The sequence below is a fragment of the Lentzea sp. CA-135723 genome, from assembly GCF_050936595.1.
Lineage (GTDB): Bacteria > Actinomycetota > Actinomycetes > Mycobacteriales > Pseudonocardiaceae > Lentzea.
The window spans coordinates 1316307-1431649 of record NZ_JBNJMK010000001.1 but is presented as its reverse complement, the minus strand read 5'-3'; the positions used below and the strand labels follow the sequence as shown (position 1 = coordinate 1431649).

101 protein-coding genes and 1 riboswitch (2 of these 102 cut by a window edge) are annotated in these 115343 nt (G+C 71.3%); of the genes, 60 read left to right on the top strand and 41 right to left on the bottom strand.

Annotation, left to right across the window (positions count from 1 at the left end; all coding sequences use genetic code 11):
* The 8 genes from ACQEU1_RS06215 to ACQEU1_RS06180 form a co-directional block, all read left to right on the top strand.
* A protein-coding gene (locus tag ACQEU1_RS06215) for a potassium channel family protein (RefSeq protein ID WP_433197151.1) crosses the window boundary here: on the top strand, positions 1-34 show its final stretch. Its footprint begins 629 nt before the window's first position; only the last 34 of its 663 coding nucleotides appear in the window; its start codon lies off the left edge, out of view; the stop codon is at positions 32-34.
* Positions 35-533: 499 nt separating this feature from the next.
* On the top strand, positions 534-1838 hold the full coding sequence (gene phoA, locus ACQEU1_RS06210; RefSeq protein ID WP_433211349.1) for an alkaline phosphatase: 1305 nt from the start codon (positions 534-536) through the stop codon (positions 1836-1838).
* A 337-nt stretch (positions 1839-2175) separates the two neighbouring features.
* Positions 2176-3078 (top strand): DMT family transporter, encoded by a 903-nt coding sequence (locus ACQEU1_RS06205; RefSeq protein WP_433197148.1) that lies wholly within the window; start codon positions 2176-2178, stop codon positions 3076-3078.
* Positions 3075-3710: a serine O-acetyltransferase EpsC gene (gene epsC, locus ACQEU1_RS06200; RefSeq protein WP_433197146.1), complete on the top strand. Its 636-nt coding sequence runs from the start codon at positions 3075-3077 to the stop codon at positions 3708-3710. The genes ACQEU1_RS06205 and epsC overlap by 4 nt, the downstream gene beginning before the upstream one ends.
* Before the next feature lie 26 nt (positions 3711-3736).
* Positions 3737-4684, top strand: a complete 948-nt coding sequence (cysK, locus tag ACQEU1_RS06195; protein WP_433197144.1) for a cysteine synthase A — start codon at positions 3737-3739, stop codon at positions 4682-4684.
* Positions 4685-4720: 36 nt separating this feature from the next.
* Positions 4721-5215, top strand: a complete 495-nt coding sequence (locus ACQEU1_RS06190) for a cupin domain-containing protein (RefSeq protein ID WP_433197142.1) — start codon at positions 4721-4723, stop codon at positions 5213-5215.
* Positions 5216-5369: 154 nt separating this feature from the next.
* On the top strand, positions 5370-8705 hold the full coding sequence (locus ACQEU1_RS06185) for a BTAD domain-containing putative transcriptional regulator (RefSeq protein WP_433197140.1): 3336 nt from the start codon (positions 5370-5372) through the stop codon (positions 8703-8705).
* Positions 8706-8830: 125 nt separating this feature from the next.
* Positions 8831-10645: a BTAD domain-containing putative transcriptional regulator gene (locus tag ACQEU1_RS06180; protein ID WP_433197138.1), complete on the top strand. Its 1815-nt coding sequence runs from the start codon at positions 8831-8833 to the stop codon at positions 10643-10645.
* Here ACQEU1_RS06180 and ACQEU1_RS06175 read toward each other — a convergent pair.
* Genes ACQEU1_RS06175 through ACQEU1_RS06150 form a run of 6 tightly spaced genes read right to left on the bottom strand, consistent with a single transcriptional unit; the run spans position 10614 to position 16790 of the window.
* Positions 10614-11177, bottom strand: coding sequence for a GAF domain-containing protein (locus ACQEU1_RS06175; RefSeq protein WP_433197136.1), 564 nt, complete (start codon positions 11175-11177; stop codon positions 10614-10616). The two genes, ACQEU1_RS06180 and ACQEU1_RS06175, sit on opposite strands and share 32 nt — an antisense overlap.
* 10 nt (positions 11178-11187) lie before the next feature.
* Positions 11188-12000 (bottom strand): S8 family peptidase, encoded by an 813-nt coding sequence (locus tag ACQEU1_RS06170; RefSeq protein ID WP_433197134.1) that lies wholly within the window; start codon positions 11998-12000, stop codon positions 11188-11190.
* Complete coding sequence (locus tag ACQEU1_RS06165) at positions 11997-14822, bottom strand: adenylate/guanylate cyclase domain-containing protein (RefSeq protein WP_433197132.1); 2826 nt, start codon at positions 14820-14822, stop codon at positions 11997-11999. Before ACQEU1_RS06165 ends, ACQEU1_RS06170 begins: the two co-directional genes overlap by 4 nt.
* A gap of 9 nt (positions 14823-14831) precedes the next feature.
* The gene (locus tag ACQEU1_RS06160) at positions 14832-15035 is read right to left on the bottom strand and encodes an aroma-sacti cluster domain-containing protein (protein WP_382441806.1); all 204 of its coding nucleotides are present in this window, start codon (positions 15033-15035) and stop codon (positions 14832-14834) included.
* Positions 15019-15684: an iron-containing redox enzyme family protein gene (locus ACQEU1_RS06155; protein WP_433197129.1), complete on the bottom strand. Its 666-nt coding sequence runs from the start codon at positions 15682-15684 to the stop codon at positions 15019-15021. The genes ACQEU1_RS06160 and ACQEU1_RS06155 overlap by 17 nt, the downstream gene beginning before the upstream one ends.
* Positions 15681-16790, bottom strand: a complete 1110-nt coding sequence (locus tag ACQEU1_RS06150) for a radical SAM protein (RefSeq protein ID WP_433197127.1) — start codon at positions 16788-16790, stop codon at positions 15681-15683. The genes ACQEU1_RS06155 and ACQEU1_RS06150 overlap by 4 nt, the downstream gene beginning before the upstream one ends.
* A gap of 260 nt (positions 16791-17050) precedes the next feature.
* Here ACQEU1_RS06150 and ACQEU1_RS06145 point away from each other — a divergent pair, with 260 nt between their 5' ends.
* The 4 genes from ACQEU1_RS06145 to ACQEU1_RS06130 all read left to right on the top strand — a co-directional run bounded on the left by ACQEU1_RS06145 (position 17051) and on the right by ACQEU1_RS06130 (position 22196).
* Positions 17051-17215 (top strand): hypothetical protein, encoded by a 165-nt coding sequence (locus ACQEU1_RS06145; RefSeq protein ID WP_433197125.1) that lies wholly within the window; start codon positions 17051-17053, stop codon positions 17213-17215.
* An 82-nt stretch (positions 17216-17297) separates the two neighbouring features.
* Positions 17298-20006 (top strand): class III lanthionine synthetase LanKC, encoded by a 2709-nt coding sequence (lanKC, locus tag ACQEU1_RS06140; RefSeq protein WP_433197123.1) that lies wholly within the window; start codon positions 17298-17300, stop codon positions 20004-20006.
* On the top strand, positions 20003-21217 hold the full coding sequence (locus ACQEU1_RS06135) for an MFS transporter (RefSeq protein ID WP_433197121.1): 1215 nt from the start codon (positions 20003-20005) through the stop codon (positions 21215-21217). Before lanKC ends, ACQEU1_RS06135 begins: the two co-directional genes overlap by 4 nt.
* A 10-nt stretch (positions 21218-21227) precedes the next feature.
* Positions 21228-22196, top strand: a complete 969-nt coding sequence (locus tag ACQEU1_RS06130; RefSeq protein WP_433197119.1) for an MsnO8 family LLM class oxidoreductase — start codon at positions 21228-21230, stop codon at positions 22194-22196.
* A 42-nt stretch (positions 22197-22238) separates the two neighbouring features.
* On the opposite strand, the gene ACQEU1_RS06125 is transcribed toward ACQEU1_RS06130, so the two are convergent.
* From ACQEU1_RS06125 to ACQEU1_RS06110, 4 genes are all read right to left on the bottom strand, one after another.
* Positions 22239-22988, bottom strand: a complete 750-nt coding sequence (locus tag ACQEU1_RS06125) for an SDR family NAD(P)-dependent oxidoreductase (protein ID WP_433197117.1) — start codon at positions 22986-22988, stop codon at positions 22239-22241.
* Between the two features lie 100 nt (positions 22989-23088).
* The gene (locus ACQEU1_RS06120) at positions 23089-25782 is read right to left on the bottom strand and encodes an ATP-binding protein (protein WP_433197115.1); all 2694 of its coding nucleotides are present in this window, start codon (positions 25780-25782) and stop codon (positions 23089-23091) included.
* Positions 25783-25791: 9 nt separating this feature from the next.
* Complete coding sequence (locus ACQEU1_RS06115; RefSeq protein WP_433197113.1) at positions 25792-26814, bottom strand: TerC family protein; 1023 nt, start codon at positions 26812-26814, stop codon at positions 25792-25794.
* 38 nt (positions 26815-26852) lie between these two features.
* Positions 26853-28148, bottom strand: a complete 1296-nt coding sequence (locus tag ACQEU1_RS06110) for a cation:proton antiporter (RefSeq protein WP_433197111.1) — start codon at positions 28146-28148, stop codon at positions 26853-26855.
* Positions 28149-28344: 196 nt separating this feature from the next.
* Between ACQEU1_RS06110 and ACQEU1_RS06105 the strand changes: the two genes are divergently transcribed.
* The 8 genes from ACQEU1_RS06105 (at position 28345) to ACQEU1_RS06070 (ending at position 37208) form a co-directional block, all read left to right on the top strand.
* Positions 28345-29406 (top strand): GAF domain-containing protein, encoded by a 1062-nt coding sequence (locus ACQEU1_RS06105; RefSeq protein WP_433197109.1) that lies wholly within the window; start codon positions 28345-28347, stop codon positions 29404-29406.
* A 92-nt stretch (positions 29407-29498) separates the two neighbouring features.
* The gene (locus ACQEU1_RS06100; RefSeq protein ID WP_433197107.1) at positions 29499-29900 is read left to right on the top strand and encodes an ATP-binding protein; all 402 of its coding nucleotides are present in this window, start codon (positions 29499-29501) and stop codon (positions 29898-29900) included.
* A gap of 46 nt (positions 29901-29946) precedes the next feature.
* Positions 29947-30555, top strand: coding sequence for a TetR/AcrR family transcriptional regulator (locus ACQEU1_RS06095; protein ID WP_433197105.1), 609 nt, complete (start codon positions 29947-29949; stop codon positions 30553-30555).
* A 105-nt stretch (positions 30556-30660) separates the two neighbouring features.
* Positions 30661-31701: an aldo/keto reductase gene (locus ACQEU1_RS06090; RefSeq protein WP_433197103.1), complete on the top strand. Its 1041-nt coding sequence runs from the start codon at positions 30661-30663 to the stop codon at positions 31699-31701.
* A gap of 202 nt (positions 31702-31903) precedes the next feature.
* A riboswitch (cobalamin riboswitch) is annotated at positions 31904-32123 on the top strand.
* Between the two features lie 111 nt (positions 32124-32234).
* Positions 32235-34583 carry a ribonucleoside-diphosphate reductase subunit alpha gene (locus ACQEU1_RS06085; RefSeq protein WP_433197101.1) on the top strand — a complete coding sequence of 783 codons (2349 nt, stop codon included), beginning with the start codon at positions 32235-32237 and terminating at the stop codon, positions 34581-34583.
* Positions 34580-35608: a ribonucleotide-diphosphate reductase subunit beta gene (locus ACQEU1_RS06080; protein WP_433197099.1), complete on the top strand. Its 1029-nt coding sequence runs from the start codon at positions 34580-34582 to the stop codon at positions 35606-35608. The genes ACQEU1_RS06085 and ACQEU1_RS06080 overlap by 4 nt, the downstream gene beginning before the upstream one ends.
* Before the next feature lie 111 nt (positions 35609-35719).
* Positions 35720-35998 (top strand): DUF3040 domain-containing protein, encoded by a 279-nt coding sequence (locus tag ACQEU1_RS06075; protein WP_433197097.1) that lies wholly within the window; start codon positions 35720-35722, stop codon positions 35996-35998.
* A gap of 97 nt (positions 35999-36095) precedes the next feature.
* Positions 36096-37208, top strand: coding sequence for a glycosyltransferase (locus ACQEU1_RS06070; protein WP_433197095.1), 1113 nt, complete (start codon positions 36096-36098; stop codon positions 37206-37208).
* Between the two features lie 16 nt (positions 37209-37224).
* Here the strand turns inward: ACQEU1_RS06070 and ACQEU1_RS06065 are convergent, their stop codons facing one another.
* A complete protein-coding gene (locus ACQEU1_RS06065) occupies positions 37225-37557 on the bottom strand; it encodes a hypothetical protein (protein WP_433197093.1) in 333 nt (110 codons plus the stop codon).
* Positions 37558-37570: 13 nt separating this feature from the next.
* The gene (locus tag ACQEU1_RS06060; RefSeq protein ID WP_433197091.1) at positions 37571-38941 is read right to left on the bottom strand and encodes a short-chain fatty acyl-CoA regulator family protein; all 1371 of its coding nucleotides are present in this window, start codon (positions 38939-38941) and stop codon (positions 37571-37573) included.
* A 157-nt stretch (positions 38942-39098) separates the two neighbouring features.
* On the opposite strand from ACQEU1_RS06060, the gene aceA reads away from it, so the two are divergent.
* Entirely contained in the window at positions 39099-40361 is a 1263-nt protein-coding gene (gene aceA / locus ACQEU1_RS06055; RefSeq protein ID WP_433197089.1) for an isocitrate lyase, read from the top strand.
* A complete protein-coding gene (aceB, locus tag ACQEU1_RS06050) occupies positions 40361-41875 on the top strand; it encodes a malate synthase A (RefSeq protein ID WP_433197087.1) in 1515 nt (504 codons plus the stop codon). Before aceA ends, aceB begins: the two co-directional genes overlap by 1 nt.
* A gap of 129 nt (positions 41876-42004) precedes the next feature.
* On the opposite strand, the gene ACQEU1_RS06045 is transcribed toward aceB, so the two are convergent.
* Positions 42005-43324, bottom strand: coding sequence for a hypothetical protein (locus tag ACQEU1_RS06045; protein WP_433197085.1), 1320 nt, complete (start codon positions 43322-43324; stop codon positions 42005-42007).
* A gap of 102 nt (positions 43325-43426) precedes the next feature.
* Between ACQEU1_RS06045 and ACQEU1_RS06040 the strand changes: the two genes are divergently transcribed.
* The 4 genes from ACQEU1_RS06040 to ACQEU1_RS06025 all read left to right on the top strand — a co-directional run bounded on the left by ACQEU1_RS06040 (position 43427) and on the right by ACQEU1_RS06025 (position 47074).
* Positions 43427-44233 (top strand): SAM-dependent methyltransferase, encoded by an 807-nt coding sequence (locus ACQEU1_RS06040; protein ID WP_433197083.1) that lies wholly within the window; start codon positions 43427-43429, stop codon positions 44231-44233.
* A gap of 59 nt (positions 44234-44292) precedes the next feature.
* A complete protein-coding gene (locus tag ACQEU1_RS06035; RefSeq protein ID WP_433197081.1) occupies positions 44293-44490 on the top strand; it encodes a hypothetical protein in 198 nt (65 codons plus the stop codon).
* A 77-nt stretch (positions 44491-44567) separates the two neighbouring features.
* Complete coding sequence (locus ACQEU1_RS06030) at positions 44568-45293, top strand: DUF6313 family protein (protein WP_433197079.1); 726 nt, start codon at positions 44568-44570, stop codon at positions 45291-45293.
* Positions 45294-45298: 5 nt separating this feature from the next.
* A complete protein-coding gene (locus ACQEU1_RS06025) occupies positions 45299-47074 on the top strand; it encodes a PstS family phosphate ABC transporter substrate-binding protein (RefSeq protein ID WP_433197077.1) in 1776 nt (591 codons plus the stop codon).
* A gap of 2 nt (positions 47075-47076) precedes the next feature.
* On the opposite strand, the gene ACQEU1_RS06020 is transcribed toward ACQEU1_RS06025, so the two are convergent.
* From ACQEU1_RS06020 to ACQEU1_RS06005, 4 genes are read right to left on the bottom strand one after another with little or no spacing between them, the layout of a single operon-like run.
* The gene (locus ACQEU1_RS06020) at positions 47077-47805 is read right to left on the bottom strand and encodes an NlpC/P60 family protein (RefSeq protein WP_433197075.1); all 729 of its coding nucleotides are present in this window, start codon (positions 47803-47805) and stop codon (positions 47077-47079) included.
* A 10-nt stretch (positions 47806-47815) separates the two neighbouring features.
* Complete coding sequence (locus ACQEU1_RS06015) at positions 47816-48298, bottom strand: poly-gamma-glutamate biosynthesis protein PgsC/CapC (protein WP_433197073.1); 483 nt, start codon at positions 48296-48298, stop codon at positions 47816-47818.
* Positions 48295-49482 (bottom strand): poly-gamma-glutamate synthase PgsB, encoded by a 1188-nt coding sequence (gene pgsB, locus ACQEU1_RS06010; protein WP_433197071.1) that lies wholly within the window; start codon positions 49480-49482, stop codon positions 48295-48297. Before pgsB ends, ACQEU1_RS06015 begins: the two co-directional genes overlap by 4 nt.
* A complete protein-coding gene (locus ACQEU1_RS06005; RefSeq protein ID WP_433197069.1) occupies positions 49482-51764 on the bottom strand; it encodes a HAMP domain-containing protein in 2283 nt (760 codons plus the stop codon). Before ACQEU1_RS06005 ends, pgsB begins: the two co-directional genes overlap by 1 nt.
* Before the next feature lie 26 nt (positions 51765-51790).
* On the opposite strand from ACQEU1_RS06005, the gene ACQEU1_RS06000 reads away from it, so the two are divergent.
* Entirely contained in the window at positions 51791-52654 is an 864-nt protein-coding gene (locus ACQEU1_RS06000) for a hypothetical protein (protein ID WP_433197067.1), read from the top strand.
* A gap of 6 nt (positions 52655-52660) precedes the next feature.
* On the opposite strand, the gene ACQEU1_RS05995 is transcribed toward ACQEU1_RS06000, so the two are convergent.
* Positions 52661-55009, bottom strand: a complete 2349-nt coding sequence (locus ACQEU1_RS05995) for a CapA family protein (protein WP_433197065.1) — start codon at positions 55007-55009, stop codon at positions 52661-52663.
* A gap of 311 nt (positions 55010-55320) precedes the next feature.
* Between ACQEU1_RS05995 and ACQEU1_RS05990 the strand changes: the two genes are divergently transcribed.
* The 5 genes from ACQEU1_RS05990 to ACQEU1_RS05970 are packed head-to-tail and all read left to right on the top strand — an operon-like array spanning position 55321 to position 60888.
* Complete coding sequence (locus tag ACQEU1_RS05990) at positions 55321-56256, top strand: hypothetical protein (protein WP_433197063.1); 936 nt, start codon at positions 55321-55323, stop codon at positions 56254-56256.
* Between the two features lie 47 nt (positions 56257-56303).
* Positions 56304-59111 carry a CHAT domain-containing protein gene (locus tag ACQEU1_RS05985; RefSeq protein ID WP_433197061.1) on the top strand — a complete coding sequence of 936 codons (2808 nt, stop codon included), beginning with the start codon at positions 56304-56306 and terminating at the stop codon, positions 59109-59111.
* Between the two features lie 4 nt (positions 59112-59115).
* Complete coding sequence (locus ACQEU1_RS05980; RefSeq protein WP_433197059.1) at positions 59116-59547, top strand: hypothetical protein; 432 nt, start codon at positions 59116-59118, stop codon at positions 59545-59547.
* A complete protein-coding gene (locus ACQEU1_RS05975) occupies positions 59547-60374 on the top strand; it encodes a hypothetical protein (protein WP_433197057.1) in 828 nt (275 codons plus the stop codon). Before ACQEU1_RS05980 ends, ACQEU1_RS05975 begins: the two co-directional genes overlap by 1 nt.
* A 16-nt stretch (positions 60375-60390) precedes the next feature.
* Complete coding sequence (locus tag ACQEU1_RS05970) at positions 60391-60888, top strand: hypothetical protein (protein ID WP_433197055.1); 498 nt, start codon at positions 60391-60393, stop codon at positions 60886-60888.
* On the opposite strand, the gene ACQEU1_RS05965 is transcribed toward ACQEU1_RS05970, so the two are convergent.
* From ACQEU1_RS05965 to ACQEU1_RS05950, 4 genes are all read right to left on the bottom strand, one after another.
* Complete coding sequence (locus ACQEU1_RS05965) at positions 60845-61138, bottom strand: hypothetical protein (RefSeq protein WP_433197053.1); 294 nt, start codon at positions 61136-61138, stop codon at positions 60845-60847. The two genes, ACQEU1_RS05970 and ACQEU1_RS05965, sit on opposite strands and share 44 nt — an antisense overlap.
* The gene (locus ACQEU1_RS05960) at positions 61138-61647 is read right to left on the bottom strand and encodes an RNA polymerase sigma factor (RefSeq protein WP_433197051.1); all 510 of its coding nucleotides are present in this window, start codon (positions 61645-61647) and stop codon (positions 61138-61140) included. Before ACQEU1_RS05960 ends, ACQEU1_RS05965 begins: the two co-directional genes overlap by 1 nt.
* A complete protein-coding gene (locus ACQEU1_RS05955; protein ID WP_433197049.1) occupies positions 61644-61790 on the bottom strand; it encodes a hypothetical protein in 147 nt (48 codons plus the stop codon). Before ACQEU1_RS05955 ends, ACQEU1_RS05960 begins: the two co-directional genes overlap by 4 nt.
* 138 nt (positions 61791-61928) lie before the next feature.
* Positions 61929-62249, bottom strand: coding sequence for a hypothetical protein (locus ACQEU1_RS05950; protein WP_433197047.1), 321 nt, complete (start codon positions 62247-62249; stop codon positions 61929-61931).
* Positions 62250-62286: 37 nt separating this feature from the next.
* Here ACQEU1_RS05950 and ACQEU1_RS05945 point away from each other — a divergent pair, with 37 nt between their 5' ends.
* Complete coding sequence (locus tag ACQEU1_RS05945) at positions 62287-63939, top strand: glycoside hydrolase family 76 protein (protein WP_433197045.1); 1653 nt, start codon at positions 62287-62289, stop codon at positions 63937-63939.
* Here the strand turns inward: ACQEU1_RS05945 and ACQEU1_RS05940 are convergent.
* Together ACQEU1_RS05940 and ACQEU1_RS05935 are read right to left on the bottom strand one after the other, a co-directional pair.
* Positions 63929-66634, bottom strand: a complete 2706-nt coding sequence (locus ACQEU1_RS05940) for a glycosyl hydrolase family 95 catalytic domain-containing protein (protein ID WP_433197043.1) — start codon at positions 66632-66634, stop codon at positions 63929-63931. The genes ACQEU1_RS05945 and ACQEU1_RS05940 overlap by 11 nt on opposite strands.
* Positions 66635-66777: 143 nt before the next feature.
* Entirely contained in the window at positions 66778-67386 is a 609-nt protein-coding gene (locus tag ACQEU1_RS05935) for a TetR/AcrR family transcriptional regulator (RefSeq protein WP_433197041.1), read from the bottom strand.
* 56 nt (positions 67387-67442) lie between these two features.
* Between ACQEU1_RS05935 and ACQEU1_RS05930 the strand changes: the two genes are divergently transcribed.
* The 8 genes from ACQEU1_RS05930 (at position 67443) to ACQEU1_RS05895 (ending at position 77031) form a co-directional block, all read left to right on the top strand.
* Positions 67443-69440 carry an FAD-binding oxidoreductase gene (locus ACQEU1_RS05930; RefSeq protein WP_433197039.1) on the top strand — a complete coding sequence of 666 codons (1998 nt, stop codon included), beginning with the start codon at positions 67443-67445 and terminating at the stop codon, positions 69438-69440.
* 144 nt (positions 69441-69584) lie between these two features.
* Positions 69585-71093, top strand: a complete 1509-nt coding sequence (locus ACQEU1_RS05925; RefSeq protein WP_433197037.1) for a sugar ABC transporter ATP-binding protein — start codon at positions 69585-69587, stop codon at positions 71091-71093.
* Positions 71090-72112 carry an ABC transporter permease gene (locus ACQEU1_RS05920; protein WP_433197035.1) on the top strand — a complete coding sequence of 341 codons (1023 nt, stop codon included), beginning with the start codon at positions 71090-71092 and terminating at the stop codon, positions 72110-72112. The genes ACQEU1_RS05925 and ACQEU1_RS05920 overlap by 4 nt, the downstream gene beginning before the upstream one ends.
* A 44-nt stretch (positions 72113-72156) precedes the next feature.
* A complete protein-coding gene (locus ACQEU1_RS05915; protein ID WP_433197033.1) occupies positions 72157-73185 on the top strand; it encodes a substrate-binding domain-containing protein in 1029 nt (342 codons plus the stop codon).
* Positions 73186-73257: 72 nt separating this feature from the next.
* Positions 73258-74418 carry a Gfo/Idh/MocA family protein gene (locus tag ACQEU1_RS05910; RefSeq protein WP_433197031.1) on the top strand — a complete coding sequence of 387 codons (1161 nt, stop codon included), beginning with the start codon at positions 73258-73260 and terminating at the stop codon, positions 74416-74418.
* A gap of 11 nt (positions 74419-74429) precedes the next feature.
* The gene (locus ACQEU1_RS05905) at positions 74430-75437 is read left to right on the top strand and encodes a sugar phosphate isomerase/epimerase family protein (protein ID WP_433197029.1); all 1008 of its coding nucleotides are present in this window, start codon (positions 74430-74432) and stop codon (positions 75435-75437) included.
* A 52-nt stretch (positions 75438-75489) separates the two neighbouring features.
* The gene (locus ACQEU1_RS05900; protein WP_433197027.1) at positions 75490-76692 is read left to right on the top strand and encodes an ROK family protein; all 1203 of its coding nucleotides are present in this window, start codon (positions 75490-75492) and stop codon (positions 76690-76692) included.
* Positions 76693-76833: 141 nt separating this feature from the next.
* Positions 76834-77031 carry a hypothetical protein gene (locus tag ACQEU1_RS05895; protein ID WP_433197026.1) on the top strand — a complete coding sequence of 66 codons (198 nt, stop codon included), beginning with the start codon at positions 76834-76836 and terminating at the stop codon, positions 77029-77031.
* On the opposite strand, the gene ACQEU1_RS05890 is transcribed toward ACQEU1_RS05895, so the two are convergent.
* On the bottom strand, positions 77028-77681 hold the full coding sequence (locus ACQEU1_RS05890) for a DUF899 domain-containing protein (RefSeq protein ID WP_433197024.1): 654 nt from the start codon (positions 77679-77681) through the stop codon (positions 77028-77030). The two genes, ACQEU1_RS05895 and ACQEU1_RS05890, sit on opposite strands and share 4 nt — an antisense overlap.
* 122 nt (positions 77682-77803) lie before the next feature.
* Between ACQEU1_RS05890 and ACQEU1_RS05885 the strand changes: the two genes are divergently transcribed.
* The gene (locus tag ACQEU1_RS05885) at positions 77804-79954 is read left to right on the top strand and encodes a protein kinase domain-containing protein (RefSeq protein WP_433197022.1); all 2151 of its coding nucleotides are present in this window, start codon (positions 77804-77806) and stop codon (positions 79952-79954) included.
* Here ACQEU1_RS05885 and ACQEU1_RS05880 read toward each other — a convergent pair.
* The 7 genes from ACQEU1_RS05880 to ACQEU1_RS05850 form a co-directional block, all read right to left on the bottom strand.
* Positions 79951-80766, bottom strand: coding sequence for an aminoglycoside phosphotransferase family protein (locus ACQEU1_RS05880; RefSeq protein WP_433197020.1), 816 nt, complete (start codon positions 80764-80766; stop codon positions 79951-79953). The genes ACQEU1_RS05885 and ACQEU1_RS05880 overlap by 4 nt on opposite strands.
* Positions 80767-80776: 10 nt before the next feature.
* On the bottom strand, positions 80777-81439 hold the full coding sequence (locus tag ACQEU1_RS05875) for a type 1 glutamine amidotransferase domain-containing protein (protein ID WP_433197018.1): 663 nt from the start codon (positions 81437-81439) through the stop codon (positions 80777-80779).
* Between the two features lie 4 nt (positions 81440-81443).
* Positions 81444-82928, bottom strand: a complete 1485-nt coding sequence (locus ACQEU1_RS05870) for a GMC family oxidoreductase (protein WP_433197016.1) — start codon at positions 82926-82928, stop codon at positions 81444-81446.
* Entirely contained in the window at positions 82925-83773 is an 849-nt protein-coding gene (locus ACQEU1_RS05865) for a carbohydrate ABC transporter permease (RefSeq protein WP_433197014.1), read from the bottom strand. Before ACQEU1_RS05865 ends, ACQEU1_RS05870 begins: the two co-directional genes overlap by 4 nt.
* 8 nt (positions 83774-83781) lie before the next feature.
* Complete coding sequence (locus ACQEU1_RS05860) at positions 83782-84714, bottom strand: carbohydrate ABC transporter permease (RefSeq protein WP_433211346.1); 933 nt, start codon at positions 84712-84714, stop codon at positions 83782-83784.
* A gap of 31 nt (positions 84715-84745) precedes the next feature.
* Entirely contained in the window at positions 84746-85984 is a 1239-nt protein-coding gene (locus ACQEU1_RS05855) for an ABC transporter substrate-binding protein (protein ID WP_433197012.1), read from the bottom strand.
* A gap of 95 nt (positions 85985-86079) precedes the next feature.
* A complete protein-coding gene (locus ACQEU1_RS05850) occupies positions 86080-87327 on the bottom strand; it encodes a 6-phospho-beta-glucosidase (RefSeq protein ID WP_433197010.1) in 1248 nt (415 codons plus the stop codon).
* A 61-nt stretch (positions 87328-87388) separates the two neighbouring features.
* Here ACQEU1_RS05850 and ACQEU1_RS05845 point away from each other — a divergent pair, with 61 nt between their 5' ends.
* Complete coding sequence (locus ACQEU1_RS05845) at positions 87389-88420, top strand: N-acetylglucosamine kinase (protein WP_433197008.1); 1032 nt, start codon at positions 87389-87391, stop codon at positions 88418-88420.
* A 4-nt stretch (positions 88421-88424) separates the two neighbouring features.
* Here ACQEU1_RS05845 and ACQEU1_RS05840 read toward each other — a convergent pair whose 3' ends face one another.
* The gene (locus tag ACQEU1_RS05840) at positions 88425-89582 is read right to left on the bottom strand and encodes an ROK family transcriptional regulator (protein WP_433197006.1); all 1158 of its coding nucleotides are present in this window, start codon (positions 89580-89582) and stop codon (positions 88425-88427) included.
* Between the two features lie 108 nt (positions 89583-89690).
* Between ACQEU1_RS05840 and ACQEU1_RS05835 the strand changes: the two genes are divergently transcribed.
* From ACQEU1_RS05835 to ACQEU1_RS05805, 7 genes are all read left to right on the top strand, one after another.
* A complete protein-coding gene (locus ACQEU1_RS05835) occupies positions 89691-90359 on the top strand; it encodes a flavin reductase family protein (RefSeq protein WP_433197004.1) in 669 nt (222 codons plus the stop codon).
* Positions 90337-91197: an ROK family protein gene (locus ACQEU1_RS05830; RefSeq protein WP_433197002.1), complete on the top strand. Its 861-nt coding sequence runs from the start codon at positions 90337-90339 to the stop codon at positions 91195-91197. The genes ACQEU1_RS05835 and ACQEU1_RS05830 overlap by 23 nt, the downstream gene beginning before the upstream one ends.
* Positions 91194-92645, top strand: coding sequence for an aldehyde dehydrogenase family protein (locus tag ACQEU1_RS05825; RefSeq protein ID WP_433197000.1), 1452 nt, complete (start codon positions 91194-91196; stop codon positions 92643-92645). The genes ACQEU1_RS05830 and ACQEU1_RS05825 overlap by 4 nt, the downstream gene beginning before the upstream one ends.
* Before the next feature lie 119 nt (positions 92646-92764).
* Positions 92765-93664, top strand: coding sequence for an ABC transporter ATP-binding protein (locus ACQEU1_RS05820; RefSeq protein WP_433196998.1), 900 nt, complete (start codon positions 92765-92767; stop codon positions 93662-93664).
* Positions 93664-94392 carry an ABC transporter permease gene (locus ACQEU1_RS05815; protein WP_433196996.1) on the top strand — a complete coding sequence of 243 codons (729 nt, stop codon included), beginning with the start codon at positions 93664-93666 and terminating at the stop codon, positions 94390-94392. The genes ACQEU1_RS05820 and ACQEU1_RS05815 overlap by 1 nt, the downstream gene beginning before the upstream one ends.
* A gap of 9 nt (positions 94393-94401) precedes the next feature.
* Entirely contained in the window at positions 94402-95475 is a 1074-nt protein-coding gene (locus ACQEU1_RS05810) for a sensor histidine kinase (RefSeq protein ID WP_433196994.1), read from the top strand.
* Complete coding sequence (locus ACQEU1_RS05805; protein ID WP_433196992.1) at positions 95472-96077, top strand: response regulator transcription factor; 606 nt, start codon at positions 95472-95474, stop codon at positions 96075-96077. The genes ACQEU1_RS05810 and ACQEU1_RS05805 overlap by 4 nt, the downstream gene beginning before the upstream one ends.
* A 44-nt stretch (positions 96078-96121) precedes the next feature.
* Here ACQEU1_RS05805 and ACQEU1_RS05800 read toward each other — a convergent pair whose 3' ends face one another.
* On the bottom strand, positions 96122-96523 hold the full coding sequence (locus ACQEU1_RS05800; RefSeq protein WP_433196990.1) for a hypothetical protein: 402 nt from the start codon (positions 96521-96523) through the stop codon (positions 96122-96124).
* A 130-nt stretch (positions 96524-96653) separates the two neighbouring features.
* Between ACQEU1_RS05800 and ACQEU1_RS05795 the strand changes: the two genes are divergently transcribed.
* Positions 96654-99290, top strand: coding sequence for a BTAD domain-containing putative transcriptional regulator (locus ACQEU1_RS05795; RefSeq protein WP_433196988.1), 2637 nt, complete (start codon positions 96654-96656; stop codon positions 99288-99290).
* Here ACQEU1_RS05795 and ACQEU1_RS05790 read toward each other — a convergent pair.
* Positions 99287-99847 (bottom strand): TetR/AcrR family transcriptional regulator, encoded by a 561-nt coding sequence (locus ACQEU1_RS05790; RefSeq protein ID WP_433196986.1) that lies wholly within the window; start codon positions 99845-99847, stop codon positions 99287-99289. The genes ACQEU1_RS05795 and ACQEU1_RS05790 overlap by 4 nt on opposite strands.
* Before the next feature lie 107 nt (positions 99848-99954).
* On the opposite strand from ACQEU1_RS05790, the gene ACQEU1_RS05785 reads away from it, so the two are divergent.
* Positions 99955-100389 (top strand): DUF6069 family protein, encoded by a 435-nt coding sequence (locus tag ACQEU1_RS05785; protein WP_433196984.1) that lies wholly within the window; start codon positions 99955-99957, stop codon positions 100387-100389.
* Here the strand turns inward: ACQEU1_RS05785 and ACQEU1_RS05780 are convergent.
* A complete protein-coding gene (locus ACQEU1_RS05780; protein WP_433196982.1) occupies positions 100379-100948 on the bottom strand; it encodes a TetR family transcriptional regulator in 570 nt (189 codons plus the stop codon). The two genes, ACQEU1_RS05785 and ACQEU1_RS05780, sit on opposite strands and share 11 nt — an antisense overlap.
* A 96-nt stretch (positions 100949-101044) precedes the next feature.
* On the opposite strand from ACQEU1_RS05780, the gene ACQEU1_RS05775 reads away from it, so the two are divergent.
* A complete protein-coding gene (locus tag ACQEU1_RS05775; RefSeq protein WP_433196980.1) occupies positions 101045-102052 on the top strand; it encodes an NAD(P)-dependent alcohol dehydrogenase in 1008 nt (335 codons plus the stop codon).
* Here the strand turns inward: ACQEU1_RS05775 and ACQEU1_RS05770 are convergent.
* The gene (locus ACQEU1_RS05770; RefSeq protein WP_433196978.1) at positions 102049-102495 is read right to left on the bottom strand and encodes a VOC family protein; all 447 of its coding nucleotides are present in this window, start codon (positions 102493-102495) and stop codon (positions 102049-102051) included. The two genes, ACQEU1_RS05775 and ACQEU1_RS05770, sit on opposite strands and share 4 nt — an antisense overlap.
* A gap of 110 nt (positions 102496-102605) precedes the next feature.
* On the opposite strand from ACQEU1_RS05770, the gene ACQEU1_RS05765 reads away from it, so the two are divergent.
* Positions 102606-103565: a helix-turn-helix transcriptional regulator gene (locus ACQEU1_RS05765; protein WP_433196976.1), complete on the top strand. Its 960-nt coding sequence runs from the start codon at positions 102606-102608 to the stop codon at positions 103563-103565.
* On the opposite strand, the gene ACQEU1_RS05760 is transcribed toward ACQEU1_RS05765, so the two are convergent.
* On the bottom strand, positions 103555-104001 hold the full coding sequence (locus ACQEU1_RS05760) for a MarR family winged helix-turn-helix transcriptional regulator (RefSeq protein ID WP_433196974.1): 447 nt from the start codon (positions 103999-104001) through the stop codon (positions 103555-103557). The genes ACQEU1_RS05765 and ACQEU1_RS05760 overlap by 11 nt on opposite strands.
* A gap of 54 nt (positions 104002-104055) precedes the next feature.
* Here ACQEU1_RS05760 and ACQEU1_RS05755 point away from each other — a divergent pair, with 54 nt between their 5' ends.
* Entirely contained in the window at positions 104056-104967 is a 912-nt protein-coding gene (locus tag ACQEU1_RS05755) for an amidohydrolase family protein (protein WP_433196972.1), read from the top strand.
* Here ACQEU1_RS05755 and ACQEU1_RS05750 read toward each other — a convergent pair whose 3' ends face one another.
* The 3 genes from ACQEU1_RS05750 to ACQEU1_RS05740 form a co-directional block, all read right to left on the bottom strand.
* The gene (locus ACQEU1_RS05750) at positions 104968-105801 is read right to left on the bottom strand and encodes a hypothetical protein (RefSeq protein ID WP_433196970.1); all 834 of its coding nucleotides are present in this window, start codon (positions 105799-105801) and stop codon (positions 104968-104970) included.
* Positions 105802-105882: 81 nt separating this feature from the next.
* The gene (locus ACQEU1_RS05745; protein ID WP_433196968.1) at positions 105883-106554 is read right to left on the bottom strand and encodes an AIM24 family protein; all 672 of its coding nucleotides are present in this window, start codon (positions 106552-106554) and stop codon (positions 105883-105885) included.
* Positions 106555-106573: 19 nt separating this feature from the next.
* Complete coding sequence (locus ACQEU1_RS05740) at positions 106574-107956, bottom strand: DUF2867 domain-containing protein (RefSeq protein WP_433196966.1); 1383 nt, start codon at positions 107954-107956, stop codon at positions 106574-106576.
* Between the two features lie 169 nt (positions 107957-108125).
* On the opposite strand from ACQEU1_RS05740, the gene ACQEU1_RS05735 reads away from it, so the two are divergent.
* The 5 genes from ACQEU1_RS05735 to ACQEU1_RS05715 form a co-directional block, all read left to right on the top strand.
* Positions 108126-108623 carry a hypothetical protein gene (locus ACQEU1_RS05735; RefSeq protein WP_433196964.1) on the top strand — a complete coding sequence of 166 codons (498 nt, stop codon included), beginning with the start codon at positions 108126-108128 and terminating at the stop codon, positions 108621-108623.
* Positions 108624-108783: 160 nt separating this feature from the next.
* Positions 108784-110163, top strand: coding sequence for a hypothetical protein (locus ACQEU1_RS05730; RefSeq protein WP_433211343.1), 1380 nt, complete (start codon positions 108784-108786; stop codon positions 110161-110163).
* A complete protein-coding gene (locus ACQEU1_RS05725; protein WP_433196962.1) occupies positions 110160-111527 on the top strand; it encodes a VWA domain-containing protein in 1368 nt (455 codons plus the stop codon). The genes ACQEU1_RS05730 and ACQEU1_RS05725 overlap by 4 nt, the downstream gene beginning before the upstream one ends.
* Before the next feature lie 43 nt (positions 111528-111570).
* A complete protein-coding gene (locus ACQEU1_RS05720; RefSeq protein WP_433196960.1) occupies positions 111571-112683 on the top strand; it encodes an AAA family ATPase in 1113 nt (370 codons plus the stop codon).
* Positions 112680-115343, top strand: partial view of a DUF5682 family protein gene (locus ACQEU1_RS05715; RefSeq protein WP_433196958.1) — the 5' portion only. 72 nt of this gene lie beyond the right edge of the window; only the first 2664 of its 2736 coding nucleotides appear in the window; its start codon is at positions 112680-112682; its stop codon lies beyond the right edge, outside the window. The genes ACQEU1_RS05720 and ACQEU1_RS05715 overlap by 4 nt, the downstream gene beginning before the upstream one ends.

Sequence of the window (115343 nt, the reverse complement as noted above, 5' to 3'; positions counted from 1 at the left end):
GACGGACGTGGAACGGCTCGCGGACAAGGAGTGACGGGCTCGGCCGCGGTGGAGGCCCGGCTCACGTGACCGGTTCGTCCTGGTGGGACCTGCTGATCGGGGCCGGCATCGCCGTCCTCGTCACGTGGCTGGTCCTCGTGGTCGCGTTGCTCGTCGTGCGGCGGACTGCCGCGCGAGGCGGTGCGGTTGCTGACCGCCGTGCTGCGCGGCGTTGTCCGTCGTGCGGGGATTGCGGCGGTTCGTGCGCATTGGCCTGGGACGGATGACGGGTTTGCCGCTGTCGCCCGCCTCGCCGGTTTGCGGCCGGAAGGTCCGCCGGAAGGCCGATCTGAGTAGTACGTCTGGTCGCCTTGTTCACCTCCCGGCAGGTCGGCGCACACCTGCGCGACTCGTGAGGCACACGCGGAAGTGAGGTACTTCGGCGTCCCGCTGTCGTGCTTGTGGAGGTGTTCGGAGTGGGAGTGTTGAATCGGAAGGGCTGGACGGCCCTGGCGGCCCTCGGGATCGTCGTCGCCGCGGTCGCGCCGTCCGCCATGGCGCAGGACGACGCGTCGAAGCGCAGCGCGTCCTCCGGCGACCGCACGCAGGAGGTGCGCCAGGCCATCCAGGGTGGCAAGGCGCGCAACGTCATCCTCTTCATCGGGGACGGCATGGGCGACTCGGAGATCACGAGTGCCCGCAACTACTCGCGCGGTGCCGCGGGCAGACTGAACATGGACACGTTCCCGCTCACCGGCGCGTACACGACGTACGCCGTGACGCAGAACGATCCGTCCAAACCGGACTACGTGACCGACTCGGCCGCGTCCGGCACGGGCTGGGCGACCGGCACGAAGACCTACAACGGCGCGATCTCCGTAGACGCGTACGGGAACTCGGTGCCGACGCTGCTGGAGCTGGCCAAGCGCCAGGGCTACCGCACCGGTGACGTCACCACCGCCGAGGTGCAGGACGCGACGCCCGCCGTGCTCGGGTCGCACGTCGTCAACCGGGACTGCAAGGGTCCTGACGAGACGACGGCGAAGTGCGCGGTGAACGCCAAGGAGAACGGCGGCGCCGGCTCGATCGCCGAGCAGCTCGTGCAGACCCGTCCGGACGTGCTGCTGGGCGGTGGCGCGAAGTACTTCAACCAGAAGGTCAAGGCCGGGCAGTTCAAGGACAAGACCGTGCTGGACCAGGCGAAGGCCGCCGGGTACCAGCTCGCCACGGACGCCGCGGCGCTCAAGTCGGTGAAGAAGGACAAGCCGGTGCTCGGCCTGTTCGCCGACGGCAACATGGAGGTCCAGTGGGCGGGCCCGGCCGCGAAGGTCGGCGGCACCCCGGCGGCGAAGTGCACGCCGAACCCCGCACTGCCCGGTGCCGCGCCCAAGCTCGTCGACATGACGCGCAAGGCGCTGGACCTGCTCGACCACTCGAACAAGCGGGACAAGGGCTTCTTCCTGCAGGTCGAGGGCGCGAGCATCGACAAGCAGGACCACGCCGCCAACCCGTGCGGCCAGATCGGTGAGACCGTCGGGTTCGACGACGCGATCGCCGCAGGCCTCGCGTACGCGCGCAGCCACCAGGACACGCTCGTCGTCGTGACGGCCGACCACGGCCACACCAGCCAGATCATCCCGAACGGCACGGCGAGCCCCGGCCAGACCGCCACGCTGATCACGCACGACAACGCCGAGATGACCATCAACTACGCCACCAACACCCCCGGCGCGTCCCAGGAGCACACCGGTACGCAGGTGCGCATCGCGGGCTACGGGCCGCAGGCGGCGAACGTCGTCGGCGTGACCGACCAGACCGACCTGTTCCACACCATCAGCCGCGCTCTGTCGCTGCGCTAACGTCGCACCGAATACTGCCGAAAGGGCCCGTGTTCTCCGGAACACGGGCCCTTTCGCGTCACCGGGTCTGGTGGTGCCGGCGGCAACGGACGGTAGCGGACAAAAGGGAGGAGGAGCCACGTAACTCCAGCAGGATCGGCGGCTTGCGGACCTCGCGGTCGCAGCGGTTCCGGCCTTTGGCGGAGGTGGGAAACCGCATGTGGGGCAGTCGTTGCCGCACGGACTGGAGCCGACGGCCGTGCCTGCGGGCAACCGTGCCGCGCGCTCCACCACGCCCCGAGGACCCTCTGCTGAAGTATCCAAACGACTACTGACAGATGATCCGAATCGAGAAGCAATGGACAAGGCATCCGTCGCGCGCTTCCTGCTGCTGGCGCTGCTGTGGGGAAGCAGCTTCACCTTCATCAAGGTGTCCCTCGAAGGCCTGACACCGGGGCAACTCGTTCTCAGCAGACTCATCCTCGGCGCGGCGGTGCTGCTCTCGATCGCGGCGCTGCGCAAGGTCGCGCTGCCCAGATCCGCCCAGATCTGGGGCCACATCGCGGCCGCCGGCCTGTTCGGCAACGTCATCCCGTTCCTCCTGCTGTCCTACGGCGAGAAGACGACCGGCGCGGGCATCGCGGGCGTGCTGATCGGCGCGACCCCGCTGCTCACGCTGGGACTCGCCACGGCCGCGCTGCCGTCCGAGCGGGCCACCTCGCGCAAGGCGGTCGGGCTGGTGCTCGGCTTCATCGGCGTGGTGCTGCTGATCGGGCCGTGGCACGAGTCGCTCGGCTCGCTCAGCGGGCGGCTGGCGTGCTTCGGCGCGGCCATCAGCTACGCGATCGGGTTCGTGTACGTCCGCAAGTACCTGTCGCCGCTGGGGTTGGCGCCGTTGGCACTCGCGGCCTCGCAGCTCGTGTCGGCGGCGGTGCTGCAGGCGGTCGTCACGCCGTTCCTCGACTGGCGCACGCCGGACTTCACCGGGCCGGTGACGCTCAGCATCGTGCTGCTCGGCATCCTCAGCACCGGGCTGGCCTACGTGCTCTACTTCCGGCTCATCGGTGACGTCGGGGCGACCACGGCCTCCGCGGTCAACTACGTGGTGCCGGTGTTCGCGGTGCTCGTCAGCGTGATCTTCCTCGGTGAGCACATCACCTGGAACCTCATCGCGGGCGGTCTCGTGGTGCTGGTCGGCGTGGCGTACGCGGAGAACCGGCTGGGGCAGCTGCGCAAGGAGACCACGGGAGCGGTGCGGTGAACCCGGCGGCGGTGCGCAGGACGATCCACGCCGACCTGGACATGGTCATGGACCGCGACCCGTCGATCCTCTCCCGCAGCGAGGCGTTGCTGCACCCGACGGTCATCGCGATCTGGGGACACCGCCTGTCGCACCGCCTGCACCTGCGCGGGCACCGGCGCGCCGCCCGGCTGGTGATGGTGCTCGCCCGGTTGCTGACCGGCGGCATCGAGATCCACCCCGGCGCGACGATCGGGCGCGGGTTCTTCATCGACCACGGCGCGGGCGTCGTGATCGGCGAGACCGTGGTCATCGGCGACGACGTCACGATCTTCCACCAGGTCACCCTCGGCGCCGTCGGGTGGTGGCACGACAACCAGCGGCCGGAGGGGTCGCGCCGGCACCCCAAGCTGGGCGACCGGGTGGTGATCGGGGCCAACGCGACGTTGCTCGGCCCGATCACCGTCGGCCACGACTCCGTGGTGGGCGCCCAGGCCCTCGTCATCCGCGACGTCCCCGCCGACTCGCGGGTGCTGGCCCCGTTCTCCGTGCCCGCGCTCAAGTCGACGCGCGGCGTGGTGAAGGCGGCCAGGGTGCGCCACCCCGTCACCACCACCCCGAGGCACAAGGGAGCGGTTTTCCCGACCTGGTGACATCCAACTGAATCGGAGACCCTGCGATGACCCGACAGCTCACCGGACGACCTCTCGCCCAGTCACTCGAAGACCTCATCGGCGGTACCCCGATCGTCCGGCTCGACCTCGGCGTCACCACGGCGCGGTTGCACGCCAAGCTGGAGATGGCGAACCCCCTGTCGAGCGTGAAGGACCGCGCCGCCCTCTACATGGTCAACGGGGCGGAGGAACGCGGCCAGCTCACCAGGGGATCGGGCACGATCGTCGAGGCCACGTCCGGCAACACCGGCATCTCGCTGGCCTCGATCGCCGCCGCCCGCGGGTACAAGTGCGTGATCGTGCTGCCCGACAGCGCGACCAGCGAACGCATCCAGCTGCTGCGGGCGTTCGGCGCGGAGATCGTGCTGACCCCGTACCAGGAAGGCTACGTGGCGGCGATCGCCAAGGCCGAGGAGATCTCCCGCGAACGGCCCGGCTCGTGGTTCGCCTGCCAGCACGAGAACCCCGACAACGTGGCCGCGCACTACGCCACCACCGGCCCCGAGATCTGGAACGACACCGACGGCGAGATCGACGTCTTCGTCTGCGGTGTCGGCACCGGCGGCACGCTCAGCGGCACCGCGAAGTTCCTCAAGGAGCGCAACCCCGCGATCCGCGTGGTCGCGGTGGAACCGGAGGGCTCACCGGTGCTCAGCCAGGGCTGGGGCGGCCTGCACCGCATCCCCGGCCTCAACGGCGGGTTCGTCGCGCCGACCACCGACGTCGACCTGATCGACGAGGTGCTGACCGTGTCGAACGAGGACGCCTACAGCACCGCCCGCGAACTGGCCCGCACGGCGGGGCTGCTCGTCGGCGTCTCCTCCGGCGCGGCCGCGCACGCCTCCCGCGTGCTGGCCGGACGCCCGGAGCACGCCGGCAAGAACTTCGTGACCGTCTTCCCCGACACCGGGGAGCGGTACCTCTCGTGGTTCACCCAAGAAGAAGACAACTGACGCCGAGAAGCACGTCATCAACTAGGAGTGACAGACATGACGCAAGTGTCCAACATCCTGCTTCCCGGCGAAGGCGAGTCGGTGCAGATCGGCACGACCACCCACACCACCTTCAAGGCGAGGGGCAGCGAGACGGACGGGCGCCTCGGCCTGTACGAGCACCGGATGGCCCCCGGCGCCCCCGGTGCCTCGCCGCACGTGCACAACGAGCAGCTCGAAGCGTTCTACGTGCTGCACGGCATGGTGGAGCTGCACCTCGACGGCAAGTCGTTCGCCGCGCCTCCCGGCACCTACGTCAACGTGCCGATGGGCGTCTCGCACGGGTTCCACAACCCGTACAAGGACCAGGCGACGATGCTGATCATCTTCACGCCCGCGCTCAACCGCGAGGAGTACTTCCGCGGCCTCGCCGAGATGTACGCGGACGGCAACAAGCCCAACGAGGACGAGCTCCTGGCGCTGATGGCGAAGTACGACCAGTTCGAGGTCACGATGAACGGGTACGACGTCCCCAACTGGGGCCGGCACTAAAAGGTGAGCGCGCCCGTCTCCGTCCACAGTGGACAGAGACGGGCGCGCTGTGCCGAATTGAGACGGCAAATGGCCGCAGGGCGGGTGAATTCGCTGTGAGAGAGCATCTTTTGGCGCAGTGTTCCGGCCGGTTCACAAGATTAATGTTGTGATCATGTGGTGGACGGTGCTCGGGGCGGTCGGGGCGTACCAGGACGGCCGGGGCATCGACCTCGGCGGCCCGAAGCAGCGACGGGTGCTGGCGGCGTTGCTGGTCGAGCCCGGATCGGCGGTCGCGGTGCACCGGCTGATCGACGCCGTCTGGGGAGTTTCCGCGCCCGCCACGGCGGTGGGCACGTTGCGCGCGTACGTCGCGAACCTGCGCAGGGCACTGGAACCGAACCGCGCACCCCGCGCCGCGGAGACCGTGCTGGCCACGTCTCCCGAGGGCTACCGGCTGCTGGTCTCGCCGGACGAGCTCGACGCCGTGCGGTTCCGCGCGCTGGTCGGTTCCGCTGCCGCCGCACGGGCGCAGGGACGTGCGGCCGACGCGCTCACCGACCTCGAGATCGCGCTGAAGCTGTGGCAGGGCCCGGCGTTCGGCGAGTTCGCCGGGGAGTCGTTCGCCGCGACGGCCGCGGCCGAGCTGGAGGAGCTGCGGCTCGCGGCCCAGGAGGACCACGCGGACGCCGAGCTCGCGGTCGGGCAGCCGGCGAAGGCTGCGGTGGCGTTGCGGCTGCTGGTGGCCGCGGAACCGTTGCGGGAACGCCGCTGGGAGATGCTGGCCCTCGCGCTCTACCGCAGCGGGCGGCAGGCCGACGCGCTGACGGCGCTGCGGGACGCGCGCCGGTCGCTGGTGTCGGAGCTCGGCATCGAACCGAGGGCGGCGCTGCGGCATCTGGAGCAGGCGATCCTCAACCAGGACACCACCCTCGACCTCGTCCGCACCCCCGTGCGGGTGGTGACGCCGGAGGTGCTGCCGGGGCGCGGGGACGTGCTGCGGTCGCTCCGGCAGGCGTTCGCGGTGGCGGAAACCGGGCAGGGGCAACTGTTCCTGGTCACCGGTGAACCGGGGATCGGCAAGACGCGGGTGGCCGAGGCGGCGGCCGCGATGGGACGCGGGCTCGGCTTCACCGTGGTGCTGGGGCGCTGCCCGGACAGCGAGGGCGCACCGGCGTTCTGGCCGTGGGTGTCGGTGCTGCGCGCGGTGCTGGAAGGCGACGAACCGTTGCGCGCCTTGGCGGACCGGGTGGGGCTCGGCGCGTTGCTCGACACCGGATCGACGGCGTTGCCGCGCGAGAGCGGACTGCACGGCGCGATCGCCGAGGTGGTCGCGGAGGCCGTGCGCCGCCGCCCGACGTTGCTGATCCTGGACGACCTGCACTGGGCCGACCCGGATTCCGTCGTGGTGCTGCGGGTTCTGACGACCATGCTGCCCGAGCTGCCGTTGCTGCTGCTCGCGGCCAGCCGCGACGGCGCGGACCTGACCGAGCCGGTCGCGGGACTGCTCGCGCAGCTCACCGGACGCTGGGCGACGCGCTGGCCGTTGCGGCGGCTGACCGAGGCCGAGGTGGACGAGGTGCTCGCGGACTGGCCGGACGGCGGGCAGCCGGACGCGGCGCGGGTGGTCTACCAGCGGTCCGGCGGAAACCCCTTTCACGTCGTGGAGCTCGCGAGGTTGCTGCCCAAGGTGGCGCCCGGCTCGTTGGCTGAGGTGTTGCCGCACGGCACGCGCGACCTGATCCAGCACCGCCTGCGCAGCCTGCCGGGCGAGGCGGGCGTGGTGCTGGTGGCGGCGGCGATGATCGGCGAGGAGTTCCGCGCCGACGTGCTGGCGGACGTCGCCGGGATGTCCGCCGCGCCGTTGCTGGACGTCCTCGACGCGGCGCTGAGCTGGGGCCTGGTGACCGAAGGCGCGACACCGGGGCACTACCGGTTCAGCCACGCGCTGGTGCGCGACACCGTGCGTTCGTCGGTGTCGCAGCTGCGGTCGGCGCACTGGCACGCCACCATCGCGCGGGTGCTTTCCCAGCGGGCGCAAGGGGATGACGCGCTGGACGTCGTCGCGTTCCACTGGCTGGAGGCGGCGTCGGTCGGGCACGCGGAGGAGGCGATCGAGGCCGGTCGGGCGGCAGCGGACCGGGCCGAACGCGTGCACGCCTACCAGCACGCGGCGACCGTGCTGGCGTCGGTCGTGGACGTGGTCGACCGGTACGCGGCTCCCCGCACCACCGACGAAACGCGCCGGTTGTTCGAGGTGCTGGTGCGGCTGGGTCGCACGAGTTGCCGTGCGGGACTGCAACAACAGGCGTCGGCGGTGCTGCGGCGGGCCATCAGCGTCGCCGGACGACTGGGCGATCCCGAGGCGCTCGCCCTCGCCGCCACCACCTACAGCACCGAGTCGTTCTGGTCGATGCGCGACTACCGGGTCGTCGAGCACACGGTGCTGGACGCGTTGCTGGAGGCGGTTCGTCAACTGCCGCAGGAGGACTCGCCGTTGCGGTGCCTGTCGCTCGCCGCGATCGCGACCGAGCGGTACTTCGAGACCGGGCCCGACGTGGACGAGGCCGACCAGCCGTCGGCGACCGCCGTGGCGATGGCCCGCCGCCTCGGTGATCCCGTGTTGCTGATGCGCGCGTTGCACCTGCGGCACCAGGCTATCCGGCACGCGGACACGCTCGAGGAACGCCACCGGATCGTCGAGGAGCAGGTGGAACTGGCCGCGCTGCCCGAGATCGGCGCGGACTGGGTACCGCGGGTGAAGCTGCGCCGGGCGCTGACGTTCCTGGAGGCGGGCGACATGCGGGCCGCGCAGGCCGACATCGACGCGTGCGCGGAGGCCAACCAGCTCATGCAGCTGCCCGAGGTCGACGTGCACCTGCGGTGGTGGACGGCGATGCGCGCGGGACTGTCCGGTGACACCAAGGCCGCGGTGCGGTTGTCGGAGCAGGTGTTCGAGCTGCACCGGCAGACGGTGTGGGGCTCCGAGCCGGCGATCGTCGCGCAGCTCATGTCGTGGCTGATCGACGAGGGCAGGTTCGCCGACGCCAGGCGGGTGCTGGCGAGCCGCAACGTGCCGGGCAGCCCGGTGAGCGCCGAGCACCTCGGGTTGATGCAGGCGTTGCAGGGCGACGTCGAGGCGGCGCGGCGGAACTGCCCGCCGGCCGGAGTGCTGCCAGAGCCGCCGAAGGACTGGTTGTGGCTCATGCTGATGGTGCTGCGGGCCTACACCTGGGCGTTGTGCGGTGACGCCGCGTCCTGCCGGTGGGCGCTGGACAGGCTGATGCGGTACTCCGGGCGCAGCGTCACGACCGGGTCCGCGATCCTCTGCTGGGGGTCGATCGACCACTTCCTCGGGGAGGTCGCGGCGACGGCCGGTGAGGTCGACCTGGCGTTGCGGCTGCTGGGAAAGGGCATGCGGCACAACGCCGACATGGGGTGCGAGACGTGGCGGAAGCGGTCGGAGGCGCGGCTCGCCGAACTGGTGTGGAGCGCCCGCTCGCCAGGCTGATCTGAAAGCGCTTTCACGACGCGGGAAGCCTCGCTGACCGACCTGCTCCGGGGCCGCCCCAATCCGGGTCCAACGTCGTCCCAATCCCGTCCCGTGATCCTCGACCGGGAAGAAGGGACGACGACGTGATTCATTCACCGGGTTCCGTCGAGTGCAGGACGTTCGACGTGTTCACCGTCCTGCACGACGGCAGACTCGCGGACATCGGCGGCCCGAAGCAGCGGCTGCTGCTCGCGCACCTGGTGTGCCGGGCGAACTGCGTGGTGTCGGTGAAGGACCTGCTCGACGCGCTGTGGGGTGACTCGCCGCCCCGCACGGCGGTGAAGAACCTCCAGGTCTACGTCTCCAAGCTGCGCCGGGTCTTCGGCGACCGGCTGTGCCACGCGGGCAACGGCTACCGGCTGAGCCTCGGGCCGGGGGAGTGCGACCTGCTGCGGTTCGAGGCGCTCGCCCGGCAGGGCAGGCAGCTGCTGCGCGGCGCGGACACCGAGGCGGCGATGGACCTGCTCGGGCAGGCGATCGCGTTGTGGCAGCCGCCGCTGGCGGAGTTCGCCGACGAACCGAGCCTCGCCGTCGAGCTGGGGCGAAGACAGGAGCTGTTCCTCGTCGTGCTGGAGGACTGGGCGGAGCTCGCGGTGGCGGCGGGCGACCACCAGCAGGCACTCGACCGGCTGGGCGAGCACGTCCGGCCGCACGCCCTGCGCGAACGCCTCGGTGCCGCGTGGATCCGGTCGCTCGCCGCGGCCGGCCGGGTGCGGGAGGCGTTGGCGCACTACGAACACGTGCGCCGGACGCTGGCCGACGAGCTCGGCGTCGACCCTGGACCAGAGCTGACGGCCGTCTACCGGCAGCTGCTCGACGGCGCGGCCACCCCCGCGCGGAGCGCCGGCGGCCAGACGCCCGGCAACCAGCTGCCGCGCGACGTACCGGACTTCGTGGGACGGCGGGCCGAGACCGGGCAGGTGCTCGCTCACCTCACCAGCCCGCACGGGCTCGACGTCGTGCTGGTGTCCGGGCCCGTCGGCAGCGGCAAGACCGCGTTCGCCGTGCACGTCGCGCACCTGCTGCGGGACGCGTACCCGGACGGCCAGGTGCTGGTCGACCTCGCGGACGGTGACGGCACCGCGAAACCGGCCGACAGGGTGCTCGCCGAGCTGCTCGACCTGTCCGGCCAGGACGCGGGACCGCAGCCGCTCGGCCGGTGGCGGCGCTGGATCGCCCGCCGCAGGCTGCTGATCGTGCTGGACAACGCGGCCCACGAGGACGTGGTGCGCGCGGCGTTGCCGGGATCCGGTTCGAGCGCGGTGATCGTGGCCGGCAGCACCTGGCTGAGCGGCCTGGAGTCGGTGCTGCGGGTGCAGCTCGGGCCGTTGGGGGACGCGGAGAGCCGCGAGCTGCTCGGCCGGGTCGTCGGGTCCGGCCGGGTGCTCGCCGACCGCGACGCCGTGCGCCGGATCCTCGACGGCTGCGAACGCTCGCCGCTCGCCATCCGGATCGCGGCGGCCAAGCTCGCGGCGTTGCGGCACCTCACGCTGGCCGAGTTCGCGGACCGGCTCACCGACCAGCGCCGGGTGCTCGACGAACTGGCGGTGGGCGGCCTGACCCTGCGCGACCGGCTGACCCGGTGGTACCGCGGGCTTTCCGAGCAGCACCGGGCCGCGTGCCGGCGGATCGCCGAGCTGCCCCCGCCGCCGTTCGGGCACGGGCTGGTCGCCGCCGCGCTGACCGGACTGTCCACTTCGGAGGACCTGCTGCTGGAGTCGTTGCTGGAGGCCAACGTCCTGACCGCGCCGGACGCCGAGGTCGTCGCCTGCGAGGCCAGCTACGAGATGCCCGCCGCGACCTACTGGCTGCTGCGGGAGGTGGTGGAGCGGGAAGCGGCGGTGGTGCCGTTCCCGCGTCCGAACCTCATCCATTTCGATGCCGCAGGAAGTCCCTGAAGACGTCGACCAGCTCGTCGGGGTCGATGCTCGCGAGCGGGTCGGTGTCCGGCCCGCAGCGCGCGCACCCCTTCGCGACGCGCAACGCCGTCGCGGCCTGGTTGGCGAACAGCGCCAGCAGGTCGAGGTCGCCGAGGTCCGAGCGGCTCTGCTCAGCGGGGTCCAGCACCTGGAGCACGCCGAGCACCTGCCCGTCGGCCAGCAACGGCGCCGCCATCAGGGCGTTCGGCACGTACCGGGTGGACTCGGCGATGTCGCGGGCGAACGTGTTGTTGTCCCGCAGGTCGTCCACGATCATCGCCTGCCCCGAGCTCACGACCCAGCCCGCGATGCCCCGGTTGGCGGGAATGCGCGTGCCGACCAGGAAGTCCTGCCCCTCACCGGCGACGGCCTCGAAGACGAGCTCGCCCGCGGCGTCGTCGAGCAGGAACACCGAGCTCGCCGCCGCGCCGAAGATCGCCCTCGCGACCTCCACGATCGACTGGAGCAGCGCGCGGGTGCCGCCGGGTGCCGCTGAGACGTCGAGTGTCACGGCCAGAACCTCATTTCTCGGTGCGGACGTTCGCCGCGGCCAGGTACAGCACGGTCTTGAGCTGGAAGATCGTCAGGCCGGGGTGCTTGGCGAGGATCAACGCCGCCAGCCCGGCGATCCGGGGCGTCGCGAAGCTGTTGCCGGTCGTGCGGGCGGTGCCGCCGCCGGGCCACGCGACCACCACGTCCCGGCCCATGGCGAAGAACTCCACCGGTGGCGCCGGGTTGTACAGGTAGAGATCCGGGTCGGACTCCTGGTGGCTGCCGACCGACAGCACCGAGCAGAACCGCCACGGGAAGCTCACCACGGGCGTGTTGTGGGCGGACGCGACGATCGCCGAACGCCGGAAGTACGCCTCGTCGGCCAGTTCGTGCAGGTCCTGCGCGAACTTCGTGCGGGTGGTCGACAGGCTCATGTTGATGACGTCGAAACCCTGCTCCACAGCCCATTTCAGGCCGGTGAGCAGGAAGTCGCCGCTGCCGGAGAACCGCTCGCCGAGCACCCGGACGCTGTGCAGCTCGCAGTCCGGGGCCATCTGCCGGATGATCCCGGCGCACGCCGTGCCGTGGCCGCACGTGTCGTGGTGCTCGGCCGGGCGCACCTCCGGGCCGTTCTCGCCCTTGACCACCTCGTGCGAGCTCGTGACGGGGCCGATCAGCGGGTGCTCGCCGTCGACCCCGCTGTCGACGACGCAGACCCGGACACCGGCGCCGGTCGAGCCGCCGTAGGCCCACTCGGGGGTGACCTGGTCCAGCGCGATGGCGTCGACGCCGATGTCGTCGGGGCCCTGGTTGCGCAGGCCCCAGCTGAGTGTGCGGGTCACCGCACCGCCTTCCTGAGTCGGGCGGCTCGGCGCTCGCCCACGACATGTCCCTTGCCGCGGAACAACTCCTCGGCCCGTTGTGCTGCTTGTTCGTCACCGCTGACCGTCGCGAGGTCGAGGTGCGCGACGGCCTGGGTGAGCGGTGACTCGGTGGTCATCGCCAGCGCCACCGCTTCTCCCGCCAGTTCCGGGTTCCCGGTGATGAGGGCCTGGATGCCCAGCTGGTCGGCGGCCTCCGGGGTGGCCAGGTCGCCGGCCGGGGTGAACTCGGCGGGTTTCCCCTGGCTCAGCAGGACTCTGGCCAGTTCCCGTTGCGCGGTGGCGACCAGGTCCGGGATGCCGGCGGCTCGGCTGAGGGTCTCGCGCAGCAGGCGTTCGGCGGAGGTGAGGCGTCCGGCGAGGGCTTCCACGCCGGCGGCGAAGAGGGGGCCGACGATCGCCGCTTCCGCGTAGCCGAGTTCTCTGGCGAACCTCTCGGCTGTCCGCAGGCGTTGTCCTGCCTCCACGTCTTCGCCTTGCAGAGCAAGGAGGTTGGCCAGCGGGTAGTTGAGGGTGAGGGCGACGACGTCGTGGTCGTGCTCGGCGAGCAGGGCGCGGCACCGGCGGGCGGCTTCGGCGGCCGGGACCGGGCCGTGCCACAGCGAGATGCCCAGCGCGCCGAGCGCCACCGCCTGCTCCGGTGCGGCCTCGGCGTGGTGCAGCGCCCTGGTCAGGAGTTGTCCGGCGTCCGCGTGGGCGCCTCGCAGCTGCTGTTCCTGGGCGATCCGGATGAGGCAGCGCGCCTGACCCAGGTGGTCGCCGGCGCTTTCGAACGTCTCGAAGACCTGTCGTGCCGTCTCGGCGCGCTCTTTCGGTGACGCCGGGAGCTGGAGCCGGGCGTGGGCCACGGCCTGCGCGTCGCCGGTGTCGATGATGGCCTGGAGGAGCTCGGTGGCGGGGTCGCCGGTGGCGATCTTCGTCTCGGCCACCACCTGCGCGGCCGCCGCCCACCACGGGTCGTCCGCCTTGGTGAGGGACAGCGCGCGGCCGCCGAGGTTCTCGGCCCAGGACAGGTCGGCGCGGTCGAGCGCGGTGCGGGCGGCGTTCGTGAGCACCTCGGCGGCCTGGCAGCGCAGGTCGCTCGTGTGGGCGTCGCGCATGCCGAGGCCGTGCCGGTGCAGGTAGGCCTGTTCGAGGTGGTGACCGGTGGCGTCCTGCGAGGCGAGCTGCTCGTGCCAGTCGGCCCGCCTGCGCTTGCTGATGCCGTTGTACGTGACGTCGCGGAGCAGTCCGCTGTGGAACCGGTAGTCGAGGGCGGCGACGGGTTCGACCAGGCCGCGCCGCATCAGCTCGCTCACCGAGGCGTCCGACTCGGCGAGCTTGACGGCCTTCTTCGCGGCGAACTGCCTGCCCACCACCGCGGCCGCGTCCAGCACGACCCGGTCCGGCGCGTCCAGGGCGTCGATGCGGGCGGCCAGCACCGCCGTCACCGTGACCGGGAGGGTGTCGGGGTCGGCGCCGTCCTCGAGCATGCCGACGAGCTGTTCGAGGTAGAGCGGGTTGCCTTCGGCGCGGTCGATCACGCGGTCGAGGACCGTGGGGCCGTGCGCCTGCACGGGGACGAGCTCGGCGGCCAGGCGAGCCGACTCGTCCGGGGTGAGAGGGGTGACGTGCAGGGTGACGGCCGCGTCGGTCAGGCCCCGGCCGGCGCAGAGCAGCAGGACGCGGGAGGTCTTGAGGGCTTCCGCGAGGGTGGTGACGCCGTCGAGGAGGGTGCGGTCCGCCCACTGGAGGTCGTCGACGACCAGCGCGACCGGGCGGGTGGTGGCGAGGCCCGAGAGGACGGTGGCGACGGCGTGGAAGGTGGCGTCGGCGGAGTGGCCGGGGGTGCCGTCGCGGAGCAGGCCGGAACGCAGGGTCTGGAGGGCAGGGCTGGTCGGTTGGTGTGGGTTGTCGCCGATCGCCGCCGGGGCGACGCTGCCTTGCGCGGCCTGGAGCGGGCCGTCGCCGGCCTCCGCCGCGTCCAGGATCCCCTGCACGGCCTGTGCGAGCGGCGCGAGGCTCGCCTGGTCGCGGTACGGGTGGCAGCGCCCGGCACCCACGAAGGCGTTGGCGGGCAACCACTCCTGGATCAGCCGCGTCTTGCCGATGCCCGCCTCGCCGCTGATCGTCAGGTGCTGTCCGCGCCCGTCGAGCACCTCGGCCCAGCGGTCGGCGAGCAGCCCGAGCTCGGCCGTCCTCCCGACGAACGGCACGTCCGACGGCAGCGTGCGGTCGGCGTGGGTCTGCACGGCGTGCACGCGGTAGGCGGTGACCGGGTCGCGCTTTCCCTTCAACGCCAGCGCGCCGACCTCCTCGACGTCCGCCGCGGAGCCGAGCAGCTCGCGCGTGACCGGTCCGATCAGCACCTGGCCGGGGCCCGCGTTCTGCTCCAGGCGTGCGGCGACGTTGACGACCTCGCCCGCGACCAGGTTCTCGTTGGCGCCCACCGCGGACGTGGCGACGACCTCGCCGGTGTTGACGCCGATCCGCACGGCCAGGCGGCAGCCGAAGCTCTCCTCCAGGTCGGCGTTGAGCTCGTCGAGGCCCGCGATGATGTCCAGCGCGGCCGCGGTGCCGCGCCGCGCGTCGTCCTCGTGCACCACCGGCACGCCGAAGACGGCCATCACGGCGTCACCGATGAACTTCTCGACCGTGCCGCCGTGGCCCTCGATCCGTTCGCGCGCGGTGTCGAAGTAGCGCAGCACGATCGACCGCAGCAGCTCCGGCTCCAGGATGCCGGACAGCTCGGTGGAGCCGACCAGGTCGCAGAACAGGACCGTCACGAGTTTGCGTTGTTCCACGACATCCCCCTAGAACAACGCCGCGCCCGCGACGACCGAATGGGCCTGGACCTCGGGCTCGACCTCGTCGAGCCGCCGCTTGATGTCGAGGATCAGCTCCAGCTCCTGCCCGGACAGCTCGCCGAACACGGCGCGCTGCTCGTCGGTGCAGGAGTCGACGGGAAAACCTGCTGCTGCCAACGCGTCGAGGTTGGTGTCAAACTCGGAGCTCACTGCGGGCCTCCCGGGTCAGGTGGTCGAAGAGGTCGATCAGCGCGGCAGCGGTGTGCAGCGCACTGGCGCGGACGGCCGCGCGCTGGGCGGCGTCGAGGGGAAGCTCCGCGAGCACCGCGAAGATGTCGTCGCTGTGGCCGGGATCGGCGTCGGCGTGGTGCCGCAGGGTGTCGAACGCCTGGTCCGGCAGGCCGGTGTTCCGCGCGAGCAGCCCGGCGAGACCGGGCGACGGCGAGTTGCCCTCCAGCACCGCCATGTACCCGAGCAACGCCACCGGATGACCGTGGTTGATCCAGTAGTACTGCGGCCCGACCAGCCGCACGACCTGGACGGACGGCGGCCGCAGCCGTTCGGCCTCCGGGTCGAGCCCCGCGACGAGCATGTCGTCGAGCAGCCAGTCGTCGTGGCCGAGCTCCTCCTCGATGTGCTCGGGGAGGTAGGCGCGCAGTCTGGTGCTCACCGGGTCGGGCGCGGTGCAGCGGGCGAAGGCCAGCTCCATCAACGGAACCGAGGCCTTGATCACCGCGTGCATCTCGGAGAGGTAGCGGCGGTACCGCTCGCGCAGCCCGTCCGGCTGCCAGAGGGCAGCGGCGCTGCGGCGCAGGGTGGGCGTGACGAGTTCGAGGATCGGCTGGAGGTCGACGCTCATGCTTCACCGCCTACGAGATGGGCGTAGCGGGGGATGCCGTGCCGGCGCAGCAGGGCCTGCGGGCCGCCGGAACGGTCGAGGGCGGCGGCCTGGAGGAGCTCGCCCACGGGGCCGGAGCCGGCGCGGGAGGCCCAGTCGAGGGCGGCGGGGGAGTCGGCGAGGTGGTGGCAGGAGCCGCAGTAGCCGGTGGGGATGTGGTTGCCTGCGGCAGGCGCCGCGGTGGCTGATCCGGTGGAGACGTGAGGTGCGGTGGCGCAGTTGGCTTGCGCTCGGGTCGCGATGTGCAGCGGCCCCACCGTGCGCACCATCCGCAGCACCGGCCGCCCCTGCGCCCGCTCCTGCACCTCGGCCCAGTCGTCGGAGGCGATGTCGCCCAGCACCAGGTGATCCGGCCGCATCCGCCCGTCCACCACGTCCTGGTTGCAGCACGCCACCACCACGCCGTCCACCGCGACCACCGGCCACGCCGCCGTCGCGCACGGTGCCACGGAGTCGTCCGCGACTGCCGAAGCGCCCGCCCACGAGGCCGCGCGGCCTATCGGTTGCACGGCGGCGACGAGCATCGGCACGTCCTCGCCGAACTCCGCCTCCACCTGCGCGGTCACCTCCGCCAGGTACGGGTCGTCGGCGCCGCTGCCGGTGACGTGCAGGCTGGTCGCGGTGCCGTCGCGCAGCAACGTCCGCAGCACCTCGAACACGTCCGCGCGGGCCACTTCCCGTTCGTGGAACACGTCCAGGCTGAGGGAGAAGTGGTCCACCGCGCGGGCCGCGCGGCGGATCGGGGCCGGGAGGTCGCCGCCCCGCGCGAAGAAGGCGCCGGTCAGCACGGCGGTTCTGGTGCCGGCCGCGTTGGCCGCCCACGCCGTTCGGGCCACGAGGTCGGGGCGCAGCAGCGGTTCGCCGCCGGTCAGCATCAGGACCTGGGGCGGGCGGCGCTCGGCGAAGGTGGTGACGAAGCGGAGCAGGTGGTCGGCGTTCAGGTGGCGGCCACGCAGGCCCGCCGCGAACGAGCAGTGCGCGCAGTGCAGCGGACATCGTTCGGTCAGGGTCACCAGGACACCCGCGCAGACGTCCTGGCGCAGCGCCATGATCTCGGCCAGCCGCATCCGCCCACCTCCTCGTCCTGCTCCGAGTGTGGGGTGGTCGCCTGCCGGGCGGTTTGCGTTCGGTATAAGCGCAGGCAGCCGACGCCAGACAGTCCGAAAAGGACATAAGAACGCAAGCAAAACAGCGACGGAAACCTAATCGTGGCAACGGTTTAACCGTTCGCATACCGAGCTTGTGGCGGGCGTTCCTAGCGTTTGCCCCGTCGCCAACCGCCGAGCGGCCGGCGCGAACCCCGTCCCCATCGCAACAGGGAGAAACCATGTCTGACGAGACCGCGAACCCGCAGCCGGAAGAGACCGAGTCCGACGAGGTCGAGGCCCACAGCGCGGACGTGCTGGGCCTGCAGTCCCTGGACGCCGACAAGGCGATGGGCTACAGCAGCCCGGCCTTCAGCTGCAGCTCCTGCGCCGGCGCCAGCTGCTGACGTACGGCATCGCGCGTGGCCCGGGCTCGTCCCGGGCCACGCGGTAACACCTGGGCAGGACACCACCGGACGGAGGAGCGGAATGCAGGTCAGCTGGGAGACGGTGGTGTCCTACATGATGCACCACCCCAGGTGGTTCGAGGACTTCACGCAACGCCCGCCGACCGCGGAGCACTTCCGCGAGTACCGCGCCGTGATGCCCGCCGAGTGGAAGCTGACCCGGCGCGGGCACTGGATCGTCGCGGAACCGCCGGACCTGCCGATGCCGGGCGAGGGCTGGAAGCTGCACGTCTCCGCGACCTCGCACAACTCCGCCGAGGTGCTGCGAGCGGCCCTGCCCGTGCTGCTGGAGGCGGGTGTCCGGTTCAAGTTCCTGATGGACCCGGCCGCCGTGCAGGAGGCGAACGGCAAGTCGTTCCCCCGCGGCTCCAGCGGCAAGTACATCACCGTCTACCCCGTGGGTGCAGAGGAGTTCCACGCCGTCGGCCAGGCGCTGACGAAGGCACTCGACGGCTTCGACGGCCCGTACCTGTTGTCGGACCGCAGGTTCCCCGGCTCCAGGGTCGTCTACTACCGCTACGGCGGCTTCCGCAGCTTCTTCCGGCTCCGGCCCGGCGGCGTCAAGGAGCTGATGATCAACGCTCCGGACGGCACGCGCGTCCCGGACGTCCGCACGCCGTACTGGACGGTCCCGGAGTGGGCGGAAGACCCGTTCCCGCGCCCGAAAGCGAAACCCGGCAAGAACAAGACCGCACTCTCGAACGGCCGGTTCGTCGTCGAGAGCGCGTTCCTGCAGAGCAACCGCGGCGGCGTCTACAAGGGCTACGACACCGAGACCGGTGCGGACATCGTGCTGCGCGAGGCACGTCCCGGCGTCGAGGTCGGCCCCAACGGCGTGGACGCGGTCCAGCTGCTCAAGCACGAGTACGACCTGCTGACCGACCTCGCCGACACCGGCCTGTTCGTGAAGCCCATCGCGTACTTCACCGAGTGGGAACACGCCTACCTCGTCGAGGAGTACCTGCCGGGCACGCCGATCGGCCGGTTCAGCATCGTCGAGAACCCGATCTACGGCCTCGACCTCACGCCCGGCCGCCTCACCGACTACTACTCGCGGTTCCGCGACATGTGGGTGCAGATCGCCGACGCCATCGCGGTCTGCCACGAACGCGGCATCGTGCTCGGCGACATCTCGCCGACCAACATCATCGTCCAGCCGGGCGACCGGATCGGCATCATCGACCTGGAGTCGGCGTTCCACGAGGGCCGCGACACCGGTGCCGCCCTGAGCACGCCGGGCATGGTCACGCGCCGAAGCCTGGCCGCGCGCCAGGGCGACCGGCGCACCGACTACTACGCGCTCGGTGGCGTGATCCTCTCGTGCGTTCTCATGTGCCAGCAGGCCGACGTCATGGAACAGGGCGTGCCGCGCAGGTTGTTCGCCGAGGCCGCGGCCGACCTCGACCTGCCGGAAGAGCTCGTCGCACTGATCAGCGACCTCTACGACGAGAACGCCGAGCTACCCGACCCGGCCGTGGTGCGCCAACGCCTGCTCGACCTCCCGTTCGGCACGAACTGGACCCAGCCGCCTCCGCTGGCCGTCCGCGCCGTCCCGGAGAAGGCCGCGAGCGCCAGGCTGCACAAGCGGATCGACGAGACCCTCGAAGGCATCGCCGACTACGTGCTGAACACCGCGACCCCGCAACGCGAGGACCGGCTGTTCCCCGCCGACCTGCTGGTGTTCGAGACCAACCCGCTTTCGGTGGCACACGGCGCTTACGGCACGTTGTTCGCGCTGCACACCATCCGCGGCGAGGTCCCCGACGAGCTGGTCGGCTGGACGTTGCAACGCTCGACCGCGCACCCGATGATCCCGCCCGGCCTCTACTACGGCACGGCCGGCGTCGCCTGGGCGCAGTCGAAGCTCGGCCTCCAGGACCTCGCCGTCGCCACGCTCCGGGGCAGCGCCGGCCACCCGTTGCTGCTCACCGAACCCGGTGTGCTGATCGGCGCGGCCGGCCACGGCATGGCGTGCCTGCGGCTGTGGCGCGACACCGGCCTCGGCGAGTTCCTCGACCGCGCGGTGAGCATCGGTGCGCACCTGGCGGAAACCGCTGTCAGGCAGGAGGATCACGCGCACTGGCCAGGACCGGAGGGCGACATCCCGGTCGGCTACGGCTACGGCGCGTCCGGCGTGGCGATGTTCCTCCTCGCGCTGCACGCGGCCACCGGCGACGCCGAGGTCCTCGCGCTGGGCGAGGCCGCGCTGGAGTTCGACGTGGCCCAGGGCGAGTACACGCCGAGCGGCCTGTTCACCTTCCCGCCGGTGGTGTCCACAGAGGACAGTCCGACCGAGGTGCTGCGCGCCTACTGGGACGAGGGCACCGCGGGCATCCTCACCACGGCGTTGCGCTACCAGCACGTCACCGGCCGTTGGCGCGACCGGATCGACCAGCTGTTGCCGGACGTGCGGCGCAAGTACGTCGTGTTCCCGCAGCTCTTCCACGGCGTCGCGGGCATGGGCAACACGCTGCTCGACGCCTACGAGTTCCTCGGCGATCCGGAGCTGCTCGGCGACGCGGAACGCTGCGCCGCGTCGGTGCTGTGCAGCGCCACCGAACGTCCTGAGGGCATCGTGTTCCCCGGCGAGCAGACGTTGCGGGAGAGCGCCGACCTCGCCACCGGGTCGGCCGGCGTGACGTTGTTCCTCGACCGGTTCAAGCGAACGGAACCCGGTGCCCGCACCAACCTGAACTTCGTGCTCGACGACCTGCTCGGGGACCCGCGATGACAGCCGTCGAGGAAGGGGTCGCCGAGACTCCGCTGCGGCGCAACCGGGAGTTCCGGTTGCTGTGGATCGGGCAGGCGCTGTCGGACTTCGGTTCGGCGATGGCGGGCCTCGCGTTGCCGCTGGTCCTGCTCGCCGCGGGCTACGGCCCGGCGGAGGCCGGGCTGATCGGCACGGTGGTGCTCGTGGTCGGCATGATCGTCCGGGTGCCGTCGGGCTACCTGGCCGACCGGTACGACTCGCGGGCGTTGATGCTGGTCAGCGACCTGGCACGGCTCGGCGTGGTCGCCGTCGCCGCCGTGTGGCTGCTGGCGGGCACGCTGCCGTTGTGGGTGGCGCTGCTCGTGGTGGTCGTGTCGGCCGTCGCGCTGGAGGCGTTCCGGCCCGCGCAGAACAAGGTCGTGCGCCGGGTCGTTCCCGCGGACCAGCTGGGGCACGCGGTCTCGTTGAACCAGGCGCGGATGTACGGGGCGAGCATCGCCGCGCCCGCCGTCGCCGGTGTGCTGATCGCGCTGGCGCCGTGGATTCCCTTCGCCGCCAACGCCGTCACGTTCGCGGTGTCGGCCTGGTGCATCTTCCTGCTCGCCCGCACCCCGGCCCAGGCCGCCCCGGCCACGCGCGAGAAGTTCTGGCCCGAGGTCAGCGCCGGCCTCAGATTCGTGGTCGGAGACCGGTTCCTGAGGCTCTCGTCCGTCTACTTCGCACTGTTGAACCTGATCTTCTCGGCGTTGAGCTACGCCCTGATCCTGGGCGCGGCCACGCAACCCGGTGGGGCGACGGCGGTCGGCCTGGCGATGAGCTCGGCCGCGGTGGCGGGCCTCGTCGGCTCGTTGCTCGTGCCGTACGCGGCCAAGAGGCTGTCGTTGCGGGTCGTGCTGATGGCGGGTCCGGTGCTCGGTGCCGCGCTGCTGGTCGTCGCGTGGTCCGGTGGCGGCACGGTGCCGTTCGTGGCCGCGTTCTCCGCGTTGTGCCTGCTCACCCCGTTGATCGGCGCGGTGCTCGCGACGATCATGGCCAAGGCCGTGCCGGAGGACGTCTACGGCAGGGTGACGGCCGCGAGCAGCTTCGCCTCCCAGCTGCTGCAACCGTTCGGGCCGTGGGTGGCGGGCATCGTGCTGGCCCAGCTGACCTTCTCCGCCACCGCCGGGCTCTTCGCCGTCTGCCTCGGCGCCCTCGCCCTGATCGCCCTTCTCGTGCCCACGCCGAGCCATTAGGAGACCTGCCATGGAACTGTCGGTGCTCGACCTCGCCGTGGTCGGTCCCGGCCGCACGCCGGAGCAGTCGCTGCGGGACGTCGTCGAGGTGGCCAGAACCGCGGAACAGCACGGCTACCACCGCTTCTGGGTCGCCGAGCACCACGCGGCCCCGGCGACGGCGGGCAGCTCGCCGGCCGTCCTGCTCGCCTACATCGCGGCCGCCACGACGTCGTTGCGCGTCGGCTCCGGCGGCGTGATGCTCCCCAACCACGCGCCGCTCGTCGTCGCCGAGCAGTTCGCCGTCCTGCAGGCGCTCCACAACGGCCGGGTGGACCTCGGCGTGGGCCGCTCGTCCGGCGGCAACACCGCGAGCACCGCGCTGGACCGGGCCCTGCGCCGCGGCCAGCGCGCCACCGCCGACTTCCCGGCGTTGATCGACGAGCTCGCGCACTGGCTGCACCACTCGTTCGACGAGGACCACGAGTTCGCCGCACTGCCGATGTCACCGCGGATCAGCGCACCGCCGGAGCTGTTCGTGCTGGGCGCCAGCGAGAACGGCGCGCGCATCGCCGCCGAACGCGGGCTGCCGTTCGTCTACGGTCACCACCTCGGCGCGACGAAGGCCCGGCCGGCCGCCGTCGACCGGTACCGCTCGGCGTTCGCCGGCGAGAACCCGTACGTCATCGCCTCGGTCAACGTGGTCTGCGCGGACACCGACGAGCTCGCCGAGGAGGAGGCGATGGCCGTGGCGTTGAGCGAGGTGCAGGGGCGTGAGGGCGCGGACGTCATCGAGACCCGGCTGCGCTACCTCGCCGGGCAGGCGCTCGCGGACGCCCAGGTGATCCGCGGCGGCCCGGAGACGGTGATGCGCGAGATCCACGCGCTCGCGGACCGGCTGGGTGCGGACGAGATGATGCTGGTGCCGTTCGAGCACACCGGGATCGGCCGCAGCCGGACCCTGCGCTCGGTCGCGCGGGCCCGGCTGGCGGTCGGGTAGGGGATGGGGCCTGCGGCACTTGCCGCACACGCCTCACCAGGCTCAGCCGTAGCAGGCGCCGCACGAGATGTTGACCTGCGTCGACGTGATCGTGCGGCCCTTGTCGGACGCCACGAACGCGGCCACCGCGCCCACGTCGGCCGATGTCGCGGCCCGTTTCATCGGCGAGGCGTCGATGATGCTCTGCCGCGCGCCGTCCATCTCGGGGCCGTCCGGGAACGAGTCGATCACGCCGCCGGTCAGCAGCGTCACGGTGCGGATGCCGTGCGGTGCGAGCTCGACGCCCCACTGCTTGCGCAACGAGTCGATGGCGTCCATGCCGATCTGCACGTTCCCCATGCCGGGGTGGACGTTCGCGTGGTCGGAGCCGCCGAAGAACAGCAGCACGCCCGACTCCTGCTTCACCATGTGCCGGGCCGCGGCCTTCGTGGTGATCAGCTGCGTGGTGAGGCCCTTGCCGATGGCCGCGACGAAGTCGGCGGTCGGGATGTCGGCGAGCGGCTGGAAGAGGGCCTCCAGCGTGATCACGTTGACCGAGATGTCGACGCTGCCGGTCTTCTCGACGACGGCGTCGAGGTGGTCGTTGACCGAGGCCGCGTCCACGGCGTCGACCACCGCGGTCTCGGCCTGACCGCCGGCGGCGCGGACGCGGCCGGCGACCACCTCCAGCTTCGCGGGGGTGCGGCCCGCGAGGAACACCCGCGCGCCCTCGGCGGCGAACGCGTCCGCCATCGCGCCGCCGATCGTGCCACCGCCCCCGTAGATCACCGCGGTCTTGTTCTCCAGCAACATCTGCTGCTCCTCTCGTCGCAGCAGAAGCTAGGCGCCGAGCGGGTGCGTCCACATCGGTCACGTGACTGGCGTGCCGGCCGGCGACCGGCGGCCGGGTAAGTCATCCGAGGCCGAGCTGCGCCAGTTCGATCCGGCGGGTGACCCCGAGCTTCGGGTACGCGCGGTAGAGGTGGTGCCCGATCGTGCGCGGGCTCAGGAACAGCTGCGCGCCGATCTCCTTGTTGCTCAGGCCCGCCGCCGCGAGCCGGACGACCTGCACCTCCTGCGGTGTCAGGTCCTTCAACGGGTCGTCGGCGACCTGGTTCGAAGGCCGTTCGCCGAGTTCGGCGGCGGCGCGGTCCCGCCAGATCGCCGCACCGCAGCGGGTGAACCCGGTCAGCGCGGCCTCCAGCTGGGCGCGGGCCTCACCCCGGCGTCTCCTGCGGCGCAACCACTCGCCGTACAGCAGCTGGGTCCTCGCCTGGTCGAACCGGCCGGTGCCCGCCGCGAGCGCGGCCTGGAAGTGCTCCTCGGAGTCCTCCAGCAGCGCCTCGCAGCGCCGCAGCAACGCCGTCGCGGCCGGACTGTCCACTTGCGACGCCCACCGGCGCAGCGCGGCGACCGGCTCCGCCACGTCGGTCGCGCGCCCGTCCCGCACCGCCGCCTCCACCAGGTCCGCGACCGCGCGGATCACGAAGTCGTGCCGGGCCGGACCCGTGCACACCTTCTCCAGCGCCTCGAACGCCGTGCCGCACCGACCGGCGGCGAGGTCGAGCAGGCCGAGGCCCCAGTGCGCGAGGGCGGTGCCGACGGCGTGCTTGCCCTCCAGCACCGCAAGGACCTCGGCGGCGAGCGAGCGGCAGCGCTCCTCGTCGCCCGTCACGGCGGCGATCCACACCGACGCCGACCGCAGCACGGCGACCTCCGTCTCCATGCCGAACTCGCTGCTCAACGACTCCGCCTCGGCCACGCAGGCCGCCGCCGACACGAACTCGCCGCGCAGCATCTGCGCGAACGCGGCGACCTCCTGCGCGTACGGCACCCAGGTCAACGCCCCGATGGCGCGCACCTCGGCGAGCATCAGGTCCATCACGGCGACGGTCGCCTCTTCCTCGGCCAGCATCAGCCCGCTGAACCCCGCGACCACCCTGTGCATCAGGTCCACGTCCTGCTCGCGGCCGACGTCGAGCATCGTCCGCAACGGCGCGGCCGCCGGACGTCCCGCCAGCACCTCGCCCCAGCTGATCAGGGCGTCGGCGGCGGCACGGGCGTGCGACCCTGCCTCCAGCTCCAGCCCGCTCATCACCGAGCCACCCTCACCGACCAGTGCCAACGCGCCCGCGTCCCGTCCGGCGCAGATCATCTCGGTGAGCATCACGACAGCGCGTTCCGGATCGCTGACGAGCACCAGCCTGGCGGCCTCGCAGGCGAGCGCCGCGTCGGCCTCGGGGGAGGTGCGCTCGTACTCGATCTGGCCGCGCAGCAACGTGACGTCCGCCAGCACGCCCGGATCGCCGGTCAGCGACGTGACCTCGACGGCCAGCCGGGCCGCGCGGTCGGGCTTGCCGGCGTCGTAGGCGGCCAGTGCGGCCTTGGCGATCCGCCGCGCCTTCAGCTCGGGGTCGACGCTCAGCCGCCCGGCCCGGTCGTAGGCCGCCGAAACGGCCATCGCGCCACCACGCCGTTCGGCCCGCAACGCCGTGCGTTCCAGTTCCGCGGCAACGGTTTCGTCCGGCTCGGTGGTCGCCGCGGCGAGGTGCCAGGTGCGGCGGTCGAGCACCTCGGCGGAGGTCAACGCGTCCGCGAACGCCCGGTGCACGGCGATCCGTTGGTGGTGGGTGGCGCATTGGTAGGCGGCGGCACGCACGAGCGGGTGCCGGAACGTCAGTTCGCCGTCCGCCACGCTGATCAGCCCGGCCCGTTCGGCGGCGGCCAGGTCCGGGACGTCCGCCCCGACCGCGCGGGCGACCCGCAGCACCGTGTCCATGCCCGCGAACCGGTCCGCGGCCGCGACGAGCAGGATCGACTGGCACGGCAGGGGAAGTCCGGCGATCTGCGCGCGGAACGCGTCCTGCACCCGGCGCGTCACCGGCAGCGGCCCGACCTGGTGCGCCGGTTCGGCCCGGCCCTCGCGTTGCGCCGCCAGCCGGGCCGCGCCGAGCTCCAGCAACGCGAGCGGGTTGCCGCCCGCCTCCTCCAGCACCCGCGCCCGCACCGGCGCCGTCAGCCCGGGACTGCGCTGGTCGAGCAACGCGGCCGCCTCGTCCGGCGGCAGCCCCGGCAGCCGCAGCTCCTCGATGCCGGGCGTCGGGAACGGCACCGCCGTCTCGCGCACCGCGAACAGCATCGCGACCGGATCCGCCTGGAACCGTCGCGCCGCGAACAGCAACGCGTCGGACGATCCGCGATCGAGCCACTGCGCGTCGTCCACCACGCACAGCAACGGTTGCTCGGCGGCCAGTTCCGCGAGCAACGTCAGCGTCGCCGCCCCGATCAGGAACGGCGTGGCCGGCGCGTCGCTCAGCCCGAACGCCCCGCGCAACGCGGCCGCCTGCGGTGCCGGCAGCAGGTCGAGCCGGTCGAGGTGCGGGTAGAGCAGCAGGTGCAGCGCGCCGAACGCGAGCTCGGCCTCCGACTCGATGCCGACCCCGCGCAGCACCCGCACGGCCCCGGCCGCCGCCACGGCGTCGTCGAGCAACGCCGACTTGCCCACCCCGGCGTCCCCGCGCACGACCAGCGCCGCGCTGCGACCGGAGGAAGCCTGCTTCAGCAACGCAGCGACGCGGTCCCGTTCGGACCGCCGGCCGACCAACATGCGCAGAGTCTAGGCGCGGGCCTCGGACCGCTTCTCGTCGTTCCTCCGCGTGCGCAAGGAACCCGGCCGCGCCTTCGCACTCGGGTCGCGCCTCGTCTTCACCAGGCTCGCGACCGTCACGACCGCCAGCACCACGGCGATCACGACGAGGCTCAGCAGCGTGGGGATCTCCGGCACGCTCTGGCTCACGTCCTCGTGCAGCCACTGCAGGATCAGCTTGACCCCGATGAACGCGAGGATCAGCGACAGCCCGGCCGACAGGTACACCAACCGGTCCAGCAGCCCCTGCACGAGGAAGAACAACGCCCGCAACCCCAGCAACGCGAACGCGTTCACGCAGAACACGACGTACGGCTGGGCGGTGATGCCGAAGACCGCGGGGATGGAGTCGAGCGCGAACAGCAGGTCGATCGTCCCGATCGCCACCAGCACCAGGAACAACGGCGTAGCCACCCGCTTGCCGTCGTCCCGCGTGAACAGCTTCCCGCCCTGGTAGTCGTCCGTCAGTGGCAGCACCCGGCGGGAAGTCCTGATGACGACGTTGTTCTCGATGTCCGGGTCCTCGTCGCGGTGCCGGAACAGCTGCACGGCCGTGAAGATCAGCAACAGCCCGAAGAGCAGGAACACGAAGGAGAACAAGGAGAGCAGGGTGGCGCCGAGCGCGATGAAGATCGCCCGCATGAGCAGCGCCAGCACGATCCCGAACGTCAGCACCTTGTGCCGGTGCTCGTCGGGCACCGCGAACGTGGTCATGATGATCACGAACACGAAGAGGTTGTCGACCGAGAGGCTCTTCTCGACCAGGTAACCCACGAAGTACTCGGTGCCGGGCCCGCTGCCGTAGTGCAGCATGAACCACACACCGAACCCGAGCGCGATGGCCACGTAGACCACCGACCACACGGCGGCTTCCTTGAGCCCGACGTGATGAGGCCGCTTCGCCGCGACGACGAGGTCCACGGTCAGCAGCGCCACGATGAAGCCGATGGTGCACGCCCAGGTCAGCAGGCTGATGTCGAGCTCGGTGCTCATGTCACCTCCAGCCGGAGGGATACCCGGCCGAGCCCGTCTCATACCGGCGTGCGGTTGGCCTTCCCCTTGTCGCCGTGCCGGGCCTCTGCCTTCTCCTCCCGGCGCCTGTCGAGCAGCCACATCACCGGCGACGCCGACAGGCCGTGCAGCACGATCGACCCGATGACGACCAGCCCGACGACCCGCCACAACGCGTCCTGCTGCGCGCCGAACTCGCCCTCCTGCAACGCGTACGCGACGTAGAACAGCGACCCGATCCCGCGCACGCCGAAGAACGCGATGACGGACCGTTCGCGCGGTCCCGTGCGGCCCCGCAGCTGCCCGATCCAGCCCGTCACCGGCCGCACGAGGAGCAGGATCACCGCCGCGACCAGCACCTCGCGCCAGCCGGTGCCCGCCAGCAGCCCGGTCACCGCCGCGCCGCCGAGCAGGAACACGATCAGCACCGTGAGCATCCGCTCGATCTGCTCGACGAACCGGTGCAGCACCTGGTGGTAGCCGTGGTGCCGCTCCGCCGCCCTGATCGCGCAGGCGCACACGAACACGGCGATGAACCCGTAGCCGTTGACGAGCTCGGCGACGCCGTACGCGAGGAACGTCGCGGCGATCGCGACGAACCCCTCGGCGTGCTCGGCGAGCCGGAACTTCTCCGACGGCGCCGAGAAGAACAGCTTGCCCAGCAACCACCCGGCGCCCCAGCCGATCGCCATGGCCGACCCGACCCGCCACAGCACGTCCACCGCGATCCAGTGCCCGAACCACGCCGACGGCGCCGCACCGACCAGGCTGATCGCGATCGCCGCGTAGGTGAACGGGAACGCGAGCCCGTCGTTCAGCCCAGCCTCGGAGGTGAGCCCGAACCGCGCCTCGTCCTCGTCGGACTCGGGGTGCTCGGCGGGTTCCGCGACCTGCACCTCGCTCGCCAGCACCGGATCGGTGGGCGCGAGCGCCGCCGCGAGCAGCACCGACCCCGCCACCCCCAGCCCGAGCGCGCTCCAGCCGAGCAGTCCCACCAGCAGCATCGACAACGGCATGGTGATCGCCAGCAGCCGCCACGTCGTGGCCCAGCCGCGCAGGCTGACCGCGCGGTTGAGGGCGAGCCCCGCGCCCATCAGCGAGATGATCACGCAGATCTCCGCCAGGTGCAGCAGCACGGTGCTGTGCACGACGGGATCGGGGTCCGGCAGCGGTTCCACGACCGCGAACGTGAGCGCGCCGGCCCCGAGGAACACCATCGGCATGGAGACCGGCGCCCGGTCGAGCAGGCGCGGCAGCAGGGCGGCGGCGAGCGTTGCCAGGCCCGCGCCGGTGTAGAGCAGGGGAGCGGGATCCACGGTCCGCCTTTCGTTCTGATCAGACCGTGGTACCCCGCAGCAGCTCACCCAAACCGTCCGCTGCGGACGGTGGGACGGCGGCCTCGAGCAGGCGGGTGGCGGTGCTTAAGATGTGCGTGCCCCGCCGTGGAGCGGGCGCAGCAGAGCGCGTCCAGGTTCAGCAGCGTGCCGTGACGCAGGGCGAGAGGGCAACGGCGTGAGCGCGTCCGGCATGCGGGGCTACGACCTGCGCGCCCTGTTCGGGCAGTCGAGAACCGTCTTCGCGGCCTTCACCGGGCCGTCGCACGAGGTCGAGACGGCCAACGAGGCGTTCACCACGCTGTTCGGTGACGGTGGGTCGCTCGCCGATCTGCTCGACGGGGTGCAACGCACCGGCACGCCCCGGACGGAGCACGACGTCCGGGTGGTGACCGGTGAGGGCGAGGCGTTCTTCGAGCTGACCTGCGAACCCCGCGCCGACCTGGCCGGCGTCCGCGTGATCGGCGTCGAGACCACCCAGCTCAGGCACGCGCAACGGCTGATGGCCGACCACCGCGCCCTGCTGGTGCAGATCGCGCGGCGGGCGCCCCTGGCCGACGTCCTGGACGGCATGATCCGCTGCATCGAGGACCTGGCGCCGGAGGAACTGGTCGCCTCGGTCCTGCTCGCCGCCCCGGACGGCACCCTGCGCCACGGCGCCGCTCCCAGCCTCCCGGCGTTCTACAACGAGGCGATCGACGGCATCGCCACCGGCGAGGGCATCGGCTCCTGCGGCACGGCGGCCCACCGCCGCGAGCCGGTCATCACCGAGGACATCACCACCGACCCGCTCTGGACCGACTTCCGCCACCTGGCCGAGCGGGCGGACCTGAGAGCGTGCTGGTCCACCCCGATCCTGGCGGGGGACGGCGGCCTGCTGGGCACGTTCGCGATGTACCACCGCACCCCGCGCGCGCCGCAGGACCCCGACCGGGCTCTGATCCAGGTGTTCGCCGACACCGCGGCCCTGGCGATCGAACGCCACCACGCCGAGGCGGCCGAACGCGCGGAGCGGATGAGGGAGGCGGCGGCCGCCCAGGCCCGAGTCCCGCACCCGGACCGCTGTGAGCTGGGTGGACGGACCGCCTGCGATGCTCCGGCGGAGATCAAGGTGGCCGACTCGTGGGGCGACTCGGCCTGGGGCTGCCCCGCTCACGTCGAGGAGGCGCTGATCCGTGTCCGTTCGGTCTTCATCGCGAGCGAGGAGCTGGGCGGCCTCTCCACTCATGTCCGCCGCTGACACCATCGGCAGATGGATGTTTGACACGCCCGAGATCGGGCAACGGCTATCGTCGAACGCAGTTGCGACAGTCGTGAGAGGCGCGAACGCACGTGACCTTTGCCGGTGACCACGTCCAGAGCCTGGTCGTGGACCTGCACGTCCCGCGCGACGTCGCGCTGACCGGGCTGCGGCACGACCTCGCGGCGCTGCTGGGCGACCTGGGCGAGGACCACCTCTACGACGTGCAGCTCGTCGTCACGGAGCTGGTGAGCAACGTCCTCGACCACACCCCCGGCGAGGGCCGCCTGCGCGTGTTCCGCGTCGGCAAGCCGTGCGTCGTCACGGTCGAGGTCGACGACGAGTCCCCGACGCAGCCGGTGTACGGCCATTCGCGGCTGGGCGAGAACCGGGGCCGGGGCATGGTGATGGTCGAGAGCGCCACCAGCAAGTGGGGCACCAGCCTGCGCCCCGACGGGGGCAAGACCGTGTTCGCCGTCGTGCCGTGCCCGTGACAACCCGCTGACCAGCGGCGCGGGCAGGGCTGGCTACGATCGGGCCGTGGCTTCCATCACGCGCCGACCGTCCAAAAAGGCCGAACGCCAGGCCGCGGTCGAGGCCGCCGTGCTGGGGGCGACCGAACGGCTGCTGCGCGACGGCACCGTCTTCACCGAGCTCGGGGTGCAGCGCATCGCGGACGCGGCCGGCATCGCGCGGTCCACGTTCTACCTGTACTTCCGCGACAAGACCGACGTCATGCGGCGGATCACCGAGAACCTCGGGCGGGCCGCGTTCGAGGCACCGGGAACCGTCACCGCGGACCTGGAGTCGATCACGCGGTCGCAGGTGGAGATCTTCGCGTTCTACCGGGAACGGGCGCACCTGCTCGCCGCCGTCGTCGAGGTCTCCGGGTACGAACCGGAGATCCGCGAGGTGTGGAACGCGGCGGTGCAGCGCTTCGCCGACAACATGACGCGCATGCTGGAGGAGGAGCAGGAGGCCGGCCGCACGTCCGCCGGCCTCGTTCCGCACACGTGCGCCGAGGTCATCGTGTGGGGCGGCATGCGGGTGATCGCCCACCAGGTCGCCACGAACGGCCCCGAGTCCGACCTCGCCGTGGCCCGCGAGCTCGCGGCCAACCAGTGGTACGGCGCGTTCCGCCGTCCCTGAGAGCTCCCTCTCCGAATCCGCTCGACGACCGCCCGGTGGTCCGTTCGGGTGTACAGTCGGACATGTTGTCGGACACGGTGTCCGAAAAATGGTGAGGAGAGCTCGATGCGGTACCGCACACTGGGCAGGACCGGACTCTGGGTGTCGGAGGTGTCCCTGGGCGCCATGACGTTCGGCGGCGCCGCGGACCACCCGGTCTGGGGCGCGGTCGGCGCGCTCGACGTGACGCAGTCGCGCCGGCTCGTCGACGAGGCGCTCGACGCGGGCGTGAACCTGATCGACACGGCCGACGTCTACGCCGACGGCGAGTCCGAGGCGCACCTCGGCGAGATCCTCGAAGGCCGTCGCGACCAGGTGCTGATCGCGACCAAGGCGATGGCCAGGTCCGGGCCGGGGCCCAACGACCTCGGGGCGACCCGCGTGCACCTGCTGCGCAGCATCGAGAAGAGCCTGAGCCGGCTGCGCACCGACCACATCGACCTCTTCCAGTTGCACAACTTCGACCCGGTCACGCCGCTGGAGGAGACGCTCGGCGCGCTCGACGACGCCGTGCGCCAGGGCAAGGTCCGCCACCTCGGCGTCGCGAACTTCCCGGCCTGGCTGATCACGAAGGCGCTCGGCATCTCGGCGCTCAAGCAGCTCAACGGGTTCGTCGCGCTGCAGGCGCACTACTCGCTGCTGGTGCGCGACCTGGAGGCCGAGATCCTGCCGATGGTCGAGAGCGAGAACATCGGCCTGACCGTCTGGGGCCCGCTCGCGGCCGGGTACCTGACCGGCAAGTTCGACGCCGAGGGCAGGACCGGTGACGCGTCCTCGCGCCGGGCGAGGAGCGAGCAGGCGATCCCGCCGGTCGACCCGTCGGCCGCCGCGCCGATCGTCCACGTCGTCCGCGAGGTGGCCGAGCGCACCGGCACGAGCATGCCGCAGGTCGCGCTCGCCTGGCTGCTCGCCCGGCCCGCCGTCACCAGCGTCACGATCGGTGCCCGCACCGTCGAGCAGCTGCGCGACAACCTCGCCGCCGTCGAGAACCCGTTGGCGGAGAAGGACCTCGCCGAGCTGGACGCGATCAGCGCGCCGGCCCCGGTGTTCCCCAGGTGGATCAACGACTACTCGGCGTCGGTGCGCGGTCCGGTCCCGCTGGGCTGACCGTCGCGTGGAACGCCGCGTGCCGAGGCTCACGACGACGCGGGCGGCGGGGTCGGGCGAACCGTCCTCGACGCCTGCCACCTGCGCTGACCGCAGGGTCGTCCCGCCACGTCGAGAGCCCCGTGGCGGGACGATCCGGGCGCTGGGCCAACCGGGCGACACGCCCACTACATGTAGGTGCGGGTCTCATGATCGCGCCCATGTATTGTGTCCCGCAGCTGGTTCGGCCGATCATCCAGATCGGTCGTCGCAAGAGGGAACCCGGTGCGATTCCGGGACTGCCCCGCAGCGGTGAACGGGAACGAAAGCCGTCAGGAAGCACTGGACGAGGGTGTCTGGGAAGCGACGGCCGGTAGGCGCTCGGTGATCGATCACCGGGCACGCCCGTGAGTCCGAAGACCTGCCAGCATCCCGCACGCGCCTGCGTGCGGGCGTCCGAGGCCCCGAGGGAGGGCGGGAGGACGTGGCGGTCGCGCGCGCCCGTTCACTCCTCGCTGCTCTCTCGTGGCCACCGAGCTCGCGAGGAGAGAGCTGTGACGGCGGTCGACACAGTCACCACCACGATGCGCGTCAAGAAACGCAACGGTTCGCTCGAACCGGTGGATTTGAACAAGATCGTTCGCGCGGTGGAGCGTTGCACGGTCGGTCTGCACGACGTGGACCCGTTGCGGGTCGCGACGAAGACGATCAGCGGCCTCTACGACGGCGCCACCACGGAGGAGCTGGACAAGCTCTCCATCCAGACCGCCGCGGCGCTGGTGTCCGAGGAACCCGAGTACTCCAAGCTCGCCGCGGGCCTGCTGGCCGCGTTCATCGAGAAGGAGGTGCGCCGGACCGGCATCCAGTCGTTCAGCCAGTCCATCGCCCTGGGGCACGCGGAGGGCCTGATCGGCGACGCGACCGCGAAGTTCGTGGCCGCCAACGCCCGCAAGCTCGACGACGCGATCGACCTCGACGCCGACCGCCGTTTCGAGTACTTCGGCCTGCGCACGGTCTACGACCGCTACCTGCTGCGCCACCCGTCCAAGCGGTCGGTGATCGAGCAGCCGCAGTACTGGCTGCTGCGCGTCGCCTGCGGCCTGTCGCACACGGCGGCCGAGGCGATCGACTTCTACCGGCTGATGTCGTCGCTCGCGTACCTGCCGAGCTCGCCGACGCTGTTCAACTCCGGCACCCAGCACACCCAGATGTCCTCGTGCTACCTGCTCGACTCGCCGAAGGACCAGCTGGAGTCGATCTACGAGCGCTACGCCCAGATCGCGCAGCTGTCGAAGTTCGCCGGCGGCATCGGCGTGCAGTGGTCGCGGGTGCGTTCGAGGGGTGCGCTGATCCGCGGCACCAACGGTCACTCCAACGGCATCGTGCCGTGGCTGCGCACTTTGGACGCGTCGGTCTCCGCCGTGAACCAGGGCGGCCGCCGCAAGGGCGCCGCGTGCGTGTACCTGGAGACGTGGCACCCGGACATCGAGGAGTTCCTGGAGCTCCGCGACAACACCGGTGAGGACGCGCGCCGCACGCACAACCTCAACCTGGCCAACTGGATCCCGGACGAGTTCATGCGCCGCGTCGAGGCGGACGCCGACTGGTCGTTGTTCGACCCGGACGAGATGCCGGAGCTGGTCGACCTGTGGGGCGACGAGTTCGACCGCGCCTACCGCGCCGCGGAGGAGGCCGGCCGTGCGGTCCGGACCGTGAAGGCCCGTGACCTCTACGGACGGATGATCCGCACGCTCGCCCAGACCGGCAACGGCTGGATGACGTTCAAGGACACGTCGAACCGCACGTGCAACCAGACCGCCGAACCGGGCAACGTGGTGCACCTGTCGAACCTGTGCACCGAGATCCTGGAGGTGACGAGCGACGAGGAGACCGCGGTCTGCAACCTCGGCTCGGTCAACCTCGGCGCCCACGTGGCCGGTGACGGCATCGACTGGGACCGCCTGCGTTCGACGGTCCGCACGGCCGTGGTGTTCCTGGACCGCGTGATCGACATCAACTACTACCCGACCGAGCAGGCGGGCCGCTCCAACCCGCGCTGGCGCCCGGTGGGTCTCGGTGTCATGGGCCTGCAGGACGTGTTCTTCAAGCTGCGCCTGGCCTTCGACTCGCCAGAGGCGCGCGAGCTGTCGACGCGCATCGCCGAGGAGATCTACCTGACGGCGCTGGAGTCGTCAGCGGAGCTGGCCTCGTCGGCCGGCGCGCACCCGGCGTTCGCGGAGACCCGTGCCGCCAAGGGAGATCTGCAGCCCGACCTGTGGGGCGTCACGCCCACGCAGACCGAGCGCTGGGCGTCGGTGCGGGAGCGCATCTCCGAGCACGGCCTGCGCAACTCGCTGCTGATCGCCGTCGCGCCGACCGCGACGATCGCGTCGATCGCCGGCTGCTTCGAGTGCATCGAGCCGCAGGTGTCGAACACGTTCAAGCGCGAGACGCTCTCCGGCGAGTTCCTGCAGATCAACTCGTACCTGGTGCGCGAGCTGAAGTCCCGCGGCCTGTGGACGGACGCGATCCGCAACCGCCTGAAGCAGGACGAGGGCTCGGTGCAGGGCCTCGGTGAACTGCCGGAGGACGTGCGCTCGCTGTTCCGCACGGCCTGGGAGCTGCCGCAGAAGGCGTTGATCGAGCTCGCTGCCGCGCGCGGCCCGTACATCGACCAGAGCCAGTCGCTGAACCTGTTCGTCGCCTCGCCGACGATCGGCAAGCTCTCCTCGATGTACCTCTACGCCTGGAAGGCCGGGCTGAAGACCACGTACTACCTGCGCTCCCGCCCCGCGACGCGCATCCAGCAGGCGACCGTGACCGTCCCGGCCGCGACCGTCGCGGACGAGGAAGCGATCGCCTGTTCCCTCGAGAACCCCGAAGCATGTGAGGCCTGCCAGTGACCGCCCTGTCCAACACCGCCCGCAAGAACGCCCTGCTCGACCCCGGCATGGACCTCACGCTGCGGCCGATGCGCTACCCGCTGTTCTACGAGCGCTTCCGCGACGCGATCAAGAACACCTGGACCGTCGAGGAGGTCGACCTCCACTCGGACCTCGCCGACCTGAACAAGCTCTCCGAGGCCGAGCGGCACCTGGTCAACCGGCTCGTGGCGTTCTTCGCGACCGGCGACACGATCGTCGCGAACAACCTCGTGCTGAACCTCTACGAGCACGTCAACGCTCCCGAGGCGCGGCTCTACCTGTCGCGGCAGCTGTTCGAGGAGGCCGTGCACGTCCAGTTCTACCTGACGCTGCTCGACACCTACCTCCCCGACGAGAACGACCGCGCTGACGCGTTCGCCGCCGTGGAGACGATCCCGTCGATCCGCGCCAAGGCCGAGTTCTGCTACAAGTGGATCGACTCGATCTCGAACCTCACGACGTTGCAGACCCGTGAGGACCGCAGGTCGTTCCTGCTCAACCTGATCTGCTTCGCGGCGTGCATCGAGGGCCTGTTCTTCTACGGCGCCTTCGCCTACGTCTACTTCCTGCGCTCGCGCGGGTTGCTGAACGGCCTGGCCTCGGGCACCAACTGGGTGTTCCGCGACGAGTCGATGCACATGGCGTTCGCGTTCGACGTCGTGGACACCGTCCGCCGCGAGGAGCCGGACCTGTTCGACGACACCCTGTACGCGGAGGTCAAGGAGATGCTGCGCGAGGCGGTCGACGCCGAGGTGCAGTTCGCCGAGGACCTGCTGGAGGGTGGCGTGGCCGGCATGTCGGTCGCGGACATGCGCTCGTACCTGGAGCACGTCGCCGACCGGCGGCTGCAGGTGCTCGGCATCGAGCCGATCTACGGTTCCAAGAACCCGTTCGCGTTCATGGAGCTGCAGGACGTGCAGGAGCTGTCGAACTTCTTCGAGCGCCGGGTCTCCGCCTACCAGGTGGGCGTGACCGGCACGGTGTCGTTCGACGAGGACTTCTAGGAGTTCGGCGGTGCCCCCGGCCGCGCTCGGGGGCACCGGACGAATTGGGGGTCAGCACGGATTGGACGCGGCCGTCACCCGAGCCACCATGGGCGGGAACGGAGGCTTTCGATGGCTTTGGCAGACCGAGAACGGCGTGAGCTCGAGGAGATCGAGCAGCACCTGCACGACGAGGACCCCGAACTCGCGGCCAAGCTGACCAGACCCTCGGTGGTCACGCTCCTGTTCGGCGGCGCGCTGCGCGCACTCGGCGTGCTCGCGGCATTCTTCGGCGGTCTGCTCGTCGTGGTCGTGGGGGTGACCTGGTCGTCGGCGCCGGTGGTCGTGGCGGGTGCGCTCGTGTGCGTCGGGGTGTTCGCGAAGCTTCTCGTGGGTGCCCGCCAGATCTAGCAGGTCTCTGGGCCGCAACGCATTCCGGCCTCGCTCGTCGACGACAGCCTGAAAGCGGCCCACGTGAGCTCTCAGCTGTGATCATTAGGCTGGGCGGGTGCGCATCCTCTTCTCGTGCCGCCCCGCCTACGGCCACCTGTACCCGTTGGTTCCGCTCGCCCGTGCCGCTCGCGACGCCGGTCACGACGTCGTGTTCGCCACGGGGCCGGCCTTCCTGGACGAGGTGCGGGCGCTCGGTTTCGAGGTCCACCCCGCCGGCATGTCGATCGGGGAGGCGGAAGCCGAGGCCTACCACCGCCACGGCCGCGACGACGTGTTCCGGGTCATGATCACGATGTTCGCCGACCTGCTGCCGCGCGCCACGGTCGCGGACCTCACCAGGCTGCTCCCGGTGATCAGGCCCGACCTGGTGATCTACGAGCAGAGCGACGTGGGCGCCGCGAAAGCCGCGCGGGACGCCGGGCTTCCGGCCGTGTCGCACGTGATCGGCCGATCACTTCCGCCCGAGGCGCAGCAGGCCGCGGCCGCCGAGCTCGCGTGGCTCTGGGACGGCACCCCGGCCGACCTGCTGATGGGGGACGTCGCGATCGACCTGTGGCCGGACGTCGTGCGCGATCCCGTGGTCGCCGCGTTGCCGACGGTGCTGCGGCAGCGTCCCGTCGCGGTCGACCTCGACGTGGCGATGCCGCGGGTGCCCACGGACCGGCCGTTGGTCTACCTCACGCTCGGCACCGTCTCCTTCGGAGCCACCGAGGTGGTGCGCGCGGCGATCGACGGCCTCGCGCGGCTGCCGGTGAACGTCCTGGTCGCGCTCGGCCCCGGCGATCCCGCGGTGCTCGGCGACGTGCCCGACTCCGTGCGGGTCGCCGGGTTCGTGCCCCAGGCGGAGGTGCTGCGCCGGGCGGATCTCGTCGTGCACCACGGAGGCACGGGCACCGTGCTCGGCACCCTCGCCGCCGGTCTGCCGCAGGTGCTGCTGCCTCAGGGCGCCGACCAGTTCGTGAACGCGGCCGCACTCGTGGACGCCGGTGCGGCCGCGCAGCTCGTCGGCCAGGACGTCACCGCCGAGGCCGTCACCGAGGTGGCCGGCCGGCTGCTCGGCGACCCGGCGGTTCACGAGGTCGCCACAGCCGCGGCGGCCCAGATCGCCCGCATGCCCGAGCCTGCCGTGGTCGTGGAACAGCTCACCGCGCTGGTGCGGGCGTCCTGAAGTCCTTGACCTGGGATCACTTCGGCGTCGCGACGATCAGGTCCGCGATCGCCGGCGGAGGTGCCGCCACGCCGGGACCGCCCGCGTCCACCCAGTCCGCCACGCCGTGCAGCGACGCGTCGTCCAGGATCGAGCCGACCCACACCGGTTTCGCGCCCGCCGCCCGTGCCGCCGGGCTGGGCTGCACGACGACCACGTTCGACACCTCGCACGCGTCCAGGCAGTCGGCGACCTTGACGGTGGCGAGGCGTGCTCGGAGCAGGTCGAGCTGCCGGTCGTGGTCGACGTCCGGGTGCTTGCGCTCGGTGCCGCAGCAGCAGCCGCGGCACACGGTGATCCGTGCGGTCATGATCTCTGTCTACTCACTCGTGCACGGGATAGGGCGTGAACGTGCTGTGGTTCTCATCGATCGACAGCGTTCGGCCCACCTGGGGGAACGCCCGTTGCGCGCAGCCGACTCGCGGGCAGGTCTTGCAGCCGGGGCCGATCGGGACGGCTGCCTCGTGGTCGTCGAGGTCCAGGCCCGCTGAGTAGACCAGGCGAGAGGCGTGGCGCAGTTCGCAGCCGAGGCCCACGGCATAGGTCTTCGTCGGCGTGCCGTAGCGGTGCGGGCGGCGGGTCACGGTGCGGGCGATCCAGAAGTAGCCGCGGCCGTCGGGCATCACGGCGATCTGGCGCAGCACGCGGCCCGGCGCGCTGAACGCCTCGTAGATGTTCCACAGTGGACACGTGCCGCCGGTGCGGGAGAAGTGGAAACCGGTGGCGGACTGGCGTTTCGACATGTTTCCGGCGCGGTCGATGCGGATGAGCGAGAACGGGACGCCGCGCGCTCGCGGGCGTTGCAGGGTGGAGAGGCGGTGGCAGATGGTCTCGAAGCCCAGGCCGTAGTGGTCGGTGAGGCGTTCCACGTCGTAGCGGAAGCGTTCGGCCGTGGCGAGGAAGTCCTGGTACGGCAGGATGAACGCGGCCGCGAAGTAGTTCGCCAGGCCGATTCTGGTGAGGGTGCGGGACTGCGGGTTGCGCACCTCGGCGGCCAGTGAGGTGAGCAGGTCGCCGTGTTCGGCGTAGGCGAGCTGGACGGCCATGCGGAACGCCTGCTGGCCCGGCCGCAACCCGGCCGAGAGGTGCAGCACGCGGGTGTCCGGGTCGTACCGGTGGCGTTCGTCCTGCGTCTCCAGGTGGGCCACGCGGATACCGTGTGCGGCAAGGCGTTCGGTCAGGATCTGCCGCACCTCGCCGCGGCGCAGGCGGCACTCCAGCGCCAGGCTCTCGGCCGGTTCGTCGAGCACGCCGATGTAGTTCTGGCGTTCGTAGAAGAAGTCGCGGGCGTCCTCGTGCGGCATCGTGACGGCCTGCGGGGAGTCGCGGTCGCCGGTGAGCAGCGCCAGTTGTTCGGACGCCTCGCGGTAGCGGCGGTGCAGGGCGATGACGGCCCGCGCGGCGGCGGGGGAGGAGTCCGCCAGCTCGGCCGGCACGGCGACGCCCAGGTCGGAGAAGACCTCGCGCAGCTCGGCCACGAGGCGGGTGACGTCGTCGTGGGCGAAGAAGGTCGCGTCCACGCCGAACGCCTCGGTGATCTTGAGCAGCACCGGCACGGTGAGCGGGCGGGCGTTGTGCAGCAGCTGGTTCAGGTAGCTGGGGGAGATCTCCAGCAGGCGCGCGACCTCGACCTGGCTCAGCGCGCGGTCGGCGATGAGCTGCCGCAGCCGTGGTCCGGCAAAGGTCTTGTCCACGGTTGCGAACTATAGCGAACCCTTCGATTAACAACGTTCGCAAAACCGTGGCTGAAACTTGGCAGATCTTGGCTGATTGCGGCTCTCGACCAGGGATCCAGCGCCGACCTACGTTCATCGGCAACCGATCGACGAGCTGTTGGCAAGGAGATGTGCGATGACCGAGGCGAACGAGCTGGCGCGGCAGTGGTCCACCGACCCGCGGTGGCAGGGCATCGAACGCACCTACAGCGCGGAGGACGTGCTGCGGCTGCGCGGCACGGTCGTCGAGGAGCACACCCTCGCCCGGCGCGGCGCCGAGAAGCTGTGGGACCTGATCAACACCGAGGACTACGTCCACGCCCTCGGCGCGCTGACCGGCAACCAGGCCGTGCAGCAGGTCAAGGCGGGTCTGAAGGCCATCTACCTGTCCGGATGGCAGGTCGCCGCCGACGCGAACCTCTCCGGGCAGACCTACCCCGACCAGTCGCTCTACCCGGCCAACTCGGTGCCGCAGGTCGTGCGCCGCATCAACAACGCCCTGCTGCGCGCCGACCAGATCAGCCACTCCGAGGGCGACCACAGCGTCGACTGGCTCGCCCCGATCGTCGCCGACGCCGAGGCGGGCTTCGGTGGCAACCTCAACGCGTTCGAGCTGATGAAGGGCATGATCGCGGCCGGAGCGGCGGGCGTGCACTGGGAGGACCAGCTCGCGTCCGAGAAGAAGTGCGGCCACCTCGGCGGCAAGGTGCTGATCCCGACCGAGCAGCACGTCCGGACGTTGAACGCGGCCAGGCTCGCCGCCGACATCGCCGGGGTGCCGTCGGTGATCGTCGCCCGCACCGACGCGCAGGCCGCCACGCTGATCACCAGTGACGTCGACGAGCGCGACCGCCCGTACATCACGGGGGAGCGCACCGCCGAGGGCTTCTACCGCGTCACCAACGGGATCGACCCGTGCATCACCCGCGGCCTGGCCTACGCGCCGCACGCCGAACTGCTGTGGATGGAGACGTCGAAGCCGGACCTGGAGGTCGCCCGCGCGTTCGCCGAGGCGATCAAGGCCGAGTACCCGGACCAGCTGCTCGCGTACAACTGCTCGCCGTCGTTCAACTGGCGCAAGCACCTCGACGACGCCACGATCGCCAAGTTCCAGCGCGAGCTCGGGCACATGGGCTACAAGTTCCAGTTCATCACCCTCGCCGGCTTCCACTCCCTGAACCACTCGATGTTCGAGCTCGCGCGGGGGTACGCCGAGACCGGCATGACCGCGTACGTCGACCTGCAGGAGCGGGAGTTCGCGTCCGAAGTGGACGGTTACACCGCGACCAGGCACCAGCGCGAGGTCGGCACCGGCTACTTCGACCTCGTCAGCACCGCGATCAACCCGGCCAGCGGCACCACCGCGCTGAAGGGCTCGACCGAGGAGGAGCAGTTCTGATGCTCAGCCACCACATCGAGGTCGTCGGCACGCACGATCCAGCGATCCTCACGCCCGAGGCGCTCGACCTGATCGCCCGCCTGGACCAGGCCTTCGCCGGCCGCCGCTCCGACCTGCTGGCCGCCCGCCGCCGTCGCCGCGACGAACGTCAGCCGCTCGGGTTCCTCGACAGCACGAGGCACGTCCGCAACGCCGACTGGACCGTCGCCGGGTACGCGCCGGGTCTGGAGGACCGCCGGGTCGAGATCACCGGCCCACCCACGCCCAAGATGACCGTCAACGCCCTCAACTCCGGCGCGAAGGTCTGGCTCGCGGACTTCGAGGACGCCACCTCCCCGACGTGGGAGAACGTCATCGGCGGCCAGCGCACGTTGCTGGAGGCGGTGTCCGGCAGGCTCGACTTCACCGCGGACGGCAAGCGCTACGCCGTCGGCGACGACCCGGCGACGATCGTGGCCCGCCCGCGCGGCTGGCACCTGGTCGAGAAGCACGTCGTGGCCGACGGCCGCCCGGTCGCCGCCGCGTTCGTGGACTTCGCGCTGTTCCTCATGCACGCGGGCCGGAACCGCCCGTACTTCTACCTGCCGAAGCTGGAGAACCACCTCGAAGCGCGGCTGTGGAACGACGTCTTCGTGCTGGCGCAGGAGATCCTCGGCATCCCGCGCGGCACGATCCGCGCCACCGTGCTGATCGAGACGATCACCGCGGCGTTCGAGATGGACGAGATCCTGTTCGAGCTGCGCGAGCACTGCGCGGGCCTCAACGCGGGCCGGTGGGACTACCTGTTCAGCATCATCAAGACCTTCCACGACCAGTCGTTCCCGGACCGCGCCCGGCTCACCATGACCGTTCCGTTCATGCGCGCCTACACCGAACTGCTGGTGCGCACCTGCCACCGCCGCGGCGCCCATGCGATCGGCGGCATGGCGGCGGCGATCCCCAGCAAGGACACGGCTCTGAACGCCACCGCGTTCGAGAAGGTGAAGCAGGACAAGGAACGGGAGGCCGCCGACGGGTTCGACGGCTCCTGGGTCGCCCATCCCGCGCTGGTTCCCGTCTGTCGCGACGCGTTCGACGAGGTCCTGGGCGGCTGGCCGAACCAGCTCGGCCGGCTCCGCGAGGACGTCGAGGTCACCGCCGCCGACCTGCTGGCGTTCGGCACGGCGGGCGACGAGGTGACGGAACCGGGGCTGCGCAACAACATCGCGGTGGCCGTGCGCTACCTCGACGCGTGGCTCGGCGGCACCGGCGCCGTCGCCCTGTTCGGTCTGATGGAGGACGCCGCCACCGCCGAGATCTCGCGCTGCCAGGTGTGGCAGTGGCTGCGGCAGGGGCTGTTCACCCGCGAACTGGTCGAGAAGATCCTGGAGGAGGAGCTGATCGGCCTCACCCACGGCGAGGCCGTGCGCGCGTTGTTCACCGACGCGGCGTTGGACGACGACCTGCCGGCGTTCATCACGCCACGCGCCTACGCCCAGCACCTGTCACGCCGGGAGGCTTCCCTGCGGGCCTGAAGCGGCGAGGTCGCGTGGGAAGGGGATGCGAGTGCCGTCGACCGAGAACCCGGTCGACGGCACTTTGCAGTTAACTCTATTGCTTCAGTGGTGACTAAAAGAAGTGATCGGCGGTGCTGGCGTTGCAGGTCAGGGGCAGACGCTGAAAAGCCTGCGCGTGCCGGGACCGGTGTAGGCGGCGCGGTCGGAGAACCGGCAGCCGAACGTGTCGGCCGACGGGGAGCCGATGGTGTCGCCGGCGGGCTTCCTGCCGCGGTCGGTCCAGGTCACGAGGTCGTCCCAGGCCGTGCCCACCTCGGCCGGGGAGAACTCGCAGTGGTCGACCGTGCGGATCGCCCGTTGCACGAGCCACTTCGACTGGCCGTTGCGGGCCACGTCGTCGCGGTAGGCCTGTTCCATCGAGAAGGGCACGAAGAGGTCGCCCAGGCCGTGCAGCGAGACGACCGGGACGTTCGGCCTGCCGTTGATCTTCGGGATCTCGGTGAGCGACGGGGTGAGGCGGGAGCGCCAGTCGCGCGGCGCGACCCGCTGGACGGTGCGGTTGAGCTTGTCCGGCTGGTAGCGGGTGAAGAGGTTGGTGGCCAGCCGGGACGGGTCGAACGCGAGCGGTGCGGTGTCGGCGGCCGGGGTGGCCAGGCCGAACAGGAAGTCCTTCCAGTAGGCGAAGGCGGGGGTGGCGCCGGGCCGCGGGCCGCCGCTGCGGTCGATGACGGACGTGCGGAACTGGGCGCCCTGGGGCGTCACGGTGTCCGGGCCGCCGGGGACGAGGGTCGTGGTGCCGAGTTTCTGCTGCATGGCGGGGACCACGGAGGCTAGGTAGTCGGCGGGGATCGGGTAGGCGCGGGTCTTGGTGAGCGCCTGCGCGGTGAGCTGGTAGTCGAGGAAGAAGTCGAACAGCTCGTGGTCGCCGAGCACGCCGCACATGGGCAGCGCGCCGTCGTAGAAGCCGGGGAACTGTTCGAGCGACCTGCCGATGACGTGCCCGCCCATCGACACGCCCGCGATCAGCACCTGTTTCGGCTTGGCGACGAGCTTGCCGAAGTGTTGCGCGAGGTCGTACGTGGCGAGCACGCCGGCGCGCACGTCGTAGCCGTTGCCGTAGTAGGAGGACGCGGCCCACGCGTAGCCCTGGTTGAGCACGCGGGTGCGCAGGCCGTAGGCGGGTGGGTCGACGGTGAGGACGGTGCCGGTGCCGCGGTAGCCGTGTGCCCACATGGCGAGCTTGCCGTTCCACTTGGCCGGCACTTCGACGATGTAGGCGGAGTGTTCGTGGATGCCCTGGAGCACTCTCGTGGGCTGCCCGTTCACCACTTCGGGTGCGAGCGGAGGGTTGTTGACCGTGTAACCGGGCAACGGCTGGTCACCGGGCACGTTCCGGTCGGCCAGCGCGGGCGGTGCTCCGGCGAAGAGCGCCAGCCCCAGCAACGACACCACGACTCGTGTGCGCATGCCGTCCATTGGACTCCTGCGCACGTGTCGGCTCTACGGCCGAACGGAGCGGATCTTTGGGGTAGCGTGCCGGTCACGGCTTCGATCCTCTGGGGGAGCGGCATGACGGACGGCACTGCGGAGACCGGCGGCGTGGACCTGAGCCGGCCGAGCGCGGCCAGGGTGTACGACTACTACCTGGGCGGCGCGCACAACTTCGCGGTGGACCGCGAGATGGCCGAGCGCGCGATCGGCCTGTGGCCGGACCTGCCGCAGATCATGCAGGCGAACCGCGCGTTCCTGCGCCGGGCGGTCCGCTACTGCGTCGACAACGGCATCCGGCAGTTCCTCGACCTGGGCTCGGGCATCCCGACGGTGGGCAACGTGCACGAGGTGGCCCAGGCGGCGGCCCCGGACGCGCGTGTCGTGTACGTGGACAACGACCCGGTGGCGGCGGCGTACAGCGAGAACATCCTGCGCGGCAACGACCTGGCCGCCGTTGTGCAGGCCGACCTGCGCCGCCCGGACGAGGTGCTGGACAGCCCCGGGGTGCGCGCGTTGCTGGACTTCGACGAGCCGGTCGCGGTGATGATGGTCGCCGTGCTGCACTTCGTGCCGGACGAGGACGACCCGGCCGCGATCATCGCGAAGTACCGCGAGGTGATGGTTCCCGGCAGTCACCTGGTGTTGTCGCACGCGAGCCAGGACGGCCAGCCGGGTCAGGCGGACTCGCACCAGGACCTCTACCGCCGCACCGCGACGCCGATGACGATGAGGTCGCGGGCCGAGGTCACGGCGTTGTTCGACGGCTTCGACATCGTGGAGCCGGGTGTCGTGTACTTCCCGGAGTGGCGTCCGGTGTCGCCGGAGGACGTCGACGACCACCCGGAGCGCTTCACGGGCCTGGCGGCGGTGGGCCGCAAGGACTGACCGTTGCCGGTGCTGCTGCTGACCGGTCCACCGGGTACGGGCAGCCGACGGTGCGTCTCGTGACTGACGGGTTCTACCGTGCGATCAGCACGGGCTTTGTGCTGCCGTTCTTGCCTGAGGCGCAACGGCAGAACGAGGTGGTGATCGAGGTGATCGCGGGCGCTGTCGCCACTTATGCGCGTGGCACGGCTCGTGGCACCGGCGAGACCGCCGCGGTGGTCCGGCGGTCGGTCGCGGCGGGCACGCACCGGCTCTGAGTTCGACTCGCTGTGACGTGCGCCATAGTCGGGCGCTTTCTTTCAACGGCAGGCCGTTCGCGATGTCTTATGGGGGCGTGATCGGCGAGAGCCGGCGTGTCCCGCCCGGGGTGGAGGGGTGGGTCGAGCCGCAGAGCGTGGGACGGGCCGGCCGTGAGCCGGTGAGGGACCGGTTCCGGCGGTGGTGGCGTGGCCGGTTCCGGCACACGGGGCTGGTGTACTGGCTCATCACGCAGGGCTACGTGGTGTTGCTGGTCTGCGCGGTCATCTTCGTGGTGAACGCTGTCTTGCTGGGGTGGGACAAGGCTTACGAGATCAGCGCGCTCATCGCCTCTCCGTGGGAGGTGGCGGGGGACGAGCATCCGCAATGGGTGTGGTTTCCGGCGTTGCTGTTGTCGATCGTCGGGTGGCTGGTGGTGACCGGGTTCGCCGGTGCGGTGGCCGGTTACATGGTCATCAACGCGACCACGAACCGGTCGGGGCCGAAGGGGGATCGGCTGGGGCCGTTGCCCACGGGGAACATTCCGCGGCTCGCGAACCTGCAGTACTCGCGGCACGGGCATGAGATTCCGCCGTACTTCGCGTTGCGGTTCGCGATGCGGCACGAGGGGAACTGGCGGTCCGCCCAGGATCACTGGGAGCGGATGGTCATGCACTTCCTGCGGACCGACGGGTTCGACGGTGGCGATGGGCCGGGCAGTGTGATGCGGCAGGCCGTGACGTACACGTCGTACTTCCTGCACGGGCTGTCCGGGCGGTGTCCGGAGTGCAACGGACTGGCGCACAACGGGTCGGAGGACTGAGCACGGTGCTGCCCGAGGATCCCGCCGCGCGGAGCCGGTTGCGCAAGGCGAGTCGTGAGTTGTTGAAGAAGGCTTATCCGGAGTACGACGACGAGCAGATCGAGCACGAGGTCGACGCGGCGGAGGAGCGGGCCGATCTCGCGGGGGATCCCGGCGCGGTCACGGCGGCGCCGCCGGGCACGTTGATCGACGACGCGGCGCCGGACGAGGGCAAGGCGTGGTCGCGGCCGGTGCGGGCGGCGGTGGCGACGGTGGTGCTGGCCGCGGCGCTGGTGCTGATGGCGTTGTTCGTGGAGCAGACCGCTGGGACCTCGGTGCGGGCGCAGGGGATCTGGGGGCTGCTCGTGGTGGCGGCCATCGCGGGTGGTTTGGTGTATTCGACGCACCAGCGGGCGCAGCAGGAGCGGTTGCTGTCTTGTCGTGTGCGCATTGACGCGCCGTTCAGCGTTGACCGGGGTCGGCACGTGTCGCTCGACAGCGATGGTGAGCCGCTCACGGACGCGGGCATCGTGGTGGCGCGTGTGAAGAACACGGGTCGTGAGCGCATCGAGTCGGACGACTACGTGTCGCCGTTGTCGCTGCACTTTCCCGGCCGGAGGCTCGTGTCGCTCGACGTCACGGAGTCCGAGCCGCAGAACCTCGCCACGCTGGTGGCCGGGCTGCCGGATCTGCGGGCCGTCGCGGGTGAGGACCGGGTGACGTTGCCGAGGGTGCGGCTGAAGCCCGACGCGTCGTACAAGGTCGTGATCGTGCTGGAGGGCGAGGCGGCCGGGGCGAACGTCGAGGGCCGGTTGCGCGACGGCCGGATCACCACGCAGGAGACCAAGCGCCGGACGGGGCCGTACACGCCGTTGTGGGCGGGGCTGACGGTGATCTTCCTGACCGGTGCGCTGACGGCGTTCCTGCTGCCGCCGGTGGACCGCCCGGCGAACCTGGCGTGCGTGCGGGACTCGTTGACGCTCAGCGGTTCGACGGCGTTCGCCTCGACGGCGGCCAAGCTCGCGGGCGCCTACGAGACGCTGTGCCCTGGGTCGGTCATCCGGTTGAGCGCGCGGGGCAGCGTCGCGGGTCTGCAGCGCCTCAACGACGCCGAGGGCGACGACCGGCGCACCCTGCTGGCCCTGTCGGACGTCAAGGCGGGCCCGGAGTTCGAGGAGCTGCGGTCCACGGACCTCGCGATCATCCCGTTCACCGTGATCGCCAACCCCCAGCGCCGGATCGCCAACCTCACCACGCCGCAGGTCATCGGGATCTTCATGGGCGGCATCACCAACTGGAAGGACATCACCGGCGAGGACCACCCGATCCACGTCGTGGCCCGCACCACCGACTCGGGCACCCGCAAGACGCTGGAGACCAGGCTCGGCGTTCCCCGCGTCGAAGGCACCTCGGAAAACTGCACCGAACCGCGCCGGCCCGGCACCCAGGCCGTGATCTGCGAACGAACGTCCACATCGGACGTCATCAGCGCGGTCGCCGCCGACGAGTACGCCATCGGCTACGCCGACCTCGCGAGCGCGCAGCAGAACACCGGTGTCACCCCGCTCGCCATCGACAACGTCGGCGTCACCGACCTCACCGCCGACTCGGCCGAGATCCTGCGGCTGAAGTACCGGTTCTGGGCCGTGGAACGCATCTACCGCACGCAGGCGGCCGTTCCCGGCACGCTCGCCTCCGCCTACCTCGAGTACCTGCGCACCAGCGAGGCCGCCGAGGTGATGCGCCAGTTCCGCTTCCTGCCGTGCACCGACCCGCAGGTCGAGTCGCTCTGCGCCGGCTGACCTCACAGCCGGCGCACGGCCACCAGCGCCGCACCCCTGCGGTGGCGGCCGAAAGCGTCACCGCCGAACGCCGGGCCGTCCGTCCTCTTGCGACTCGACACGTACCGGGCGTGCCCGTACTGGTCCAGGCCGAAGAAGATCCCGACGGACCCCTCGGCGGGCCCTGAGAAGACCAGCAGGTCACCGGGTTGCACCGCGAGCCGGTCCGCGGGCACGGCCGTGCCGGTGACCGCCATCTCGGCCGGCGTGCGCGGCAGCGAGTAGCCGTACACCAGCCGCACGTACCCGGCCGCGTCCAGGGCGGCGGACGCGTCCCGTTCCGCGCCGGGAAGGTAGTGCGCCGCAACGGCGAGAACGTCCTCGGTCCGATCCTCCAAGGCCTTGTCCAGCCACGGCCGCAGCCACGCCCCCTGCGCGGAGGCCGCGGTCCACGGTTGCGGAGCCAGCCGCACCCAGGACGAGGTGGCCACGGCGGAGAACGTCCGCGCGGGCCCGGTGATCACCACGGTCCGCGCCCCGTCGGTGAACGTCGCGACGACCCCGCGTTCGTCCCGCACGACCGTGCGCCAGGGCGAGGTCAGCCGCTCGAACCGGTACTCCCTGGCCGATACCGAAGAACTGCGGTGCACGACCGGACGCCGGTCCTGCGACGCCACGTGCGCCACCGCGACCGACGACGACGCGATGACGGTGCACAACACGACGGCGTGCACCAGGAGCCGGCGAGTCATCACATCTCCTTCAGGTGGTGGGAACAAGTCCGACGAGGACGCCGCTGACGAGCACCCCGTACGTGATCAGGCTGACCGACCCGGTCGCCAGCACCGTCGCGCCGGGAGGTTGCCGCACGAGCTGGTACGCGATCAGCCCCGGCACGACGAACCCGAGCGTCTCGTGCACGTACAGCAGCGGGTAGTCGTGCTGGATCAGGATGAACAACGACGTCTGCAACAGCACGCTCAGCAGCACGACCGCCGCGAACAGCCGCTTGCCGTACAGGATCACGACCCGCTGCAAACCCTTGGTGCCCAAGTACGTCAGCGCCGTCATCAGCACGACGATCGCGGCCCGCCGGTAGTCCTCCACCAGCGTCAGCGCCAGCCAGCCCGGCGTGATCATCCCGCCGGGGGACAGGTTCGACGTCAGGTAGCACAGCAGCGAGAACACCAGCCCGATCGCGAGACCGAGCGTGGCCACCTCCGGCTGCAGCGAACCGGTGATCATGAGGTGCTCCGTTCCGCACGGGTGAGCCGGTCCAGCTGCTCCAGCAGGACCTCACCCTGGCCGTGGATGTTGCCGATGGCGGCGAGCGAGATCGGCCCGCCCGCGCCCAGGACGTCGCGCAGCAGCGAACCGGGGTCGCGCCGCCCGCCCAGGTCGTCGAGCCGGCCCCGCCACGTGCGCGGGATCGCGAGCGCCGCGCTGCGGGTGGGTTCGCCGATCAGCACCACCCGCTCCGGGGCGAGCGTGCCGACCAGCGCGCCCATCTGGCCGTTGCGCTCGACCCGGTCAGGGCGGCAGTTGATCACCAGGTGCAACGGCCTGGCGATCACCCCGCGCTCGAGCAGGAGTTCGATGTTCATCAAAGTCGACTCGGGGTCGTTGGCGGCGAACACGTTCGCGAACCGCACCTCGCGGTCGTCCACGTGGTAGCGGTGCACCCGCAGCACGCCGGGGTCGGGCGGCGCGTCCCACATGCCCTTCACCGCCAGGTCCCGGTCGACCCCGCACAGCTGCGCGACGGCGATCGCGATGGCCACGTTCTCCTTGAACGTGATCCACGAGAACCCGCTCATCTCCTCGTCGGTCACCGACTCCGGATCGACCTCGACGAGCTCGCACCTCCTGCGGGCCGCCTCCGTCCGCAGGATCTCCACCCGTTCGACCTCGGCGGTGACGCACACCCCGCCGACCGGCATCGACCGGCACAACGACCGCGCCACGTCGTCCAGCGTCGGCCCCATCTCGGCCAGGTGGTCCTCGCGGACGTTGCACAGCACGCCGATCGTCGAGCGGATCAGCTTGGTCTGGTTGATCTCCTGCAGCTCCGGCGCGACCGCCATGCACTCCATCACCAGCGCGTCCGGCCGGTACGCGGCGGCGCGGCGCACGATCCCGATCTGCTCCACGACGTTCGCGATGCCGAACTTGCGGTGCACCGGCTCCTCGGTGGCGTCGGGGTGGATGAACCGCGCGGCGGTGCCGGTCGTCTTCGCCACGGTCACCAGCGACCCGCCGCGCAACGACCCCGCGCACAGCCGCGTGATCGAGCTCTTGCCGCGGATGCCGTTGACCAGAATCCTGGTCTCGATCGCGCGCAGGTTCCGGTAGTGCCTGCGCTGCTCGACGACACCACCGAAGAGCAGCGCGACACAGGCCGCGAGGTGGACGGCGTGCAGGAAGTGCATCACGACCCCCTTCGTTCGACGGACTGGCGATGAAGTTCCAGGCACCGCGCGACGGTGCCGATCTCGTCGGCCCGCTGCGGGTAGACGACGGTCGCGGTGTCCCCGCTCGCGAACCGGTCCGCGGCGGCCGCGAGCCTGCGCAACGGCAGCACCAGCACGAACGCGCACCACCCGCACGCCCCGAGCGCGACGACGGTGGCGACCAGCGCCGCGAGCCACGCCGTGCGCCGGATGTGGTTGCCCGGCAACGGCAACTGCGTCACCGGCTGCTCCACCACGACCGCCCAGCGCAGCTCGGTGAAGTCCTTCGACCCCGGCAGCACGGCCGACGCCACCACGGACGCGTGCCCGCCGACCACCCGCACCGCCGGCCCGGTCAGCCCGCGCAACGCCTCGTTCACACTGGCGCGCAACGGTTCCGCCGCCAACGGCTCGTACGCCTGGTACCCGACGGTCGCCGCCACCGTGCGCAGCTCCGCGTCGACCAGCCGCCCCGTCCCGCCCGGCAGCCGCACCAACGCCGACAGCCGCACCACGTCCAGCTCACCGACGACGAACCGCCCACCCGGCAACGGCGCGGCCGCGTAGATCACCGGCACCCGGTGCGCCACGCTCTGCTGGTGCAGCCCGAACCCCGGCGGTGGCGGCTCCTCCGCCCGCAACGGCACCCGGCCCGCCCGCGCCTGGAACCGCCCCTCGGCATCGACCACGTAGACGCTGCGGTACCTCGTCCTGCGTTCGGTGAGCCCCTGCAACGCGGGCCGCGGATCAGCCGTGCCGGACACCAGCTCCGCGAACGACCGCAGGTCCGTCAGGCTCTGCTGCAGACTGCGCCGCACCGACGCCGCCGTCGTCTCCGCGATCCGCTGCGCCACCTGCACGGCCTGCTCCGGCACCGGCACCTCGTGCCGCCCGGCGGTGCCGAGCACAGCCGCAGCCCACCCCAGCACCGTGACGGTGACGAGCCCGACCGCCACCAACGCCGACGGCAGCCGACGCCGGGGCACGGGCGCGAACGCCGCCGCGATCCGGTGCGTCTCGGAGATCCACTGCCGGCGTGGTGCCGCGCCGGGCTGCCCGGACGTCACCGCCAGGGCGTCGCGCCGCAGCCGCCGGACCGGGCCGGTGAGCCCGGCGACCAGCACCGCCACCGCGAGCACCAGCACGCCGAGCAACGCCAGCACCGGGGCGGGGCCTGTGCTGTCGTCACCGATGCTCGCTCGTGGGGTGGAGCCGACGAGCAGCAGGGACAGGCCGAGGTCGGTGGGGCCCGAGGCCAGCGGGGCGTAGGCGACGATCGGCACCGTGCCCCGGCTCGGGGAGCCCACGAGGTGACCGGCCTCGCCCCGGACGGCGACCGCGGCCGCCCGCCGGATCAGCGGGTCGGCCTTGGTGGCGGCACCATCCGAGGTGGCGGCAGTGGGCCCGCTGCTCGGGGTGGCGGCTACGGGCTCGCTGCTCGGGGTGGCGGCTACGGGCTCGCTGTGTGGTGCGATCGCGGGTTTGCCGTCCAGGCCGACGGCAGGCTTGCCATCCGGTCCCACCATGGGCTTGCCGTCCGGTCCGACTGCGGGCTTGCCGTCTGAACCCACCACCGGCTTGCCGTCCGGGCCCGTCGCGGGCGTGCGGTGCGGTTCGGCCACGGGCTCCTCGTCCGGTTCGCCTTCAGCCCCGGCCACCGCGCCGCCGACCGCCCCCACCACCTCGCCGTCCCCGTCCACCAGCAGCACCGTGCCCGGCACGCCGGCCACCCCCGCCGGCGCGACCTCGAGAGCGCTCGACACCACGACCACCCGGTCCGAGCCCGGCACCGCCGCGGACGTCACCGCCCGCACCCCGCCGTACCGGTCTGCCGCCACACGCACCGCACCACCGCCCGCGTTCTCGAACGGCACCGGCTCCCCGGTCGACGCGCGCAACGCACCCGCCGCGTCCACGAGCGCGATCCCACGCGCGTGGGGGCAGTGCTTTGCGAAGTACGCGATCGTCTGCTCGTCGCCCTTCGCCCCGCCGTAGAGCTTCGCGGCCGTAGTGAGGTCGGCGGCCGCCTCGGTCACCGACGCGCCTGCCGAGTGGGCGAGGTTCGTGGCGAACCACTCGTGCGAGCGCGCGACCACCTCCACCGGCGAGCCGTCCGGCTGGCCGGAGAACCTGACTGCGCAGAAACCCAGGAGCAGCAACAGAATCGCGGCCAGCACGGCCAGCGGTGCGCGTACGCCGGACGGGAAGCCGGCCTCCGCGCACTGCCGTTCGAGAGTCATCCGGTCGACGGTGTCGCTCACGGCCGCACCGCCCTACGTTGGCACACATGAGGATCGCGTTGCTGGCCCTGCTGCTCGCCGGGTGCACGGCCGTCGCCGGGCACCCCGAGCCGAGGACGGACCTCGCGCGGCGCGTCGTCGCGTTCGCCGCCGCCCTGTCGCCCAGCGCCCCCTACCGCGCACCGGACACGAGCGAACGCCGCACCGCGCTGGACGGCCTCATGCCGTTGCTCGACGGCACCGCAGCCACCACCAAAACGTTGGAGCCCTTGGGTTTCACCGTCGAGAACGGAGTGGACGAGGCGAGCGGCCGGGCGTTCGTGCTCGCCGCCACCACGCCGGGCGCCGAGCAGGGCTGGGGGATGTTCCTGGCGGACCGGTCCACCACCCCGCGCCTGGTGATCGAGGTGCCGCACCCGAACGCGGACCTGAACACCGAGGCGCTCGGCCTGGAGCTCTACCGCCGCACACCGGGCGCGGTCGTGCTGATCGCGGGCGCGCACCGCAGGGCGGCGGGGGAGAAGGCCGACGTCGCCCACCAGACCGACGCGCTCTTCCACGCGGTGGCAACGGAGTTCGCGCGGCGCGGGCTGCCGCAGGTGCAGCTGCACGGCTTCCACGAGCAGAGCCTGCCGGGCGCCGACGTCGTGGTGTCGACCGGTCAGGCCCGGCTCGCACCGGCCGCGCGCAGGGTCGCCGACCGGCTCGACCAAGCGGGCCTGGTGGCCTGCCGCGGCTGGGACGACGTGTGCGGGAAACTGGAGGGCACGAGGAACGTGCAGGGGCGGGCTGCTGCGGAACACGGCTCTGTCTTCCTCCACATCGAGGTGACGGGACGACTGCGCGAGTCGGAACGGGCGCGGGCGGACCTGGCGGCGGCGCTGGCCGCGGCGGACGTGGCGGCCGGGTGAGTCCACTCAGGACCGCAACACCTCGGCCGCCAGCTGTCTGGGCGCGTCAGTCGTGTTGCGCGCCAGGTCGAACGCACCGAACGCCCCGGTCATCCCGCTCGCCCCACGCCACTCGACGAAGCGCACGTCGTCGAGGTCGAACGTGCCGGGGCCGGTGAGTCCGGCGTAGAGCATCACCATGTTGCCGGCGCCCAGATCGTCGGTGGACACATCGACGGTCACCTGGTGCCACGCACCGTCGTGCGGCACCTCGACCGCGCGGGTGATCGTCGTGACGACGACCGACTCCGGGTCCTCGGTCGGGTCGCTGTCGTCGAAGCGGTACACGTCGAGCCGGACCTGCCCGCTGCCGCGCACCATCGCCCGGACCGAGTACGACGGCTCGGGATCCGCCGGTGTGTAGATCCGGTGCCGTGGCACGGGAATCCGCGCGATCGCCCGCGTCTGCACGGGCTCGCCCGCCGACGTCAGCCGCAGGAACCGCTGCCCCTGCGACGCCGGTCCGGCCTGCGCGGCGCCCGACGTCCAGTGCGTGGGGTCACCGAGGTCGGCGTCGGCCGTCTCGTCCTCGAACCGGCCCCAGCCGAACAGGTCGCGCCCGACCTCGACACCCTCCCCGCCCACCGGCCTGACCAGCGTACCCGGCGCCGCGAGGCCGACCACGCCGTGCGAGGGCACCGGCGTGGTCGTGCTCCCAGGTGAAGGGGCCGAGGCGGTGACCCGTCCCGTGTTGTGCTCGAACGCCACCTGCGCGGGCACCTCGTCCGGCGCTCGTTGCCGCTGGTGGGCGCGCACGGCACCACTGCGGTCGCGATCGGTCGACGCGGGCACGGCGCCCAGCTCCCAGATCCGGTCCAGCACGCGCCGCGCGGCGTCACCGGTGAGCGGGACCGGACGGTAGCCGACCAGCTCGACCGGCAGCAGCCGCGCCTCCAGCAACCGGTCGCCGTCCCACACCGTGCGCACGACGACGCTCGCGAACGTCGCCAGGAAGTTCTGGTCGAACACGAGGTTGCCGAGGCTGTAGACGATCAGGTGGCCCTTGTACCACTCGATCCCTTGCAGGACATGGGGATGGTGCCCGATCACGATGTCCGCGCCCGCGTCGACGGCGGCGTGGGCCATCGCGCGCACGTTGTCCGACGCCACGTCCTGGAACTGGAAACCGGCGTGCAGCTGCACGACCACGAGCTGGTTCCCGGCGGCGAGATCGGCGATCCGCGCGGGGGACGCCACCGGATCCCACCGCGCCGCACCGCCGTGCCCGCGCCGGGCGACCCAGTCCTGCACCTCCGGGTACACGGCGACCAGCGACGCCCACATCCCGGCCGCAGCGGCGCCCTCGGCCTTCCGGTACGCCTCCCACGCCTCACCGATCCGCCGCGCCGCCACCGGTACCGGGCCGAACCCCCACACGCGTTCCTCGAACCGCCAGGCGTCTCCCGGCGTCGGGGTCACAGCGGCAGTCGGATAGGCGCCGTTGACGAAGTCGCCGTCCACACTGGTGAAGGCCGCCACCGCGACACCGGTCCCGTTGACGTCCCGCACGAACGGCACCGCGGCACCCTCGGCCGTGACGTCGGCGCCGACCATCCCGATGCCCGCCCGAGTGAGCGCGGCACGGGTGTCCGCGACGCCCTGGTCCAGGAAGTCGCGCGAGTGGTTGTTGGCGAGCACCGCGCAGTCCACGCCCAGCGCCCGCAACCCCGCCGTCGTGGCCGACGCGGACCGCAGGACGAACCGCTTCTCCGGATACGCGCGGCTCGCGGGCAGGTCGCTGACCACGCTCTCCAGGTTGACCGTGCGCAGGTCGGCCGCGGCGAACGCGGGCGCGAGCGCCGACACCACCTCCTCGGCGCCCCTGGCCGCGTCCTGATCCGGCACGAGCGGCGCCGAGGAGTCCTCCGGCTCCGCGTACCGGCGCCCGAACATCACGTCACCGCCCGAGTGCATCGCGAACCGGCCCTGCCTGCGCGCGAACAACTTCACCGTCACCGGTGTGTCCACATCGGACCTCCCGAGCGGCACCGGCTCCGGCAACCGGTCAGGCGCCTCGACGACGGCGAGCACCGGCCCGTTCAGCACGGGCGTGGTGACCGTTCCGTCCGGATCGCCCGTCAGTCGCTCGGTGCTGGAGCCGTGCAACGTCACCGTCGCGCGCGGAACGCCCCTGCCCGACTCGTCGACCACGTTGAGCCGCAACGAGAAACCGAGCGCATTGCCCGCGCCCGCGCACGGATCGTCGCACCCGGTCACGACGCCGATGGCGCGGAACGCGGCGACGAGCACCATGATCAGACACACGACCAGACCCAGCGAGAGCACCGCCGACCTGGTCCACCAGAGTCGAGTCATCGCAGACCACTTCCGAGGAGCGTTCTGGCGGCGGCGTGCTTCACATGGTGGCCCCTGCCCGTCTCGAAAGCACCGGCCGGACGGGGGTGCCGGAAATAGACTAGGTCCAGTACTATTCCCGCGCGGACGCGAGTTCATGCAGGTAGGAGCTCTACAGCTGACCGATTTCTCCCACTTTCGTCCACTCTGGACGATCGTTGCGGGTCTTGGTCCGGAACGCGCGGAAGGTCTTGACCGAGAGGCTGGAAGGCGAGTACACCTCTGGTTTAGGAAACTTTCTTAACGAATCCGCGCAGGGAAGGGCGGACGCCTTGAAGTCGTCGCCGCTGCTCGTTCTCGTCCTCGTGCTGGCCCTCCCGCCGGTCGCGAACGCGACCCGCTACGACTTCGTGCGCGTGGACGATCCGCCCCGGACGTTGGTGCTCAACGCGCGGGGCGACCGCCTCGCGACGTTGACCGACGGCGCGCGCACGGCCGTTTTCCGAGGCCCGGCCCGCACTTTCGCCGAACCCGAGGTCACCGCGGCCACCGTCACCACCGACGACTGGGTGCGCGTCGCCCCCGCGCCGTGGCGCCCCGGCGGCGAACAGGACCCGGCACTCGCGAAGTGGCTCACCACGGCGTTGCAGGACCGCTCACCCGACGTGCTCGACGTCGCGATGCAGTACCGCCGCAACACCCCGGACCTGCGCGACGACCGGGGAGTCCGGTACGCGGGCCGGGCGTTCTTCGGCCCGATGGTCGACGGTGAACGCCTCAGCGACGCCGACTTCAACGACTACCTGGGCGTCCCGTGGACCTACCCCGGCGGGGTGGTGCGCGAACCCGACCCGCTGCGCAAGGACTCCCTCGACTGCAGCGGCTACCTCCGCATGGTCTTCGGATACCGCGCGGGCTACCCGCTCGGCTGGGCCCCGTCGCGCACCCGGCTTCCCAGACAGGCCAAGGACTTCACGGCCGGCGCGCCCGGCACGGTGATCGTCGCCGACACCGGCGCGAGCCCGCCCGCCGAAGACCTGGAGCGGCTCCAGCCCGGCGACGTGCTGGCGTTCGACCTCGACCCCGCCGACGGGCCGCTGCTCGACCACTCGGCGATCTACCTCGGCGTCGACTCGGCGGGACAGCCGAGGTTCGTCTCCAGCAGGAAGACCTACAACGCCCCGACCATGGGCGACAAGTACGGTTCGTCCGTGCTCACCGGGGACGGCGTGTTCGCGAAGGTGTTCCGGCTGGCCAGAAGGGTTTGACCGCGTTCAGCGGACTCGCGGTTTCATGATCTGCCAAGCTGGGCCGCATGGGGAACCGGGCGCGCTTCGCCGCGATCGCCGCCGTCGTCCTCGCCGTGGTGGCGTGGGGAGCCTGGGTCGGCTGGCGGCGCTACACCCTCGCGTACCTGCCGCCGGAGCACGTTTTCGGGAACAAGGGCTACGTCTTCGACTCCGAGACCGGACGCCCTCAGTGGATCCTGGCGCCGGGGCCGATAGTGATCTTCACCTTCCCCGCGCTGATGCTGATCCTCGCCGCGTTCACGATCTCCATGGTCCGGGGGCACCTGCGCGACATCGCGATCGGCTGGCGCGCGTTGCGCGACCGGCCGCTCGGCCTGGGCCTCGGCACCGTCCTCATGTTCCTGATGGTGCCGTGCTGCGTGGTCGTCCCGTACTGGATCCACACCGCCGGGAACGACATCTCGCTCTCCGAGTACCTGGAGATCGGGTTCTTCACCGACGTCCCGGTGACGGTGACGATCGGCGGGTCGATGCTCGTCGCCGCGGTGTTCCTCGTCGTGTCGGCGCCGTGGTTGTTCGACCTGTTCCCGCGCCTGGTCCGGGCGATGGTCGTGCACCGGATGATCAAGTCGGGGAAGGCGGCCGACCCCGGCGTCCAGGCCGAGGTGACGCGGCTCGAACGCGAGTTCGTCCGGTACCCCTACCGCAGCCAGCTCGCCATGACCGTCTTCGCACGCACCCAGCTCGCGAAGCTCGACGAGGGCGAGCCGCTCGACGACGCGATGCTGCGCACCATGGCGACGCTGCCGGGCCTGGAGGAACGGTCGTGGACCCACGTGTTCTCCCCGCTGCTCGACGACGGCGACGCGCGCTACCAGTTCGCCGAGACGCTGGTGAAGGCCCACGTCCAGACGGACGCGGGCGCGCACCTCGACGTCGCGATCCGGCTGCTCGAAGGACTGCACAGGCGGCCGCACTTCACCGTCCGCAAGGCTCGGCGCGCCAAGATCGCGTTGACGCTCGCGCACGCCCTGGTCCTGCGCGACACGCCCGCCGACACCGCCCGCGCGCACGCGTTGATGGAGAAGGCCGCGCGGGTCGACCCGGTCGAAGCGCGCCTCATGCGCGCGATCCTGCTGATGTGGACCGACCTCGACGAGGCGATCACACTGTTGCGCGAGATCGGCGAACCCGAACAGATGAGGCTCGCCGGCGCGCTCGTGGTCCGGTACGAACGCGACCAGGACCCGGCGGACCTGCACGAGGTCGTCGCGCTCACCGGACGGTGGCTCGCCGAACCCGGCGAGGACCGGTCGGACGTCCTCGACCACCGCCTCAACGCACTGGGGCACCTCGGCGACTTCGAGGCACCGGACCTGCTCGACGCGCTCGACCGCGTGGACGCGCTGCCCGACCCGCCCTGGCAGCTCGTGCACTTCGCCACGGCGATGCGCGGCATCCGCGCGCTCGAGAGCGGCGACCCCGACACGGCGCTCGCCCACTTCGAACAGGTGCTGCGGATCGTGGTCAGGGCCGCGTCGCTCGGCCTGAGCAGGGCGGACCGGCAGGCGGTGCTGAACCAGTCGCGGCTCGCGCCCGCCACCGTCGCCACGCTCGCGCTGACCGCGGGCAGGGTCGAACGCGCCGTCGAACTGCTGGAGCTCAGCCGCACCGTCATCTGGGCGCAGGTGCGGGAGCTGCGCGCCACGACCGGCGACGAGCCGCGCATCGCCGAGATCAGCGCGGCCCTGCAACAGCCGGGCTACGACGCCGGCGCGGACGACGACCTGCTCGCCGTGCACCGGCAGGCCGTGGGCAGGGCAGAGCTCGCCCGCGAGTGGGACGAGCTGGCGCAGCGGCGGACGTTCGGGCACGAGATCCGGTTCGCCGACCTGCGCGAGGCGGCCGCGGACGGCCCGGTCGTGCTGGTCAACGCCGGCGCCGAGCGGTGCGACGCGATCATCGTGCTCGCCGCGGCCGCCCCCGTGCACGTGCCGCTGCCCGATCTCACCGAAGGCGACGCGCGGGCGTGGGCGGAGGGCCTGCTCGACGCACCGACCCGGCGGATGAACGCCCGGCACATCGCGCCCCGGCTGTGGGACGCCGTCGCCGCGCCCGTGCTGGACGCCGTCGAGCCGCACCTGGGGCGGGACCGGCGGATCTGGTGGTGCCCGACCGGCGCGCTGACGCCCGTGCCGGTGCACCTGGCGGGCCGCGACGGCGACTCCGTGCTGGACCGCGTGGTCTCGTCGTACACACCCAGCCTGTGGTCACTGCTGGACGCGCGCCGCGGCCACCGGCCGGTTGCCGAGCCTTCGATGCTGATCACGTCGCTGGAGCAGACACCGCCGGGAACGTCGTGGGCACCGTTGCCGCACGCCGACGAGGAAGCCTCGTTGCTCGCGGCACGGGTGCACGGTGCCGTTCGGCTCGCGGAGAGCACGGCCACCGTTGCCGCCGTGAAGGCCGCTTTGCCCGGCAGCACGTGGGCGCACTTCGCGTGCCACGGCGACATGAACGGTCTCGTGCTGCACGACGGAAGCCTCGGCCTGGACGAGCTCGCCGGGATGGAGACGGGCGCGAACGAGGTGGCGTTCCTGTCCGCGTGCGTCACGGCCGTCCCTGACTCGGAGAACCTCGACGAGGCGCTGCACCCGGCCGCCGCCCTGCACCTGCACGGGTTCTCGCACGTCGTCGGCACGTTGTGGCACATGCGCAGCGAGGACGGCCCGGTCGTCGCCGACCAGTTCTACGCGCACCTGATCGCGGGCCGAACGCCCGCGCTGGCGTTGCACGCGGCCCAACGCGCACTGCGGTCCCGCGTCCCGGACGACCCCGCGCGCTGGGCCCCGTTCGTGCACATCGGACCTTGATACGGTGATCCACCGAGGGGAGTTGGGGGACATGCCGTCGTTCTTCCGCCGTGGCAAGCAGGAACCCGAACCGCCGGCGCGCCCGGACGAGGCCGCGCTGGCCGTCGCGTGGTTCTGCGACCGGCTGCCGTCGTTGCGCGCGACGGCCGACCAGATGGGCTGGAGGCGTGAGCTGGAGGCCGAGGTCGAGGCCGTCAAGGACGGCCGCCCGGCCCACGAGGCCATGCACAACCTGATGCTCGACCTCGGGACGGACTACCGGGGCGACGGCGCGGCGGGCCTGCAGGCGTGGTGGGAGGCGGCGCCGATCGGCCAGCGGTTCACCTGCCCGCGCTTCGCCTGCCCCGGCCAGGGCCGCGGCGCCGACGCGTCCGAGCCGTGGTGCAACCTCGACGACCGGCCGATGACGCCGTCCGTCCAGCGGCTGGACCCGTAGTGGACAAGCTGCTGTCCGGGCTGGGCACCAAACTGGCCGAGCGCTGGATCAACCTCCTCGCGCTGCCGGGCGTGCTGTTCACCCTGGTGCTGGCGTTCGCGTGGTGGGTGCGTCCCGTAGGCGCCCTCGACGTGACCGCCATTGCCGCCCGCCTCGGCGCGCTCGCGGTGCCGAAGCAGAACGGCCAGCTGGTGCTGCTCGCGGCAGGCGGCGCCGTGATCGCGACCGCGTGCGCCGGACTCGCCGCCGAACTCAGCCGGTTCGTCGCGCGGACGTGGACCGGCAACGGCCGCGTGGCCCTGCTGGTGCTGCGCCCGTTGCTGCGCCGGCGAGTCCGGCGGGCCCGTGCCGCCGCGCCGGACGGGTACACCGTGCCGGAGAGGTACCTGCCCGCCCGTGCCACCCGCATCGGGGACGCCGTCCGGCTGGCCGAGCAACGGATCGCCGCCCAGTACGGGGTCGCGCTGGTCCGCGTGTGGCCCCGGCTGTGGCAGCTGTCCTCTTCGGACGAACGCGCGATGACCCAGCTGGCGTGGGACCGTTACACGGCAGCGTCTCTGCGCGCCGCGTGGGCGTTCGGCTACCTGCTGGTCGGCGTGTTGTGGTGGCCGTCCGTCGTGGTGGCCGCGGTGTTGTACGTCAGCGCGCTGTCGTCGGCTCGTCGCGCGGCGGAGGACCTGCGCACGGCGATCGAGGCGCTGGCCGACGTGAAGCTGGTGGTGCTGGCCGGAGCCGTCGGGATTCCGTTGGCGCACGGCAGGTTCACGGCGAAGGACGGGCCGGCGCTGGAAGCGGTGCTCGACAAGGGCACCTACCTGATGAAGTGACGCTGGGGGAGAGAGAATGTCCGACGCCGCGGCAGCGGGTGGCGCGATGAGGCGCGTGGTGATCCTCGGCCGGGGCGGCGCGGGCAAGTCGACCCTGGCGAGGACCCTCGGCTCGGCGACCGGCCTGCCCGTGGTCGAGCTGGACAAGCACTTCTGGGGCCCGAACCTGGAGCCGTTGCCACTCGAGCTGTGGGAGGTCGTCCAGGGCGAACTGGCCGCCGCCCACGAGTGGGTCATGGACGGCGACCTCGGCCCGTACGACGTGCTCGACGTCCGCCTGCGGCGCGCGGACACCGTGCTGCTGCTCGACTACTCGTTCCCGCGCTGCGCCTGGCAGGCGTTGCTGCGCTCACGCGAGAACCTCGACTTCTGGCGCTGGGTCTGGTCGTGGCGCCGCAGGCACCGGCCCGCGCTGCTGAAGGCCGTGAACAGCTCGGACGCGTCGGTGCACGTGTTCCGGAATCCGCGGGCTACGGCGAGGTTCGTCCGGGAGGCAAGTCCGTTGGTGTTGTGAGCACCGTCGTGGTCGTCTCGGCCGGCGGCGCACCCGGCTCCGGGGTGGTCGGCGGTCCGGGCAGCAGCGCCAGGGCCAGCGCGGCGACGGCGGCCGTCGCGACCGCGGTGCCCACCACGGCGGCCGTGCGCCGGCGCGACCGCACGGCCCGCCCGCGCCTGATCACGCCGGCCGCGCCGTGGGCGTCCGGTGGCACCCGTTCCCCTCGCAGGGTGCGGAAAGTGGCGCGCAGGGTGTCCTCGTGCTCCATCACACCTCCAGCCGTGCGTGCCCGAACCCCGGGCCGAGCCGGTGCCGCAACGTCTGCAAACCCTTGCTGCTCTGCGACTTCACGGTGCCCGTCGAACAGCCGAGCGCGGCGGCGACGTCGTCCACGCTCATGTCGTTCCAGTACCGCAACACCAGCACGGCCCGTTGCCGCGCGGGCATCTTCGCCAGCGCGTCCCACACGACCAGCCCGTCCTCGGCGTCCGGCGCGGTGAACAGGCTCTCCGGCGGCGCGTCGGTGAGCTTCTCCCGGCGCCACCGCACCTTCCGCCGTTCGGCGAGGAACGTCCGCACCACGATCCGCTGGAGGTAGCTCTCGATGCCGCTGTGGTCGGCGAGCCCCGGCCCCACCAGGTACAGCTTCAGAAACGCTGCCTGCACCACGTCCTCGGCCTCGTGCCAGTTGCCGCACAACAGGAACGCCGTGAAGCGCATCGACTCCTGACACCGGTCGTAGAGCCGCGCGAACTCCGCCTCCCAGCCCGGCGTCATCGGGTCTTCATGTCGTCGGTCCTGATCACGGTGGGCCGCTGCTCGGGAGGCCGTTCGACGCCGGTGAGGGTGAGCGCGGCGAGGGCGAGTGCGGCGACGGCCAGCACGAAGACGGTCACCGCGATCACCAGTCCTGTGCGCACTGCCCTGCACCCCGAACGTCAGTGGCACCTCCACAGGTGCCCTCACCCCTATGAATGCGGTCGGGCGGCGGGCGGGTTGCCCTGACTTTTTCTGCCGGTTGACCGGGCGGCGCCGGATCCAAGACCATGAGAGCGTTCTCACGGATCGTCCGCGACGTCGGGGGTGGTCGGTTTGCTGCACGTGGTGGTGGCCCTGCTGATGGTTCTGGCGCCGGCAGCGCCACCGGACAACACGACAGCCGGGCCGCCGTCGAGCCCGACCGCCCCGTCGTCCAGCCCAGCCGCCCCGCCGTCCAGCCCAGGCACGTCGCCTTCCAACCCAGCCGGACCGCCTTCCAGCCCAGCCGCCTCGCCGGGAAGCCCGACCGCGTTGCCCTCCAGCCCCAGCGCGTCGCCGCCTTCCTCCTCCGCGGCCCCTTTCGCCGCCGCCGCGGCCGTGTGCGTCCTGTCCTGCGACACCCTCGACCCCTCCCGTGCCAAGCAGGAGACCTTCCCGGTGCCCGAGCGCCTCATCAACGGCCGCCGCCTCGTCCTGCACGCCTCCGACCCCGACGGCATGGCCTGGGCGAGCATCGACAACGGTGTCACCGGCGACTCGGTCTGGCTCGACCGCTCCTGGGACGGCGGCGCCACCTGGGAGGGTCTCCTCGGCCGGGCGAGCATCCCGGGCACGTGGACCGGCACCAGAACCCTCATGTACAACGTCACCGATCCCGGCCACCACCGGCGCGGCCTGATCCGCGCCTGCGGTGACGCCCAGGCCGTGACCTGCACCGACTGGATCTACCCGACCGTGTGCGACGTGCTCTGCGACCGCACGAGCCCAACCCAAGCCGTCACCCCGGTGCAGCCCGTGCCGCCCACCACGTTGTACGGCCGCACGATCCGCCTGCACACCGACGCGAACGGCATGGCGTTCGCGAGCATCGAGGCAAGTGGCGCCGGGGACGAGGTGTGGCTCGACCGCTCCTGGGACGCGGGCACCAGCTGGCCGGGAGGCTCAAGCCTGGGCCGCACCGCCACGCCGGCAGGAGCGACCACGACCCGCACCACCATGTTCGCCACCAGGGACCCGCGCGGCCGTCACTACGGCGGAGCCGTCAGGGCGTGCGGCAGGGAAGCGGCCCATCAGGAAGGCAGCTGCACGGCCTGGGCACGGCCCGCACCGAGCCGTGCGCGCGCTGCGGCTGATGCGCTGCTCTACGACTACGAGCCGTACACGGCGTGGTGGCAGTCGAGTTGGTGGAACTCGGCCACGACGCTCACGGGCGTGATGGACTCGGGCCTCCGCGACTACGACTGGGTGATCGCCCGGACGTTCGACGTGAACCGGGTGCCGTTCGCCGCCGGGCAGCGCAGCACGGACCCGATCGAGGGCGACTTCATCAGCCGGTCCATCGACGACAGCGCGTGGTGGGGTCTTGCGTGGGTGGCGGCGTACGACCACACACAGGACCGGCGTTACCTGACGATGGCCACCACGATCGCGACCTATGTGCACCAGTACTGGGACACACGGACGTGCAACGGCGGTGTGTGGTGGGACCGGGAACGCACCTACAAGAACGCCGTCACCAACGGCCAGTACGTCAGGCTGACGGCGTCGATCCACCGCCGTACGCCGGGCGACACCGTGTGGCTGCAACGCGCGCGCACGGCCGCCGACTGGTACCTGGCCAGCGGGATGATCAACTCGACCGGCCTGGTCAACGACGGGATCACGCAGGACTGCCGCAACAACGGCCAGACCGTGTGGACCTACAACCAGGGCCTCGGCATCGGCGGGCTCACCGAGGTCTACCGCGCGACCGGCGACGCGAAGTACCTCACGGCCGCGAAACGGCTCGCGGACTCCGCGATCACCGGCCTCACCCGCAACGGCGTGCTCACCGAGTCGTGCGACCCCAACGCGAACTGCGACGACAACCAGAAGCAGTTCAAGGGCATCTTCATGCGCTACCTCAACGACCTCTACAAGGCGACGAACGCTGAGGCCTACCAGCGGTTCGCGCGCCAGCAGTCCGACACCGTGTGGGCGTCGGACCGGGACGCGCTGAACCGCATCGGCCAGCGCTGGTCCGGGGCGACCCCGAACCAGCGCGACTGGCGCACTCAGGCGAGCGGGCTCAACGCCGTGCTCACGGGGTGATCCGGTAGGCGTCGATCATGCCGACCGACGTGCTGCGGTTGACGACGCGGATCGTGTGCTGGGCTCTGGTGAGGCCGGACCTCTGCCACACCACCTGCTGCACCTGCCGGGCACCGGTCGCCCGCAGGTCCACCGTGGCCTGGAAGACGTTGTCGAGGTAGACGTCGACCGTGCCCATGTCGCCGTTGCGTTCGGAGATGTACTCGATCGCCGTGCCGGTGAACGTGTACGTGGCCGCGGCGTTGACGGTGGTGGAGTGGTGCGTGTCGTCGTTGTAGTCGCCGTAGCCGCGGTTCGTGGTCAGGTGCCAGTTGTTGTCGTAGCTGCCCTCGGTGTTGTTGATCAGACCGCCACCCGAGGCGTTGAGGCCGAGCGTGGACGCGGTGCCGCTCAACGACTTCGCGACCTGGTTCTGGCTGCCGGTGAGCCGGGTGGTCGCGTACGAGGTGAGCGGCTTGGCCGTCCGCTCGACGACGTACGTGCCGCCGGTGGCCGTGGCGAACTGGAACTCGGCCGCCGAGGTCGTCAGCAGCACGGCGTTGTCCGACGTGCGCCGGACCCGGACCTGCTGCGTGCCCCACGGGTTCACGACCTGCGCTGTCGCACCCCACTGGCTGCGCAGCCCGACGTACTTGGTCTCGTTCGCCTCGCGCTCGGAGCTGACCAGGAACCCGTTCTTGGCCAGCAACGTGAACTTGCCGACGAACGACGAACTGGTCGGCGCCGCCGGGAACACCCGGATCTTGTCGTTGTACGACTGCAGCAACGCCTCGTTCATCGCCGACAGGTGCACACCGTGGTACTCGAAAACGCCGTTCGTGTTGTTGGTGAACCCGTTCGGATAGTTCTGGTACTGCTGCAGCATCCGCTTCATGCCGCTGAACGTCTGATCACCGAGCCCCAGCCGTGCGGCCTGCACGGCGTCGTTCGCCCACACGTTGCCGTACGGGAAAGGCCTGGTGTTCCACGTGTTCAGCGCGGTCTGGTAGTCCGGGAAGCCGATGCCGGTGACGTTGTACGGCCAGATGAGCTCCGCCGCCACGTTCTCGCCGTTGCGGGTCTGCGACAATGGTGGCTGGTGCGCCAGGTACGTGCCGTTCTGCTGCGGGTAGGGCACCAGGTTGTTCAGGATCTGCTGCCACTCCGACCGCAGGTTCGCGTCCAGCCCGAGCTGCTGCGACACCTGCAACGCGATCGGGAACAGGCTGCGCACCGCGGCGAGGTCGGTGATCGCGTTGCGCACGTTCCAGTACGTCTCGTGAGCGTGCGAGTTGGCCATGTAGTACTGGCCGTTGGAGTCGACCGACAGCGTGCGCGAGTAGAACTTCGCGACCTCGCGGATGTACGGGTACGCCACGTTGCGCAGATAGTTGGCGTCGTTCGTGTACCGGTACTGCAGGTACATGTTGAACGCGGCCTCATAGCCCGTCGACAGCACGTTCTTGGTGAAATCGCTGTTGACGGTGCCGCGCGCGTTGCCGTCCCATCCCATCGTTTCGGGCACCCACAGCGCGTCTATGCCGTACCGCGTCTGCGTGTACGCCTTCAACGCGCTGTAGTTGCGGCTGTAGAGGTTGTTGAACGTGTTCATCAGGTCGACGTGGTTCGACGCGAGGAACGAGTTGTAGACGTCGCGCTGGTTCCAGTACCAGTACGCGTTGCTCCACTTCGTGCTGTCCCCGGTCGCCCGGAACACGCCGTTGATGAAGTGGAACGGGTAGTTGCCGTACCCGCCGGCCGCGATCAGGTACGTCGACAGGTAGTACACGTTCTCCAGGTAGTCGGCCTCGCCGTTGAGACCGCCGTACTGGACGAACGACTTGTTCCAGAAGCTGTGCCACCAGTTCCGGTAGTTGTTGTACGTCGTGTTGTAGCCGGTGGCCTTCACGGCGTTCAACGCGTTCCGCGCCTGGTTGATCGAGTTGTTGCTCGGCGCGTTCAGGCGCGTGGAGACCGTGAACCACACCGTGTAGCTCGACGACGGCGTGATCGACAGGCGCACCCGGCTGTTGTTCACGACGGACGCGTTGTAGCTCGCGCCCTCCACGGTCGCCGCGAGCGTGTAGCCGAAGCGTTGCGCGTCGGTCTGCCCGCGGCTTATCCCGGCGCCGGTCGCGTCGGCGTAGCTGCTGACCGTGCGCCAGGTGTTCATGTCCGGCACGTCACCGCTGTTGCCGAGGTTCGCGACGTCCCACAACGACAGCTCCAGCGTCACGGCGCTGACGCTGCGGCTGTCCTCGACGTGGATGCCCATCACCTCGGAGTTGGGCTGCCCCATGATGGTGACGGTGCGGTTGTTGTCGTACTTCGTGGTCAGCGTGCCGTCGTAGAGCGACAGCCGCTGCTGGTAGGTGCTGTAGCCCGCGTCCATCGCCGGGGTGGTGGCGAGGTTGACGATGCCGGCGCCGAACGCGGTCTGCTGCGAGGCGTCCACGTTGGACACCTGCATGTTCAGGCCGCCGGACTGCCACACCATGGCGCCGGTGCGGCCGTTGCCGACGGTCAGCCCGTAGTTCGGGTTGGAGTTCGGGCGGTTGTAGACGACGTCGTGCTTGGACAGGTAACTGGCGTAGTCGACGTCCAGGCGGCCCGCGGAGGAGGAGAACGCGGCGTCGCCGGGAGCGGCGGTGGCGGGAGAGATGGTGAGTGAGGCGCCTACGAGCACGGCGGTGGGCAAGAGACGGGACAACCTCATCTAGCACCTTCCGAAGCAGGATGAAGGTGAACGGGCCATCAGTGAACATCCGATGTCTCACGGCCGTCAAGGGACGGATCACCCAGCTTGTACCGGGATTTTCCGGAACAGATCCGACCAATGTCGGAACGTCGCAGCTCGGGTCACCCGCTCAGGTAGCGCGTCACCATGTCGACGAGCTCGTTCTCCACCGTCTCGACGTCCCGGTGCAGCGCCGCCAGCCGGTGCGTGTTCAGCTCGACCGTGAACACCACGAGCTCGACCGCTGTGTCCAGGTCCCGCACCCGCACGTCGGGGTGGCGGGCGAACACGTCGCGCACCTGGGCGACCCGCTGCGCGCCGTGCCGGGTGATCGTGTCCCGCAGGTCGTCGGAGAGCTGACCCTGCTCGATCATGATCCGCAGCAGCCGCGGGTCGTCGCGGTGGTTGTCGATCGCGTCGCGCACGAGCGCCCGCACGACGGACTCCAGGCTGCCCGGCGAGAAGTCGAGCCGGTCGGCGTCGGTCCAGGTGCCCCGGTCGATGTGCCGCACCATCAGCTCGGCCAGGATCGCGTCCTTGTTCGGGAAGTACTGGTACAGCGAACCGATCGACACCCGCGCGCGGTCGGCGATGCGGTTCGTGGTGCCGGCGGCGTAGCCGTGCTCGGAGAAAACGTGAGCAGCCGCCGTCAGGATGCGGTCCCTGGTGAGCTCCGCGCGGACCTGACTGGGCTTGCGACGTGGCCCTACGTCCCGGCTGTGCGTCGGCATGATCGACCCTTCAAAAGCGAGTATTCAAGATCTGAGCAAAAGCTCATAATATTGCTATGAGCTGGGAAAACAACCTCCTGACAACTGCCGAGGCCGTGACGGGGGTGATCGGGAGCGCGCCCGCGGTGATCATGAAGAAGCAGCTCGGGGCGTTGGACGACGGGTGCGTGGAGGTGCTCGCGCGCAGTCCCGTCGCGGGGTTCGGGTACCTGGGCGTGGACGGCTCGTGGCGGACCACGTACGTCGGCGGGGTGCCGGGGTTCGCCCGCGTGCACTCGCCGACGCGGATCTCCTTCGCGCTGTGCGAGGAGGCGGACGGACCCGCGTCGCTGGTGTTCCTGCTGCCGGGGGTGGGGGAGACCCTGCGCGTCAACGGAACCGTGCGGCGAGGGCGGCTCGACATCGAGCAGGTGTACGTGCACTGCGCGCAGGCGGTGCTGAGGTCGGGGCTGTGGCAACCGCCGGGGAAGCCGGCAGTCGCGACGGTCGCGGGAGAGGGTCCGCTGGGATCGCCCGGCGTCGCGGACTTCCTCGCCGCCTCGCCCTTCCTCGTTCTGTCCACCTGGGACGCCGAAGGAGGCAGCGACACCAGCCCCCGCGGCGACCAGGGAGCGGTAGCCCGGATCGTCGACGGCCGCACGCTGCTGATCGCGGACCGGCGCGGCAACAAACGCGCCGACACGTTGCACAACCTGCTCCAGGACGACCGGATCTCGTTCGCCGCGCTCGTCCCCGGCCGGACGGGGGTGCTGCACGTCCGCGGGCGGGCGGTGATCACCGTCGACCCCGCGCTGCTGGAACCGTTGGCACTGAGGGGAATCCCGCCGCACGCCGCGTTGCTCGTCGACGTCGAGGCCGCCGAACTGAGCGCGAACGACGCGGTCACGCGAGCCCGGCTGTGGACCGCCGCCACGCCGGAGGGAGTGCCCGACCTGATGGCGCTGGCGAGCCTGCACCTCGCCGCCAACTCGCGCAACCGGCTGCTGGTGAAGCTCGCCGAGCTGATGCCGAAGCGGCTGATGAGGGCCGCGATGAACCTCGCCTACCGCTCCGGCCTGCGCAAGGAGGGCTTCGACGTCGCGGCCCCCGCACCCCGTCGCGCGGTGCGGGAACCGTGGCACGAGGTGCGGGTCGTTGAGGTGCGGGAGGAGACCCCGAGCGCCGTCACGCTGGTGCTGGAGGGCGACCGGCCGTTCGACTTCCGGCCCGGCCAGTTCTTCACGCTCGTGACCGAGATCGACGGCACCCCGGTGCGCAGGCCGTACTCGGCATCCTCGGCACCGGGAACGACGAGGCTGGAGGTGACGGTCAAACAGGTCGAAGGAGGCCTCTTCTCCCACCACGTCAGGACTCTGACGGCCGGCGACCGGCTGTCCGTGCGCGGCCCGTCCGGCACCTTCCACGCCGAACCCGGCCACGAGGTGGCGCTGATCGCGGCGGGCAGCGGCATCACGCCGATGATGAGCATCGCCCGCACCCTGCTCGCCCGCCCCGGCGAGCGCGTCTCCCTGCTCTACAGCACCAGGACCGAGGCGGACACGATCTTCGCCGCCGACCTCGCCCGGCTCGTGGCCGAGCACCCCGGCCGGTTCACCCTCAAGCACGTCCTGACCTCCCGCGACGGACGCCTGGACGCCCCCGCCGTCCAGCGGTGGGCGGCGGACCTCGGGCCGGACGCGAAGTACTACCTCTGCGGCCCCGAGGCTCTGATGGACATCGCGGTGAAGGCCCTGGACCTGCCGGACGAACGCGTGCACGTCGAGAGCTACACCAGCGCGTCGACGGCGACGGGATCGCCGGCGCCGCAACGGATGCGCGTCGAGTCCGGCGGACGGCCCGTGGGCGAGGCGGTCGTGGAACCGGGACAGACGCTGCTGGACGCCGGGCTCGCCGCGGGACTGCCGATGCCGTACTCGTGCACGGTCGGCAGCTGCCACGAGTGCGTCGCGAAGCTCTTGAAAGGAAGGGTGTCGCGGGACGACGATGGCGAGGTGCTGACCTGCACGAGTGCGCCGCTGACCGACGTCACGCTGGAACTCGGCACGACAGGCTGAAACGGGCACCGCAGTCAAGGGAAAAGATGGCCGATGTGCGCCACCCCGATCGTCTTGTCCACCTCGGAAGCGTCTCATTAGCGTGAGTTCTCGTTAGGCCGAACTTCCTGCCGGCACAAGGGGTGCCGGGGCCCGGAGGACTCAATGACGAGCTCGGCACTGCTCTCGGTTCAGGGACTGGTGAAGCGCTTTCCCGGCGTGCTGGCCCTGCAGGGCGTGGACTTCGACGTGCGTGCCGGTGAGGTGCACTGCCTGCTCGGGCAGAACGGCGCCGGCAAGTCGACGTTGATCAAGGTGCTGTCCGGCGCGCACCGGCCGGACGAGGGGGAGATCCGCTGGCGCGGGGAGGTCGTGTCGTTAGGCAACCCGACGGCGGCGATGCGCAGCGGGGTGGCCGCGATCTACCAGGAGCTCGACCTCGTCGCCGGGTTGTCGGTGGCGGACAACGTGTTCCTGGGGCACGAGCTGGCGACGGCCGGGTTCACCCGGCGTGCGGAGGCCAGGCGGCGGACGAGGGAGCTGCTGGTACGGCTGGGACATCCGGAGATCTCGCCTGACCGCGACGTCGGCCGGTTGTCCGTGGCGCACCAGCAGATCGTCAGCATGGCACGGGCGTTGTCGCTGGACGGGCAGCTGCTGATCATGGACGAACCGTCGGCGGTGCTCGACCCGGACGAGGTCAGGGTGCTGTTCGGGATCATCAGGGACCTGACGGCGCACGGGGTCGCCGTCGTCTACATCTCGCACCGGCTCGCCGAGATCAGGGAGATCGGCGATCGGGTGACCGTGCTCAAGGACGGCCGCACGGTCGCGACGGGACTGCCCGCGCGCGAGGTGAAGACGTCCGAGCTGATCGGGCTGATGACCGGCCGGGTGCTGGAGAACGTGTACCCGCACCGGAAACCCGTCGACCCGGCCGCGCCCGAGGTGCTGCGCGTGCGCGGGCTGGCCGACGGCGCCCGGTTCGAAGGCGTGGACCTCGCGGTGCACGCCGGAGAGGTGGTCGGGCTCGCCGGACTCGTCGGCTCCGGGCGTTCGGAGATCCTTGAAACGATCTACGGCGCCAGGAAGCGGGCGGCGGGCACGGTCGAGGTCGACGGCAGGGCGCTGCGGCGGGGGAGCGTGGGCGCGGCCGTGCGGGCAGGCATGGGCCTGTGCCCGGAGGAGCGCAAGAGCCAGGGACTGCTGCTCGACCAGGCCGTGTTCCGCAACATCACCGTCTCGTCGATGTCGGCCTTCGCCCGTTTCGGGTTCCTCGACGACGGCGCCGAACGGGCCCGGTCCCGCGAGCTCACCGAGGCGCTCGACGTCCGGCCCACCGGGGTGGACCGCGTGGTGCGCGGGCTCTCCGGCGGCAACCAGCAGAAGGTGGTGCTCGCGCGGTGGTTGCTGCGCGAGTGCCGGGTGTTGCTGCTGGACGAGCCCACCCGCGGCGTCGACGTCGGTGCGCGCAGCGAGATCTACGAGCTCATCCGCGACCTGGCCGACCGGGGAGTGGCCGTGGTCGTCGTGTCGAGCGACGTCGAGGAGGTCCTCGGGCTCGCCGACCGGGTCCTGGTGGTGCGCGAGGGCCGGGTCGTGCACGACGGCCCCGCCGACGAGATCGACGAGTCCCGGGTCCTCGACCTGGTCATGGAAGGACACGCCGCATGAGCGAGGACACCGCCGTGCCCACGCAGAAGAGCCCGCCCGTCACCAGGACCTCCGGCCTCTCGGCCCTGCTCGGGTCCGCCGCCGGACGCAACACCGGCCTCGTCGTCGCGTTCGTCCTGCTGTGCCTGGGCGGGGTGATCACCGCGGGCGACCGGTTCGCCGACGTCGACAACGTGCTCACCATCCTGCGGCTCGCGGCCGTGATCGGCGTCGTGAGCATCGGGATGACGTTCGTGATCACCGGCGGCGGCATCGACCTGTCCGTGGGCGCGATCGTCGCACTCTCGTCGGTGTGGGCGACAACCCTTGCCACCCAAGGGATCGCGAACGACACGCACTGGATCGTGATGGTGTTCACCGCGCTGCTGGTGGGCGGAGCGTGCGGACTCGTCAACGGCGCGTTGATCGCGTACGGACGGGTCGTGGCGTTCATCGCGACCCTGGCGAGCCTCGCCGCCGCACGAGGCCTCGCCGAGATCATCTCCAACCGCAAGACCCAGATCGTGAACGTGCCGGGCTTCGCCGCGTTCTTCGACGCCTCGATCCTCGGCATCCCGGTGCTCGTCGTGATCTTCGCGCTGGTCGCCGTCGGCGGCTGGGTCCTGTTGAACCGCACCACGTTCGGGCGCAGGACGTTCGCCGTCGGCGGCAACCCCGAGGCGGCCAGGCTCGCCGGCATCGACGTCAAGCGGCACACCGTCATGCTCTACACGCTGCTCGGCCTGTGCTGCGGGCTCGCCGCCGTCATGCTCATCGCCCGCACCACCACCGGCAGCGCCACGCACGGCGGTCTGTACGAACTGGACGCCATCGCCGCGGTCGTCATCGGCGGCACGCTGCTCTCCGGTGGCCGCGGCACGATCGCCGGCACCGTCTTCGGCGTCCTGATCTTCACCACGCTGTCGAACGTCTTCACCCTCAACAACCTCTCCATCTCCGCCCAGGCCGTCGCGAAGGGCGCGATCATCGTGGTCGCGGTCCTCCTCCAGCAGCGACTGGCCCGCCGCAGCGGCGCTTGACGCCGCGACACCCGACCGCTGCCACCCGAGGAGACCAGAAACCCATGCAGTTCAAGAGAGTCGCTCTGCTCGCCGCCGCCTCCGCACTGGTACTGGCCGGCTGCACCGGCAACACGCCCGAGAGCCAGGGCGGCAACAACCAGGGCGGCGGCGTCAAGGTCGCCAACGACGAACCCGGCAAGAAGGTCGTCATCGGCTTCTCCGCGCCCGCCGCCGACCACGGCTGGATGGCCGCGATCACCAACGCCGCCAAGACCGAGGCGGGCAAGTACTCCGACGTGGAGCTGCGCGTCGTCGAGGGCACCAACGACGTCAACCTCCAGATCAGCCAGGTCGAGACGTTCATCAACGACAAGGTCGACGCGATCGTCCTGCTGCCGTTCGACGGCGCCGCGCTCACCCCCGTCGCTTTGAAGGCCATGAAGGCCGGCATCACCGTGATCAACGTCGACCGCGAGTTCGACAGCCCGTTCGCCGCCCGCTCCACCGTGCTCGGCGACAACTACGGCATGGGCGTCTCCGCCGGCACGTACGTCTGCGAGAAGCTCAACGGCAAGACCGACGCCGTCGTCGCGGAGATCGCCGGCATCGACTCGCTGCCGCTCACCCAGGACCGCAGCAAGGGCTTCGCCGACGCGCTGCAGGGCTGTGGCCTGAAGGTCGGCAACCGCGTCGCCGCCGAGTTCACGGTCGAGAGCGGCGAGCGGGCCGCGGCGAACCTGCTGCAGGCCGCCCGCAAGATCGACGCCATCTGGAACCACGACGACGACCAGGGCGTCGGCGTGGCCGCCGCGATCAAGAACTCCGGCCGCAGCGAGTTCTTCATGGTCGGCGGCGCCGGTTCGGCCAACGTGATGCGCGAGATCAAGGCGGACAACGGCCCGCACAAGGCGACCGTCATCTACCCGTCCACCCAGGGCGCCGACGGCATCCGCCTCGCGCGGCTCGCGGTGCAGGGCAAGAGCCTCGGCGACCTGGTCGAGGTGGAGGTCCCGCGCGAGGTGCAGCTCTACGCCCCCGTCGTGACGAAGGACAACGTCGACCGCTACCTGCCGACCGCCTTCGAGTCCTAGGCCCCGCTGCCCGCCGACCGCCATCGCAGGCACCGGCACCCGCCTTCGACACCGGCACAAGGAGAACCGCACGTGACTGAACTTGGCATCGCGATGGTCGGCCACGCCTTCATGGGAGCAGCCCACTCCCAGGCGTGGCGGGTCGCACCGCGCTTCTTCGACCTGCCGGTGCGGCCGGTGATGTCCGTGCTGGTCGGCCGCGACGCCGACCGCGCCCGCGCCGCCGCCGACCGCCTGGGCTGGGCGGAGGCGGCGACCGACTGGAAGTCCGTGCTGCAGCGCGACGACGTGCACGTCGTGGACATCTGCACACCGGGCGACACGCACGCGGAGATCGCCATCGCGGCGCTGGACGCGGGCAAGCACGTGCTGTGCGAGAAGCCGATGGCCAACACCGTCGACGAGGCCGTGGCGATGGCCGAGGCCGCCGCCCGCGCCGCCGAACGCGGGGTGCGGGCCATGGTCGGCTTCACCTACCGCCGAACCCCCGCCCTGGCGCTGGCCCGCGACCTGGTCGCGCAGGGGCGGCTGGGACGGATCCACCACGTGCGCGCCCAGTACCTCCAGGACTGGATCGTGGACCCGCAGGCGCCGCTGTCCTGGCGGCTCGACAAGGAGAAGGCCGGGTCAGGTGCCCTGGGAGACATCGGTGCGCACATCGTGGACGCCACCCAGTTCATCCTCGGCGACACCATCACCGAGGTGGTCGGGACGCTCGCGACGTTCGTTCCGCAACGCCCCATCGCCTCTGCGCACTCCGGTCTGTCCGGTACCGCCGCGACCGGGCAGACCGGGCCCGTCACGGTGGACGACGCCGCGTTGTTCCTGGCGCGGTTCGGCAGCGGAGCACTCGGTTCCTACGAGGCGACGCGCTTCGCCAACGGTCGCAAGAACGCACTGCGGATCGAGGTCAACGGCGCGGAGGGGAGCCTCGCCTTCGACTTCGAGGACATGAACGTGCTGCAGTTCTTCGACGGCAAGGAGGATCCGGCGGTCGCGGGGTACCGCCGGATCCTCGTCACCGAACCAGGTCATCCGTACGTAGGCGCCTGGTGGCCCGCCGGGCACGGCCTCGGCTACGAGCACGCGTTCACCCACCAGGCCGTCGACTTCGTGCGGGCCGTGGCGGCGGGCACCGATCCCGCGCCGACGTTCGCGGACGGCCTCCAGGTGCAGCGCGTACTGGCCGCGGTTGAGGCAAGCTCGGCATCCCGTTCGTGGCAGCAGGTGTGAGGAGTCCGGAGATGGCACGCCCGATCACGTTGTTCACCGGCCAGTGGGCCGACCTGCCGTTCGAGGAGGTCTGCCGGCTCGCGTCCGGCTGGGGCTACGACGGCCTGGAGATCGCCTGCTGGGGCGACCACCTCGACCCGTGGCGCGCGGCCGAGGACGACGACTACGTCGCGGACCGGCTCGCGATCCTCGCCAAGCACGACCTGAAGGTGTGGACGATCTCCAACCACCTCACCGGCCAGGCCGTGTGCGACGACCCGATCGACGAGCGGCACCAGGGGATCCTGTCCGCGCGCAACTGGGGTGACGGCGACCCCGAGGGCGTGCGGCAGCGGGCGGCCGAGGAGATGAAGATGACCGCGCGGGCCGCGGCCAGGCTCGGTGTCTCCACGGTCGTCGGCTTCACCGGGTCGTCGATCTGGAAGACCGTGGCGATGTTCCCGCCGGCGCCCCAGTCGATGATCGACGCCGGGTACCAGGACTTCGCCGACCGCTGGAACCCGATCCTCGACGTGTTCGACGAGGTGGGCGTGCGGTTCGCGCACGAGGTGCACCCGTCGGAGATCGCGTACGACTACTGGACGACCGTGCGCGCGTTGGAGGCCATCGGGCACCGTCCGGCGTTCGGGCTGAACTGGGACCCGTCGCACTTCGTGTGGCAGGACCTCGACCCGGTCGGGTTCCTGTGGGACTTCCGCGACCGGATCTACCACGTCGACTGCAAGGACGCCCGCCGTCAGGTCGGCAACGGGCGCAACGGCCGGATGGGCTCGCATCTGCCGTGGGCGGACCCTCGGCGCGGATGGGACTTCGTCTCGACGGGACGCGGTGACGTGCCGTGGGAGCAGTCGTTCCGGATGCTCAACACCATCGGCTACGACGGCCCGATCAGCGTCGAGTGGGAGGACGCCGGGATGGACCGCCTCATCGGCGCTCCCGAAGCGCTGGAGTTCATCCGCCGCAACGCTTTCGACCCGCCGTCCGCCGCGTTCGACGCCGCGTTCAGCTCTGGTGGGTGACACGGCGGCGGGACTGCCCGCCGTCGTTCCTGGCCGATGTGACAATTGTTCGATGGAGAGCTCCTTGGGTGTCGAGGCGGGATCGCCGGCCGCAGTGCTGCGCATGCTGATGGACGGCAACCCGCGCACCCGAGCGGAGATCGTGGACGCGACCGGGCTCGCCCGGTCGACCGTGCGGGCGAGGCTGGACCTGCTGGTGGCGGCCGGACTGGTCACCGGCAGCGGGACGGGCGAGTCGACCGGCGGGCGTCCCGCCGGGCGGTTCGGCTTCAACCCGCGCGCGCACCTGGTGCTGGCGGCCGAGGTGGGCGCCACGCACGCGACCGTCGCCGTGTCCGATCTGGCCTGCCAGCTGCTGGCCGTGGCGCAGGTGGACCTGGACGTGGCGGACGGGCCAGGGGTGATCCTGCCGTTGCTGGTGGCGTCCTGGCGTTCGTTGCTCGAGACCGTTCCGCCGGCGGAGATCGCCGGGGTGGGGATCGGGCTGCCCGGTCCGGTCGAGCACTCCACCGGACGGCCGAACAACCCGCCGATCATGCCCGGCTGGGACGGGTTCGACGTGCCCGCGGCGATCGCGGCCGAGTTCGACGTGCCGGTGCTCGTCGACAACGAGGTCAACCTGATGGCCCTGGGCGAGCACACGGCCTCGCACCCGGACGTGGCGCACATGATCGTGGTGAAGGCCGCCACCGGCATCGGCGCCGGTCTGATCAGCAACGGGGTGCTGCACCGCGGTGCGGCCGGTGCGGCCGGGGACCTCGGGCACATCCGCGTGCCGCAGGGCGGCGAGGCGTTGTGCCGGTGCGGGAACACCGGGTGCCTGGAGGCGGTGGCGGCCGGTCCGGCGCTGGCGGTGCGGCTGGGGGAGCTCGGGCACGCGGCGTCGTCCACAGCGGACGTGGTGAACCTGGTGCGCGGCGGCAACCTGGAGGCCGGGCGGGTCGTGCGGCAGGCCGGGCGGGACATCGGTGAGGTGCTCGCGGGGTGCGTGAGCATGTTCAACCCGTCGCTGGTGGTGATCGGCGGGCTGCTGGCCGAGGCGGGCGAAATGCTGCTCGCCGGGGTGCGCGAGTCGATCTACCGGCGGTCGCTGCCGCTGGCGACGGAGAACCTGCGGATCGTCGCTTCCGGCGCGGGCGTGACGGCGGGAGCTCTGGGCGCGGCGGCGATGGTCGTGCGGCACGTGCTGTCGCCGGAGGTGCTGGACGCCCGGCTGGGGTCGGTCGCGGCGGGGGAGGTGCTGGTCTCCCGCTGACTATTGGCTGCTCGCGGCCTGAAGATGGCTTCGATATGGCAACGGTGTCCGGACTTTTGATTGACAGTCGCCAATAGTCCGACATACCGTCGCCGTATGGCTGTGATCCGTGTAACACCGGGGGCCCGCACGGAGCCCACGGTGGCGACCCAGCGCTTGCTGGGGCTCATGCGCACCGGCGCGACCGACCGCGCGATCGCCCGCGAGCTGGACGTCAGCCTGCGGACCCTGAACCGGCGCATCTCGCGCCTGCAGTCGTTGCTGGGAGCGCAGTCCCGCTTCCAGCTGGGCGCACTGGCCGCCGAACTGGAGTGGCTCGAGGTGCGCAAGACCGGCTAGTACTCGTCGCGCAGCCGCATCCACGCCATGGTCGGGGTCTGCGGCCGGCCCTCCGGCGAGTCCTCCCACTCCTCCTGCCTGCCGTACGGCGTGAGGTCGAGCAGGTTGAGGTCCAGCCGCAGCCGGTCCACGCCACGTCCGTTGGTGTAGTAGCTGCGGAAGACCTCGTCGCCGTCCCTGAAGAACACGCTCAGCCCGAAGCCGTCGCCGAGGTGGAGATCGTCGTGGAAGTCGCTGCCGTGCGAGGAGAACCACGGCACCGTCCACCCGAACCGCCGCCGGATCGGCTCGATCTCCTCCTGAGGTGCGGGTGCCAGCAGGATCAACGTCGTGTCGCGGGCGTTGAGGTGCTCCTGGTGGCCGATGTTGTCGGTGAACGACGCGCAACCGTCGCAGATGAAGTCCTGGCCCTCGGAGAGCATGAAGTGGTAGACCACGAGCTGCCGCCGGCCGTCGAACAGGTCGGTGAGCTGCACCTTCTTCCCGTCGGGCGCGATGAACGCGTAGTCGGTGCGGAGCCGGACCATCGGCAGCCGCCGCCGCTGTGCGGCCAGCGCGTCGAGTTCTCGGGTGAGTTCCTTCTCCTTCACCAGCAGCGCGTCGCGCTCCGCCTGCCACTGCGCGGCGGACACGACCTGGGGGCGATTCATGAGGAGTCGTCCTTTCTCGTACGGCCTTTTGTAGCCTGTTCCCCGCGGGCGTCCGGGGGAACCCGCGACGGTCGGCGCGCGTCGACACGTGTGGGACACAGGGCGCTCGGGACACGGGGACGATGACGGAAGAGACGTTCGGGCCGTACCGGATCGAGGAACTCCTCGGCCGCGGCGGGATGGGCGAGGTGCACCGCGCCTACGACACGGCGCACGACAGGTTCGTGGCGCTGAAACGCCTGTCGCCCGGCTACCACGACGACGAGGACTACCGCGCCCGCTTCCGCCGCGAGGCGCAGATCGTCGCCCGCCTGCGCGAGCCGCACGTCATCCCGATCCACGCGTACGGCGAGATCGACGACCGCCTCTACCTGGACATGCGCCTGGTCGAGGGCGCCGACCTCTCCGACCTGATCCGCACCGAACCGCTGGAGCCGTCGCGCGCGGTCCGCATCGTCGAGCAGGTGGCTTCGGCGCTGGACGCCGCGCACACCGACGGCCTGATCCACCGCGACGTCAAGCCGTCGAACATCCTCGTGACGTCCGGCGACTTCGTGTACCTGGTCGACTTCGGCATCGCCCGCAGCGCCTCCCCGGCCGCCACGGCCCTGACGGCTTCCGGCTCCGTCGTGGGCACTTTGGACTACATGGCGCCAGAACGCTTCGAAAGCGGCCCGGTCGACGGCCGGGCGGACGTCTACGCGCTGGCCTGCGTGCTGTTCGCGTGCCTGTCGGGGCGGCGCCCGTTCACCGCGGACGGCACCGCGGCCCAGATCTGGGCGCACCTGAACGAGGCGCCGCCGAAGGCCTCGGCGGTGAACGCCGCGGTGCCGGTGGGGCTGGACGACGTGATCGCGCGGGGGATGGCGAAGAAGCCGGCCGACCGGTACGCGACGGCGGGGGAGTTCGCGCGGGCGGCGGCGCTCGTGGTGGCCCCACCGGCAACGCCTCCGGGCGGACACGCGATCCCGGGCACGCCGGCGGCAGGCCTGCCGGGTCTCGCGGCGGCAGCGGGAGGCCTGCCGGGTCTCGCGACGCCGCTGGGTGGGCAGCCTGGTCTTGCGACGCCGGCGGGTGGACAGCCAGGACTTGCCACGCCCGCCGGTGGACAGCCAGGACTTGCCACGCCTGCCGGCGGGCAGCCGGGCCTTGTCCCGCCTGTTGCCGGGAAGCAGGGGTCCGCGACGCCTGCGGGTGGGCAGCCTGGCCTCGCTGCTCCTCCTGGAGGTCAGCCGGGTCTCGCCGGTGGTCAGCCCGGCTTCGGCCCAGGGGCGTCGGCCGGTGGGATGGCCGCGCCCGGCACCCCGCCCGCCGGCCATCCCCGGCCCGCGACCCCGCCCGGCGGACAGCCCGTGTCCTCGCCCGGCCAGCCGTCGATGGCGAGCCCTCCCGGCGGCGTGCCCCAGCCGATGGCCCGCCCGGCCACCGGCGCTCCCGCAACCACGTCCGGCCCACCCACCGGCCCACCCCAGGCCGTGTCCGGTCCGTTCCCGCGCCCCACGAACCCCGGCCCCGCGAACCCCCGCCCCACCACGCCCGGCCCCCAGCAGTGGACCTCGCCCCCGTTCCAGCCCGGCCACCCCCAGCCCGGCGCGGACCGCACCACCAAGAAGCACCTCGCCCTCGCCGGCAGCGCGCTGGCCGTGGTGGCGGCGATCGTCGCCACCATCCTGATCGTGTCCGACAACGACAAGACCCTCGGCAGCGGCACGTCCACCAGCAGCACGCCGACCAGCACGTCCAGCAGCACCCCCACGACGACCACCACGACCACGACCACCACCAAGGCCCGGTCGCCGCAGGACGACGCTCTCGAGGCCGCGCTCCCGGCCATCTTCAAGAGCTCCAACTCGTGCCTGACCATGACCCCGGACGCGGGTCCGGTGGCGGCCATCCGGTGCGGCACCGCGAACGCCCCCGTCGACTCCCGCTTCCCGCCGCCCACCGAGGCCGAGTTCCGGCTGTTCGCCGACCGGGCCGCGCAGGACGCCTACTTCCTCGGCGTCGTGCAGAGCCGCGGCATCCCGAGGATGGACGACCGGGGCGGCTGCCGTCCCGACGTCGACCCGATCCACTACGCGCTCTACTACCGCGACACCTCGGGGCCGCTGCCGGGCGAGTTCACGACGTGCTTCCTCTCCGAGGGCAACGCCGAGGTGTGGTGGGTCGACAGCAAGACGCTCACCATCGGCAGGCTGAAGCGGCCGGGCGACCTCACCGTGCTCGGCAAGCTCGACCTGTGGTGGAACAGCAACATCCTGTCGGCGAGCTAGCCCGCCAGGTCCGCCTCCAGCCACGGCACGATCGCCGACACGAAGCCGTCCGGGCTCGTCATCGGGCGCCCGTTCATCGTGGCGACGAGGTGCTCGACGCCGAACAACGCGTCCCACGTCCGGGCACGGGCGTACATCGGAGCAGAAACCGCCTGGCGCACGGTGTCCCAGCCGTGCCACGCCATGCAGGCCGCGTCGACGGCGGGGTCGCCGGGCATCGCCATGTCCCAGTCGAGCACGCCCAGCAGCTTGCCGTCGGGCGACCAGTGCACGTTGGACCCGCCGAGATCGCCGTGCACGAGAGCGTCGGGAACGGGGTCCAGTGCCAGCACGGCGTCAAGTCGCCGCTGAGCTTCGGCACGCAACCGCGCCGGCAGCAGAGGAAGGACGGAAGAGACGATCGCCGGCCACGACGGACCCTGCGCGCGGTCGTCCAGCACGGCCATCAGCGACGGCGTCAAAGGCACCGACCGCACGGCCTCCAGCACCTCCGCCACCTGCGCCGGATCGCCTTCACCTGCGGGCAGGCCGTGACCGTCCACCCAGGACACAGCCACGGCGGCACGGGAGCCGAACGATGTCACCGGTGTCAGCGGCGAGGGCACCTGGAACGGCAGGCCCGCGGAAGCCAGCTGCCGCAACACCTCCACCCGGCGCGGCATCGACGCCGCACCCAGCGGGCGCTTGCTGACCCGCACCGCCGCCACGCCCGGGATCAGCAGCACGTCGTGAACGTTGCCTTCCGCGGCGGGGAAAGCGTCGTCCAGGCGCACGCCCGGCAGCAGAGCCGAAGCGATGGTCCACAAGTCCACGCCCGGCAACCTACCGCGACAGCAGGCGCACCATCTCCTGGGCGACACCAGGGGCGGACGACGGGTTCTGACCCGTCACCACCCGGCCGTCCACCACCACGTGCGGTGCGTAGACGCCGCCGTTCGAGTGCACCGCGCCACGCGAACGCAGCTCCTCCTCCAACGAGTACGGGATCGCCTCCCAGGTCTGGCTCTCGCGTTCCTCGTCGTCGGTGAACGACGTGACGCGCAACCCCGACACCAAGGACGCGCCGACCGCGTCCGTCAGGTCCAGCAACGCCACCGGCCCGTGGCAGACGGCACCGATCACCCCGCCCGACCGGTAGACGGCCGAACCGAGGCGCGCGATGTCCGCGTTGCCGTGGAAGTCCCACATCGTGCCGTGCCCTCCGACGTACAGCACGGCGGCGTACCCCGAAGGATCCACAGTGGACAGCACGAGCGTGGAGTCCAGCCCGGCCTCGGACACGAACGCGCTCTGCACCGGATCGGACAGGTCGGCGCCGTCCACCGGCGGGCGGCCCCCGGCGATCGACGCGAGGTGCACGCGGTAGCCGGCGTCGGTCAGCACCTTCCACGGGTCGGCGGCCTCCGACAGCCAGAAGCCGGTCGGACGGCCCGAGTCACCCAGCTCCGCGTGGCTGGTGAGCACGAACAGGACGGTGTCGGACATCGGGCTACTCCTCAACTGGCGCGAGCGGGGTGTTGCCGAGGATCAGGTCCGCGGCGCGCTCGGCGATCGCGTACGTCGGGGCGTTGGTGTTGCCGCTGGTCACGGCGGGCATGACGGACGCGTCGACGACCCGAAGGCCCTCGACGCCGCGCACCCGCAGGTCCGGCGCCACCGCGGAGCTCTCCGCGCCGCCCATGGCACAGCTGCTGGTCGGGTGGTGCATGGTCACGAGGTTCTCCCGCACCCAGTCGGGCACGCGGTCGTCCGGCACCCCCGGCGCGAGCTCGCTGGTGACCAGGCCGGCGAACGGGGCGCGCGACGCGATCTCCCGCGCCTGCCGCACGCCGGACACCAGCACGTCCAGATCGGCCTCGTCGCTCAGGTAGCCGGGATCGATCGACGGGCTCACGTGCGCGTTGCCCGAGGCCAGCCGGATGCTGCCCCGGCTGCGCACCGCCACCGCCGTCACCAGCACCGCCGCCTCCCGCGCACCCACCCCTGGCGGGCACACGTGGTACTGCAGGTCAGGCGCGGCTAGGCCGGGCTTGGTGCGCACGAACGCCCCCGCCTCGCCGCCGTTGGACGCGAGCGGCCCCCGCCCGAACAGCTTCCACCGCCAGTAGCCACCCAGCCGCGGCCCGGACCTGGCCTGCCACAACGCCGTCACGCGCGGGTGGTCCTGCAGCCCCTGACCGACCGACGGCGCGTCGACCTCCACCGGAACCCCGTGCAACCGCAGGTGATCCGCCGGACCGATGCCCGACAGCAGCAACAGGTGCGGCGACCGGATCGCCCCTGCCGACAGCACCACCTCACGACCGGCCCGGACCTCCTGGTCCTCCCCGCCCAGCTGGTACTGCACGCCCACCGCACGGCCCCGCCTCAGCAGCACCCGAGTCACCAGCACCCCGGTGAGCACGTGCAGGTTCGGCCGCGCGGACAGGTACGCGTCCGCCGCTGACCACCGCCGCCCGCGCCGGGTCGTCAACGAGTAGAACCCGGCCGCCTCCGCCTCCCCGGAGAGAACAGGAACCACGTCGAGCCCGGCCGAGTCGACCCACGCCTGGGGGATCGGACTGCGCCGGCGCGGCGACTCCACCCGCAACCGCTCCTCGACGCGCCGGAAGTACGGCACGAGGTCAGCGTGCCCCCACCCCGTCGCCCCGTAGGCGTCACGCCACGTGTCGAAGTCCGACGAGTGCCCGCGCACGTAGATCATCGCGTTGATCGACGACGTGCCGCCCAGCACGTGCCCCTGCGGCCAGTCGACGCGACGGCCGGCGGCGTGCGGCTGCGACACGGTCTGATAGGACCAGTCGTAGCTGCTACCGAGAAGCGAAGGCATCATCGCGGGCACCCGAACGGCACGCGTGCCACCGGCAGGCCCGGCCTCCAGCAACAACACCCGCGCCGAGGGGTCGTCGCTGAGCCGCGAGGCGAGCACGCACCCGGCCGTGCCGCCTCCGACCACCACGTAGTCGTAGCTCATTGCTTGACCGCGCCTTCCATGATCCCGCCGACGATCTGCTTGCCCAGCACCAGGAACACCGCGAGGATCGGCAGCGTCGCGAGCGCCGTGCCGGTCAGGATCAGCGAGTAGTCCTGGAAGTACCCGGCGGCCAAAGTGGACAGCGCCACCTGCACGGTCGGGTTGTCCGGGTCGAGCACCACGAGCGGCCACAGGAAGTCGTTCCACGCCTGCATGAACGTCAGCATCCCGAGCACCGCGGCACCGGGCCGGATCGCCGGCACCACCACGTTCCAGTAGATCCGCACCGAGTGGCAGCCGTCCAGGCGCGCCGACTCGATCAGCTCGTCCGGCACCGCCTCGCTGATGTACTGCCGCATCCAGAACACCCCGAACGCCGTCACCGCGTTCGGCACGATCACCGCCGAGATACCGCCGGCCCACCCCAGCTCGCCCATCATGATGTAGAGCGGGATGATCCCGAGCTGCGTCGGCACCATCATCGTCGCGATCACGAGCAGCAGCAGGACGTTGCGGCCGCGGAACCGCAGCTTGGCGAACGCGAACCCGGCCAGCGAGCAGAACACCAGCACCGACACCGTGATCGCGCCCGACACGACGAACGAGTTCCACAACGCCAGCTGGAAGTTCGTCTGGTCGAACACGCGGCCGATGTTCTCGAACAGGTGGCCACCGGGCACCAACGGCGGCGGCACGCTGCCCACGACGTCGTTGGTGTGCGAGGCGACGACCACGGTCCAGTACAACGGGAACGCGGAGCCGAGGATGACGGCGCCGAGCAACGCGTAGGTCAGCGGACCCGCGCGGTGCAACCGGCCGAGCCGGCCTTTCGTGATCGTGGCCATGGGTCCCCTCAGCGGTCCGAGCGGATGCGGCGGGTGAGCAGGTAGTTGACCGCGACGGCGAGCACGATCACCAGGAACATCACCCAGGCGATGGTGGCCGCGTAACCGAAGTCGAACTCGCGGAAGCCCTTCTCGTACAGGTAGACGGTGAGCGTCTGGAACTGCCGGTCGGACCCGCCGGTGACGCTGCCGGGCGTCGCGTCGAACTGCAACGGCTCCGCGAACAGCTGCATCCCGTAGATCGTCGAGACGATCACCGTGAACACGATCACCGGCCGCAGCGCGGGAATCGTGATGTGCCGGAACTGCTTCCACGTCCCGGCGCCGTCGCACGACGCCGCCTCGTAACGGTCCCGTGGCACGGCCTGCAACGCGGCGAGGTAGATCAACGCGTTGTAGCCCGTCCACCGCCAGATCACCATGATCGAGATCGCGACGTGCGAGGTCGCCGTGTCCGCCTGCCAGTCGATCGGCTCGAGCCCGAACAGCCCCAGGCTCCAGTTGATCAGGCCGAAGTCGCGGCCGAACAGCTGCGCGAAGATGATCGCCACCGCCACCAGCGACGTCACGTTCGGCAGCAGCACTCCCATGCGGAACAACGTCTTCGCCCGCAACCGCGAGTTCAGCACGTGCGCGAGTCCCAGAGCGAGAGCCAGCTGCGGCACGGTCGAGAGCACCAGCAACGAGAGCGTGTTGACCAGCGCGTTCCAGAAGTACGGATCGGACAACAGCTTGGTGTAGTTCTCCAGCCCGATGAACGTGTGGTCGTCGCTGATCAGGTTCCAGTCGCTCAGCGACACCCAGAGCGTGTAGCCCAGCGGGAACAGCCCGAACCCGAGGAACAGCAGGAAGAACGGCGTCACGTACAGGTACGGCGACACCCGGTCGTCGAAGCCGCGGCGCCGCTGCGGGCGGTGACCGGGGGAGGGCTCCCCGGTCACCGCCGACGGCGACTCGATCAGTGCGGTCACCTCAGCCCGCCGCCGCTACGGCGTCGCGGAGCGACTTCTGCCAGGAGTCGGACGCGGACTCCTTGCCCTGCTCCACCCTGCTGATGCCGTTCTGCACCGCGAGCCGCACCGCCGCCGTCTTCGGACCCTGGTACTGCGGCTTCAGCGCCTTCGCCGCCTCACCGAACATCTTCCCGACGGGGGCGTCGTTGAAGAACGGGTTGGTGAACCCGCTCATCGCCGGATCGTCGTAGAGAGCGGGCCGCGAGGGCAGGTTGCCGATCTTCTTGAAGATCGACAGCTGCTGCTCGGGCGCGGTCAGCCACTTCGCCAGCTCGTAGGCTTCCTCGGGGTTCTTGGACTGCTTGGGCACGGTCAGCCACGACCCGCCCCAGTTGCCACCGCCGCCGTTCGGCACGGCCGCGACGTCCCACTGCCCCAAGGTGGCCGGGGCCTGGCTCTGGATGAACGCCATCACCCACGCGGGACAGGTGACCAGTGCGAAGCTGCCCTGCTTGAAGCCGGTGCTCCACTGCGGGCTGAACGCGGCGATCTTCGCCGAGAGTCCCGCCTCCACGGCCTTCGTGGTGAGGTCGTAGGCCTGCTTCACGGCCGGGTTCGACTCGGCGATCATCTTGTTGTCGGAGGAGTAGAACGCCTCGGGCGCCTGCCCGAGCACCGCGTTGAACAGCAACGCGCCGGAGTCGAAGAAGCTCGCGCCGGTGTTCGCGGCCTGGAACCGCTTGCCGACGTCGAGGAACGCGTCCCAGGTCGGCCAGAGCTTCGCCACCTCCTCGCGGCCGGACGGCAGGCCCGCCTTCTCGAAGAGGTCGCGCCGGTAGCAGATCGCGAGGCTGCCGACGTCCGTGCCGAGTCCGATCTGGACGTCCCCGGCCTTGGACTGCTCCCACTTCCACGAGAGGTAGTCCTTCTCCATGTCTCCGGCGCCGAACTCGTTCAGGTTGGTGAAGTTCTGCGGTTGCGCGGTGAACTGGCCGAGGAACTCGCCCTCGACGGCGACCACGTCCGGTGCGCCGGTCTTGGCCGCGAGTCTCGTCGCGAGCTGCGTGTGGTGAGCCTGGTACTCGCTCACCTGCTCGACGATCTCGATGTTCGGGTGGTCCTTCATGTACTGCTGGTAGAGATCCTTGTAACCGAAGTCGTTGAACGTGCCGATGGTCAGCTTGATCTTGCCGTCGCCGGCGCCACCACTGCTCCCACACGCCACCGTCGCGGCAGCGACCAGCACGCTTGTCAGCAAGAGTCGGATTCTGCCCATCGGATGCCTCCTCGAACCCCGGGCCCCCGTCGCTGCGCCGAACGCTACCTGTCGAGACAGGAGATAGGAAGGGGTACTTACAGTTTATCGCTGATCGGCAGGGCGGCGAGGATGCCGCGGGCGGGGTCGTACTCGCGGACCAGCGGGTTCGCCATCAACGCCATCAGCGCCGTGCGGCGGTCACGGGTCTTGGAGGCCTGCACGGTGAGGCGTTCGTACTGCTTCATCTGCTGGACCAGGCCGAGCATCTCGGCCGGCAGGGCGCGTTGCGGTAACGGGTGCGCGCCGTCGCGGTCGATCCGGGCCTGCACCTCGATCACCGCGTCGTCGTCGAGTCCCGGCAGGACACCGTTGTTGCGCACGTTCACCGCCTGCACGTCACCGCGGCCGTCGTGCAGGGAGGCGATCAACGCCACGGCCGCGTCGCTGTAGTACCGCCCGCCCCGGTTGAGCAGCTGCGGTGGTTTCACGTCGAGGGTCGGGTCCCGGTAGAGCTCCAGCAACTCGGACTCGATCTTCTGCACCTCGCGGGCGCGCAGGTGCCCCGCCTGCTGGCGGGCCAGCATGTGCTCGGTCAGGTAGTAGTAGCGCAGGTAGCGGGACGGGATCGCGCCCAGCTCGCGCAGCAGGTCGAGCGGGAACTCCAGGTACTCGGCCAGCTTCTCGCCGTGCTCGCCGAGCAGTTCCGGCATGCGGTCGACACCGTCCACAACGGCCGATCGCTCCCACGTGAGGTGGTTCAGCCCGACGTGCTCCATCTCCAGCCGGTCGGCGTCGACGCCCAGCAGTTCGGCGGCGCGGTGCCGGAGGTGGATCGCGACGTTGCACAGGCCGATCGCGCGGTGGCCCTCGTCCAGCAACGCCTGCGTGACGATGCCGGTCGGGTTGGTGAAGTCGATGATCCAGGCGCCCGGCGCGGCGTGCCAGCCGACCTGTTCGGCGAGGTCCAGCACGACCGGCACGGTCCGCATCGCCTTGCCGAACCCGCCGGCGCCGGTCGTCTCCTGACCGATTCGGCCGTGCTCCAGCGGCAGCGTCTCGTCGCGCAGCCGCGCCTCCTGGCCGCCGACGCGCAGCTGGACGAGCACGAAGTGGGCACCTTCCAGCGCCTTGACCAGGTCCGTTGTGGACGTGAGCGTGCCGGTCCAGCCGTGCCGGCGCAGGATCCTGCCGCACACCGCCGCCACGGGTTCCAGCCTGGCGCCGTCGATGTCGTGCAGGACCAGTTCGTCCACGTTCAGCCGGTCGGCGAGTCTGCCGAACCCGTCGGCGAGCTCGGGGGTGTAGGTGCTGCCCCCGCCGATCACGGCGACTTTGACTGTCATCCGAATCCACCCAACTCTGAGGGTCGCTTTAATTCGTTAGGAGGGCTTACAGTATCGAACTGTGGACGATGTAGCACTACTCGCCGTGGACGGCGGCAACTCGAAGACCGATCTGGCGCTCGTCGCCGGGGACGGCACACTGCTCGCCGCCGTGCGCACTCCAGGGTGTTCGCACCAGCGGCTCGGCCTCGCCGGCGCGATGAGCTCGTTGCGCTCCGGCGTGGCGAAACTCCGCACCGCCGCCGGACGGTCTGGCGCCTACGGACCCGCTGAGCTGGGTGTCTTCTGCCTGGCGGGCATCGACCTGCCGGTGGACGACGACCGGGTCGGCGCGGCCCTGCGCGGCGAGGGCTTCGCGCACGGCCTCGAGGTGCACAACGACATGTTCGCCATGCTCTGGGCGGGCAGCCCTGCCGGCTGGGGCGTCGCGGTCGGCGCGGGCACCGGCCTGAACTGCGTCGGCCTGGCACCGGACGGCCGCGAGGTCAGGTTCCCGTCGCTCGGCCGCATCTCCGGCGACTGGGTCGCGGGCGGGCGGTGGCTCGGTGTGCGCGCGCTCGGTCAGGCGATCCGGGCGGGCGACGGCAGGGGCGAACCGACCGAGCTGCAACGCGCCGTGCCCGAGTACTTCGGGCTCTCCGACCCGATGGCCGTGGCCGAGGCCGTCTACACGGGACGGATAGAGGAACGCTCACTGCTCGCGCTGGCACCCACGGTGTTCAAGGCGGCCGCAGGAGGTGACCCGGTGGCGCGGGAGCTGATCGACTCGGTGGTCGAGGAGATCGTGAACCTCGTCGGGGTCACCGTGCGGAGGCTGGAGATCGCGGACCTCGCGGTGCCGGTCGTGCTGGGCGGCGGGCTGTTGCACTCCGGCGACGGGATGTTGCTCGACGGGGTGCGGGCCGGGGTGCTGGAGGCCGCGCCGAAGGCGGAGTTCCGGGTGCTGGACGCGCCGCCGGTGCTGGGGGCGGCGCTGTTCGGGCTGGCGAAGCTCGGCGCGGGACCGGAGGCGGCGGCCCGGCTGTCCGAGCAGCTGACGTACGACAGCCTGGGGGCCGTCGGGCCTGCGGAGCTGGTGGAGCCTCCGGCGTGAGCGGTCAGTCGTTCTCGCTGGTCGCCGACTCGGCGAGCAGGGCGTCCCACGCGGCCGACGTCGCGGTGCCCACCGCGCCGTGCAGCACCGCGTCCGTGCCCAGCGCCGACGTCACGACCTGCACCGACAACGGCGTCAGCGACCGCAGCGCCATCTCGATGGGGTGCAGCAGCAGGTCGCCGTTGTGGCCGACCCCGCCGCCCAGGATGATCATCTCCGGGTCGACCACGCCCGCCACCGTCGACACCGCCCGCGCGACCAGCCCTGCGACCACGTCCACGACCTCGCGGGCGAGCGGATCACCCTTGCGCGCCAGCGAGAACACCGTGCGCAACGTCGGCGGGTTCGTCATCTCGCGCGCGGCGGCGAGGCGGTCGGTCGCCTCCTGCACGGCCGGGCTCGCGAACCAGCGCGGCCACCTGCTCGCCGCGTACTCGGGGTCCGCGCTGATCGGCAGGAAACCGATCTCGCCCGCGAGGCCGTGCGCGCCGCGGTGCAGGCGGCCGTCGATCACCAGGCCGAGACCCACGCCGGTGCCGATCCACAGGTACGCGAAGTCGCCGGTCTGCCGGCCGTGGCCCTGGGTGAGCTCGCCGAGCGCGGCGAGGTTGACGTCGTTCTCGATCTTCACCGGCGCCTCGAAGCGGGACCGGATCGACTCGATCATGCCCTGGCGTTCCCAGCCGGGCAGGTTCGCGGGCAGCATCACCACGCCGCGCACCGGGTCCGCGACGCCGGGCGAGCCGACGACGACCTGGGCGACCTGCGGCCAGTCGATGCCCTTCTCCCGCATGACCGTGCGGGCGACGTCGCCGATCTGCTCCAGCAGCGTCTGGTTGCTGCGCAGCCGGGCGCGTTCGTCGTGGCGGGCGATGATCCGGCCCGACAGGTCCGCGACGGCGGCGCGCACCCAGCGGCGGCCGAGGTCGATGCCGATGACGTGCGCCGCGGAGTCGTTCACCTCGTACAGCACGGCTTTCGGGCCCTGCGTACCGCTCGTGGAGCCGGCCTCGCGGATCAGGCCCGCCGCCAGCAGTCCGGTGACGACCTCGGACGTCGTGGGTTTCGACAGTCCGACGGCGCGGGCGACCTGGGAGCGGGACAGGGCGCCGTGGTGCGCGATCGCCTCGACGACCGAACGCCGGTTGATGGCTCGCACCATCGACGGCTCGGCTTTCGCGAAGGTCCTGCGCTCGACGAACGTCGTCCTGTCCCTTCTGCTCGCTGTGGTCCGGCCGGGTAATCGTACGGTCGCGGAGGGAGATCACCTATGACGACCCGTCCAGGACCTCCCGCGCACCTGTCCGGCCCGCTGGAGCTCGCCCCGGCGGACTGGCCGGTCGGGGATGTGTACCACGTGCTGACGGCTTTGGTGGTGCCACGGCCGATCGCGTGGGTGTCCACTGTGGGCGCTGGCGGAGTTCCCAACGTGGCGCCACATTCGTACTTCACCCTCGTCTCGCACGACCCGCCGCACGTCGCGTTCAGCACCACGGCCGTGCGCGACACGCTGACGAATCTCCGCGCACACCCCGAGTTCGTCGTCAACGTCGTGACGATGGACCTCGTCGAACCGATGAACCTGACGTCGGCGGACTTCCCGCCGGAGCAGGACGAGTTCCGCTGGGCGGGACTGACGGCGGTGGCGGCGAGGACGGTCGGCGTGCCGAGGGTGGGGGAGGCGAAGGCGCACCTGGAGTGCCGTGTCGTGCACGAGCTCGCCGTCGGCACGGCGACGCTGGTGATCGGCGAGGTGCTGCACCTGCACGTCGACGAGCGGGTGTGGCGCGACGGCAGGGTGGACCCGCGGTTGCTCGACCCGGTGTGCCGGCTCGCGGGCAGCGGGTACGCGGCACTGGGGGAGATCTTCCGGCTTGACCGTCCACGATGGACCGATCTGGAACGACAGGAGGCCGATGCTCGCCGGAATCAAGGGTAGTGGCGCGGAGTTCCGCGCCGTGGTGGGAACGGGGCCGCACGACGTGCGCGCCGAGGAGGTGTTCCCGACCACGACGGCGGACGAGACGATCGCGCGCGTCACCGGGTTCCTCGCCGCGCAGGGGGAGTTCGAGCACGTCGGGCTGGCGTGCTTCGGCCCGCTCGACCTCGACCCGCGGTCGGCGACGTACGGGCACATCACGTCGTCGCTGAAACCGACCTGGCGCGACTACGACCTGCTCGGGGCGGTGCGCGCGGCGTTGCCAGTGCCGGTGACGCTGGAGATCGACGTCAACGCCTCGGCGCTGGGGGAGTGCGCGGCGGGCGCGGGCGTCGGCAAGCGCAGCGTCGTGTTCATGACCGTCGGCAAGGGGACGGGGATCGGCGCGGTGCTGGGCGGTCGTCCGCTGCGCGGCCGCAGTCACCCGGAGATGGGGCACCTGCCGGTCGCCCGGCACCCGTCGGACGTCTTCGCCGGCACGTGCCCCGCGCACGGCGACTGCTTCGAGGGCCTGGTGAACCCCGCCGGGCTGGCCGCGCGCGGACTCTCCGGGCACGAGCAGGCGTTGCTCGCCGCCTGGTACCTCGCCCAGGTCGTGATGACCATGACCTACTCGCTGTCGCCGGAGGTGATCGTGCTCGATGGCGCCGTGGGCACGCTGCCCGGCGTCCTGCCCGCCCTGCGCGAGGCGACGCTCGACCGGCTCGGCGCCGACCCCGCGATGGCCGGGGTGAAGGCCGCCATCGACACCTACGTCGTCGCGTCGCCGCTGGGCGGGCGCGCCGGAGTGCTCGGCACGTTGCTGCTGGACCAGGCCTACGAGAGTGAGGACGCATGACCCCCACCGATCCCCGCGAGGTGCTCAACCTGATCGACGGCAAGTGGCAGCCCGCGCGTTCCGGCGAGACCCTCTCCAGGGAGAACCCCGCCAACAAGGCCGTCGTGGTCGCGACCTGCCCCGCGTCGTCCGCGGAGGACGTGGACGCGGCGGTCGAGGCGGCGCGCCGGGCGTTCCCGGGCTGGGCGGCGACCTCGGTCGAGGACCGCATCGCCGTGATCCGCCGGGCGCTCGACCTGCTGACCGAGCGGTCCGAGGAGATCGTCGTCGCGGACGTGCTGGAGTCCGGCAAGACCAGGGCCGACTGCGCTGGCGAGGTGGCCCGCGCGTTGTCCGCGACGAAGTACCAGCTCGACATCGCCCCGGACCTGCTGGACAGCCGCGGCGTGCTGGACTCGGGGCTGGAGGCCTGGTCGCAGCTCGCACCGGTCGGCGTGGCCGCGCTGATCACGCCGTGGAACTACCCGTTCAGCGCGGTGCTGCGCAAGAGCATCCCCGCGCTGGTGGCGGGCAACTCGGTGGTGGTGAAGCCGTCCGAGCTCACCCCGGTCACCGGCGAACTAGTCGGGGCGGCTTTGACGGACGCAGGCCTGCCCGCCGGCGTCTACAACCTCGTCTACGGCACGGGCGCCGCTGCCGGCCAACGGCTCGTGGACCACCCGGACGTGGACGCGATCTCGTTCACCGGCTCGACGCGGGTCGGGCTCGCCGTCGCCGAGGCCACCGGCGGCAGGGACGTGAAGGTCCAGGTCGAGATGGGCGGCAAGAACCCGCTGGTCGTGCTGGCCGACGCCGACCTCGACGCGGCCGTGGACGCCGCGATGCACGCCTCCTACACGGCGGCGGGCCAGTGGTGCATCGCGACGAGCCGGATCATCGTCGAGGAGGCGGTGTTCGACGAGTTCCGCACGCGGTTCCTCGACCGCACCCGCGAGGTCCGCGTCGGCGACGGCTTCGACGAGAACGTGCACATGGGCCCGGTCAGCTCCCAGGTGCAGTACGAGAAGGTGCTGTCGTTCTTCGAGCCGGACAAGCTGTCGGGCACCGTCCTGATCGGCGGCGGGCCCGCTCCCGACGCTCCGGACGGTTACTTCATCGCGCCGACCGTGATCGAACGGCCCGCTCAGGACTCGCCGGTCACCCAGCAGGAGATCTTCGGGCCGGTCGTGTCGCTGTTCGGCGCCGCCGACCTGGACGAGGCGATCGCGCTGGCCAACGGCACGCCGTACGGGTTGTGCGCGGCGATCTTCACGCAGGACCGGGAGAAGGCGGTGAAGTTCGCGCACGCCGTGGACGTCGGCCGGGTCGGGGTCAACATGCCGACGTCGGTGGGCGATCAGCAGGTGCCGGGCGGTGGCCGGAAGAACAGCGGGCGGGGGGAGTACGAGGGCGCGGACGCGGGCATCGCGTTCTTCACGCACCTCAAGCCGATCTTCTTCAAGCCCTGATCGACAGTGGGAGGGGCCGCCGCGGGGCAGCCCCTCCCCTTGATCCATGACATCTGTCATGGCCAGGTCGTGACGCTTGGTCCCCTCGTCGCACGTCCTCCGCGCCGAGCATTGTGCCCATGACGGAGACAGCTGTGCGGGCCGGCGCCGCGGTGGCGTTGAACGGCCTGAGCAAGAGGTTCGGCGAGGTGCGCGCGGTCGACGGCATCGACCTCGTCATCTCGCCCGGTGAGGTCGTCGCGCTGCTCGGCCCGAACGGCGCGGGCAAGTCCACGACCGTCGACATGCTGCTCGGGCTGTCCACCCCGGACGCCGGCGAGATCAGCGTGTTCGGCAGGACGCCCCGCGAGGCCGTGGTGGCGGGGCAGATCTCGGCGATGCTGCAGAGCGGCGCTCTGCTCGACGACGCGACGGTCGGCGAGACCGTCGGGCTGATCGCCGCGCTGCACCACAAGCCCATGCCGGTCGCGCGGGCGTTGGAGCAGGCGGGGATCGCGGATCTGGCCGGACGGAAGTGCACGAAGCTGTCCGGCGGGCAGAAGCAACGGGTGCGGTTCGCGCTGGCGCTGGTGTGCGACCCCGACCTGCTCGTGCTGGACGAGCCGACGGTCGCGATGGACGTGGAGACGCGCCGGGCGTTCTGGAACCAGATGCGCGCGTACACCGACACGGGTCGCACGGTGCTGTTCGCGACGCACTACCTCGAAGAGGCCGAGGAGTACGCCGACCGGGTCGTGCTCATGCGTTCCGGCAAGATCGTCGCGGACGGGTCCGTGGCGCAGGTGCGGGCCGCCGTGTCCGGACGGACGTTGCGCGCGGTCGTGCCGGGCGCGGGAGACCTCGACCTGCCCGGCGTGCGGTCCGCCGAACGCCGCGCCGACCGGATCACGTTGACCTGCAACGACTCCGACGCGGCCGTGCGCGCGCTGCTGGCCCGCTACCCGCAGGCCCACGACATCGAGATCACCGCACTCGGCCTGGAGGACGCGTTCCTCGCGCTGACGGGGGAGGACCACTGATGAACACGCGTTTCCTGGGGCTGGAGCTCCGCAGGGCCGTCCGCAACGGCCGGTACCTGATCTTCACGATCGCGATGCCCGCCATCCTGTTCGTGCTGTTCGTGAACCTCTACGGCGGAGGCGACGGCAAGTTCCCGAACGGCCTGCCGGTCACCACGTCGTTGATGATGAACATGGCGTTGTTCGGCGTGATGGCCGGACCGCTCACGATCGGCGCGCGGATCGCCGTCGAACGCGGCCTCGGCTGGCAGCGGCAACTGCGGCTCACCCCGATGACCGGCACCGGCTACCTGACCACCAAGGGCGCGCTGGCCATGCTGGTCGGGCTGCCGGGCATCGTGCTGGTGTGCGTGATCGGCGCGGTCGAGGGCGTGCGGATGAGCGCCCCGCAGTGGCTCGGCGTGTTCGCGACGCTGTGGCTCGGCGCGATCCCGTTCGTGCTGCTGGGCATCGTGATCGGGCTGATCGCGAGCCCGGACGGGATGCAGGCGATCACGGGTCTGGCGTCGATGCTGCTCGGCCTGCTCGGCGGCATCTGGATCCCCGCCGACGTGGCGCCGGCGTGGCTCGCGGGCCTCATGAAGATCCTGCCTACGTACTGGGTGAAACAGCTGACGCAGGCGCCGTTCGTGTCCGGAGTGGACGTCAAGGAGGCGTTCCTCGTGATCGGGCTCTGGGTCGTGGCGCTGGGGGCGATCGCCGCGCGCCGCTACCGCGCGCAGAGCTAGGTTCGTCCGGTGAGCGGCAACAGGTGGATCTGGTTCGGCCTCGTCTTCGTCCTGCTCTACATCCCGGCCGTGATCTACGACGTCGTGGTCAGCGACCGGGGTGTGGTGGCGCAGGTCGTGCTCGTCGTGCTGCTGGTGGCGTACGCGGCGGGCTGGCTGATCGCGCCGAAGTTCTTCTGGGGCAGCGACAGCGAGAACTTCAACACCGCGCTCGCCCTCGGCCTGACCGTGCTCGGCCTGGTCGTCGTGTACTCGCTGGGCATGTCGTACGCGGGCCTGATGGTCTACGTCATGTCGTCGACGGCGGTGGTGCTCAAGCCGTTGCGCGCCATCCTGATCGACGGCACGGTGCTCGTGCTGCTGGCCGGGACGATGTACCTGGAGCAGGACCTGGCGATCGACGGCGCGCAGCTCGGCACGTTGCTGTCGCTCTCGCTGGGCATGCTCGCGGTGGGCAGGATGATCAGGGCGAACATGGCGTTGTCCGCCGCCCAGGACGAGATCGCCGCGCTCGCCCGCACCGAGGAACGCAGCCGCCTCGCCCGAGACCTGCACGACGTCCTCGGGCACAGCCTGACCACGATCACGCTGAAGGCCGGGGTCGCGCGGCGGTTGCTGGAGAGCTCCTCGACCGACCGGGCGCTGGAGGAGATCCGCGAGGTCGAGCAGCTGACCCGGCAGGCGTTGAGCGACGTCCGCACCACGGTGTCGGGCTACCGCGAGGTGTCGCTGTCGGCCGAGATGGTCGGCGCGCGGGCGGCGTTGCGGGCGGCCGAGGTCGAGGCAGACCTGCCGCACGCGGTGGACAACGTGCGACCCGAGCTCCAGGGGGTGTTCGGGTACGTGTTGCGCGAGGCGATCACGAACGTGCTGCGCCACGCCGCCGCGACCAGGGTCTCGGTGCGCCTCGGCGACACCTGGCTCGAGGTGTGGGACAACGGACGCGGCACCGGTGTCGGCACCCCCGGCACCGGGCTGCGGGGCCTGGGGGAACGGCTCGCGCCGCACGGCGGCAGGGTCGTCGCCGGCCCGCTTCCCGACGGTGGCTACCGGCTGCGCGCCGAGGCGGGGGAGACGGCGTGATCAAGGTGCTGCTGGCCGACGACCAGGCGCTGGTGCGGGGCGCGTTCGCCGCCATGCTCGGCCTGGAGCCGGACATCGAGGTCGTCGCGCAGGTCAGCTCGGGTGACGAGGTCGTGGCCGAGGCCCAGCGCACCCGGCCCGACGTGGCGTTGCTGGACGTGCAGATGCCGGGCAAGGACGGCCTCAGCGCCGCCGCCGACCTGCGCCGTGCGTTGCCGTCGTGCCGGGTGATCGTGTGCACGACGTTCGGCAGGCCGGGCTACCTGGCGCGGGCGATGGCGGCGGGCGCGGCCGGGTTCGTGGTGAAGGACGCCTCACCGGAACAGCTGGTCGACGCCGTCCGCCGGGTGCACGCGGGACTGCGCGTGGTCGACTCCGCCCTGGCCGCGGAGTCGTTGGCCACGGGCCAGAGTCCGCTCACCGACCGCGAACGCGACGTGCTCGCCGTCGCGCGGGACGGGGGGACGGTGGCGGACCTGGCGCGGGCGTTGCACCTGTCCGAGGGGACGGTGCGCAACCACCTGAGCGCGGCCATCGGCAAGACGGGCGCGCGCACCCGCGCCGAAGCGGTGAAGGTGGCGGAGGACAGCGGCTGGCTCTAGGCCTCCCCCGGAACACGCCGGGGGAGGCCCGTCAGCAGCCGGGGTCAGCAGCGGCGGTGGTTGCGCAGCTCCCACCGGGCGACGCTCTCACCCGGCAGCGGCTTGATGGCGAACTCCTCCGCACCCGCGACCGTGCGCTGGAATCTCCACGCGCCCCCGTGGTAGCCCCAGGCGTCGACGCAGGAACCGGCGCCGACGTAGAACGACACCGCGCGGCTCCAGTACAACGGCGAGCCGTCCGTGCGGCGGTTGGCGGGCAGCAGCGCCTGGTACGGGCCCGCGACGTTGTCCTTCGACACGCCGACGCTGATGTTCGTCTGGTTGCTGATGTAGCTGGTGACCTGCAGCGGAGTGATCTCCGGTGCCGCGACGGCCGGTGCGGCACCGGCGACCCCGGCGGCCAGCAGCGTCGCCAGCACCCCGGTCAGGACGGTGACCCTCTTCATGGTTCCCCTCTCGTGGCGCCGCCCTCGGTTCGAGCGGCGACGCCAGCTTCTGGGGCCGTTCGGGTGATTTGACCGTGTTTTCGCACAATCCCCTGGTCACGGCAGATAGGCCTGCGGGCGGAGGTGGGGGATGGGGGAGCTTCGTCTGCTCGGCGCGGTGCTCGCGGTCGTGGACGGCGAGGTGGTCGATCTGGGGCCCGCCCGGCAGCGGTGCGTGCTGGCCGCGCTGGCGGTGGACGCGGGCCAGGTGGTCTCGGTCGACCGGCTGATCGACCGGGTCTGGGGTGGTCGCGCGCCGCTGCGGGCCCGCCAGACCCTGGTGAACTACCTGTCCCGGTTGCGCCTGGTCCTCACCGCTGGTGCCCTCGTGCGCCGGTCCGGCGGCTACGTGCTGGAGATCGCGCCGGGGGAGATCGACCTGCACCGGTTCCAGGACCTGTGTGCGCGTGCCCGCGCCGAGGACGATCGGCGGGCCGCCGAGCTGTGGAGCGAGGCGCTCGGGCTGTGGCACGGCGAGGCGCTGACCGGCCTCGGCGGTGAGTGGGCCGAGGCCGAACGCACCCGGCTGCACCGGCTGCGCCTGGCCGCCGAGTCGGACCACGCCGACGCCGTGCTGCGGCTCGGCGGCGGGGAGGACCTGGTGACCGCGCTGTCCGCACGCGTCGCCGAGCACCCGCTGGACGAGCGCGTCGCCGGGCAGTACCTGCTGGCCCTGCACCGGGCCGGGCGCACCGCCGACGCCCTGGAGCACTACCGGTCGCTGCGGGAGCACCTGGTCGAGGAGCTCGGCACGGACCCCGGGCCGGAACTGAGGGACGTGCACCGGCGGGTGCTCGCGGCCGAGCCCGATCTGTCCGCCGAGGACGCCGTGCCCAGACAGCTGCCGGCCGCGCCGAGGCGGTTCGTCGGCCGCGGCCCCGAACTGTCCTCAGTGGACAAGGCCCTCGCCGGCGCGGGTGCCTCGGTCGCGATCAGCGGTCCGGGTGGCATCGGCAAGACCTGGCTCGCCCTGGCCTGGGCCCACCGGAACGCGCACCGCTTTCCCGGCGGGCAGCTGTTCGCCGACCTGAGGGGCTTCGGCACCGGCGAGCCGAAACCGGCCGCGGACGTGCTGGCGGACTTCCTGACGGCGCTGGGATGCGACCGCCTGCCTCCGGACGTCGACGCCCGTGCCGCGCTCTACCGCACCCGCACCACCGGGAAGTGCCTGCTGATCGTCCTGGACAACGCCGCCACGGCCGCCCAGGTCGTGCCGCTGCTGCCCGGCGGCGACACGTGCACCGTCCTCGTGACGAGCCGCAACCGGCTGTCCTCGCTCGTCACGAGGCACGGGACCGAGCCGGTGAGCCTCGGCGTGCTCACCGACACCGAAGCCCGCGCACTTCTCCAGGGCGTGCCGGACGCCGTTCCCGGCCTGACCGCGTTGTGCGGGGGCTTCCCGCTCGCGCTGGGGCTGATCGCCGCCCGTGCGAGCTCCTGCCCCGACCTCGTGACCGAACTGCGCGACCTCGGCGTGGAGGCACTGCACGCGGACGACCCCGACGCGAGCCTGCCCGCCGTCCTGTCCTGGTCCCTGCACCACCTCACCGACCGGCAGCGCGACGTGTTCGGGTTGCTGGGCGTCGCACCGGGACCCGACATCGACCTGGCGGCCGCCACCAGCCTCACCGGACTGTCCACTCGCGACACCCGAGAGGCGGTGCACGCGCTGGCCGAGGCGTCGCTGGTCACCCTCACGGCGGGGCACCGGATCGCGATGCACGACCTGGTCCGCGCCTACGCCGCCACCACCGCGACCGGCGCCGCGCGACCGGCGCTGGACCGCGTGACCGACTTCTACCTCGACTCCGCGTGCGCCGCCGATCTCCTCCTGGACCCCCACCGCGATCCCGCCCAGCCCGCTCCTCCCGCGTCCGGTGTCCGGCCCGCGGACGTCCCCGCCGCCCTGGCCTGGCTGGACGCCCACCACCCCCACCTGCTCGCCGCCCAGCGCTCCGCCGCCGCGCACGGCCGCGACCAGGCCGCGTGGCACCTCGCCTGGGCGCTCACGACCTTCCACTGGTGGAGGTCGCGCCGCGACGACGAACTGGCCGTGTGGCGGGTCGCCGCCGCCGGGCACCTGGGCGTCGCCGAACAGGTCGCCGCTCACCGCCACCTCGGCCAGGCCCACGTGGAACTCGGCCGGCACCAGGAAGGCATCGGGTTCCTCGTGCGGGCGCTCGAGGTGGCCGAGCGCCACGAAGAGGTCACGCAACAGGCCCTCACGCACCACGCGCTGACGCGAGCGTGGGAACTCGACGGCGACGACCGGCAAGCGCTGGAGCACGCCCGCCACGCCCTGCGGCTGTTCCGCGACCTCGGGCAGCCGACGAGGGAGGCCGACACGCTCAACACCGTGGGCTGGTTCCTCGCCTGCCTCGGTGAGCACGACCCGGCCCGCGAGCACTGCCAGGCCGCCGTCGCCCTGAACCGCCGGCACCGCAACCCCGACGGCGAGGCGGCCGCCCTGGACAGCGTCGGCTGGATCGACCACCGCACCGGCCGCCACGAGCAGGCCGTCGAGCACTACCGGGCAGCACTCGCGCTGCGCCGCGGACTGGGCAACACCACCTGGGCCGCGTCCAGCCTCGACCACCTCGGGCACCCTCTCGCGGCGCTCGGCCGGCACGACGATGCGCGCGCGGCGTGGCGCGAGGCCGTGGAGCTGTACCGGGAACAGGGCCGCGACGACGACGCCGACCGCCTGCAGCGACTGATCGACGCCTAGGGCCGGTGCCCGTCGAGGAACCTGCGGACCACGGCCTCGGGATCGGCGGGCGTCTGCGTGGCGAGCTGGTCCACGCGCCGGGCCACCGAGCGCATCATCAGCGGTCCGACCAGCGCGAAGAACGTGTGCCGCGGCGGTTCGACGACGAGCGACCCGCGCCGTTGGTGGTGCAGGATCACCTCGTCCACCCGCCGCAGCAGCTTCTCGGGTTCGGTGAGCACCGCGGCCACCTCGGGGCTGAACCTCGCCTCGCGCATCAGCGTGAGCACGACGCCGCTGCGGGCCTCGTAGAGGTGCGCGTAGTAGCGGACGATAGTGAGCAGGTCGGCCACCACGTCGTCGCCAGGGGCGTCGAGGTCGAGCGCGAAGCCCGCGAAGCTGCCCCGCACCGCCTGTTTGAGCAGGTTCTCCTTCGAGGTGAACCGGCGGAACAGCGTCGCCTCGTTGATCCCGGCGGCCTCGGCGATGGTGCGGGTGGTCGCCCGTTCGTACCCCTGCTCGGCGATCACCTCCAGCACCGCGTCGAACACCGCCTGGTCGCTCACCCGGCTCGCCACGCACCCCTCCACTTCAATGCAAGTGTGCACTTGCATTGAGCGTGCCTCAGTGGCTACCTTGTTTGCAAGTGACTGCTTGCAAATCAGCCTACCGAAGGACACGGACCATGGCCGACACCAGCTTCCCCACCCGTTCCTCGGCACTCGCGCCGAGCGCAGGAGAGGTCGTCGTGGGCCTGCTCGGCGCCGCGGTGGTCTCGATCGTCGTCAACGCCCTGATCGCCCTCGTCGCGGGCAGGTTCGTGCCGGAGGGAACGGAACGCGTCGGGCTCGCGCTCGCGGAGTACGCGCCGGCGACCGTCCTCGGCATCCTGCTCGGCACGCTCGGCTGGTACCTCGTGCGCCGGTTCGCGGGCAACCCCCGCCGCGTGCTGCGGGTGCTGGTGCCGGTCGTCGTCGTGCTCTCGTGGATCCCCGACCTGGGCATCCTCGCGGGCGGCGCGGCACTGGTGAACTCGCTGGCGCTCATCCTGATGCACACCGTCGTCGCGGCGGCCACCGTGCCGGTGCTGTCGCGCGTGCTGCCGCTGTCTAACCGCTGAACGCGCGCCGCACCGTCTCGGCGAGAGCCGCGCGCCGGCGTTCGTGGTCGGCTCGCGCGTCCGCCGGGGTGGCCGTGTAGAACAGGCTCGCCGGGGACCAGGTGAGCGCGAGCATCGAGACCATCGCGAGAACGTCGGCCGGATCGAGCGCAGGGTCGATCCGGCCGGCCCGCTGCTCGGCGGCGATGGCGCCGAGCTTGAGCTCGGTCTGCTCGGGCATCGACGTGACCAGCGCGCCCGCCGGGATCCGTTCGAGACGGGCCCAGGTCGCGAGGCGCACCAGCTCCGGCTTCTCCAGGCAGGAGTCGTAGAGCGCGGCCGCGTAGCCCGGCAGGTCGCCCGCGGTGAAGGGGACCGCGTTCACGAGCGCGTCCGCCTGCAGCTGGAAGACCGTGTCGAAGAGCCGCTCCTTGTCGCCGAAGTAGGCGTAGAGCTGGGCCTTGTTCGCCTTGGCCGTCGCGGAGATCCGGTCGACGCGGGCGCCCGCGATGCCGTACGCCGCGAACTCCGCCGTCGCCGCGTCCAGCAGTCGCTGCCGGGTGGCTTTGCCATCGTTCACCTCCGCAGTCTAACTAACTCGTTGGTTTGCGCGATCCGTCATCGCATGCTTACCTGGAGGAGTAACTAACTAGTTTGTTTTAGTGCGGAGGGGATCATGCGAGTTCAGGCGTACGCGGCGATGGAAGCGGGCGGTTCCCTGCGGCCCTACGAGTACGAGAGCGGGCCGTTGGGGGTGAACGAGGTCGACGTGCGGGTGACGCACGGCGGCGTCTGCCACACCGACATCGGCGTGATCGACAACGAGTTCGGCATCTCCCGGTACCCCGTCGTGGCCGGTCACGAGGCTGTCGGCGTGGTCGAGGCGGTCGGTGCGGACGTCGGCCTGGCGATCGGCACGCGGGTGGGCGTCGGCGCGATCGCGGGCTCGTGCTTCCGCTGCGAGTGGTGCCTGCGCGGCGAGACCAACCTCTGTCCCGCGCGGGACGACACGGTCGTGCGCGGTGACCGGGGCGCGTTCGCGAGTCACGTGCGGGCGAGCGACTGGCGGCACGTGCACCCGATCCCCGAGGCGATCCCGTCCGCCCAAGCGGCGCCGTTGTTGTGCGCCGGCACGACCGTGTTCTCGCCGTTGCTGGTCAACGGGGTGCTGCCGGTGCATCGGGTCGCGGTCGTCGGTGTCGGCGGGCTCGGGCACCTGGCGATCCAGTTCCTCGCCCGGTGGGGCTGCGACGTGACGGCCATCTCGACCAGTCGGTCCAAACGCGACAGTGCGGAACGTTTCGGTGCCAACGGGTTCATCGCGTCCGGCGAGGAGGGTGCGCTGAGTGCCGCCGCCGGGTCGTTCGACTTCGTCATGTGCACGGCCGGCGCGAACCTGCCGTGGGACGACTACCTCGGCCTGCTCCGCCCCGGCGGCACGCTGTGCCTGGTGGGCGTCCCCGGCCAGGCGATCGCGCTCGGGCCGATGAGCCTGCTGCCGGCCGCCAAGCGGGTGGCGGGCGGCATCGTCGGATCCGCCGCGCACACCCGGCAGATGCTCGACTTCGCCGCCCGCCACGGCATCCGGCCCGAGGTCGAGACCTACCCCGTCGCGGACTTCGGCCAGGCGCTCGGCCGGGTCCGCGAGGGGAAGGCGCGCTACCGCGCGGTCGTCGAGTTCTAGACCGCGACGTCCACGATCCACGTCACGCCGAAGCGGTCCGTGAGCATGCCGAAGCCTGGCGACCACTGCGCGGGGCCGAACTCCTCGACGATCGTGGCGCCGTCGGCGAGACCCTTCCAGAGGGCGCTCATCTCCTCGGCGGAGTCGCCGCGCACTGACAGGAAGAACGGCTCGGTCGTGAGCGTGACGCCGTTCTCGCGGCGCGTCTCGCCCGGCGTGGCGGGGGCGTTCGCGCCGGGCACGTCGTAGGCCATGACGCGGAAGCCGTTGTCCGCGACGACCTGGCCGAAGACGACGTTCTGGGCGCCGGGGACCTCGGCGGGCATGCCGAAGTCGCCGTAGGTGGCGATGGTCGTCCGCCCGCCGAACACCGAGGCGTAGAACTCCAGGGCCTCCCTGGCCTGGCCGCGGAAGTTCAGGTGGGTGACTGCGTTGAGCGACATGGTGGTCCTTCGTCGAGTTGCCGGTCGCGGGAGGTCTCCTGGGCGACGAGAACCACGATGTCGTGAGTAGAGGACAGGGAACGTCCGCTACTCCTGGCAGACTTCTCGCCATGCCCACAGCGTCCGCCGCGACCACCTCCGCCCGCCTGCTCGCACTGCTGTCGATGCTCCAGGTGCGCCGGGACTGGCCGGGGACGCTGCTGGCCGAGCGGCTCGCCGTGAGCGAGCGGACCGTTCGCCGTGACGTCGACCGGTTGCGTGAGCTCGGGTACGTGGTGCACGCGGTGAAGGGCCCGGACGGCGGGTACCGGCTGGAGGCGGGCGCGCAGATGCCGCCGATGCTGTTCGACGAGGAGCAGGCGGTCGCGCTCGCGGTGGCGTTGCGGATCGCGGTCAGCGCCGGTGCGGGGATCGAGGAGGGCGCGGCGCGGGCGCTCGTCACGCTGCGGCAGGTGATGCCGTCGCGGTTGCGGCAACGGGTCGACGCGCTGGAGGTCACGGCGGCCGGGGCCTCGTCCACCGTGGACACCGAGGTGCTGCTCGCGCTGAGCGCGGCCATTCGTGGCCGTGAGGAGGTGAGGTTCGACTACGCCTCACCTGGCCGTGAGTCGGCATTGCGCCGTGTGCAGCCTCATCATCTCGTTGTGCGAGGCGGTCGTTGGTATCTCGTCGGCTGGAGTGACGAACGCTCTGACTGGCGCACCTACCGCGTGGATCGGCTGAATTTGCGCATCCCCAACGGTCCCCGCTTCACGCGGCGGGAGGTGCCCGGCGGGAGCGTCACGGAGTTCCTCGCCGCCCGGTTCAGGGGATCGGACACCGGGTGGCCGTGCCACGGCGAGGTGGTGCTCGGACTGCCGCTGGCCGACGTGGCGCCGTTCGTGGGGGAGGGGACGGCCTCGGAGGCCGGCCCGTCGCGGACGCGCCTGACGACCGGGTCGTGGTCGTGGGACGCGCTCGCCGCAGGCCTGGCGCGGTTCGGCGCCGAGATCGAGGTCGTCGGGCCGCCGGAGCTGCGGGACGCGTTCGCCGAGCTGGCCGCGCGGGCGGCCAGGGCCGTCAGCGGGTAGGGCCGCGGTGCACCGGCGCGTCCTCGCCGAGCGCGACCAGGACCCGGTGCAGGTGGTCCGCGGCCGCGCTGACCACTGAGGCGTCGACCGGGCCGAGAACGCGGTCGATCACCTCGGTGACCGCGTCACCCGTCTCGCGCGCGATAGCTTCGCCTTGGGGCGTAAGGCGCACGATGTTGCTGCGCGCGTCCTTGGCGTTCGCCTCACGGGTGATGTGCCCGTCGGCTTCGAGCCTGCGCAGGATGTTGCTGATGCCGCCGGTGGTGAGCAGCAGCTGGGACGACAGCTCCTGGGGCCGTGCCGGGCCGCCCGCCAGCGCTCCCAGCACGTCGAGCTCGCTGCGCGAGAGCCCGTGCTGCTTGAGCACCTCGGCGATGTGCCGTTCGAGCAGCGTCTGCAGCCTCACGGCGTGCTGGGCGAGTGACAGCGAGGACATGTCCGTGATAGTACCTTTAGAGATAGCTTTCACAAAAGGTAACTAGGAGACGCGATGACCGTGCTGCCAGGACTGATCGACGCCCACGTCCACACCTCGGGGCGCGCTGATCTGGAGGAACTCGCCCGCTGGGGCGTCACGACAGGGCTGGACATGGGCTCGTGGCCGCGGGAGTTCGTGGACGAGATGCGCGAGCAGGAGGGCGTGGCGCGGATCAGGAGCGCCACGATCCCGGCCGTGGGCAGGGGCGGCCACCACGCGCGGATGCCGGGCTTCCCGGCAGAGGGCGTCGTGACGAGCCCCGGCGAGGCCCGTGCGTTCGTGGAACGGCGGGTCGCCGACGGCGCCGACTTCGTCAAGATCGTCACGGAGGCCGCGCCACCGGAGGGCATGGACCAGCCGACCGTCAACGCCCTGGTGCAGGCCGCGCACGACCACGGGCTGCTCGTCGTCGCGCACTCCGTGACGACCGGAGCGTTCCGTGTGGCCGTGGAAGCCCGTGTGGACATCAGCACGCACGCGCCGTTGGACGCCGTCCTGGACGACGACACCATCGCGGGCATGCGCGAGATCGGCATGGTGTCGGTGCCGACCCTGACGATGATGGAAGGCACCGCGAAGTTGTTCGCGGGACTGGGTTTCCGCTACGAACACGCCCGCGACACGGTGACCCGCCTGCGCGACGCCGGGGTGGACGTGCTGGCCGGAACGGACGCGAACTCGGCGCCAGGAGCGCCGTTCGCCCCGAAGCACGGCGAGTCGATGCACCACGAGCTGGAGCTGCTGGTCGCCGCCGGACTCACGCCGACGGAGGCCCTGCGCGGCGCGACCGAACTGCCCGCGCGGGTCTTCGGCCTCACCGGCCTCGCGGACGACCGGGTGGAGGTCGAGGGCGACCCCACCGTCGACATCACGGCCACCCGCGCCATCGTCGGCGTCTGGATCGCGGGCGTCCGCGTCCGCTGATCAGGCGGACTCGCTGGTCAGCGCCAGCGAGGGCAGCACCCGGTGCTCCGTCCCGACGCCGGCGGAGCGGACCGGTTCGAGCGCCGGCACCGCCTGCGACCAGGACCCCAGCAGGTGCCGGCCGAGCCGCACCTCGAGCACGATCGCGGCGGCCGCGGCGTGCAGCAGGTGCTGCGTCTGACCGGGGTTCGCGGTCAGGTGCTCGCGGCAGGCGTTGAGCAGCCGGGCCCAGGTCCGTTCGTGGTCCGGGTTCCGTTCGAACAGCAGGGAGACAGCGGCCGACGCGGCCTGGTACCCGACGGCGGACGGCCCGGACAGCAGGCGGGCCGTGTTGTGCGCCGCGATCGCGACGGCGGGCATCCGGTCGAGCGGCGCGAGCGCCTTGACCGCGTTCAGCTCACGCAGCTGAGCGGTGGTCGCCCTGGTCCCGGCGAACGAGTGCAGGCCGGTGTGGCCGGCGCCGATGAGGCTGATGAGGTGGTCGCCGATGCGTTGGGGCGAGGCCGTGTCACCGCCCGCCGCCCGCACCACGGGCGTGGTCAGCTCGTGCAGAGCGGCGCTCCACCGTTCGCTCAGAAGCGCCCGCCACCTCAGGACCTCCCGGTCCTCCGCGCGGTCCGGCGCGATCCCGTCGAAGTCCGTTTCGAGGGTGAGCCACAGGGCGAGCTGGAAGTCGGCGTCGTGGACGAGTCGTTCCGGCTCGTCCACGGCCGTGAGCGGCGGTGACGGAGCCTCGACCCCGAGCAACGCGGCGATGACGCCCGCACTCAACGGTCCACGAGCAGCGGGCAACAACATCAGCGCCTCCGGTGCGGTCCACGATCCCGTGATCACTTACCCGCCCGGATCGGCGCCAAACGCCGGCGGGGAACCGGTCTCGGCGATCTCGGTCACCGAGACCGGCACCCGTGCGCACTACTGCGCGGTCGGGACCGGGTGCCCCTCCGACGCCTGCACGACGACGATGCCCTGACCGGTCAGGGCGAGCTGGTAGGCCTCGCCGGAGCCGCGGCCGATGACCGCGCCGAGCTTCGCCGTCTTGCGGATCGAGGACTGGAGCGAGGTCGACCACAGCACGGCCGACTGCATGTCGACGTACGTGGGCACGTCCACGTTCAGCACGACCGGCGTGCCGTACGCGGTGACGGCGAGCGCGCCGGTGCCGGTGAACGTGGTGTTGAACAGGCCGCCGCTGAGCATCGACGCGCCCTCGGTGCGGTTGATGTCCCACGTGAGGGTGCTGTCGAACGCCAGCACGTTCTTGCCGTTGACCGTGACGCTCTCGTTCTCCAGGTAGAGCACGAAGATCTCGTCGGCGTCCTGGGCGAGGAACACGTCGCCGCTGCCGGACACCTTCATCAGCGACATGCCCTCGCCGGTGAAGGCCTTCTTGAACAGCTTGCCGAGGCCGCCGGCGCCCTCGTAGGCGAAGTCGACGTCGCCCTGGTAGGCGACCATCGAACCCTGCTTGGCGAAGAAGAAGCCGCCACTGCCCGTGAGGTCGACCTTGAGCATGCGTTCGTTCTGCAGTTGGAAGCTTCCGGGCTCGACAGGCCGTTCCGCGTGGTTGAACAGTGAGCTGCGCATGCGCAGATCATGCAGGTGATCACCGGCTCGTGCATGCCGTTCGGACGATTCCGCGCGCCATCATCGCGAACACGATGTCGTGCAATGGTTTCTGCGCCATCCAGTACAGCTGGCCCATCAGGCCGTGCGCGGTGAACGTGACCTTCTGCCGGTAACGGGTCTTGTCGTCGTGGCGGTCCACACGCATGTCGAGGAGTGTGTGACCGGGCATCTTCATGTCGGCTTTGAGCACGAGGCGTTTCGCGTCGTCGTCGCGGTGCACGACGGTCCAGAAGTCCACGACGTCGCCCTCGGTGATCTCGGGGCCGCGGCCGCGATAGAGCCCGATGCCGCCGAGCAGGTGGTCGATCGCGCCTCTGACCGTCCACACGAGAGGGAGCGTGTGCCAGCCGTCCTCGCCGCCAAGTTCGGTCACCGTGCGCCACACGTCCTGCGGTGACGCTTCGGTGAGCACCGTGCGTTCCTCGGTGAACATCTCGCCGACCTGCGCGTCCTCGGCAGGGACCGCGCCGCGGATGGCGTTGTCGACGCTGGTCAGGCCACCCGGCGGCGCCGGCAGCACCTCGGTGGCTGGCGGTCCGGACTGGTCGAGGTCGTGCTCCAGCGACGCGAACAACGGCTCGGCGACCGCCGCCGGAACCGGGGTCACGAGCCCCGCGACCTGCGCGGCGAGCTTGTGCGACCACAACGGCGCGGGCAGCGGCACCCTCACCGGCAGGCGCAGCACCCGTGCGCACCGCTGCACCAGTTCGGCGTAGCTGAGCCGCTCCGGCCCCGGCACGTCGAACACGCCTTGGACGGGTTCATCGAGTTCGGCCGCCGCAACGAGGAAGTGCACGACATCGGCCACGGCCACCGGCCTGCTGCTGTTGTGCATCCACGCCGGCATGGGCACCCACGGCGTGAGCGTCGCCGACGACCGCAGCAGCTCGAAGCTGGTCGACCCCGCCCCGATGATCATCGACGCCTGGAGCACCAGCGCGGGCACCGCTCCCGCCGCGAGGACGTCCCCGACCTCCGCCCGCGAGGCGAGGTGCGCGGACGGTTCCGCCGTGTCCGGCCGCGGCCCGCCGACGTAGACGAGCTGCCGCACCCCGGCGCGCTCCGCGGCGGCAGCCGTGGTGGCGGCTGCCGCACGGTCGACGCCCGCGAAGTCCACCCGGTCGAGCGAATGCACGAGGAAGTACACGACGTCGTTGCCCGCCAAGGCTTCCCCGAGCGCCCGCGCGTCCGTCACGTCACCGACGTGCACCATCACGTTGGTGGGGAACCGGGTCGCCTGCGCGGCGTCGCGCACCAGCACGGTCACCTGGTGACCGCGCGCGAGCAGGTCCGGCACCAGCCGCGACCCGAGGTACCCGGTGGCGCCGAGCACGAGGCACTTCTTCACGTTGGACGTCACCGCGACAGCATGCCCGCTTTCGGCCGAGCGCAATCGTCCGTTCGCTGCCGGAACCGCCGCGACCTGCGAGTTCTGTCGATCTTCAAAAATTGTCGGACCCCCTCGCTAACGTCTCACCCGTACCGCCGCCCAGGCGGGTCCAGCAGCTCGGGGGCAAGGAGAGGAATCGTTGTCAGACTGGGAAAGCGCGAGCACGGCGAGGGTGTTGTCACCCGCCCGTCCGCGCAAGCTCGCCAAGGTGCCGTTCGTGGAGTTGGCGGACGGCCGGCTGCAGGGGGTGGTGTCCAGTGGGTCGGACATCGAGCGCGTGTACGTGTCGTCGGTCGCCGCGGGCACCTATGAGTTCGCGTGCAGCACCAACAACAACAGGCCGTGCGGCGGCGCGCGTGGTTCGTTCTGCAACCACATCTCCGCGCTGATCACGGAGTCCGTCCTGCAGTACGGGGCGGACCGCGTGGCGCGGTACCTGCGCGTGGACGGCGCGGACCTGGACGCGGCGGCCCTGCACTCGCACATGCTGGCTGCGCGACCGTCGCAGGCGGACAGTGCCGCCGCGGCACAGGTGTTCAGCCGTTTCCTGCGCCATCTGGCCTATGTGGAGCTTCCGCCGACGACGGCGCCGCTGCCGGAGCTGCAGTGGTTCCCGCCGACCAGGGCGGTGGTGTGATGCGCCGCCCCCGTTCAGACCGGTCCCGCCGACCCGGCGGCGCCCTGCGCCCCGGCTCCCTCCGCACGGCGTACCGAGGCGGTGGCGTGCTGTGCGCCGGAGTGACGCGCGCCGACTCCCAGCCCGATTCCACCCACACGGCTCCCGAGGTGATGGCGTGATGCGCGCTGACCTGCTCTCGGATCCCCTCGACGGGGTCGACGAGGCGCTGGCCGCCGTGGCCGGGCTCGACCAGGCCCTCACCACCGGCCTGCTGCGCCCCCAGCCGGCCCAGGCCGCCGGCCTCGCCGCACTGGCCGACGCCGTCTCGGCGTCCCCGCTGGCCTCGAAGGTCGCCGAAGCCGCGGACAAGGCGGCGGCCGGTGCCGCGGGCGAGGAACACTTCCTCTTCCTCGCCGCCGCGAGGATCGCGTTGTTCGGCTCGGTCCACGACGCCCTGATGGCGCGCGTCCAGCAGGCCACCGGCCGCACCCTGACCGAGTGGACCGCCGCGCTGCCGGACCCCGGCCAGGCCGAGAACCTCGTGCTCGCCGCCCGGTCGTGGCTGGCCGACGTCGCCCGCGCCGGCTGGCAGGGCATCGACCACGACCTGGTCTCCGGCGCCGAACCGGTGATCTCCGCACTCCTGCCGCACCCGCGCCTGCGCCGCCTCGCCGCACTGCTGGACGGGTTCGCCGCCGAACTGGCCGCCTCGTGCCCCGGCTCCGCGCTCGACCGGATCCCGGCCCGCCGCTGGGGCGACCTGTGGTCCCGCGCGATGCTGCTGACGCTGCCCGGCGCCACCGACGCGCCCACGAGCACGGTCACCGGTCGCCTGCTGCCGCTGGGCGTCGACCTGCACGAGCACGCCACGGCCGCGCAGGCCCAGGTGCACGCGGTCCTCGAACCGGCGGACGGCGAGCCGTTCCTGGTGCGCGCCAGCGTGTCCGCGCCGAAGCCGGACACCGTCATCGGCGCGGGGATCTGGCAGATCCTGCGCCCGCACATGTCGTTGCTGACGGCGTTCACCGAGGGCAGGTCCGTCGAGCTGACGGACATGCCGATCACCGCGGAGGGCGACCTGCTCTGGCGGGACGAGCACGCGAAACCAGGCGAGCCCGCCGACCCGTTCGTCACCGCGAGGGTGGTGCTGCCGAAGGCGGCCACGCCGCCCACGGCCCCGCTCGACCGGCACCCGGCCCGCATCGCCGTGCCGGTGTTCCTGGAGGGCTACGCGGCCGAGCAGACCGGCGACGCGCTGACGTTCTCCTTCGCCGGGAGCCAGGTCGTGGTGGACACCGACCGCGTGCCCGCCGGACCGCTCACGCCGGAGGCCGTCGCGGGTTCGAACGCCTGCATCGGGTTGCTGCGGTGGGACGCGGGCGCGTACCGGGTGCAGCCGCTCGCCGTCGAGACCACCGCCCGCAAGAAGACGGTGGCGCTGCACGGTGGCGCGTGGGCAGGGGGAGCGGTGGACAAGGTCGGGGCGAAGGCCGAGAAGGCCGCCACCGACGCCGCGACGGTGTTGCGCGAACGCGCCGGAAGGTTGCTGCGCAAATGACGGACGCCCAGGAGAACCGCCGCCAGGTCCTGTACTGGCGCCTGCTGTCGAGGCTGTTCGACCCCGAGGAGCAGGCCGCGCTGGAGTCGGCGAGCCTCGCCGTGCTGCAGGACATCGGCCTGCCCCCGGCGCTGCTCGACCAGCACGCCGGCGTCGACTCGATCGTGCAGCGCCACCCGGAGCTCGCCGCCGAGTTCGACGGCGTCATGGTCCCGCGGGCGCAGGAGGAGCGCGACAAGGCGGCCGAGGTGCGCCGCGCGGCGCTGGCGTCGAAGGTGCTGCTCAACGTCTTCGCCACCGGCTCCGGCACGGTCAGCGCGGGCCAGCTGGCGCGCTGGCAGTCCGACGCGGGCTGGCTGGAACGCGCGCTCGGCTGCCAGCCGGGTCAGCTGCGCGGCGGCAACGGCACGCAGGCGTCCGGCACCGGCACCGGCGCCGGGTCCGGCACCCCGGACCTGAGCACCCTCATCCCGCAGATCGGCCCCGAGCTCGGTGCCCTGGAAGCGGACCTGGTCAAGCGCATGCACCTGCGCGAGGTGCTCGCGGACCCCGCGCTCGCCGCGCAGCTCACGCCGAGCATGTCGCTGATCGAGCAGCTGTTGCGGGACAAGGACAACCTGTCGGGTGTCGCGCTGGCCAACGCCAAGTCGCTGATCCGCCGGTTCGTCGACGAGGTCGCCGAGGTGCTGCGCACGCAGGTGCAGAAGGCGACGGCCGGTGCGCTGGACCGCTCGGTGCCGCCCAAGCGGGTGTTCCGCAACCTCGACCTCGACCGCACGATCTGGAAGAACCTGACGAACTGGAGCCCGGAGGAGGAACGACTCTACGTCGACCGCCTCTACTACAAGCACACCGCGCGCAAGACCACACCGCAGCGGCTGATCGCCGTGGTGGACCAGTCGGGGTCGATGGTCGACTCGATGGTCAACTGCACGATCCTGGCCTCGATCTTCGCCGGGCTGCCCAAGGTCGACGTGCACCTGATCGCCTACGACACCAGGGCGCTGGACCTCACGCCGTGGGTCGCGGACCCGTTCGAGACCCTGCTGCGCACCCAGCTCGGCGGCGGCACCGACGGCACGGTCGCGATGGCGGTCGCCCAGCCGAAGATCGCCGAACCGCGCAACACCGTGGTCGTGTGGATCTCCGACTTCTACGAGTGGCAGTGCGAGCCGCTGTTCGAGTCGATGGCCGCGATCCACCGCTCCGGCGCCAAGTTCATCCCGGTCGGCTCGGTGACCAGCTCCGGCCGCGGCAGCGTGAACCCGTGGTTCCGCGAGCGGTTCAAGGACCTCGGCACCCCGGTGATCTCCGGCCACGTCCGCAAGCTCGTGCACGAGCTGAAGTCCTTCCTCACCATCTGACTTTCCCCACCTCCCCGACACCCGCGAAAGGCACCACAAAGCCATGTCCGACCTGTTGCGCGCCCCCGCCGAGCTCAAGTACGCCGAGGAACTCGACTGGCTGGAGTCCGTCGACGACAACCCCAAGCCGTTCTCGTGGCGGTTGTCGCCGAAGATGATCCGCCTGTTCGTGCTCGGCGCCGAGCGCTCCGACGGCCTCGACCGGGAGATCGCGCAGAAGTGGTTCGGCGACCGCAGCATCGTCGAGAGGGCCATCGTCACGCTGGCCTCCGACCGCGGCCTGCTGCTCATCGGCGACCCCGGCACCGGCAAGAGCTGGCTCGCCGAACTGCTCGCCGCCGCGATCTCCCGCAACTCCACCCAGGTGGTGCAGGGCACCGCGGGCACCACCGAGGACCACATCAAGTACTCGTGGAACGTGTCGATGGTGATCGCCAAGGGCCAGTCGCGTCAGTCGATGATCCCGTCGCCGATCATGAACGCGATGGAGTCCGGCACCATCGGCCGGTTCGAGGAGCTCACCCGCTCGACCAGCGACGTCCAGGACGCACTGATCTCGATCCTGTCCGAGAAGTACATCTCCGTGCCGGAGCTGGACAGCGACAACATCGTGTTCGCGAAGCCGGGTTTCTCGGTCATCGCCACCGCGAACAGCCGCGACCGGGGCGTCAACGACCTGTCGTCGGCCTTGAAGCGGCGCTTCAACTTCGTGCGCATCCCGGTGGTGACGAACAAGAAGAGCGAGGCCGAGATCGTCCGGTTCCGCACCGAGGAGCTGCTGCGCCGCCACCAGATCGAGCTCGACGTGCCGCCGACCCTGCTGGACGTGCTGCTGCGCAGCTTCGCCGACCTGCGCGCGGCGTCCGACTCGGCGGGCAGCGACGACGAGAAGCTCGAGTCCGCGCTCTCCACCGCCGAGCAGATCGGTGTGCTGGAGGACGCCATCCTGCACAGCAACTTCTTCGGCGACCGGCAGCTCACCGCCCGCACGCTCGGCTCATCGCTCGTGGGGTCGCTGTCGCGGCGCGCGCCGGAGGACCTGGCGATCATGAACAAGTACCTGCACGGCGTCGTCGAGCCGCGGGGCAAGGACGAGGGCGGCGAGTGGCCCGAGTTCCTCGCGGGCGGGCGTGACACGATCGCCACCCTCTCGTGAGCTTCGAGTCGCTGCGCACGCAGCTGCACGAGGCGGCGACGCGGTTCGCCGACGGAGCGGGTGCCCTGGAGGGCATGCTGCTCGGCATGGTCGACGACGTCGACCGGGCGGTCTCCGAACCGCTGGAGATCTTCCCGGTCTGCCATCACTCGCCGTCGTCCGCCGTCGCCATGGCCCGCCGCCTGCGGGACAAGCAGCCGAAGGTGATCTACCTGGAGCTGTGCGAGGACATGGCGCCGTTGCTCACCGAGCTGCGCAACTGCCGTCTTCCCGTCGCGGTGCAGGCGTTCGCCAGCGAGATCGAGGGCTTCCCGGCAGAGTGGGCGCCGCTGTCGGTGGTCGCCCCGATCACCGAGGCGTCCGCCGAGTACCAGGCGATCGCGTACGCCCTGGACACCCCCGGCGTCGAGCTGGTGCTGGTCGACCGCTCGACCGACCACGTGTTCCAGTGGCAGACACCGGAGACGAAGCAGACCGACGGCGAGGACGCGCTGCACGGCGACGCGGTGGGCGTGGAGATCGGTGACCTGCGCCCGCGCTTCGCCGAGCTGGAGGAGCACCTGCTGCACCACGGCAAGGTCCGGCACTGGTCGGAGTGGTGGCACCAGTACGTCGAGCTGCCGCTCGGCGACAGCGACCACGACACGTACCGCCAGGTGATGTTCCTGATCGGCAGCCTGTTCCGCAGGCTCGCACCCGGCGACCCGCGGCGGGTGCGCGTCGACGAGGACCGCGAGCGCTACATGTGGACCCGTATGCGCGAACACCTGGAGGCCACCGGCACGGACCCGGCCGACTGCCTGTACGTGTGCGGCGCGTTCCACGCGGCCAGCAGGGTCGCCGAGTTCGGCGTGGACGGCACCGGCGGTTTCGTGATCACGCCGCGGAGTGCGACGAAGTGGCAGCACGGCCTGATCCCGTCGAGCCACGCGGCGATCGAGGCCCAGTTCGACCTGGCGCCCGGCTCGGTGTCCATCGCGGCCACCGAGTACGCCAAGAACCTTCGGCGCACCAAGGTGAAGCCGTTCCAGCTGGAGGGCCAGGCAGGGGCGAAGAAGAAGCCCGCGAAGCAACCGGCGCTGCCCGCGCGGGCCGCCGAGATCGAGGCGGCAGACCAGCTCACCGGCTTCCTGCAACGCCCACCGGTGCTCGACCGCCTGGACGAGGCGGAGCTGCTCGGCTGGTCGGTGGAGATCGTCAGGGCGGCCCGCCGCAACGGCTACCTGGCGTCCACCGCGGACGCGATCGCGGTGTTCGAGACGTCGATCCTGCTGGCGGGCATGCGGGACCGGGCTCGCCCCACCCCGTACGACTTCCAGGACGCCGCCGTCACGTGCATCGAGAAGGACGTGGTGCCCGGCCGCCGCGACGTCCGCCGCCTCGTCGAGATCATGATGGGCGGCGACCGGATCGGCCAGGTCGGCTACGACGCCCTGCCGCCCCTGGCCAGGGACGTGCACGACCGGCTGGCCCCGCTCAACCTCAAGCTCCAGCAACGAGGTGTGCAACGGGCGTTGCTCGACATAGCGGGCGACCCGGAGCTGGAACCCTGCTCGAACCTCCTCTGGATGCTGCGCTACCTGCTGCCGCAGGGCGCCGCCCGTCCGATCATGGGCGAGCGCAAGCTCGGCGAACGCCCCATCCAGGAGTCCTGGGACCTCGCGCTCGGCACCCACCAGCGCGCCCTGATCGAGCTGGGCTACGAGGGCGTGAGCGTGGAACAGGTGGTGGAGCAACGCCTCCGCCGCAGCGCCCACGACCCGCAGACCACCACGGCCAAGGTGCTGGAAGCGGTGGAGGACGCCATCCGCTACCTGCACAGCCCGCGCCTGGCGGGCGAGCTGGGCACCAGGGCGTTGGAGGTCCTGTCCGGCGAACGCACCGTGGACGGCGCACCGGACGTGCTGCGCCGCACGCGCCGCCTCCTCGCGTACTACCGCACCAGCGAACCCGTGCTGCCGCAGTGGATCGAGTCGTTCGTCCAGACCGGCTACGCCCACTACTGCACCCTGCTGCCCACGGCGTTCACCGACGAGGAAGCGGGCGCGAACCAGGTGGCCGCGATGCTGGGCTTCCTGTTCAGCATGGAGTCCCTGGCGCTTTCGCTGGGCTGCGACCGCACCCAGCTGGAGCTGTCCGTGGCGCAGTCCCACCCGGAGGAACCGTCCAAAGTGGCCCTGCTCTGGGCCGCGCAGGTCCACCTGGGCAACCTGACCAGAGCAGAGCTGCGCGACCGCTGCACCGCGCTGCTCACGAACCCGCTCTCGTTCCCGAGCTACCCGAGATACTTGAGCGGTTTCGTGCACGCACTGGACCCGGTGCCGAGCATGGTGGACTTCGTGGTGGAGACGATGTCCAAGGCGTTCGCCCACCTCCCGGACCCGCTCCTGCTGCCCTGGCTCCCCACCCTGATCGGCACGCTGCGCAACCACAGCGCACAACACGTCCCACTGCTGATCAAGGAGGCGGGCCGCCTCTTCCCGGCCCGCCTGCCGGCCCTGGACGAGTGGGTCCCGCCCTGGGACCAGGAACCCGCGGCCACCGCCCCGCGCGCACCGCGCGGTGCCGGCACCGGATCAGCCCTGCTGTCCGCCCACCCGGCCACCGCCGACGCCCTCGCAAACCTGCTGGGCTGCGAGGACCCGTGGCAGGCAGCAGGA

What these genes read in the sequence shown, in the direction of transcription:
- ACQEU1_RS05925 (WP_433197037.1), top strand. Translation starts at nt 69,585, where the DNA reads ATGACGAGCTCGGCACTGCTCTCGGTTCAGGGACTGGTGAAGCGCTTT.
- ACQEU1_RS06040 (WP_433197083.1), top strand. Translation starts at nt 43,427, where the DNA reads ATGACGGACGGCACTGCGGAGACCGGCGGCGTGGACCTGAGCCGGCCG.
- ACQEU1_RS05850 (WP_433197010.1), bottom strand. Translation starts at nt 87,327, where the DNA reads ATGACAGTCAAAGTCGCCGTGATCGGCGGGGGCAGCACCTACACCCCC.
- ACQEU1_RS06185 (WP_433197140.1), top strand. Translation starts at nt 5,370, where the DNA reads ATGTGGTGGACGGTGCTCGGGGCGGTCGGGGCGTACCAGGACGGCCGG.
- pgsB (WP_433197071.1), bottom strand. Translation starts at nt 49,482, where the DNA reads ATGCACTTCCTGCACGCCGTCCACCTCGCGGCCTGTGTCGCGCTGCTC.
- ACQEU1_RS05965 (WP_433197053.1), bottom strand. Translation starts at nt 61,138, where the DNA reads ATGGAGCACGAGGACACCCTGCGCGCCACTTTCCGCACCCTGCGAGGG.
- aceA (WP_433197089.1), top strand. Translation starts at nt 39,099, where the DNA reads ATGACCGAGGCGAACGAGCTGGCGCGGCAGTGGTCCACCGACCCGCGG.
- phoA (WP_433211349.1), top strand. Translation starts at nt 534, where the DNA reads ATGGCGCAGGACGACGCGTCGAAGCGCAGCGCGTCCTCCGGCGACCGC.
- ACQEU1_RS05900 (WP_433197027.1), top strand. Translation starts at nt 75,490, where the DNA reads ATGGAGAGCTCCTTGGGTGTCGAGGCGGGATCGCCGGCCGCAGTGCTG.
- ACQEU1_RS06000 (WP_433197067.1), top strand. Translation starts at nt 51,791, where the DNA reads ATGAGGATCGCGTTGCTGGCCCTGCTGCTCGCCGGGTGCACGGCCGTC.
- ACQEU1_RS05995 (WP_433197065.1), bottom strand. Translation starts at nt 55,009, where the DNA reads ATGACTCGACTCTGGTGGACCAGGTCGGCGGTGCTCTCGCTGGGTCTG.
- ACQEU1_RS06065 (WP_433197093.1), bottom strand. Translation starts at nt 37,557, where the DNA reads ATGACCGCACGGATCACCGTGTGCCGCGGCTGCTGCTGCGGCACCGAG.
- ACQEU1_RS05875 (WP_433197018.1), bottom strand. Translation starts at nt 81,439, where the DNA reads ATGTCCGACACCGTCCTGTTCGTGCTCACCAGCCACGCGGAGCTGGGT.
- ACQEU1_RS06135 (WP_433197121.1), top strand. Translation starts at nt 20,003, where the DNA reads ATGACAGCCGTCGAGGAAGGGGTCGCCGAGACTCCGCTGCGGCGCAAC.
- ACQEU1_RS05795 (WP_433196988.1), top strand. Translation starts at nt 96,654, where the DNA reads ATGGGGGAGCTTCGTCTGCTCGGCGCGGTGCTCGCGGTCGTGGACGGC.
- ACQEU1_RS06045 (WP_433197085.1), bottom strand. Translation starts at nt 43,324, where the DNA reads ATGCGCACACGAGTCGTGGTGTCGTTGCTGGGGCTGGCGCTCTTCGCC.
- ACQEU1_RS05865 (WP_433197014.1), bottom strand. Translation starts at nt 83,773, where the DNA reads ATGGCCACGATCACGAAAGGCCGGCTCGGCCGGTTGCACCGCGCGGGT.
- ACQEU1_RS05970 (WP_433197055.1), top strand. Translation starts at nt 60,391, where the DNA reads ATGTCCGACGCCGCGGCAGCGGGTGGCGCGATGAGGCGCGTGGTGATC.
- aceB (WP_433197087.1), top strand. Translation starts at nt 40,361, where the DNA reads ATGCTCAGCCACCACATCGAGGTCGTCGGCACGCACGATCCAGCGATC.
- ACQEU1_RS05820 (WP_433196998.1), top strand. Translation starts at nt 92,765, where the DNA reads ATGACGGAGACAGCTGTGCGGGCCGGCGCCGCGGTGGCGTTGAACGGC.
- ACQEU1_RS06115 (WP_433197113.1), bottom strand. Translation starts at nt 26,814, where the DNA reads ATGAGCACCGAGCTCGACATCAGCCTGCTGACCTGGGCGTGCACCATC.
- ACQEU1_RS05815 (WP_433196996.1), top strand. Translation starts at nt 93,664, where the DNA reads ATGAACACGCGTTTCCTGGGGCTGGAGCTCCGCAGGGCCGTCCGCAAC.
- ACQEU1_RS05870 (WP_433197016.1), bottom strand. Translation starts at nt 82,928, where the DNA reads ATGAGCTACGACTACGTGGTGGTCGGAGGCGGCACGGCCGGGTGCGTG.
- ACQEU1_RS06015 (WP_433197073.1), bottom strand. Translation starts at nt 48,298, where the DNA reads ATGATCACCGGTTCGCTGCAGCCGGAGGTGGCCACGCTCGGTCTCGCG.
- ACQEU1_RS05825 (WP_433197000.1), top strand. Translation starts at nt 91,194, where the DNA reads ATGACCCCCACCGATCCCCGCGAGGTGCTCAACCTGATCGACGGCAAG.
- ACQEU1_RS06125 (WP_433197117.1), bottom strand. Translation starts at nt 22,988, where the DNA reads ATGTTGCTGGAGAACAAGACCGCGGTGATCTACGGGGGCGGTGGCACG.
- ACQEU1_RS05775 (WP_433196980.1), top strand. Translation starts at nt 101,045, where the DNA reads ATGCGAGTTCAGGCGTACGCGGCGATGGAAGCGGGCGGTTCCCTGCGG.
- ACQEU1_RS05760 (WP_433196974.1), bottom strand. Translation starts at nt 104,001, where the DNA reads ATGTCCTCGCTGTCACTCGCCCAGCACGCCGTGAGGCTGCAGACGCTG.
- lanKC (WP_433197123.1), top strand. Translation starts at nt 17,298, where the DNA reads ATGCAGGTCAGCTGGGAGACGGTGGTGTCCTACATGATGCACCACCCC.
- ACQEU1_RS06155 (WP_433197129.1), bottom strand. Translation starts at nt 15,684, where the DNA reads ATGAGCGTCGACCTCCAGCCGATCCTCGAACTCGTCACGCCCACCCTG.
- ACQEU1_RS06205 (WP_433197148.1), top strand. Translation starts at nt 2,176, where the DNA reads ATGGACAAGGCATCCGTCGCGCGCTTCCTGCTGCTGGCGCTGCTGTGG.
- ACQEU1_RS05725 (WP_433196962.1), top strand. Translation starts at nt 110,160, where the DNA reads ATGACGGACGCCCAGGAGAACCGCCGCCAGGTCCTGTACTGGCGCCTG.
- ACQEU1_RS05720 (WP_433196960.1), top strand. Translation starts at nt 111,571, where the DNA reads ATGTCCGACCTGTTGCGCGCCCCCGCCGAGCTCAAGTACGCCGAGGAA.
- ACQEU1_RS05930 (WP_433197039.1), top strand. Translation starts at nt 67,443, where the DNA reads ATGAGCTGGGAAAACAACCTCCTGACAACTGCCGAGGCCGTGACGGGG.
- ACQEU1_RS06145 (WP_433197125.1), top strand. Translation starts at nt 17,051, where the DNA reads ATGTCTGACGAGACCGCGAACCCGCAGCCGGAAGAGACCGAGTCCGAC.
- ACQEU1_RS05940 (WP_433197043.1), bottom strand. Translation starts at nt 66,634, where the DNA reads ATGAGGTTGTCCCGTCTCTTGCCCACCGCCGTGCTCGTAGGCGCCTCA.
- ACQEU1_RS06130 (WP_433197119.1), top strand. Translation starts at nt 21,228, where the DNA reads ATGGAACTGTCGGTGCTCGACCTCGCCGTGGTCGGTCCCGGCCGCACG.
- ACQEU1_RS05960 (WP_433197051.1), bottom strand. Translation starts at nt 61,647, where the DNA reads ATGACGCCGGGCTGGGAGGCGGAGTTCGCGCGGCTCTACGACCGGTGT.
- ACQEU1_RS05885 (WP_433197022.1), top strand. Translation starts at nt 77,804, where the DNA reads ATGACGGAAGAGACGTTCGGGCCGTACCGGATCGAGGAACTCCTCGGC.
- ACQEU1_RS05920 (WP_433197035.1), top strand. Translation starts at nt 71,090, where the DNA reads ATGAGCGAGGACACCGCCGTGCCCACGCAGAAGAGCCCGCCCGTCACC.
- ACQEU1_RS05800 (WP_433196990.1), bottom strand. Translation starts at nt 96,523, where the DNA reads ATGAAGAGGGTCACCGTCCTGACCGGGGTGCTGGCGACGCTGCTGGCC.
- ACQEU1_RS06190 (WP_433197142.1), top strand. Translation starts at nt 4,721, where the DNA reads ATGACGCAAGTGTCCAACATCCTGCTTCCCGGCGAAGGCGAGTCGGTG.
- ACQEU1_RS05985 (WP_433197061.1), top strand. Translation starts at nt 56,304, where the DNA reads ATGGGGAACCGGGCGCGCTTCGCCGCGATCGCCGCCGTCGTCCTCGCC.
- ACQEU1_RS05755 (WP_433196972.1), top strand. Translation starts at nt 104,056, where the DNA reads ATGACCGTGCTGCCAGGACTGATCGACGCCCACGTCCACACCTCGGGG.
- ACQEU1_RS06090 (WP_433197103.1), top strand. Translation starts at nt 30,661, where the DNA reads ATGCGGTACCGCACACTGGGCAGGACCGGACTCTGGGTGTCGGAGGTG.
- ACQEU1_RS05915 (WP_433197033.1), top strand. Translation starts at nt 72,157, where the DNA reads ATGCAGTTCAAGAGAGTCGCTCTGCTCGCCGCCGCCTCCGCACTGGTA.
- ACQEU1_RS05830 (WP_433197002.1), top strand. Translation starts at nt 90,337, where the DNA reads ATGCTCGCCGGAATCAAGGGTAGTGGCGCGGAGTTCCGCGCCGTGGTG.
- ACQEU1_RS05730 (WP_433211343.1), top strand. Translation starts at nt 108,784, where the DNA reads ATGCGCGCTGACCTGCTCTCGGATCCCCTCGACGGGGTCGACGAGGCG.
- ACQEU1_RS05765 (WP_433196976.1), top strand. Translation starts at nt 102,606, where the DNA reads ATGCCCACAGCGTCCGCCGCGACCACCTCCGCCCGCCTGCTCGCACTG.
- ACQEU1_RS05840 (WP_433197006.1), bottom strand. Translation starts at nt 89,582, where the DNA reads ATGGTGCGAGCCATCAACCGGCGTTCGGTCGTCGAGGCGATCGCGCAC.
- ACQEU1_RS06150 (WP_433197127.1), bottom strand. Translation starts at nt 16,790, where the DNA reads ATGCGGCTGGCCGAGATCATGGCGCTGCGCCAGGACGTCTGCGCGGGT.
- ACQEU1_RS05835 (WP_433197004.1), top strand. Translation starts at nt 89,691, where the DNA reads ATGACGACCCGTCCAGGACCTCCCGCGCACCTGTCCGGCCCGCTGGAG.
- cysK (WP_433197144.1), top strand. Translation starts at nt 3,737, where the DNA reads ATGACCCGACAGCTCACCGGACGACCTCTCGCCCAGTCACTCGAAGAC.
- ACQEU1_RS06120 (WP_433197115.1), bottom strand. Translation starts at nt 25,782, where the DNA reads ATGTTGGTCGGCCGGCGGTCCGAACGGGACCGCGTCGCTGCGTTGCTG.
- ACQEU1_RS05745 (WP_433196968.1), bottom strand. Translation starts at nt 106,554, where the DNA reads ATGCGCAGCTCACTGTTCAACCACGCGGAACGGCCTGTCGAGCCCGGA.
- ACQEU1_RS06075 (WP_433197097.1), top strand. Translation starts at nt 35,720, where the DNA reads ATGGCTTTGGCAGACCGAGAACGGCGTGAGCTCGAGGAGATCGAGCAG.
- ACQEU1_RS05890 (WP_433197024.1), bottom strand. Translation starts at nt 77,681, where the DNA reads ATGAATCGCCCCCAGGTCGTGTCCGCCGCGCAGTGGCAGGCGGAGCGC.
- ACQEU1_RS05770 (WP_433196978.1), bottom strand. Translation starts at nt 102,495, where the DNA reads ATGTCGCTCAACGCAGTCACCCACCTGAACTTCCGCGGCCAGGCCAGG.
- ACQEU1_RS05905 (WP_433197029.1), top strand. Translation starts at nt 74,430, where the DNA reads ATGGCACGCCCGATCACGTTGTTCACCGGCCAGTGGGCCGACCTGCCG.
- ACQEU1_RS05785 (WP_433196984.1), top strand. Translation starts at nt 99,955, where the DNA reads ATGGCCGACACCAGCTTCCCCACCCGTTCCTCGGCACTCGCGCCGAGC.
- ACQEU1_RS05935 (WP_433197041.1), bottom strand. Translation starts at nt 67,386, where the DNA reads ATGCCGACGCACAGCCGGGACGTAGGGCCACGTCGCAAGCCCAGTCAG.
- ACQEU1_RS06020 (WP_433197075.1), bottom strand. Translation starts at nt 47,805, where the DNA reads ATGACTCGCCGGCTCCTGGTGCACGCCGTCGTGTTGTGCACCGTCATC.